Raw genomic sequence first — 115,343 nt, forward strand, 5'->3', positions numbered from 1 at the left:
CGCGCCGACCCCGCCTCTGCTATCCCCCTTTTGCGGGGGGGGGGGGGTAAGACGCCCGTGGCGGGGGGGGGGGGGGGGGGGGCCCCCCCCCCCGGCCGGGGGGGGGGGGGGGGGGGGGGGGGCCCTCGCCACAGGCCACACGCTCGCGGAGCCGCCCCACCCCCGGCCCCTCCCCTGAAGGGGAGGGGTGAGTTTCTGTGACATCCTCTTCCAATCATATCGTTCCGGCCAAACGCCCCGAAGGCGTCACCATCCGCGCGGTCGGTGAACGGGCGGGGGTGTCGGCGATGACCGTGTCCAACGTCATCAACGGCGCTGGCCGGGTCAGCCCGACGACGCGCGCGGCGGTGCTCGCGGCGATCGAGGCGCTGGGCTATGTCCCCAATGTCGCGGCGCGGCGACTGGCCAAGGCGCGGGCGACGACGCTGGGGCTTTTGTACAGCGACAAGGGCACGCCCTTTATCGACTCGGTTCTGCTCGGCGCGCTGCGGGCGAGCAATGCGCGCGGCCTGCAATTCATCGCGCAAGGTGAGGAAGGACTGACCCGCGAAGCGGCCGAGGCGGCGCTGCGCACGCTGGTGCAGAGTGGTGCCGCGGCGGTGCTGCTCCTGCCCCCCTTTGCCGAGTTGCTGAGCGGGTCGGGACTGTTCGAGGAACTGGGCGTCGCGGCGGCGGCGATCGCGACGGGGCAGACCATGCCCGACATGGCGACGGTGCGGATCGACAATCGGGCGGCGATGGCGGCGATGACCGCGCATGTCGTGCAGGCCGGGCATCGCCGCATCGGCTTTCTGGCGGGGCCGCAGCATTTCTCCGTGGCCGATGAGCGGCTGGCGGGGTTTCGCGACGGGCTGGCGGCGAGCGGACTGGATTACGACCCGTCGCTGGTCGTGCGCGCCGGGTTCGATCCGGCGGCGGGCGCGGCGGCGGGCCGGGGGCTGCTCGACCGGCCCGACCGACCGAGCGCGATCCTGTGCAGCAGCGACGACATGGCGGCGGGGCTGATCGGCGAGGCGTCGCGCCGGGGCCTGCGCCTGCCGGACGAACTGGCGGTCACCGGGTTCGACGATACCGCGATCGCGGCGCGGCTCTGGCCGCCGTTGACCGTGATCCGGCAGCCGGTCAGCGACATGGCCTTCCGCGCGGTCGAGCAGGTGCTGGCGGCGCTGCGCTCGCGGGTGGTGGAGGACCAGGTGGTGGATTTCGAACTGGTGGTGCGGGAGTCGGTGGGGCAAGGATAAATCCCTGCATCCGTTCGCACTGAGCGAAGTCGAAGTGCACGCCCGGAGGCTGCCCGTATCCCTTGGCCTTCGACTTCGCTCAGGCTGAACGGCGGTGGGGATGGGCGTTTCACAAACCCCGTTCCCCGGCGAAGGCCGGGGCCCAGGCGCCATCAAGTGCATGGAGCGCACCGCGAGGCGGGGGAGGCCAATCCACCCCGCCCCCGATCATCCACCGGAACTGGGCCCCGGCCTTCGCCGGGGAACGGAGTAGAAGAAGGAGGGGCGACCGGGTTACCCCGTCCGTCCATACTCCGCGACCAGCGCCACTTCCTCGGGATCGCCCAGCACCACGCCGACGCGCTGGTGCAGGCCGACCGCCTCGACATCCATGATCGGGATGGCGCCGTCGATCGACGCGCCGCCCGCCTGTTCGATCAGGAAGCTCATCGGGTTCGCCTCATAGAGCAGGCGCAGCTTGGCCTTGCCGTCCTTGCGGTGGTCGCCCGGATAGAGGAACACCCCGCCGCGCTTCAGGATACGGTGCACGTCCGCCACCATCGAGGCGGTCCAGCGCATATTGTAATCCTCGCCCAGCGGCCCTTCGGTGCCCAGGATACGCTCCTCGATATAGCGGGCGATGCCGGGCGACCATTGGCGGCGGCGCGCCATGTTGATCGCGAATTCCTTGGTGCCGGTGGGGATGCGCATCGGTCCGTCGGTCAGCCGCCACGATCCGATCTCGCGGTCCAGCGTGAACTCATAGACGCCGGTGCCGACCGTCAGGACCAGCAACGTCTGCGGCCCGTAAATGGCATAGCCCGCCGCCACCTGCGCGCGGCCGGGCTGGAGGAAGTCCGCCTCGGTCACTTCGCGACCCGCGCAATCCTCGGGCGCGCGCAGGACCGAGAAGATTGTGCCGACCGACAGGTCGACATCGACATTGCTCGACCCGTCGATGGGATCGAACAGCAGCAGATATTCGCCGCGCGGGAAGCGATTGGGGATTCGGTGGATCGTCTCCATCTCCTCCGACGCCATCGCGGCCAGATGCCCGCCCCATTCATTCGCATCGAGCAGCAGGTCGTTGGCGATCACGTCCAGCTTCTTCTGGACCTCGCCCTGCACGTTTTCGCTGCCCAGGCTGCCGAGCACATCGCCCAGCGCGCCCTTGGAAATCGCCTGATTCACCGCCTTGCATGCGCGGGCGACGGTTTCGATCAGCAGGCGCAGTTCGGCGGGGCAGGTTTCTTCGGAGCGGCGCTGCTCCTCGATCAGGAAACGGGTCAGCGTCGTCTGGCGCGGTGTCGTCATCGTCGCGAATGCTCCCAGAAGGGCCGGGGGATGGGCCGGGAAATGATCGGCCCCGCAGGCTCCCTCCCGCCGGGCCAAGCCATGGTGGCGGGCGGACCATGGACCGGCCTCCGCCCGCGCGCAACCTGACGTTAAGCAAAGCTGGCGCTTTATGGGACCGTAGCAAATCTGTTATATCCCACTTCGCAAATGGGATATCATGGAAGTCGGAGGATCGCATATGACGACCGGACGGCTGATGACGGACACCCCCGTGCAGGGTCATGCCCCGACGGGCATTGACGGCATCGTATCGGGCTTGCGCACCGCCCGTCATGGCTGGCGGGTGCGGCAGGATGCGGGCCGCGATGTCGAGCGTTTTCCGTCGCGCAGCGGGGTCGAGGATGTCGTCGCGCTGGTCGCCGCCGCGCTCTATCCGCGCCGCCTGGGTCATTTCCGGGGGGCGGCGCAGGAGGAGGATCGCTTTGTCGCGGCCAAACTGCTCGCCGCGCTGACCGCGCTGGAACGCGAGATCGGCGCCGAGCTGGCCTATTGGCAGAAGGATGTCGACGCGGCCTTTCCGCCAGAACAGGCGGCGCTGGTGTCGCGGCTGTTCGGTGCGACGCTGCCGCAGGTGCGCGAACTGATCGACAGCGATGTCGAGGCGGCGTTTCTGGCCGATCCCGCCGCGCGCAGCGTCGACGAGATCCTGCTCTGCTATCCCGGCGCCATCGCCAGCCTGCATCACCGTATCGCGCATGAGCTGAACGAGCTGGGCGCGCCGATCGTGGCACGGATGATCTCCGAACTCGCCAATGAGCGGACCGGGATCGATATCCATCCGGGCGCGACTATCGGGCGGCATTTCTTCATCGACCATGGCACCGGTGTCGTCGTCGGCGAGACCGCGATCATCGGCGAGCGGGTGCGGGTCTATCAGCATGTGACGCTGGGCGCGCGTTCGGCGCTGGGCACCGCGCCGCGTTCGCCGCGGGACCGGTTCTCGCGCCATCCCATCGTCGAGGACGATGTCATCATCTATGCGGGTGCGACGATATTGGGGCGGGTGACGATCGGGGCGCGCTCGGTGATCGGGGGCAATGTCTGGCTGTTGACCGATGTCGAGCCGGACAGCGTGCTCGTCCAGCCCGAGGCGCTGGCCCTGCCGCGTGCGGACGCGCGGGCGCTGCGGCAGGAATTGGAGGGGACGGCATGAAGCAGGGGCGCAAACCGGTCATCGGCTTGATGTGCGGCAACGAGGTTGCGAACCGCCCGATCCAGGCCGTCGCGACGCGCTTCATCGAACCGCTGGTCCAGCTGTGCGGCGCGAGCGTCCTGATCGTCCCCGCCGTGCCCGAAGCGGTCGACACCGCATTGATGGCGGACATGCTCGACGGGCTGCTGCTGACGGGCGGCCGCTCGCATGTCGCGCCTGCGCAATATGGCGACTGCGCCGAACTGGCGCCGCAAGCCTGCGATCCGCAGCGGGACTCGGTCGCGCTGGCGCTGGCCGGGCGGATGATTGAGCGCGGCAAGACGGTGTTCGGCATCTGCCGGGGAATGCAGGAGATCAACGTGCTGTTCGGCGGCTCGCTGACCTGCCTGGGCGGCCTGCCGCGTCATCATCGCGGATCGTGGGAAGGCGATTACGACACGCTGTTCGGCCATCATCACCCGGTCGACCTGATGCCCGGCGGCGCACTGGCCGGGCGCAGCGGGCATCGCCGGGTCGAGGTCAACTCGGTGCATCAGCAGGGCGTCGACCGGCTGGGCTATGGCCTGGTGGTCGAGGCGCGCGATGCCGAGGACGGACTGATCGAGGCGTTCCGCGCACCCGGCTGCGGCGCGGACGTGCTGGCGGTGCAGTGGCACCCGGAATGGGACATCGCGACCTGCGGCGTGGCGCGCGGCTTCTTCACCATGCTGGGCGAGTCGGTGCGCGGTCACGCCTAACCGCCATTTTCCCCGGCCCTCCATCGATTGTCGCACGGACGGTTCGCGCCGTCCGATAGCGCTTGCCTTCGGCGCTTCGCTCGCCGTACATTTGCGCTCATAAAATAAGACTTTCATGGAGAAGGAGTCGTGATGGCGGCAGTCGGCACGGGACGGGATAAGCGAGGACATGGCTGATGGCGCTGCCCGTCGATCTACCCCCCATGGCCATGACAGGGCAGGGCGGTGACGCCGCGGGCCATGGCGATACGGTCGCGCGCGGTTATCTCCCCGCGCTCATCATCACGGTCAGCCTGTTCTTCCTGTGGGGGATGGCGAACAACCTGAACGACATCCTGATCGCGCAATTCCGCAAGGCCTTCACGCTCAGCGATTTCGGGACCAGCTTTGTCCAGCAGGTCTTCTATCTCGGCTATTTCCTGCTCGCGGTGCCCGCCTCGATGGTGATGCGCCGTTATGGCTATAAGGCGGCGATCGTGCTGGGGCTGACGCTCTACGGCACCGGCGCGCTGCTCTTCTATCCGGCGGCGGCGGCAAGCCTGTACCAGCTGTTCCTGCTCGGCCTGTTCGTGATCGCGGCGGGCCTCGCCTTCCTGGAAACATCCGCCAATCCGCTGATGGGCGATCTGGGCGATCCGGCGGGGGCGACCCGGCGGCTCAACTGGGCGCAGGCGGCCAATCCGCTGGGCGCGATCACCGGCATCCTGATCGGCCGCTTCTTCATCCTGTCGGGCATCGAACATGACGAGCGGGCGCTGGCCACGATGGACGCCGCCGCACGCACCGCCTTCTACAAGGCCGAGGTGCAGGCCATCGCGCCGCCCTATGTCGCGATCGCGATCGTCGTCCTGCTGTTCGCCGTGGCGGCCGCCTTGGTCCGCTTCCCCAGCGGTACGCCGGTCCGCGCGGAGGAAGGGCGCAGTGGTCGCTTCGTGGACGTGTTCCGCCAGCCGCGCCTGATGGGCGCGGTCGTCGCGCAGTTCTTCTATGTCGGTGCGCAGGTCGGCGTGTGGAGCTATACCATCCGTTATGCGCAGGCCAATGTCGGCCTGAACGAGCGGGGCGGCGCGGATGCGCTGTTCGTCTCGCTGGTGCTGTTCGCCGCCGGGCGTTTCCTGGGCAGTGCGCTCATGGGTCGCGCCGCGCCGGTGAAGCTGCTGGCGCTGTTCGCGGGACTGTCGGTGCTGCTGACCGCCATGGCGGCCGTGCTGGGCGGCTGGCCGGGGCTGATCGCGCTGGTCGCGGCAAGCTTCTTCATGTCGATCCAGTTCCCGACGATCTTCGCGCTCGGGATCGAGGGGCTGGGGCCGCTGCGCCGGGCGGGGGCGTCGCTGATCGTGATGGCGATCATCGGCGGCGCGGGGCTGACCGCGCTGATGGGCTTGGTGTCCGACCATGCCGGTATTACCAGCGCCATGCTGGTCCCGACCGTCAGCTTTGTGGTCGTGACACTCTTCGCCCTGATGCTGGGCCGCCGGAAGGAGATGAAGGAATGAACCGTCTGCAGGGTAAGCGGGCGATCGTGACGGGCGCCGGACAGGGCATCGGCCGCGCCGCCGCCGAGCTGTTCGCCGCCGAGGGCGCGCAGGTCATCGCGGTCGATCGCAATGCCGACGCGCTGGCCAGCCTTGGGGGCTGCACGACCGAGATACTGGACCTGACCGACCCGGCGGCGATCGCAGCGTTCGGCGAGCGGACGGGCGCAGTCGATGTGCTGTTCAACTGCGCGGGCTATGTCGATGCGGGCGATCTGCTGGCCACGCAGGACGGGGGATATCGCCTGTCCTTCGACCTGAACGTCCATGCGATCACCCATATGCTCCAGGCGTTCGTGCCCGCGATGATCGCGCAAGGCGGCGGCTCGATCGTCAACATGGCCTCGGTTGCGGGGGCGCTGATCGGCGTGCCCAATCGCTATGCCTATTGCGCCTCCAAGGGGGCGGTGGCGGGGATCACCCGGTCGGTCGCGCTCGACTATGTCGGCAAGGGCATTCGCTGTAACGCGATCTGTCCCGGCACCGTCCAGTCGCCCAGCCTCGACGAGCGTCTGGCCGCGACCGGCGATGCGGAGGCGGCCCGTGCCGCCTTTGTCGCGCGCCAGCCCATGGGGCGGCTGGGCCGCGCCGAGGAGGTCGCCGCGCTCGCGCTCTATCTCGCCTCGGACGAGAGCGCCTATACCACCGGCCAGATGCACGCCATCGACGGCGGATGGACGATGGCGTGACGCACGCGCGCCCGCCTTTCGTCGACGCGCATTTCCATCTGTGGGATCACGCGGTGCTGCGCTACCCATGGCTGGACGCGCCCAAGACGGCACCGATCGCCGCAAGCTATCGCATCGCCGATTACCGGGCGGAGCTGGCGTCATGGAATCTGGCGGGCGCGGTGCATGTCGATGCGGGCGCGCATCCCGATCAGGGTGCGGACGAAACGGTCTGGCTGAACGAGGTCGCGGATGAAGATGGCCTGCCCAGCGCGATCGTCGCGCGGGTCGAACTCGACCATCCCGCGGTCGAGGCGCAACTGGCATGGCAGGCGGCGCAGCCACGGGTGAAGGGCATTCGCCACCTCATCAACTGGCATCCGACCGACCCCGCGCGCCGCGCCTATGAGCGTGACCTGACCCGCGATCCACGTTGGCGGGCGGGCTATGCGCTGCTCGGTCGTTATGGGCTGAGCTATGATTTCCATGGCTTTCCCGCACAGCTGTCCGGACTGGCCGAAGTGGCGGCGCAACATCCCGAGGTGCCGGTCATCCTCAACCACCTTGCCTTGCCCATCCCGGCGGACGGGCTGGAGGAATGGCGCGCCGGGTTGATCGCCTTTGCCGCCATGCCGCATGCCGCGATCAAGCTGTCGGGGGCGGGTTTTGTCGGGCCGCGCTTCGATCCCGCCGGTTTCGCCGATATCATGGCCGAGGTGATCGATCGCTTCGGCCCGCAGCGCGTGATGGTCGCGACCAACTTTCCGACCGACCGGCTTGCCGCCGATCTCGACCACACGCTCGGCGCTTACGAGGCGTTGCTGACCGGCTTTTCTGATGACGAGCGGCGCGACCTGTGGGGGCGCAATGCCGACCGGATCTACCGACTGGGCCTGAAGCTATGACCGATATTCCCCGTCGAAAGATGAGCCGGACCGACTGCCTATTGCCCGAGCTGGGCTTCGGCGCGGCGGCGATGGGCAATCTCTATACCGCGATCGACGATGCCAGCGCGGCCGCGACGCTGGACGCCGCGCTGTCGGCCGGTTTCCGCTATTTCGACACCGCGCCGCATTATGGCCGGGGGTTGAGCGAGCGGCGGCTGGGCGATGGCTTGCGCGGGCGGGGCGACGTGATCGTCTCGACCAAGGTCGGGCGGTTGATGGACCCGGATGCCAGCATCGCCGACGACCGCGAGCGTGACGGCTTTCACACCGCCATGCCGTTTCGTGCCCGCTACGACTATAGCTATGACGGCATCCTGCGCAGCCATGAGCACAGCCTGCAACGGCTGGGCCTAGCGCGGGTCGATATGCTGTTCGTCCATGACATCGGCCGGGTCACGCACGGCGAGGCGGATGCGCAATATCGCGAGCAGCTGATTACGGGCGGGGGCTTCCGGGCGCTGGAGAGCTTGCGCGCTCAGGGCGCGATCTCCGGCTTCGGGCTGGGCGTAAACGAGGTCGAGGTCTGCCTCGACCTGATGCAGGCGACGCGGTTCGACGTGATCCTGCTTGCCGGGCGTTACACGCTGCTGGAACAGGGCGCGCTCGATGCGTTGTTTCCGACGTGCGAGGCGGCGGGTACGTCGATCGTGGTCGGCGGCCCGTATAATAGCGGCATCCTGGCGACCGGCAGCACGGCGGCCGGGCGTTACAATTACGCGCCTGCGCCCGAAGCCGTCCTCGCCAAGGTCCGCGTGCTGGAGGCGGTGGCCACGTGCCACCAGGTCTCGCTGCCCGCCGCCGCGCTTGCCTTCGTGCTGGCCCATCCGCTGGTCGCCAGCGTCATTCCCGGTATCGCCGATCCGCAACAGGTATCCGACACGATGCGCCTCTACGCCGAACCCATCCCGTCCGCCTTCTGGACGGACCTGCGTGGCCAAGGGCTGGTCCGCCCTGACGCGCCGCTACCCGGAGAGGGCGCATGAGCGTCGCCGCCATCCGGCTGACGCCGACCGACAATGTGGCCGTCTGCTGTCGCACGGTCGAGCCGGGCGAGCAGATCCTGGTCGACGGCCATGCGCTGACCGTGACCGAACGCGTCGCGCTGGGCCACAAGCTGGCGGTCGTGCCGCTGGCGACCGGCGACAAGGTCATCAAATATGGCATGCCGATCGGATCGATGACGCATGACGCGCCCGCCGGAGGCTGGGTCCATATGCACAATATGCAAAGCGACTATATCCCCGCGCATCTGCGCGACGCGCATGGAGATCATGCATGACCTTGGGCATGAACACGGGCCTGACCGAACGGAGCTGGCAGGCCTGGGCGCGCCCCGACGGGCGCAAGGGCATTCGCGATGCCATCGTCGTCGTCTACCTCGTCGAGTGCGCGCACCATGTCGCGCGGCGGATCGTCGACCGGATGGACGATCCCCGCGTGCAGCTGATCGGCTTTCCCGGCTGCTATCCCAATGACTATGCGCTGGCGATGATGAAGGCGCTGACCACGCATCCCAATGTCGGCGGCGTCGTCCTGTTGTCGCTGGGCTGCGAAAGCTTCAACCGCGAGGCGCTGGCCGCCAACGCACGCGAACAGGGCCGTCCGGTCGAGACGATCGTGATCCAGCAGTCGGGCGGCACGCGCGGCGCGATGGAGGCCGGGATCGCCGCCGTCGAGCGCGTCCGCGCGGCGGCGGATGCACAAGCCGTGCGCGTGCCGATGACTATGTCGGAGCTGGTGATCGGCACCATCTGCGGCGGGTCGGACGGGACCAGCGGCATCACCGGCAACCCGGCGGTCGGCCGCGCCTTCGACACGCTCTATGACGCGGGTGCGATCTGCATCTTCGAGGAAACCGGCGAGATGATCGGCTGCGAGGGCCATATGGCCGAGCGCGCCGCGACACCGGAGGTCGCGCAGGACCTGATCGCCTCGGTCGCGCAGGCCGAGCGTTATTACCGCGCCATGGGCTATGGCAGCTTCGCGCCGGGCAATGCCGAGGGCGGCCTGTCGAGCCAGGAGGAAAAGTCGGCGGGCGCCTATGCCAAGTCGGGCAGCCGTCCGATCACCGGCGTCATCCTGCCCGCCGAACAGGCGCCGGGGCCGGGGCTCTATCTGCTCGACGTGGTGCCTGCGGGCGATCCGAAGTTCGGCTTCCCCAACATCGTCGACAATGCCGAGATCGGCGAACTGATCGCGTGCGGCGCGCATATCAACCTGTTCGTGACCGGGCGCGGCTCGGTGGTCGGCTCGGCCATCTCCCCGGTGATCAAGGTCGCGGCCAATCCGGAAATGTATGCCCGGATGGAGGGCGATATGGACGTGAATGCTGGGCGCATCCTCTATGGCGACGCAACGCTCGACGAGGTGGGGGCGGAGATCGTCGACCTGATCGTCGCTGTGTCGGGCGGCGCGCAGACCAAGTCCGAAGCGCTGGGGCATCAGGAGTTCGTGCTGACCTACAAGGCGGCGGGGGCGAAGGGGCCCGGCTGTCTGCCCAACGCGGCGTAAGGAGGACCGAATCTCCCCTCCCCTGAGGGGGAAGGGCTAATTGCCTGTGCTCACGCTAAGAATTCCTGACCTCCGTTCGCACTGAGCGAAGTCGAAGTGCACGCCCCGGGCCTTGCGGAAAGGGGATCCCGTGGCCTTCAACTTCGCTCAGGCTGAACGGAAGCGGGGAAGGTTCAGCGCTGCTGTCCGGCCAGTGCACGCAGCTCCGGCATCTCCACCGTCTGGCCCGAACCATCGACCCAGCGGAGGAACCCACCGACCCGTTTGTCGATCTTGGCCGCGTGCCCCTGGAAGATGTCCGACAGCCGATGGTCGAGGAACGGATTGGCGAAGCGTTCCAGCGTCGTGGCGACATAGGCCCGCGCCTCCTCCGCCATGCCATGCGCGGCAAAGCCCGGCAGCACTTCCTGCGCCATCACCCGCTCCAGCGCCGCGCGGGTGTCCGCCTCCTCCAGCGCCTCGCGGACCGTCAGGTCCGCCGCGCCGCCGCCGTCATGCCATTGCGCCGCCAGCCAGCTATGGCCGAGATTGAGGATGTGCAGCTTCAGCCGCTCATACCGGTCCAGATCGTCGGTCAGCACGATGTCGGGATGGGCGAAGGGCAGGGACAGGCCCGGCTGGCGCTCGATCGCCCAGAGCGCATAAGGCTCGGCCACCGCGCCCGCTGGGTGGAGCGGCTCGCTAACGATGCGGTCGACCAGGGTATTGGCCCAGACGCATTCGCGCTCCAGCCAGTCGAGGAACGCCGCCTCGCGCCCCTGATCGCGCGCCAGCCCCCGGATCGCGGTCCGCAGCACGTCGCCGTTGCGCACCACCAGTTCGCAGGGCAGCAGCGTGACGCCCGTGCGGCCTGCCTGCCAGCGCCGGTGCAGCAATTCGGTCAGCATCCCGCAAAAGCTCACCGGCATCTGACCACGGGCGGGCACCGTCCACTCGTCGTCTGGTATCGCATAGCCGCTGTCGCCGGTGTTGGAGACGATATGCGTCGCCGCCCCGACCGCCAGTTCGACCAGCCGGTCCCAGTCGCCCGCCGCGCTCAGTCCTTCGCGCACGCTGCGCACCCGGATGGTCCGTTCATGGCGTGCGCCGTCGCGCAGGCCGCGAAGGATGACGGGAAAGCCCGCCGGGTCGGCAAAACCGGCCAGCCGTCGCGCCCGTTCGGGATCGCAGGTGGTCTGGACGATGACGATCGGCGGCACCGCCTGTCCGGCCGCGCGGGCTTCCTCGGCGAACAGGTCGACATGGGCTTGCAGGAAGCGGCTGGTGCCGAATTGCAGGATGACCGCCGCTTCGCTCATTGCGCGTTCAGCGAGAAGATGCGGTCCATGCCCACCCATTTCTCGCCCGGCGCGGCATGGGACAGGACCTTCTGGAAACGGTCCATCGCCGCTTCCCACCGGGCGTCGACCGCCGCCAGCTCGGCCGGAATGGCACGCGGAAAGTCGTCGGCCACCTCGGCGATCATGAACAGCCGGTCGCCGGTGCGCCAGATTTCCATCGACAGGAATCCCTTGGCCCGGATCGCCCGGGTCACTTCAGGCCAGGCCGCGCCGGGGGCATGGGCCTTTTCATATTCGGCGATCAGATCGGCGTCGGCGACCAGATCCAGGGCGAAACACAGGCGTCGGGCCAAGTCGGGCCTCCTCTCTCAAAGGCGGCAGGACCCATTCTTCGCGTCCCATCCGCCGGAGGGTGTTTTAGCGTTCCCATCCCAGGCCATCAATGGCATATGTGAGAGTGAAATCGCATATGGGAATCTGGAGAGGGTCGCAATGAAGGCACTGGTCTGTGTCCAGCCGCATGACATCCGCGTCGAGGATCGACCCGTGCCGGTGCGGGGAGAGGGCGAGGTCCTGATCAGGATGCGCCGGGCCGGGATCTGCGGCACCGACTATCATATCTATGGCGGCAAGCATCCGTTCCTCGAATATCCCCGGTTGATCGGGCATGAGCTGGCCGGGGAAATCGCCGAGGTTCCAAAGGGTTCGGCCTTCACGGTCGGACAGGTGGTGACCGTGAACCCCTATATCGCATGCGGCACCTGCCGCGCCTGCCGCCGGGGCAAGCCCAATTGCTGCGCCCGGATCAGCGTTCTCGGCGTGCACGGCGACGGCGGCATGTGCGAGCTGTTGGCGGTGCCCGAAAGCGCGGTGATCGATGCGGTCGGCCTGTCGCTCGATCAGGCGGCGATGGTCGAGTTTCTGGCGATCGGCGCCCATGCGGTACGCCGGGCCGGCGTCGCCAAAGGGGAGAGCGTCGCCGTGATCGGGGCGGGGCCGATCGGCGTGGCGGCAGCCTTGTTCGCGCGGATCGCGGGTGCGGGCCGGATCGTGCTGGTCGACACGCGCGCACCGCGCTTGGCCTATGCGCGCGACCATCTGGGCTTTGCGGAGGGCGTGGTCGCCGACGATGCGCTGGGCGCGACGCTGGCCGAGATGACCTCGGGCGAGATGCTCGACCATGTGTTCGACGCCACCGGCAACATCCACGCGATGCGCGCCGGGCTGAACTGGGTGGCGCATGGCGGCAGCTATACGCTGGTTGGCGTGTGCAAGGACGATCTGGTCTTCCCCGATCCCGAATTCCACAAGCGCGAGACGACGCTGATCGCCAGCCGCAATGCGCTGTCGGTGGATTTCGACCATGTCATCGCCAGCATCCGCAGCGGCGCGGTGCCGACCGACGCGATCCGCACCCATACGCTGACGCTGGACGACGCGCCGACGCGCCTGCCCGAACTGATCGACGAGGCGGATTCGGTGTTGAAGGCGATCATCACCATCGCTTGAGCGGACGGGCGGCTCCGGGCAACATCGCTTGCCCGTGGCGGGCCATCGCCCTAATCGTCGATGGGTGAGGGACGATATGACGGGCGACGGGGCAAGGACCAGCGAAGGACGAACGCGCAAGGGCAGCTATGCCGCACCCGCGCTGGACAAGGCGTTCCTGATCATCGAACTGCTGGCCAACCATCCGGGCGGGATGCTGGTCAGCGAGATGGCGACGGCGCTGGGCCGTTCGCTGGGCGAACTGTTCCGCATCGTCGTGGTGATGGAGGAGGCGCGCTACCTCGAAAAGTCGCCGATCGACGATCGTTACCGCGTCACCTACAAATTCCTCGACATCGCGTACCGCGCCACGCCTGCCCGGCAACTGACCGCCGCCGCACTGCCCGAGATGCAGTCGCTGGCGCTGCGTGTCGGCCAGTCCTGTCATCTGGTGGTGATCGAGGGTGGGGCGGGGCTGGTCATCGCGCGCGAGGAAAATCCCGGCACGCGCGGCTTCGCGCTGCGCATGGGCGCGTCGATCGATATCGTGGCCAGTTGTTCGGGCAAGGTGCTGCTCGCCTTCGCCGCGCCGGCGCAGCTGGGGCGCATCCTGGACCGGGCGGAGGCGGCGCAGGGCCGTGTCATCGACCGCGTGCCGCTGGCCGAGGAACTGGAGCGGGTACGCATTCAGGGGCATGGCCTGCGCGAAAGCCCGATCACGCGCGGCGTGACGGATATCAGCGCCCCGGTCTTCGGTTTCGGCGGCGACTGCATGGCGGCACTGACCATCCCCTTTCTGGAGACGATCGACGGGTCGCAGCAATGCTCCATCCCGGAGGCGACGCAGATCCTGGTCGAAACCACCGCCCGCATCTCGCAGGCGCTCGGCTATCGTGGGGACGATGCGGGCAACGGGCTGCCCGCATCGCACGGATAGGGCCGGTCAGTCGGGGCGGGTTTCCGTACCCCGGTTCGTCCCGTTGCCCATCGTCAGATACAGGTGCTGCAACATCGCCGTCATCGCGTTGATACCCCGGTCGGTCAGGGTGACGGCCAGCCGCCGGTGATCCGCCGGGTCGGTGCGCCGCCGCAGCAACTCGGCCCCCTCCAGCCGATCGATCCGGCGCAGCGCGCTGGTGGCGCTTTCGCCCGAAACCAGGATCAGTTCCTTGACGCAGATCGGCCGGTTCTGCTGATCGGCGATGAACAGCTCCAGCATCATGTCCCAGGCGGAATCGCGGAACACGTCGCGGGGAAAGAATTGCGCGGTCGAGGCGCGCATCAACTGCGTCTGGCGGGCCAGATCGAGCAGGCTGGGGACGGTGACCTCCCGCATTGCGGGCGGCCGGATTCCGCGATGGGCCGGGGGATGATAGAAAGCGGCAAGATCCTTGGGCATGAGCTGATCCTTGGCTGAGGGCAATGGACGGTCATGTCCATGGCATGGCGGCGGATGGGAGGAGCGGGGCTGGCCGGTCATCGTTCGCGCAATCCTTCGCGGGCGCGGTTGAGCGGCTTGAGGAGATATTGCAGCACGGTCTTGTTGCCGGTGTGGATATCGGCGGTGGCGATCATGCCGGGCACGATCGGAAAGCGCTTGCCTGCCTTGTTGACCAGAGAGTCCGCGGTCGTGCGCACGAAGACGCGATAATAATAGACGTCCGGGTTCACCTCGTCGCGGATCGTGTCGGGCGAGATGCTGCTGACCTTGCCCTCCAGCCCCCCATAGATCGCATAGTCATAGGCGGTGATCTTAACGCTGGCGCGCTGGCCGGGGCGGATGAAGGCGATGTCGCGCGGCTGGATGCGCGCCTCGACCAGCAGCCGTTCGTCGAGCGGCACGATCTCCATGATCTTGCCGTTCGGGGGCACGACGCCGCCGATGGTCGATACCTCGATATTCTTGACCACGCCGCGCACCGGCGAGCGCAGGGTCAGGCGCTGCAACGTGTCGGAGCGGCCGCGCACGACCGGGGCGAGCGCCTCCACCTCCTCGCTGACCTTGGCCAGGTCCTGCCGCGCCTCGACGATATATTGCGAGCGCAGGTCGGACTTCTTCAGGTCCAGGTCGGCGCGCTGGCGCTTCAGGCGCAGCACCTCGACATTGCTGGCGGCACCGACCTCGATCAGCGACTCGCCGATGCCGACCTCGCGCCCGATCAGCGCGAGCGACTCGTCGATCAGCCCGATCGAACTGGCAAGGCTGCGGCGGCGCGCGTCATAGAGCCGCTGCTGCTCGGCCTTGAGCGCGGGGAAGGCGTCCAGCTCGCGCGAGAAGGTCAGGGGGGTGCCGTTCACCTCCGCCTGCAACCGCGCCTGGGCGGCCAGCGCGGCGCGATACTTGGCGGCGCTCTCCTCGACGGTCGATCCGGCCTGGGTCGGGTCGAGCTGGGCGAGGATCTGGCCCGGCTTCACGATATCGTCCTGGCGAACGAGCATCTTGGCGAGAATGCCGCCCTCCAGCGATTGCAGCACCTGTTCGCGGCTGGTCGGCACGACGCGGCCGGTGCCGGTCGCCACCTCGTCCAGCTTGGCGAACCAGGCCCAGACGAGCAGGACGACGAACAAGGCGGCGAGCGCCCAGTTCATCCGCTTGGCCGCAAGCAGCGGGGCGGCGCCCTCGTCGGCGAAGGGCAGGTCGGCGGGATGGGTCAGCGCGGTCATGCGGCCTGGCTCCGGCCAGTCTGACTCCGGGCCGCACCCTGCATCGTCGCGAGCGCCGCGGCCTTGGGCTGGTCGAGCAATATCTGGCCCTGATCGATGACGATGATCCGGTCGACCAGTTCGAGCACGCGCATCCGGTGCGTCGCGACGACAACGGTGCGGCCCTGGCCCCAGCTGCGGAAGCGATCGATGAACAGGCGTTCGGCGGCCTCGTCCATCGCGGCGGTGGGTTCGTCGAGCAGCATGACCTGCGGCTGGCGGATCAGCAGCCGCGCGAGCAGCAGCGCCTGTTGCTGTCCGCCCGACAGGCCCAGCCCGCCCTCCAGCACGACATGCTCCAGCCCGTCGCGCAGTCGCCGGATGAAATCGATCGCCCCCACCATGTCGAGCGCGGCGAGGATCGTCTCGTTGCTCGCCGTCACCGCACCCATGGTCAGGTTCTCGCGCAGCGTGCCGTGGAACAAGCGGCTATTCTGGGTCAGCAGCGCGACGTCGCGACGGACATCGGCGGGGTCGATCTGGTGCAGCGCCAGGTCGTCGAGCAATATCTCGCCCGACACCGGCTGCAACATGCCCGACAGCCCCTGCAACAGCGTCGACTTGCCTGCGCCGTTGCGGCCGAGCAGCGCGATCTTCTCGCCGCTCGCGATCTCCAGCTTGGGCACGGTCAGCGCGGGCGGGGCATTGGGGTCGGCATAGGTGAACACCGCGCCGCGTAAGGTAAAGCGTCCGTCGACCGAGGGCAGGGGAATGCGATGCTCGGCATCCGGATTGTCGACCGGCAGGCCCATGATCTGGTTCAGGCTGTTCGCCGCGACCTTGGCATGTTGATAGCGGCCGAGCAGATGCGACACCTGCCCCATCGGCGCCATCATCCGGCTGGCCAGCATCGAGGTGGCGACCAGTGCGCCGGTCGTGATGTCACCCGCAATCACCATCGGCGCGCCGACGAAGATGACGGTGGCGTAGACCGCATTCTGCACGCTCTGCGCCCAGGTCGACAGGCTGGCGGTCAGGCCGCGAAGCCGCAACTGCGCTTCGCCCGCCACCGCATTGCAATGGTTCCACTGGCGCTGGAAACGCTCCTCGGCCTGAAGGGTCTTGATGTCCTCTATCCCCTGCACCGATTCAATCAGCAGGGCGTTGCGCAGCGAAGTCTCGCGCATCGACTCGGTCGCATAGGCGCGCAGGCGGCGCTGGGCGAGCAGGCTGGGCAGGAGCAGCGCAATCAGCGCCACCACCGGCACCAGCGCCAGCGAGCCGCCGATAAAAGCGAGGATGACCAGGAACAGGAAGAAAAAGGGCAGGTCCGCCACCGCCGCGACGGTCGTGGAGGTGAGCATGTCGCGCACCTGATCCAGATCGCGAAGCTGCGCGATGAAGGTGCCCGTCGAGGTCGGCCGCGCCCGGTTGCGCACGCGCAGCGCATGGCCGAACACCACGTCCGACAGACGCAGGTCGGCGCGCTTGCCCAATATGTCGGTGATCCCGACGCGCAGCCGCCGCAACGCGAAGTCGAACCCCGTCGCCAGAATGACGCCGATGAACAGGATGTAGAGCGTCGGCATCGACTGGGCAGGGACGACGCGGTCATAGACCTGCATCGAGAAGAGTACCCCCGCCAGCCCCAGACAGTTGGTCACGACCGAGGCGATGGCGACATGGCCATAGCCCTTCATGTCCTGAAGCAGCAGGCGGCGAAGCCAATGCTCCTCGAAGGGCCGGATATAGCTGTCCACCCGAACATCCTTCGCCGAACGGGCGGGGCGGGGGACGACGAATATCCGCGTCTGTTCGACCAGCGTGGACAGCGGGCGCTGCGCGCTCTGCCCTTCCTCGCCCGCGACCGAGAAGACCGCCTGGCCATCGGCGTCGATGCCGGTGATCAGCGCCAGTTCGCCATCGTTCAGCCATGCGATGACCGGCAGCCGCCAGCTGGTCAGCCGCATCGCGCCGGGCACCACGAAGCGGACCGACAGGCCGCTTGCCCGCGCCAATGCACGGACCCGCGCCTCTTCATCGCCGCCGCCCTGCCACAAGGTCGTCAGCCGCGCGCGCTGTTCGGCAAAGGGCATGCGGTAATGACGTGCGACCTGGCCCATCATGTCGATCCAGGCGAGCGGATCGGTCTGGGGATCGGTCTGGGGCTGGGTCTGGGTCGGGCCGCTCACAGCGTCACGCCCCGGATCGAGGTGCCGGTCAGCCCGAAATCGTCACGCGCCCGGCCCGAATAATAGAGGCATTCGATCGCCAGCCGCCGCAGATCGTGGGTGGTGTTGACCGCATCGAAGCGCGCTTGCTGCAATTCCTGTTCGGCGTTGAGCAGGTCGACCAGCGTGCGGGTGCCCATGTCGAGATATTGCAGGCGATAGAGCTTGCCGGTCTCGACCATATTGTCCTGTCGCTCGGCCAGCGTGCCGAGCAGCTGCGACAGTCCGGCGATCTGCTGCTGCGTGGCGGCCAGCACCTGGCCCACCTCATTGCGTGCGGCCTGTTCGGCGGCCTGTGCGGCGCGGACGCCGTAATCGGCGCTGCGCGCGCGGGCACGCACGGCATTGCCGCCGAACACGTCGCTGCTGACGTTCAGCCCGAAATTGTAAAGGCTGCGGTCGGAAAAGGGGGAGGCGACATCGGTCGCCGCATCGCCCGCCAGCGCGATGGTGGGCAGGCGGGCGGCATGGACGCGGCGGCTCTCCGCGCTGGCCTGTTCATATTGCGCCCGTGCGCGCATGATCGCGGGGATATCGGCCCATTCGACGGTGGCGGCGCGGGTGCAGCTGGCCATCAGCCAGTCGGGCACCGCCGGATCGACCGCAGGCGACGTTTCGCGGCCGAGCAGAAAGGCCAGGCTGGTGGTCCAGCGCCGTTGCTCCGCCTCGATCCGGGTCAGCGTGGCCTCGGCGGCGGCGACGCGCGACTGGGCCTGAAGCGCGTCGGAGCGGGTCGTCGCGCCCTTGCCGAACCGCCTGTCGACCAGCGCGCTGATCTCACGGATGCGGCCGAGCTGTTCCATCGCGATCCCGCGCAGCGCGGCATTGCGCTGCACCTCGACCAGCGCGAACCCTGTGTCGCGGATCAGCCCGTCGACCGCCAGCAACAGGTCCGCCCGGCCGATCCGGGTGCCTGCGCGCGCGGACTCGACCGCGCCTGCGACCTTGCCGAAATCATAGATCATCTGCGAGGCGGAGACTTGCGGACGGGGGCGCCAGGCACTGCCCAGCCGGTTGTCATAGCCGCTGCCGACACCCGCGCTGATCCGGGGCAGATAGCCTGCCCGCGCAACCTCGATATCCTCGGCACGCGCCTCGATGGTCGCCGTCGCCTGGTCGACCGAAGGGTGCCAGGCCAGGACCTCGTGCATCGCACTTTCCATCGTCACGGCGGCGGGATCTGCCGCTGCCGTTGCCGTGATGGCGCTCATGGCGATCATCACCCTCCCGAACCGTACCGATCGCTTCTGGTAGCGTTCTCGCCACTCTCGCTTCATCGACCGCATTTTGGACCTCTCCTGACAAAGAGGCTGACTAAACTATTTAAACAAAAAGAGATTAGACGCCGAAGGGAAACCCCTTCGGCGTCCGAAATCAACTCCGCTTTCGGATGTATGCGCAAGATGGTCAGACCAGATGCAGGGTTGCCAACCTTTCCTGTTCGGGATCGACCGAAACGGTCAGATAGCCCAGCGGGTCATGCGTCACCGGGTCCTGGGCGCTGATGTCCGAAGCGCTTGGCATCACGGCAGAGTCACCCGTGTCGGCAAGAGATTCGCTTGGTAGCGGTTCGGCTGCCGGGCTCTGCGCGTCGAGATAGCGGGACAGCACATCCTCGACGCTGCCCTGGTCCTCCATCAGCGACAGCGCGATCTTGGCATCCGCCTGATCCAGGGACAGCGGCGCCGCGTCATGACCGACTGCCAGCGTCATCGGCACCACGTCGCTGTGCACCTGCACCGGATCCTCCAGCGCGAAGGCGGTCAGCGTCGTCGGGAAGACGGGGGCGACGCCGTTGTTGATATCGATCGCCACGTCCAGCCGCGCGGTCGATACCTGCCCGTCGGGCTGCACGATCTGATAGGTGAAGCGGTCGATCGGATCGGTCGCGGCATAGCCCAGGTTGGCGAAGGGTCGGTAGGTGTACTGCCCGATCTCGCTGATGGTCAGCGTGCCATAGGTGCCGGTCAGGGTGCGGCCCGCATCGCCGATGTCCACGAACGTGCCGCCGACCAGCATCTTGATGCCCAGGAAATCGCTGCCCAGCGTATCGTTGGCGAGCAGATTGCCGCTGGTCGGCGTGGTTCCCGACAAGGTGAACTGATCGAGATGGGTGATCGTCCCGCCGACATAGACGTCGGTGGTATAGCCCAGCCCCACCGTGTTGGTGCTGGTGACGGTGTAGTTGTATGTGCCCGAGGGCAGGTTGTTCATCGTCACGCTGATGCCCGAGCCAATCAGTCCGCCAACCCCTGCCAGCGCGGTGCCGGTCTGGGAGCCGACGACGGTACCGGCCGCATTGGTGACGGTGATGGTGAAGCTGGGCACGACCGACAGGCCCGGCGCAATCACGGCGGACAGGGTGATGTTTCCGCGGCTGTTCGCATCGACCGTGAAGCTGTCGGTGATCTGACCGGTCCGCGAACCGGTCAGCACGGCGGCCGTCGGGGTCGCGAACGACGAGTCGACCGTGGGGGTGCGCGTTTCCACCACATTGACGAAGGTCGCAGCGGCGGTCGCCACGTCGTTGACCGCGACCGGCGCGCCGATGATGTCCGGGCTGCCGATCGAGATGGTCAGCGTCGCGCTCTCCCGCTCGCCGTCGCTGGCGTCGAACAGGGTGTAGGTGAAGCGGTCGGTCTTTCCGAGCACGGCGGCATCGGCATTGGGGGTGTAGCTGTACCGGCCGTCGCTGCCCATGATCAGCGTGCCCCATTGCCCGACCACCTGCGTATTGCCGGTGACGGTGGTCGTCACCCCGTTCAGCGTGACGCTTTCGACGCGGGTCTGCGGGCTGACCGCATCGACCTGACCCAAGGGGCCGGGATCGGTGATGACATTGCCGTTCGTCACCAAGGGCACGATCTGGCCGACATCGGTGAAGTCGGAGTCCACGCCGGTGACGCTGAGCCCGCCGAGCAGACCGACGCCCGCCGTATTGTCGAAGGTGACGAAGGCCCGGTACTGGCCCGGTGCCAGATCATCGGCGGTGGCGACGAGATTGCCGCCGAGCAGGCTGACCTCCAGCAGCGAGGAACTGCCGCCGCCGTTCACCGCGACCCAGCTGGTGCCGTTGAACCGCTGGAGCACCACCGAATAACCGCTGGCGACACCCAGCGACAGGGTGGCGTCATAGGTGAAGGTCGCATCCAGCGTATGGCCCTGTTGCACCGTGAACTGGACATTGGGGATGGCCAGCACCTGGGCATTCAGATTGACCAGCCCGAGCGAGACGAGCGCCGTGTAGTTGGCGTTGCCCAGGGTTTCGTTGGTCTGCACGGGCACCAGGTCGACCTGTGCGGCGGCGACATTGTCGAAGGCGCTGATGTCGAAGGGCGCGATGACCGTGACCGTGCCGGATACATTGCCCGTCCCGTCGCGGAGACCGATGTTCAGCGTCTCGCCCGCGAGCTGCGGCGTGGCGAGCGTGACGGCATAGGTGCCGCCGCCCGCCACGGTGCCCGTACCGATGACGGTGCCGCCCGCGTTGCGCACCTCCACCGTGGTACCGGCTTCGCCCGTGCCGGTGACGATCGTCCCCGTGGCGTTGATCGCGGCGGTGGGGGTCGCCGGGGGCGTGATGTCGGGTGCGGCCAATGGTGCCTGTGGCGAGACATTGCCCGCCGCGTCCGCCTGCGTGACGGTCAGCGCCTGGCCATTGGCCTGCGGGATGATCAGCGTGGCGGTATAGGCGCCGTTCGCATCGACGATCGCACTGCCGACCAGCTGTCCCTGCGCGCCGAGGATGCGCACCGTCGCGCCGGGCTCGCCCGAGCCGGTGACGATCGTGCCGGTGCCGTTGATCGTGGCGACGGGCAAGGCCGGTGGCGTGATGTCCGGCGCGATCAGCGGGCTGGGCAGGGAGGTGTTGCCCGCCGAATCGGCCTGCGTGACGGTCAGCGTCTGGCCATTGGCCTGCGCCGTGGTGAGCGTGGCCGTATAGCTGCCGTTCGCCGCGACGATGGCGGTGCCGATCGGGTTGCCGCCCGCGTCGCGCACGGTGACGGTCGCGCCCGCCTCACCCTGACCCGTGACCAGCGTGCCGACGCCGTTGATCGCGGCGGTCAACCCAACGGGCGCGGTGATGTCGGGCGTGCTGGCCTGGGCGAGGGGCGAGACATTGCCCGCCGCATCGACCTGGGTCAGCGTCACGACCTGCCCATTGGCCTGGGCGGGGTTCAGCGTTGCGGTGAAGTTGCCGTTGGCGTCGACCAGCGCGGTGCCGATGACCACGCCGCCCAGACCCCGGATGGTGACGGTCGCACCCGCCTCGCCGGTGCCGGTCAGGGTGGTGCCGTTGCCCGACACGGTGCCGATGGGCGCGAGCGGGGCGGTCAGGTCCGGCGCGATGACGGTGGCGGGCGTCGATACATTGCCCGCCGCATCCGCCTGGCTCACCTGCAGCAACTGGGCATTGAGCTGCGCCGGGGTCAGGGTCGCCGCATAGCTGCCATTCGACGCCACGATGGCGGTACCCACTACCGTGCCGCCGGGATCGCGGATGGTGACGGTCGCGCCCGCCTCGCCGGTGCCGGTCATGACGCTGCCCGTCCCGTTGATGACGGCGGTCAGGCCGACGGGTGCGGTGATGTCGGGTGCGGCGGCCTGGCCGAGGGGCGAGACATTGCCTGCCGCATCCGCCTGGGTCAGCGTCACGATCTGGCCATTGGCCTGGGCCGGGGTCAGCGGAGCGGTGAAATTGCCGTTCGCATCGACGATGGCGGTGCCGATGACCGTGCCTCCGACACCCCGGATGGTGACGGTCGCGCCGACCTCACCGGTGCCGGTCAGGCTGGTGCCGTCGCCCGACACCGTGCCGATGGGCGCGAGCGGTGCGGTAAGGTCCGGTGCGATGACGGTGGCGGGTGTCGAGGCATTGCCCGTCGCGTCCGCTTGGGTCACCTGCAAGACCTGTGCATTCAACTGCGCTGGGGTCAGGATCGCGGCATAGGTGCCGTTGGCGGCGACGACCGCCGTGCCCAGCACCGTACCGCCCGCGTCACGAATGGTGACGGTAGCACCCGCCTCGCCCGCGCCGGTGACCAGATTGCCCGCCCCGTTGATCGCGGCAGTCAGGCCGATGGGCGAAATGATGTCGGGCGCGATGGCCTGGCCAAGCGGCGAGACATTGCCCGCCGCATCCGCCTGGGTCAGCGTCACGATCTGGCCATTGGCCTGGGCCGGGGTCAGCGGAGCGGCGAAATTGCCGTTCGCATCGACCACGGCGGTGCCCAGTACCGCACCGCCCAAGCTGCGGATGGTGACGGTCGCGCCGACCTCGCCGGTGCCGGTCAGGGTGGTGCCGTCCCCGGATACGGTGCCGATGGGGGGGAGCGGTGCGGTCAGGTCCGGCGCGATGACGGTGGCGGGCGTCGAGACATTGCCCACCGCATCGGCCTCCGTGACCTGCAAGACCTGCGCATTGAGCTGCGCCGGGGTCAGGATCGCGGCATAGGTGCCGTTGGCGGCGACGACCGCCGTGCCCAGCACCGTGCCGCCCGCGTCGCGGATGGTGACGGTGCCGCCAGCCTCGCCGATGCCGGTGACCAGGTTCCCTGCGCCGTTGATCGCGGCGCTCAGGCCGATGGGCGCGGTAATGTCGGGCGCGGTGGCCTGCGCGATGGGCGAGACATTGCCCGCCGCGTCCGCCTGGATCAGCGTCACGAGCTGGCCGTTCGCCTGTGCCGGGGTCAGCGGTGCGGTGAAATTACCGTTCGCATCGACGATGGCGGTGCCGAGTACCGCACCCCCTGCGCCCCGGATGGTGACGGTCGCGCCGACCTCGCCGGTGCCGGTCAGACTGGTGCCGTCACCCGACACGACCCCTATGGGCGCGAGCGGGGCGGTCAGGTCGGGCGCGATGACGGGGAATGCGGGCGAGCCATTGCCCGCCGCGTCGTTCTGCACGACGGTCAGCGGCTGGCCGTCGACTTGCGGCGTGACGAGCGCGGCCACATAGGCGCCGTTCGCGCCCACAATGGCGGTGCCGAGCGTCGCACCGTTGGCGTCGAGGACCCGCACCGTCGCGCCGACCTCGCCGGTTCCCATGACCAGCGAGCCGGTCGGATCGATCATGGCGGTGGGCGCATCGGGGGCGGTCAAATCGGGGGCGATGACGGTGGCGGGGGGCGAGACATCGCCTTCGGCATCGGTCTGGGTCACGCGCACCGTCTCGCCGTCACGCTGCGGCGTGGTCAGCGTCGCGGTGTAGGTGCCGTCCCCGGCGACCTGCGCATTGCCGATCACCGCGCCATTCGCATCACGCACGATGATCGCGGCGCCGACCTGTCCGGTGCCCGAGACGCTCGCACCGTCGAGGGCGATGATCGCGGTCGGGGCGCCGGGCGTGTCGTTGGGGATCAGATCGGGTGCGGTCGCAGTACCGGCGGCGGAGATATTGCCCGCCGCATCCGCCTGGGTCAGGGTCAGCAATTGCCCGTTGGTCAGCGCGGTGGTCAGCGTCACGCTGAAGCTGCCGTCCGGGTTCACCGGCACGGTGGCGAGGACCAGCCCGACCGGGTCGGTGATCGTCACCGTCGCACCGATCTCGCCCGCGCCGCTGATCACCGTTCCGTCGGCCGACACGGTCGCCACTGGTGCGTCCGGGGCCGTGCGGTCGAGCGCGGTCACGGTGGTCGCGAGCGATCCGTTGCCCGTGGCGTCCGCCTGGGTAACGCGCAGTATCTGGCTGTCGAGCTGGGGCGCGGACAGGATGACGGTGTAGGCGCCCTGCGGCCCGACGATCCCGGTGCCGAGCACGGCACCGCCCGCGTCGCGCACCATGACGGTCGCGCCGACCTCTCCCTGGCCGGTGACGATGGAGCCCGTCGCATCCAGCGCCGCCACGGGCGCTGCGGGCGGGGTGACGTCGGGGGCCGCGACAATGGCGGGGATAGAGACATTGCCCGCCGCATCGGTCAGCGTCGCGCTGACCGTGCCGCCATCGGCCTGGGCGGGGTTGAGCGGCACGCTGAAGCTGCCGTCCGCGCCGACCTGGCCGGTGCCGATCACCGTGCCGCTGGCGTCACGCAGGGTAACGGTCGCGCCGACCTCACCGCTGCCGGTCGCATTGGCGCCGGTGCCGTCGAGCGCGAAGACGGGGCCGAGCGGTGCGGTCAGATCGGGCGCGGTGGCGGGGCTGGGCGGCGAGGTGTTGCCCGCCGCATCGGCTTGCGTCACTTGAAGCACTTGGCCGTTCAGCTGTGGGGTGGTCAGGGTCAGGGCATAGTCGCCGGTGGCCGCCGCCGTGCTGGTACCGATGATTGTGCCATCGGGCGCGCGCACGGTGATGGTTGCGCCCGCCTCCGCCTGGCCGCTGACGATGATGCCGGTGGCGTCGACGCTGGCCGTCAGCCCGATCGGTGCGGTGGTGTCGAGCGCGGTCAGCGCCAACGGCGGCGAGACATTGCCCGCCGCGTCGGCCTGGACGACCGACAGGATCTGACCGTTGAGCTGTGCGCTCGCCAGCGGGACCGAGAAGCTGCCATCGGCGGCGACCTGCGCCGTGCCCAGCACCTGACCGGCGGCGTCGCGCACCGTGACGGTCGCGCCGGGCTCGCCCGTGCCGGTCACCAGCGTGCCGTCGGCCGAGACGGTGCCCAGCGGTGCGAGCGGCGCTGTCAGGTCGGGCGCAGTGGCGGGGCTGGGCGGAGAGGTGTTGCCCGCCGCATCCGCCTGCGTCACCTGAAGGACCTGACCGTTCAGCTGCGGGGTGGTCAGGGTTAGGGCATAGGCACCACCGGCACCCGCCGTTCCAGTGCCGATGATCGTGCCATCGGGCGCGCGAACGGTGATGGTCGCGCCCGCCTCCGCCTGGCCGCTGACGATAATGCCGGTGGCGTCGACGCTGGCGGTCAGCCCGATCGGTGCGGTGGTGTCGAGCGCGGTCAGCGCCAGCGGCGGCGAGACATTGCCCGCCGCATCGGCCTGGACGACCGACAGTATCTGACCGTTGAGCTGTGCGCTCGCCAGCGGAACCGAGAAGCTGCCGTCGGCGGCGACCGTGGCCGTGCCGAGCGGCTGACCGGCGGCGTCGCGCACCGTGACGGTCGCGCCTGCTTCACCCGTGCCGGTCACCAGCGTGCCGTCCGCCGAAATGGTGCCGACGGGCGCAAGCGGTGTGGTCAGGTCCGGTGCGACGGGCGCGAGCGGCAGGGAGACATTGCCCGCCGCATCGGCTTGCGTCACCTGCAGCGTTTCGCCGTCGATCTGCGCAGGGGTGAGCGGCACGGCATAGCTGCCGTTCGTGCCGACCACGGCGGTGCCGATGACCGTGCCATCGGGATCGCGGACGGTGACGGTCGCGCCGACCTCGCCCACGCCGGTCACGAAACTGCCGTCGCCGCTGATCGTGGCGGTCAACCCGGTCGGGGCGGTAATGTCGGGGGCGGTCACCGCGACGACGGGCGAGGCGTTGCCCGCCGCATCGGTCTGGATCAGCTGAAGCGCCTGGCCATTGGCCTGGGCGGGGTTCAGCGTCACCGCGAAACTGCCGTCGGGGGCCACCTGACCGCTACCCAGCAGCGTGCCGTCGGTGGCGCGGATGGTGACGGTCGCGCCCGGCTCGCCGGTGCCCGACAGGGTCGCGCCCGCATCGACGACCGATCCGGTCGGCGCAAGCGGCGGGGTGGTGTCCGGTGCGAGGACGCTGGCGGGCGCAGAGATATTGCCCGCCGCGTCGGCCTGCGTCACCTGAAGCGTTTCGCCATTGGTCTGCGGCGTGGTCAGCGTCGCATTGTAGATGCCGTTGGCGGCGACCGTGGCGGTGCCCAGCACCGCGCCGTTCGCATCGCGGATTGTCACAGTTGCGCCCGCTTCGCCCGAACCGGTGACGATTGCGCCGTCACCGCTGATCGTGGCGGTCAGGCCGGTGGGGGCCGTGATGTCGGGCGCGGTCAGCGGCGTGGTGGGGGACAGATTGCCGCCGCGATCCGTCTGGTCGAGCGACAGCGCCTCGCCATTGGCCTGGGGCGGCGACAGCGGCGTGGTGAAGCTGCCGTCCGCGCCGACCGTCACCGTCGCGATCACCGAGCCATCGGCAGCGCGCACGCGGACGGTGGCGAAGGGCTCGCCGGTGCCGGTCACGCTGGTGCCGTCGGCGGCGATGGTCGCGATCGGGGCCGGGGGCGCGGTCAGGTCGGGCGCCGCGACGGTGGCGGGCTGCGACGGGTTGCCCGCCGGATCGGTCTGCACCGCCGACAGGGTCTGGCCGCTGGTCTGCGGCGGGGTCAGGGTCAGGGTATAGCTGCTGTCCGCCGCCACGACCGCATCGCCGAGCAGCGTGCCGTTGCCATCGACGACCCGCACCGTCGCACCCGGCTCGCCATTGCCATAGACCGCCGAGCCGTCCGCCGACAGGATGGCGACCGGCGGAGCGGGGGGCGTGATGTCGGGCGCGGTGACGGTGGCGACGGGCGAGACATTGCCCGCCGCATCGGCCTGCGTCACGGACAGTGTTTCGCCATTGGCCTGCGGCGTGGCGAGCGGCGCGCTGAAGCTGCCATCGGCGGCGACGGTGACGGTGGCGAGCACGCTGTTGTCGGGCGCGCGTACGATCAGGGTCGCGCCCGGCTCACCGGTGCCGGTGATGCTGGTGCCGTCCGCGCTGACCGTCGCCACCGGGGTGGCGGGGGCGACGAGATCGGGCGTGACCGCCGCAGTTGCGGGCGAGGCATTGCCCGCCGCGTCGGTCTGGATCGCCGAAAGCGTCTGGCCGTTGGCGACACCCGTGGGAAGGGGCAGGCTGAAGCTGCCGTCGCTGCCGACCGTCGCGGTGCCGACCGGCTGGCCGCCCGCATCGACGACCTGCACCGTGGCACCCGGCTCACCCGTGCCGGTCAGTTGCGTGCCGTCCGCACTTACGGTGACGACCGGCGCGGCAGGCGCAGTGATGTCGGGCGCACTGACGCTGGTGGCCGGCGAGGTGTTGCCTGCGGGATCGCTCTGCGTGACGGTCAGGGTTTCGCCATTGGCCTGCGGCGTGGTCAGCGGCAGGGTATAGTTGCCCTGCGCGTCGACCGTGACAGTGCCGAGTGGCTGCCCGGCTGCGTCGCTGACGGTGACGGTCGCGCCGGGTTCGCCGGTGCCGGTGATGCTGGTGCCATCGCCCGCGATGGTGGCGGTCGGGGCGGTCGGCGCAGTGATGTCGGGCGCGCTGATGGTCGTGGCGGGCGAGGTGTTACCCGCCGGATCGCTCTGCGTGACGGTCAGGGTTTCGCCATTGGCCTGCGGCGTGGTCAGCGGCAGGGTGTAGTTGCCCTGCGCATCAACCGTGGCGCTGCCAAGCGGCTGTCCGGCGGCATCGCTGACGGTGACGGTCGCGCCGGGTTCGCCGGTGCCGGTGATGACGCTGCCGTCGCCCGCGACAGTCGCGCTGGGGGCGGCGGGAGCAGTGGTATCGGGGGCGCTGACCGAGGCACCGGGAGAGGTGTTGCCCGCCGGATCGCTCTGCGTGACGGTCAGCGTCCCGCCATTGGTCTGGGGCGTGCCCAGCGGCAGGGTGTAGTTGCCTTGCGCATCGACCGTGGCGGTGCCGAGCGGCTGGCCAGCGGGATCGCGCACGGTGACGGTCGCGCCGGACTCACCGGTGCCAGTGATCGCGCTGCCGTCCTCGGCGATGGTCGCGGTGGGCGCGGCCGGGGCGGTGAAGTCGGGAGCGGTGAGGGTGATGGTGGGGGAGACATTGCCCAGCGTGTCGCTCTGCACGACGGTCAGGGTCTCGCCATTCCCCTGCGGCGTGGCCAGCGTCAGGCTGTAATTGCCGTTTGCGTCGACCGTCCCCTGGCCGATCGTCTGACCGGCCACGTCGCGCACGACCACCGTCGCGCCGGGCTCACCGGTGCCGCTGACCGTTGTCCCCTGCGCATCGATCTGGGCGGTGGGCAGCGGCATGGTGCCGGTATCGACGGCGTCGATCTGCGTGGTGGGCGAGACATTGCCCGCCGCGTCCGTCTGGGTAACGACCAGCACGCCGCCGCCCGTCTGCGCGGTGGTCAGCGTCACCGTATAGCTGCCATCGGCGGCGACGATGGCGGTGCCGATCTGCTGGCCGTCCGGGCCGATGACGCGCACGGTCGCGCCGGGCTCGCCCGATCCGGTCACGGTGGTGCCGTCTGCGGACAGGGTCGCGGCGGGAGCGGCGGGCGGCGTGATGTCCGGCGCGGCCAGCGTGACGGCGGGCGAGACATTGCCCGCCGGGTCGCTCTGCGTGACGGTCAGGGTGCCGCCATTGGCCTGCGGCGTGGTCAGCGGCAGCGTATAGCCGCCCTGCGCATCGACGATCGCGGTGCCCAGCACCTGCCCGGCGGCGTTGCGCACGGTGACGGTCGCGCCCGCCTCGCCGGTGCCGGAGATGCTGGTGCCGTCGCCGTTGATGCTTGCGGTGGGCACGGCGGGCGGGGTGGTATCGGGCGCGGTCAGGCTGGCGGCGGGGGAAACATTGCCCGCCGGATCGGCCTGGCTGACGGTCAGCGTGCCGCCATTCGCCTGTGGCGTGGTCAGGGTCAGCGTATAGGCGCCCTGCGCACCGACGACGGCGGTGCCCAGCACCTGTCCGGCGGCGTTGCGCACCGTCACGGTCGCGCCGGGCTCACCGGTGCCGCTGACCGTGCGGCCGTCGCCCGTGATCGTCGCGGTCGGGATGGCGGGCGGCGTGATATCGGGCGCCGCCGTCGTGGCGGGGGGCGAGACATTGCCCGCCGCATCGCTCTGCACGACGGTGACGGGCTGGCCGTTGGTCTGGGGCGGGTTGACCGGGATGGTGAAGGTGCCGTCGGCGCCGACTGTACCGGTGCCGATCACATTGCCCGCGCCGTCGGTCACGCGGACGGTCGCGCCCGCCTCGCCGGTGCCGCGGATGCTCGAGCCGTTGGCCGTAAAGCTGGCGGTGGGAATCGCGGGCGGCTGGGTGTCGGCGGTGGGACCGCCGGGCTGGTTGCCGCCATTGCCGCCGCCGCCCGATACCGCCGCGACCAGACCGCCGACCCCGGCCACGCCCAATATGGCGGGCAGGACGAAGGACGAGCCGCCGCCCTCGCCGGTCGCCGCCGCGCCCATCAGGTCGTCGAGATCGGTGATCGCCCGGAACCGCCCCGCACCGCTGGCGGAAGGATTGGCGAGCCACTGGCTGCCCTGATCGTCGCGCAGCACGAGGTCGCTGATCTTGCCCTGCTGCTGGTCATAGAAATGGTCGATGCGAATGGTCTGGCCATCGGTCAGGCGGATGATCAGGTCGTTGCCCTCACGCTCCATCGCCGCGACCTGCGACCGGTCGATATTGAGGCGAACGACGCTGGGCGCGCTCAATTCGATGACGTTGGCGCTGGTCGTGGTGGTGGTGCCGGTCGCCTTTGCGATGATCTCGGTCTGCATGGCCTGTTCCTCCCATTGCATGTCGTCATGCCCCGGCACGCGGTGCCGGGCAGGGGGGCGCGGTCATGGCTGTCCTTGCGCAGACACGCTGCCTCCCCTTGCGCAAATCCTAACCGCGAAGAGGAGGCAGTGATGCGAGCGGACCGTTTTCGGAATTAATTCAGATGGTTAACGGTTGTTAACTTATTTTGTGCGGAAAGGGCGTGCAGGCAGGACCGGCGCGTCGTCATCGGTCATCCGCACGGGTCGGATACGGCCATCGGAGGCATAGGTGATGCGGTCGATCGCCACGACCCGCTCACCCTGGAACGGGCCGGGGCCGGATGCGCGGTCCCAGCGGTGATAGACGATCAGCGAGCGGCCGTCGGGCAGCGTGACGAAGCTGTGATGCCCCGGCCCCTGATGCCGCGCATCGCCGGTCAGGATCGCACCACGATAGCGCCATGGCCCGGTGGGCGAGGGGGCGGTGGCGTAGTGGACCGAATAATCGGGGCCATTGAACCGGCCATGACTGTAGGACAGGTAATAGGTACCGCCGCGCTCGTGCAGGAAGGCGCCTTCGGTGAAGTTCGGCGGGGTCGCGACCTTCACCTCGCGGGCGATGGTCACCATGTCGGGCTTCAGTTCCCAGACGCGCAAGGTTCCCCCTGCGCTGCCGCCCGCATAGAGATAGGTCTTGCCCGACCTGCGATCGGTGAAGACCATTGGGTCGATCGCCTCGAACCTTTTGTCGCCGGTGATCAGCGGGCGGCCGCTGTCGCGATAGGGACCTTCGGGCCGGTCGGCGACGGCGACGCCGATACGGCTGGGCGTCGGGTTTTGCGGCCCGACCGAGTAATAGAGGTAATAGCGTCCATTCCGGGTCGCGACGCCGGGGGCCCAGAGGAAATGCTCGGGCGCGCCGTCATCCTTGATCCAACCGATCTGGTCGCGCCGGATCAACTCGCCGCGTGGCCGCCATGTCTTCAGGTCCCGGCTGGAAAAGGAGCCGAAACGGTCGGCCGCCCAGCTTCCGCCCGGCCCTCCGGTCGGGAAGATCCAGAGTTCGTCGCCGATCATCATCGCATGGGGATCGGCCCCCTCGAACTGCGGATTGCGGGCGATCCCCGCCGCCGCGACGGTCAACGCCAGCCCGGCGGCGAAGGCGCTCAGTGTCTTCATGGTCGTGGTCCTCCATGTTCGGGGCAGCCCATGCGGTAGCTTAATGGGCTCAGCGCGCCCGAAGGCGGTACAACCCCGCGCCATGCGGCGGCAGCGTCTGCGCGAAGCGGTCTTTCGCCCGGTCGAGCGACGCACCGCTCCACAAATCGGTCACGCCGACTTCCCCCGACAGCCCCAGAGAGTGGAGCGCCAGTCCCACTTCCTTGGGCTTATCGCCGGTGTTGAACAGCGCCAGATAGCGATCCTGCGGTGTATCCTCGGGCTTGGCGGACCAGATGCGCGCGCCGTCCTGAACGAAATGCGGCTGGTTGTCGGTCGAGGCCTGGTTGACGGCGATGACCGCGCGGTTGGTCAGCAGCGCCAGCGTGGGGGCGTCCAGATAGCGCAGGTCACCGCCCATGATCAGCGGCGAGCGCGCGATCGACCACAAGGTCATCAAGGTGCGCTGTTCGTCGGGCGTGAACTTGGTGTCGCGCTTGCCCAGCGCCAGCCGACCGAGCGGCAGCATGTCGGCATCGGGCCAGGAACCCGGCCCGCGATAGGGCGTCCAGTTCTCCAGCCGGGTGAACTGCGCTTCCAGCATCGACCATTCGTCCCAGAAATCGTCCGAGATGCGCCACATCTGCGCAAAGCGGCGGACATGGGGACCCCGGATCACCGGCGTTTCGCCGGGCGACAGGCTGAGAATGATCGGGCGGCCGCTGTTCCGGATCGCCTTGTGCGCGGCCTCGATCTCGGGCGCGTGCGCGTCATAGGGGCGGCTCATATCGTCCATCTTGACGAAATCGACGCCCCAGGAGGCGTAGAGCGCGAACACGCTGTCATAATAGGCCTGCGCGCCGGGCCTGGTCATGTCGACGCCGTACATGTCCGGGTTCCAGGTGCAGATGCTGGACGTGTCGGCGATGTCGGCGGCGCGGTAGCGGGTGCCCAGGATCGGCAGGTTCTTCTTCACTGCCAGCCGGGGGATGCCGCGCATCAGGTGGATGCCGAACTTCATGCCCATCGCATGGACGTCCGCCGCCAATTTGGTGAAGCCCGATCCGTCCGCGCTGGAGGGAAAGCGGTTGGGCGCGGGGATCAGCCGGCCATGGCCGTCCATCGCAGGCACCGGCGCGGCGTTATAGGTGTAGCTGGACGCCTCGGGCTCATACCATTGGATGTCGACGGTGAAGACGTCATAGCCGAAGGGCAGCAGCTTGGCCCGCATGATCGCGGCGGTTTCGCGTGCCTGCGCCTCGGTGATGGTGGTCGCAAAGCTGTTCCAGCTGTTCCAGCCCATGGGCGGGCGCGGCGCCAGCGTGCCGGAGCGTTCCGCCGCCGTCGCGCTCTGCACGCCGGCCAAGGCCAGTCCGCCGGTGATCGCCGCGCCGCCGGCCCCCATGCCGACCAATGCCTGTCGACGGTTGATCCCGCCCCCGGTCTTGCTCATCCATCCACTCCCGTTTTCTTGTCGAACAGGTCTACGGGGTGTCACGCGGATGGCAAGGCGGCGGGGGCTTTATATGTCTGACAATCGAATGCGGCTCAGAAGCGCCCCTCGAAGCTCAGGCCCAGGATGCGCGGCGGCGACATGGTGCCGCGGACCCGCCCGTCGAAATCGGTGAAGAAGGAGGTCGGCTGCTGCCGGTCGAAGATATTACTGGCGAGCAGATAGGCTCCGAAATGCCGCCCCTGCCAGCCCAGCTTGGCATTGACCAGCGTGATCGGGCGGATGTCGCGCACGGTCTGGTCGATGGTGCTCTGGAACACCGCATCGCGATAGGTGGCGTTGAGATTGGCGAACAGTCCGCCCGCGCTGCGCCAGGTGCCGCCCCATGACGCGGTCCAGCGCGGCGCGTTGGCAAACTCGTTGCCGGTGGCCGACCATTTCGCGGTGCCGATCGGCACGGTGAAGTCGAGGAACTCGGTCCGGCTGTGCCCAATGCCTGCGTAAAGATCGAGGTGACGCGTCGGCCGCCCGCGCAGCTCCGCCTCGAAGCCATAAAGGCGCGACTTGCCCGCATTGACGACCTGGCTGTCGAACACCGCGCCGGGGGTCAGCTGCACCGATACCTGCTGGTCGCGCCAGTCGATATAATAGGCATTGGCGTTGAAACTCAGTCGGCGGTCGAACCAGTCTGAGCGCAACGCGACCTCGTAATTCCAGGTATATTCGGGCGCATAGGTGAAGCTCTGGCCGCGCTGCTGGTTGATGCCAGCGCCCCCGGCGCGATATCCGCGCTGCGCCGTCGCGCTCAGCGAGGCATCGGGGGTCACGTCCCAGGTCAGGCCCAGCTTGGGCAGCCAGGCGTCATAGGTGATGGCGCGTGTCGGATCGACGCTGGTCGCCCCGGCCGCCGTCGCCATCAGCAGCGCATTCAGACGGGTGACGATGGGGGCGAGGGCGGGCACGGGCAACCGGGCCGGATCGGGCAGCGTGCCGTTCAGCGCGACCGACTGGCTCGCCCCGCGCATTTGCCGTTCGTTGTCGTAGCGCAGCCCTGCGCGCAGTTTCAGGCGGGTGGTCAGCGGGAAGGTCAGGTCGGTGAAGCCCGCCAGATTGCGCGTCAGGCGCGGCTGGGTCAGCAGGTTCCTGATCGGAACCACGCCGCCATAAAGGCCCAGTACCATGTCCACCATCGGCTGCGACAGGCCCAGTGCCAGCAACTGGCGATCGACGCCCAGCCGCGTCAGGTTCATATTCTGCGTCGCCTCGAACCGATAGTCGCGATTGTCCTCGCGCAGATAATAGGCGCCGATCAGGCCCTGCACCCAGGGCAGGTCGATGCCCAGCCGCACTTCCTGCTGCACCGTCCTGGCGGGGTCGCTGGTGCGGCTCAACTGGCCGGGGGTGGGGTTGCGATCCGGGTCGGCGATGTAGAGCGCGCGGACATCGGAATAGTTGGTGATCGAACTCAGGTCGAAGCCGCCGCCCAGCGTATAATGCGCCTCCAGCGTGGCGATGTCGCTCAGCGCGCGGGTGTTGGTCGCCACATCCTCGGTGACGATGCGATCCCGGCGGGCATAGGGCGGATCGAATTCGGAGGAATAGGCGCCGCGCACATGGCGGTCGTGCATATAGCTCGCGATGATCCGCAGCCCCGGCACCGCGTCGGGGGTGAAGAGCAGCTTGCCGCGCAACGTCTCCGACTGGCGGGGATCGGCGTCGCGGTGCAGCGTGGTGTTGTAGAGCAGGCCGTCCGACCGCGCGATCTCACCGGCCAAGCGAAACGCGATCTGGTCGCCCAGGATCGGCCCGCCCAGCGCGGCGGCGGCGCGGCGCTGTCCGTCGGGGCCGGTGAGCATCACTCGGGCCTTGCCGTTCCATTCGTAGCCGGGGTCGGTCGTGCGGATGACCACCGCCCCGGCCAGCGCGTTGCGGCCCTGTACCGTGGATTGCGGACCGCGAAACACCTCGACCTGCGCAATGTCGTACAGGTCGAGCGGCCCGGTGTTCAGCGCCGCGCGCGGCAGGACCGCGCCGTCGAGATAGACGCTGGCCAGCGCCCCGTCGCCCGCGCCCGACACGTTGAAGGCATCGATGCCGCGAATGGTGAAGCTGGTCCGGTCGGCATTGATCGCGACATTGGGCGTGCGTTGCAGCACGTCGTACATGTCGATCATATTTTGGTCGACGATGGTCTGTCCGGTCGTCACCGCGACGCTGGCGGGCGTGTCGCGCAACGTCCGGTCGGCTTTCTCGCCCATGACCACGATGTCGTTGCCCGCCTCCGTCGACGCCGTGTCATGGCCCTGCGACGCCATGCTTTGCGCCAGACAGGGCGCCGCCACCGAAGACAGCATCATGGCCAGCGCCGCCCGAACCCACATGTCATACCCCCCAATTCGTTGCGGGGGCGGACTAATATATGTGATTATGCGAGTCAATTGCAATATAAGCAGTGTCGGCTCAGGAGCGGTGCTGGCGTCACGTCGCGCAGTGGCAAATTGACGCCATGATCGTTACGTTAGGCGCGGCGGCGGAGCGGCTGCCATCCCGGATCGGGAAGGATGAGCGAGCGATGCACGGACGACATGTCGAGTTCCAGCCCAGCCACGAATTGCTGCAGGCGACGATGGACGCGTCGACCGACATGATCCAGGTGTTCGAGGCGATCCGCGACGAGGCGGGCGGCATCGTCGATTTCCGCTGGGTGCTGAACAACCACACGTCCGAACGCAAATATGGCGAGGTGCGCGGCGAAAGCCTGTTGCAGCGCAATCCCGGCGTCATCGAAGAGGGTATTTTCGACACCTTTTGCCGGGTGACCGAAACCGGTCTGCCCGAACAGGCCGAGCGTCATTATGTCCATGAGCAGTTCGACGGCTGGTTCTTCCAGACGGTCGTGAAGCTGGGCGACGGTGTCGCCACCACCACGCGTGACATCACCGAATGGAAGGAATCGCAGGCCGAGGTCGTTCGACTTCGCGAAGAAGTGGTGAAGGTCAAGCTGGCCGAGACCGAAGGACAGCTGGCGGCGATCTTCGCCACCGCGCCGATTGGTCTGTCGGTCCTGTCGCTCGACGGACGCTTCCTGCGCGTGAATGACGAGCTGTGCCGCATTCTGGGCCGTTCGCGCGAGGCGGTGCTGCACTTGCGCGTGCCCGATGTGACGCATCCCGACGACCTGCCGCCCAGCCTCGTGGCGATCGAGGAAGCGGTGTCCACCGGCCGTCCGGCGACCCTGGACAAGCGCTATTCGCGCCCAGACGGCTCGCTGGTCTGGGCGAGTAGTACGCTGTCGGTCCTGCCCAAGGGGGACGGCCAGCCCGACCGGCTGCTGGTCGTGACGGCCGACCTGTCCGAGCGGCGCAAGGCGGACGAGGCGCTGCGCCGGAGCGAGGCGTTGCAGCGCGTGCTGATCGCCGAACTGCAGCATCGCACCAGCAATTTGCTGGGCGTGGTCCGTTCGATCGCGGAGAATACGGCGCGTGGCTCGACCAGCCTGCCCGATTTCCGGGCGCGGTTTGATGACCGGCTCGACGCGCTGTCGCGGGTGCAGGGGCTGTTGTCCCGGCTGAACGAGCAGGACCGGGTGACGTTCGACGGACTGCTCCATGCCGAACTGATCGCGATGGACGGGAGGGCCGATGCGGTGACGCTGAGAGGCCCGACGGGTGTGCGGCTGCGCTCCTCGACCGTCAATACGCTGGCCATGGCGATCCATGAGCTGGCGACCAATGCCATGAAATATGGCGCGCTGGGGCAGGGCGGGGGACGGCTGGCGATCAGCTGGGCGCTTCAGGCGGAAGGGCCGAATGGCAAGCCCTGGCTGCACATCGACTGGCGCGAAAGCGGCGTGCGGATGCCCGAAGGGGCATGGCCCACGGGCACGGGACAGGGGCGCGAACTGATCGAGCGCGCGCTTCCCTATCAGCTGGGCGCGCGGACGACGTACCGCCTGGGCGAGGACGGCGTGCATTGCACCATTGCCATCCCCGTATCGACCACGGTCGGTGCCGACGAGCGCGGTTCGGCGAACGGCGACGAGGTTGCGACGGCGGCCTAGGTCATGCCGCCAGGGTGCGATCCTCCGCCAGCATCAGGCACAGATCGGCGCGGCCGGGCATTTCAGCCCATATGTGGCGGGTCAGCCGTTCATAATGGCTAACGAAGCGGGCAAGCTGCGCATCGTCCATCACACCCGCACCGGAGCCGTGCGTGCGGCGCAGCGCCTCCTCCTGCTGGGTGCGCCAGCGCAGGACGGTGGACCAATCGGGCGGAATCATCAGCATCAGCGCATTGATGGGGGCGAACAAGCGCGGATAGTCGGTCGCCAGCGCGGTGTTCCCATGTCGCCGCCAGATCCCGTCGGCATCCTCCAATGCTTCCAGTGCGTTGAGCGGTGCGATCAGTGCGGCCTCGTCCTCTGCCCGCGCGCCGACGCACCAGCCCTCGAAGATCAGCAACTCGCATCCCTCCGGCGCGAGGGGCCAGGTCGATTGCGGCGCGCGGTCGTCGATCGCCTTGTCGAAGCGCGGCAGGGAAACGGCCTCGCCCCGCGCGATCGCCGCGATCGTCTCGACCCCCAGCGCCACGTCATGCGTGCCCGGCACGCCGCGTGTCGCGAACAGCGGATGCACTGCGCGCGCCATCCTCTGCCGTTCGGCACGGGTGAGGTAGAGATCGTCGAGCGACAGGATTGCGCTGCGCTCGACCTGCTTCGCCAGCCGCGCGGCGATGGTCGACTTGCCGCTTCCCTGCGCCCCGCACAGCCCCAGGATTAGCGGCGGGTCACCCGCCCGCCGCCGCGCCAGCCGATCCGCGACCAGCGTCGCGATGGCCGTTTCAGGCGACATGATCGGCCGGTTCCTCGCCGCGAGCAAAGGCGGCGAGATTGGCCGCCGCGCGCATGCCCATCGCGGTTCGCGCCTCGATGGTGGCGCTGCCCAGATGCGGCAGCAGGACGGCACGCGGATGCGCCAGCAGGCCCGGATGCACCTTGGGCTCGTGTTCATAGACGTCCAGCCCGACGCCGCCGATCCGCCCCTGATCCAGCGCCTCGACCAGCGCGCCTTCGTCGATCACCGGCCCGCGCGCGGTGTTCACGACGATCGCATGGGGCTTCATCCGGGCTAACAGGGCGGCATCGATCATGTGCCGGGTCGCGTCGCCGCCGGGAACGTGTAGCGACAGGATATCGCATTCCGCTGCCAGGGCTTCGAGCGATTCCGCCCGCGTGGCGTCAAGCATGCGTTCCACCTCGGGCGCGGCGGGGGAGCGGCTGGCATAGCGCACCCGCGTCCCCAGCCCGCGCGCTTTGGCCGCCGTCGCCTGCGCGATGCGGCCGAAACCGACCAGCCCCAGCGTCTTGCCCGACAGCCCCTGTCCGATCAGGTGCGAAGGGCGCCAGCCGGTCCATGCGCCGCTGCGCAACTCGCGTTCGCCTTCGCCCGCCCGGCGTGCGGTCATCAGCATCAGGAGGATCGCGATCTCCGCCGTCGCCTCGGTCAACACATCGGGTGTGTTGGTCACGACCAGCCCGGCGGCGCGCGCAGCGGCCAGATCGATATGATCGACCCCCGCTCCGTAATTGGCGAGGATGCGGACCCGGCGGCCCGGCGTCGCGATCAGATCGGCATCGATCCGGTCGGTGATCGTCGGCATCCAGGCGTCATATTCGGTCATCGCCCTGGCCAGCGCGTCGTGATCCAGCGGTCGGTCGTCGGCGCTGAGCGTCGTGTCCCAGCTTTCGGACAGATGCCGTTCGACATCGTCCGGCAGGCGGCGGGTCACGAGCAATTTGAGCCTGTCCGTCATGATGATCGCTCCTCCTCCGCCTCGTTCGCCCCGCACCTGCCCGATCAGTCGCCGGCAAGCAGCGCCGCCATTTGCGCGGCATGGGGCCGCCAGTCGATGCCGCGCGCGTCCAGCCACGCATCGTCATAATAGGTGCAGCCATATCGCTCGCCCCCGTCGCAGAGCAAAGTGACGATCGAGCCGCGCTCCCCCGCCGCCGCCATTTCGGCGATCAGCGTGGCGCAGGCGATCAGGTTTGTGCCGGTCGACCCGCCGACCCGCCGTCCCAGCCGCGCCGACAGCGCGCGCATCGCACCGATGCTGGCGGCGTCCTCGACCGCGATCATCCGGTCGATCACGGAGGGGATGAAGCTGGGCTCGACACGCGGACGCCCGATCCCCTCGATGCAACTGCCGCAACCCTCGGGCAGTGACAGCGCCCGGCGGTCGGCGAAGTGCCGGTGGAAGACCGAATGGACCGGGTCCGCGACGCAGAGCCGGGTGCCGTGCCGCTGATAGGCGATGTACCGCCCGATCGTCGCCGAGGTGCCGCCCGTTCCCGCGCCGCAGACGATCCATTCGGGGACGGGATATTCCTCCGCCGACATCTGCGCAAAGATGCTCTCGGCGATGTTATTGTTGCCGCGCCAGTCGGTCGCCCGCTCGGCATAGGTGAACTGGTCGAGATAATGACCGCCCGTCTTCGCCGCGAGTGCGTTGGAGACGTCGTACACGGTGCGCGGATCGTCGACCGTGTGGATCTCGCCGCCATGGAAACGGATCGCATCCAGCTTGGGCGCAGCGGTCGAGGCGGGGACCACCGCGATAAAGCGCAGGCCCAGCATCTTGGCGAAATAGGCTTCGCTCACCGCCGTCGAGCCGGAGGACGACTCGATGACGCATGTATCCGGCCCGATCCAGCCATTGCACAGCGCGTACAGGAACAGCGAGCGCGCCAGCCGATGCTTCAGGCTGCCGGTCGGGTGGCTGCTCTCGTCCTTCAGATAGAGCGTGATCCCCGGATAGCGCGGCAGGTCGACCCGGATCAGGTGCGTATCGGCCGAACGGTTATAGTCCGCCTCGATCCGTCTTATCGCTTCCATGCGCCACGCGCACAGATCGGCCTTGCTCCGCTCGACAGTCATGCTTGCCCCATTGGTCCCCATCGCGCGGCTCTTAGTCGCGAATGGCCGGTTTGGGAAAGATAGCGTGTCCGCGCCGCCGCTTGCGGGCGAGGATGGCTTGGCCCATGCTGGCCCCATGATCGCCTCTCGCCGCTCCGTCCTTGCCGCCGGTCTCGCTCTGGTCGCGGCCCCCACCCTTGCCGACGCGGCGGAGACGACGCCGCGCCTTCGTCGCCTGTCGCCGGGGCTCGACCGGATGATCGCGCCGGGCACCGAACCGGAAGTGATCGCCACCGGCATACGCTGGGCGGAGGGGCCGGTCTGGGTGCCGGGCGGAGACTATCTGCTGTTCGCCGATCCGCCCGCCAATATCGTTCGCCGCTGGGAGCGGGGGCGGGGCGTGTCGGTGGTGCTGAACCCCTCCGGCGCGGCGGGAACCGATCCGGCGCTGGTCCGCGAACCCGGCGCCAACGGGCTGGCGCTGGATGCCAAAGGCGCGCTGCTGATCGCCAATAGCGGCGGGCGGACCATCGACCGGGTGGACCTGAAGACCGGTCGCCGCACCGTGCTGGCCGATCGTTATGCGGGCAAGCGGCTCAGCAGCCCCAACGACCTGCACGTCGCGAAGGACGGTGCGATCTGGTTCACCGACCCGCCTTATGGTTTCAAGGATGGGGATACATCGCCGCTGAAAGAGCAGGCGGTCAATGGCGTCTATCGGCGGCGGCCCGATGGCAGTGTCGACCTGATTGACGGCACGCTGACCCGCCCCAACGGCATCGCGCTGTCACCCGACGAACGACGGCTTTATGTGTCGGTGTCGGATGAGGCGGCACCCGCGATCATGGTCTATGACGTCGATGCGCGCGGGCAGGTCGGCAATCGCCGGACGCTGCTCGATGCGCGTGCGATGCTGGCGGCCGGAGGGGCTGGCCTGCCCGACGGGATGAAGGTCGCGCGCGACGGCACGCTGGTCTGCTCCGTCCCCGGCGGCATGATGCTGATGACCCCCGAGGCCGAGCCGCTGGGCCTGATCGAGCAAGGGGCGCCCATCGCCAATTGCGCGTTCGGCGAGGCGGGCCGCGCGCTGTTCATGGCCGCGAACGACCGCATCCTGCGCATCGCGCTCCGTCCCGGCTGGCAAGGCTGATCGGCGGATCGGTTATGGGCCGGGATGTCGGGACGCGACACTGATAGCGCTAAAAGGAACGAGCCGGTAGGGAAGAGGGCATGGCGCGGTCCGCTTTGGCCGTTCGCGCCCGACCGGGTGCTGCGCAAGATTCATGGCCGTCACGCTGCGTGGCGGCGTCACGCATAAGGAGACGGATCGATGAAGTTGTTGCGTTATGGCGAAATGAACCGCGAGCGGGCCGGGCTGCTGGACGATCAGGGCCGCATCCGGGCGCTGCCTGAGGCGCTGGGCGATCTGGCGGGCGACCGGCTGACGCCGCAGGGTCTGGCGGAGATCGCCGCGCTCGATCCCGATACGTTGCCCGTCGTCGATGGCAATCCGCGCCTGGGCTCGTGCGTCGCACGTCCCGGCAAGTTCATCTGCATCGGCCTGAACTATCGCGCGCACGCCGCCGAGAGCAATCTGCCCATCCCGGCCGAGCCCGTCGTGTTCGGCAAGTGGAGCAGCGCCGTGGTCGGCCCGAACGATGACGTCGAAATCCCGCGTGGATCGGAAAAGACCGACTGGGAAGTCGAACTGGGTGTCGTGATCGGCACGCGCGGCCGCTACCTGACGGAAGCCGAGGCGCTGTCGCATGTCGCGGGCTATTGCGTCGTGCATGACGTGTCGGAGCGTGCGTTCCAGATGGAACGCGGCGGCACCTGGGACAAGGGCAAGGGCTGCGACACGTTCGGCCCGACCGGCCCGTGGCTGGTCACGGCGGACGAGGTGGGCGATCCGCAGAATCTGCGCCTGTGGCTGGAGGTCGACGGCAAGCGCTATCAGGACAGCAGCACCGCCGACATGATCTTCACCGTGGCCGAACTGGTATCCTATGTCAGCCAGTTCTGCACGCTGGAGCCGGGCGACATCATCTCGACCGGCACGCCCGAGGGCGTCGGTCTGGGCCAGAAGCCGCCGGTCTATCTGCGCGCGGGCCAGACGGTGAAGCTGGGTGTCGAGAAACTGGGCGAACAGACGCAGCGCATGGTCGCGGCGGGCTGAACCTGGATCACCCCTCCCCTTCAGGGGAGGGGCCGGGGGTGGGGCGCTTCCGTAAGCGCCGTGCCGGTTGAAAGGCCCCACCCCAACCCCTCCCCTGAAGGGGAGGGGCTAATGGCCGATCAATCCTCGGCGTCGATCTCGCTATCGACGCTATCCATGAAGTCGCGTGCGGCTTCACGGTCTTCCTCGTCGTCAAAGGCTTCGTCGATGTCGGGCGCGACGCCGATCATATAGGCCAGGCACCACAGCGCGAAGCGGCGGCCGCTGTCGCGCTCCAGCCCGAACTGCACGCGCAGCCGGTCGATCCCGGCGCCGAGCTGTTCGGGGGTGAGGTCGGCAATCTCTTCGGTGCCGAAGAAGCGGACGAGCAACTGGTCGAAATCCATGGCCGTCCATAGCCGACCAGCCGCCCGTTCCCAAGCCTCAGTTGCCCGACTGAATCCGGTCGCCCGCCGCACGCTGCTCGGCGGCGCGCTTCGTCAGGGTCTTCAGCGTCTCGTCGAACTTGCCCTCGCGTTCGGCCATGCGGAACGGGCGCACCTCGTCGACCAGGATTTCCGAGGGCGTCGGGGTCTGCGCGAACTGCGCCGCGACCGCATCGGCAAAATCCTGGAGCGGCACATAGCCCGGCCGATGCGCCTGGCCCGGCGTCAGGTCGGTCCGCACGCCCGGCGGGGCCAGTTCGATCACCTCGACCTTGCCCTCCAGCTGGGTGCGCAGCGACACGGTGTAGGAATGGATCGCCGCCTTGGTCGCCGAATAGGTCGGTGCGGCGACCAGCGGCACGAAGGCCAGGCCCGAGGTCACGTTGACGATCGCGGCGTCGGGCTGCTGGATCAGATGGTCGATCAGCGCATTGGTCAGCCGGATCGGACCCAGGATATTGGTGGTCAGCGTCGCCTCGGCATCGGCCAGGTCGCGGTGGCCGGTCAGATCCTCGAACTTCATGATGCCTGCGTTGTTGAACAGCACGTTCAGCGTGGGGAAGTCGGCGACGATCTGCCTGGCGAAGGCGTCGACCGCCGCCGCATCCTCGACATCCAGCGTGACGACATGGATGCGCTCGCGCCCTTCCGCCGCCTTTTCCAGCGCCTCGCGACGACGCCCGGCGATGATGACGGTGTCGCCCCGGTCATGGAAACGATGGGCCAGCGCCTCGCCGATACCGCTGCCGCCGCCCGTCATCAGGATCGTGTTGCCGCTGGTCTTCATCGATGCGTCTCCGGGTCGGGTGGAATGATCCTCCGCACAATGATCGCGACCGGCTTTCGTTCACGCCGCGTCGCCGGTGATCCGATGCACGATGTCGCTGATCGCATTTCGGTCCAGGGGGGCGGGATCGATCGAGTTGTGGATGCCGATCCCCTCGACCAGCGCATCGAGCGCCCGGGCGGTCAGCGGATCGAAGAACCGCTCCAGCGCGGCGCGGCTATTGTTCATCCACCCCTGCATGACGGTCGAGACCGAAGGATGGCGCGCGGCAAAGGCATAGAGTTCGTAACTGAGCAGCAGCGTGCGCGGTTCGGCCCAGACCGACCCTGCGATGATGTCGATGATCGCCTCGCGCGCATCGCCGCGGCTCCGGGCCTGGGCCATGCGCGTGGCGAAGGCGTGCGATGATTCCTCCGCCAGTTGCGTGAAGGCATCGGTCAGCAACGCCTCCAGCGAGGTGAAATAATAGGTGACCGAACCCAGCGGCACGCCCGCCGCCGCCGCGATCCGGCGATGGGTGGTGGCGGGCACGCCATGTTCCGCGATCACCTCCAGCGCGGCGGCGATGATCCGTTGCCGACGCTCCGGGTCGTTTCGTCGCGCGGATCGGTCGGCCATGCAAAAACTCCGTTGCATCGAATATGTACAAATGTACACATGCTGTCGAGAAAGTCAGCAAACGGCTCTGCCGTAGCGCGAAACGGGAAAGAAGAACCATGGACGAACCGCAATTGTCCCGCCGCACGATCCTGGGCAGTGCGGTCGTGTTGACCGTGCCCCAGATAACGATGGCGGCGGGGACTCCGGTCGGGGCGGCCGTGCTGGGGCGAAAGGACGGCGTCTGGCTGAATGCGCCCAAGGTCTGGCGGGCGGAGGCAAATGGCGATCTGGTGATGACCACCGATCGCGGAACCGATTTCTGGCGCGAAACCCATTATGGCTTCACCCGCGACAGCGGCCATTTCCTGGGCTTCCCGACCGGTGACGCCTTCACCGCGCAGCTGCGTATCCGGGGGCGCTATGACAAGCTGTACGATCAGGCGGGGATCATGGTCCGCGTCGACGAACGCCGCTGGGTGAAGGCGGGAATCGAGCTGTCCGACGGCCGTGCGATGCTGAGCAGCGTGCTGACCGATGGCCGTTCGGACTGGGCGACCGGCCCCTATGAGGGCGATGCGGTCGATTTCTGGATGCGCGCGACGGTCGCCAAGGGCGTGCTGCGCCTGCAGGTATCGGCGGACGGCAAGCACTGGCCGCTGGTTCGGCTGGCGCCGTTTCCGGTCGCGCCAGGCTATCGGGTCGGGCCGATGGCCTGTACGCCCGAGCGGGAAGGGCTGGAGGTGCGCTTCTCCGACCTGCGCATCACCGCGCCGCTCGGCAAAGACCTGCACGATCTGAGTTGAGCATGACCAGTCAGAAACAGAGGATGCTGACGGGCGAATTGTACATCGCCGACGATCCCGAGCTGGCGGCGGATGCCGCCCGCGCGGCGGCGTGGATGGTCCGCTACAACGGCTCGCTTGGCCAGGATGCCGCCGATCGGCACGCGCTGCTGACCGAAGGGCTGGGGCGGGTGGGGGCGGGGGCGGTGGTCCGGCCGCCCTTTCACTGCGATTATGGCTATAACATCATGCTGGGCGAGCGGGTCTTCCTGAACTTTGCCTGCGTGATCCTGGACGTGGCGCGGGTCGAAATCGGCGCAGGGACCCAGATCGGGCCGAGCGTCCAGATCCTGACCGCCGACCACCCGCGCGATCCGGCGCTTCGGGCGCAGGGGTGGGAGTGCGGACGACCGATCCGCATCGGCGCCAATGTCTGGATCGGCGGCGGCGCGCTGATCCTGCCGGGGGTGACGATCGGCGACGATGCCATCATCGGCGCGGGCAGCGTGGTGACGCGCGACGTGGCGCCGGGGCAGACGGTGGCCGGCAACCCGGCGCGCGGCCTCGCCCGATGACGACGCCCGACACCACCCGGCGGGGCAAACCGCATTTCGAGGTGCTGGACGGCCTGAGGGGTACGGCGGCGCTGTTGGTGGTGGCGTTCCATATCCAGGGCATCACCGTGTTGTTCGAGGCGGACCGGCTGTTGCTGCCCCATGCCTATCTGGCGGTGGATTTCTTTTTCGCACTGTCGGGTTTCGTCGTCGGCTATGCCTATGACGACCGCTGGGGCGAGATGCGTGTCAGGGGCTTTCTGGCGCGGCGTCTCGTCCGGCTGCATCCGCTGGTCGTGCTGGGTGCGATATTGGGATTGGCGAGTTACCTGCTCGATCCCTTTGCCGGGGAGCGGCAGGACGCGTCGCCATGGCTGGTGGGGCTGGCCTTTGTCGCGGCGCTGCTTGCCTTGCCCTCTGCGCCGCTGCCCAATCGGCTGGGGGACAGCCATCCGCTGAATGCGCCCGCCTGGACGCTCTTGCAGGAATATATCGCCAATCTGGCCTATGCCCTGGTCCTGCGCCGCCTGGGCCTGCGGGCGCTGGTCGCGTTGGCAGGACTTGCGGCGATTGCGTCGGCCGCGACCGCACTGACGCTGGGGTCCTATGACACCGGCTGGGGGCTGCACAATTTCTGGGGCGCGCCGGTGCGTCTGGCCTATCCGTTCCTGGCCGGGCTGATCCTCTACCGTCTGGGCGACCATTTGCCGCGCCTGCGGCTGGGGTTCCTGCCGCTCAGCTTGATCCTGTTGCTGTTGTTCGCCGCGCCCGTTCTGCCCGAAGTCGGCGGGGTGAAGTGGAACGGCGTGTATCAGGCATTCTGCGTGCTGATCCTGTTCCCGCTGATCCTGATCGCCGGGCGGCATTCGGCGGGCAGCGCCACCACGCTGCGCTTGTGCAAGGCGGCGGGGCGATTGTCCTATCCGCTGTACATCACCCATTATCCGTTCGTGTATGTCTATATGAACTGGGTGGCGAACGGTCCGGAAACGGACAGCAAGACGGCGCTGGTCGCGGTTTCGCTCTATCTGTTCACGCTGGCCTTCGCGGCGGCGGCGTGGCGCTTTTGGGACGTGCCGGTCCGCGCACGCTGGGCCGCATGGCGTAATCCGCCTTTCGGCACGCAGGGTTGCTGAAGGCGGATCGGCGCAACTCCGCTTGGGGCGGTGGGCCACGTCCTACCGTGTCGCCGCCGTCATTACGTTTCCACACCATTACATTTCTTGTCTGCCTCCCCGTCCGGGTTGACCATGGACACCCCAATATCGCAGTCGGCCCGCGAATGCTAATCACTCGCAAGAGTAACAGGGGGCGTAATGGTGGTACGAATGGGGGCAGCGGTTTCGGCATTGGCCATGGCATGGGCCGTGGCGATCGCTCCGGCGGGCGCGCAGACGCAGGCGGGGACCAGCGACACGGGCGATACGGCGGCAGGCCATGAAGTGGTCGTGACCGCAGCCGGTTACGAGCAGCGCATCATCGAGGCCCCGGCAAGCATCACGGTGCTCGACCGCGCGAACCTGGAGGAAAAGCGGTTCGGCAGTCTGGCGGAGGCGTTGCAGGACGTGCAGGGCATCGATGTTGGCGGCGAGGCGGGCAAGACCGGCGGGTTGAACATCTCCATCCGTGGCATGCCCAGCGACTATACCCTGATCCTGCTCGACGGGCGTCGCCAGAATGCGCCGGGCGGAGTCACGCCCAACGGCTTCGGCGAAACCGCCACCAGCTTCCTGCCGCCCTTCTCGGCGATCGACCGGATAGAGGTCGTGCGCGGGCCGATGTCGACGCTTTACGGGTCGGATGCGATGGGCGGGGTCATCAACATCATCACCCGCAAGGTCGGCAGCCACTGGGTCGGCACCGCCACCGCCGAAAGCACGGTGCAGGGGGATGACCGGTTCGGCAACATCCAGTCGGTGAACGGCTTTGCGCAGGGGCCGGTGATCCGCAACCTGCTCGGCCTGACGTTGCGGGGCAGCGTGTTCCACCGCGAAGGTTCGGACATCCCGATCCCCGGCGATCCGGCGCTGACGCTCGGCCGCAATCCGGTGCGCTCCGACATCTATAACTATGGCGGCCGCCTGTCGCTGACGCCGCATACCGATCACGATCTGTGGATCGAATATGACCGGAACACGCAAAGCTATGACAATAGCGAAGGGCGGCTCGGCACGCTGGGGTCGGGCGGCTATGCGCCGGAGCAGCGGTTCAACCGCTCCAACTATGTCGTCGCGCATAGCTGGCGGACCGGGCTGGGCACGCTCGACACTACCCTGACCCGCAACGAAACCGAGACGATCGGTCGCCTGATCCCCCGAGGCACGCCGGGCAAGGTGCCGGGCAGCCCGCGCGAGTTGCAGGCGCGCAACGACATCGTCGACTCCCGGTTCGCAGGCAAGCAGGGGCCGGTCGCCTTCACCCTGGGTGGCCAATATTGGCGTGCGCGCATGGTCGAGGGTGTCGCGCCCGAGCCCTTCGCCTTCACCCAATGGGCCGGGTTCGCCGAAGCGACCGTGACCCTGACCGAGGGTTTCAACCTGACCGGCGGGGTGCGCTATGACGATCACTCGACCTTCGGCAACAAATGGTCGCCGCGCGCCTATGCGGTGTGGAACATCAACGACGCGCTGACCGTGAAGGGCGGCGTAAGTCGTGGTTTCAAGACGCCGCGCGTCGAACAGATCGCCGAGGGGATTATCGGTTTCGGCAATCAGGGGCGCACGCCGCTGCTCGGCACGCCGAACCTCGTTCCCGAAACAAGCACCAGCTATGAAGCCGGTGTCTATTATGACGACAAGGGCCTGTTCAGCGGCAACGTCACGCTGTTCAACAACGACTTCACCGACAAGATCGCCGCCGGACCGGGCATTCCCAACTGTCGGTTTGCCGGCAATCCGAACCGGCCGAACTGCCTCGACGTCGGACCGTTCCCGGCGGTCGACCTGTTCAGCCAATCGGTGAACATCGACAAGGCGCGGGCACGCGGCATCGAGGCGGCGGGCAAGATCGCGTTCAGCCGCGCCGTCTCGCTGACCGCCAACTACACCTATACCGAAACCGAGCAGCTGAGCGGCGCGGACCAGGGGCGACCGCTGATCGGTATTCCCAAGCACATGCTGAACGGCAATCTGCGGTGGAAGGTGACGGACAAGGCGAACCTGTGGACCCGCGCCGAAATCCGGTCGAGGCGGTATCGCGGCAACAACGACCAGCAACGCGCGCTCGGCGATTTCCGCGGTTACGAGCTGTTCCACATCGGCGGCGCCTACCAGGTGACGGACGCATTCCGCCTGTCGGCGGCGATCTACAACATCTTCGACACCGATTATGCCGTGTATGAATCCTATCGCAGTGGCGCGAACACCATCTTCACGCCCGCCTATGCGATCAACCAAGAAGGCCGCCGGTTGTGGCTATCGGCCAATGTCGATTTCTGACGGGCGGCGATCGACGTTCGTTGCACCCCATTCTCCCCTGGACAGGGGGGAATGGGCGTATCTGAAGGTCGGCACGACCCAAGTCGCAGACCGATCAGCTTTCCACGATTTTATGATTTCCACCGCGTTCATCGAACTTCGCGACATATCGCCGAAGTGGTGACCCCTACGAGAATCGAACTCGTGTTTTCGCCGTGAGAGGGCGACGTCCTAACCGCTAGACGAAGGGGCCGTGCAGTGGAGGGGCGCTATTAGCGGGGGTGGGGTGAGGCGTCAAGCGCTTCGCCGCCGAAACCTTGATAAAAGTGAAAGGGGCGGGGCGACATGGTGTCGTCCCGCCCCTTTCCGGTATCGATCAGGCGGCGTCCTTACGGCGCTCGGCCATTTCCTCGTTCAGCATTTCGGCCAGCAGGAAGGCCAGCTCCAGGCTCTGGCCCGCATTGAGGCGCGGGTCGCAATGGGTGTGGTAGCGGTCGGCCAGCGACTGCTCGGTCACGTCGATCGCACCGCCGGTGCACTCGGTGACGTTCTGGCCGGTCATCTCGGCATGGATGCCGCCCGCATGGGTGCCCTCGGCGCGGTGGACGGCGAAGAAGCCGCGCACTTCGGCCAGGATGCGGTCGAAGGGGCGGGTCTTGTAGCCGGTCGCCGCCTTGATCGTGTTGCCGTGCATCGGGTCGCAGGACCAGACCACCGGATGCCCCTCGCGCGTCACCGCACGGACGAGCTTGGGCAGATGCGCCTCGATCTTGTCATGGCCATAGCGGGTGATAAGCGTCATGCGGCCGGGCACGCGGCCCGGGTTCAGCGTGTCGAGCATGCGGAGCAGCGCCTCGGGCTCCAGGCTGGGGCCGCACTTTACGCCGATCGGGTTGCCGATGCCGCGCAGGAACTCGACATGCGACGAACCCTCGAACCGGGTGCGGTCGCCGATCCACAGGAAATGGGCCGAGGTGTCGTACCAGTCGCCGGTCAGCGAGTCCTGACGGGTCAGTGCCTGCTCATAGGGCAGCAACAGCGCTTCATGGCTGGTGTAGAAGCTGGTCTGCGCCAACTGGGGCACCGACGCCGGGTCGATGCCGCACGCAGCCATGAAGTCCAGCGCCTCGCCGATCCGGTCGGCCATCTCGCTATACTTCTGCGCCCAGGGGCTGCGGCCCATGAAGTCATGGGTCCAGCGGTGCACCTGGTGCAGATTGGCGTAACCGCCCTGCGCAAAGGCGCGCAGCAGGTTCAGCGTCGCCGCCGACTGCGCATAGGAACGCAGCATACGCTGGGGATCGGGAATCCGTGCTTCGGCGGTGAAGGCGATGTCGTTGACATTGTCGCCACGATAGCTGGGCAGTTCCACGCCCCCCACGACCTCGGTATCGGCCGAGCGCGGCTTGGCGAACTGGCCCGCCATGCGACCCAGCTTCACCACCGGCAGCTTCGAGGCGAAGGTCAGGACGACCGCCATCTGCAGGATGACGCGGAACGTGTCGCGAATGTTGTTCGCGCTATGCTCGGCAAAGCTCTCGGCGCAATCGCCACCCTGGAGCAGGAAACCCCGGCCCTCGGCCACCTCGGCCAGTTCGGCGGTCAGGCTGCGCGCCTCGCCCGCAAAGACCAGCGGCGGATAGGTCGCCAGCGTCTTGGTCGCGGCGTCCAGCGCATTCTGGTCGGGATAGCGGGGAAGCTGGCGCGCTTCGGCGTTGGTCCAGCTGTCGGGGGCCCAGTTCGCGGCCATGATCGTCCTGCTCTTTCGTCTTCTTTGGTTTCGAGCATCGCCCATGCGCCGATTTGACCCCATACGCAATGAAGTTGGCGTTTGAGGCCCCCAAGTCGCGTGCTTTGTTGCGCCTGATACGAGTTTGCGCCGAACGGTGGCCGATTGCGGCGACCGGCTTTGCGGATTCGGGGCAGAGGCGGTAGCGGAGGCGCGATGTCGCGTGCCTCCATCCTGTCGTCGGCGGTCGTCGCCCTGTCCGCCTTCCTGCTGTCGGTGCCGGACCAGGCGCCTGCAGCCCCCTTGGTGTCGGTCGAGAAGACCGACGACACCGCCTTGTTCGGGGCGATGCGGGACGCCGATCTGCGGCTGGCGACGATCGCGTGGAAGCTGGCGACGGCCAACGCCGCGATCTGTCCCGACCGGGCACCGACCCCCGGCATCGTGATCCATGCGATCGACCAGTACGACCCGGGGGTGCGCAAGGACCTGCCCGCGATCTTCGGCTTCGAGGGGCCGGTCGCGGTCGAGGCGGTGGTGCCGGGCAGCGCGGCGGCCAAGGCCGGGGTGCAGGCGGACGACACGATCGAGGCGGTCAACGGCAAGCCCTTCACGGTCAATCCGGCGGGTGCGTCGCAGGGGAACACCGCGACCCGCGATGCCGCGCAGCGCCAGATCGCCGCGGAGCCCGCCGACCGGCCGCTGCGCCTGACCCTGCTGCGCCATGGTCAGAAGCGGGACGTGACGGTAGCGGCCCAGCCCGGTTGCCGATCGCGTTTCGAGATGCTGATGGGGCCGGGACTGACCGCATCGGCGGACGGCGATATCGTCCAGATCGGATCGCGCTTCTTCGAGCGGTTCGACGACCGGATGATCGCGGTCGTCGTCGCGCATGAATTCTCGCACAACATCCTGCACCATCGCGACCGGCTGGACGCAGCGGGCGTGAAGCGCGGCATCCTGTCGGAATTCGGGCGCAACGGGCGGCTGTTCCGCCAGACCGAAACGGAGGCGGACCTGCTGGGCGTCAACCTGATGCGCAACGCGGGTTACGATCCGCAGGATGCCGTGCGCTTCTGGCGCGAGCATGGCGGCGAGGTCGATGGCGGCATCTTTCGCAGCCGCACGCACCCGTCCTCCTCAGCGCGGGCCGATGCCGTCGCGGCCGAGATCGCGGCCATCCCGGCGGGTGCGCCGACGCCCTATCGCCCGCCTCTACTCGATCGAACAGGGACGGCATTACAATAGGTTGGAAGTGTAGGCATTTAACCAACCGTTTGCAGTTGGGGCCTATGCCCGATCGAAATCGCCGGCATGACAGCCCGCGACGTGTCGGGAATCGCCATGCTTTCATCCTTGCCCATACCGAAGAAGATCGGCCTGTCCTTCGCGCTCGTCATCATGACGGTGTTCGTCATGATCGGCGTGCTGTGGTGGGCGTTTGCCCGCATTCAGGCGACGACGACGGAAAGCAGCCATGCCCAGGACATCTATGGCTATACGCTGGAGATGGAGGGCGGGGTCCAGCGCGAAAACAGCCAGATGCGCGGCTTCCTGATCACCTCCGACGAAGCCTATCTGAAGCAGTATTTCGAGTCGCGCGCGACCGAGATACAGTCCGCGTCCAAGCTCGACGCGCTGCTGGACAATGATCCGAAGGCCCGCGCGGAGGTCGCCCGGTCGCACGAGCATATGCAGGAATGGCGCCGCACGATCGGTGATCCGCTGATCGAGCGCAGTCGCACCGACCGCGAGGGCGCGCAGCAATGGCTTCGCGACAATAGCGAGCGGGTTCGGGTCACCTCGGTCCTTCAGGCGCTGCGCGATGTCCGGGCGCAGACCGTCGCGGAATTGAAGAGCGTGCGGGCCGCACGGAAGACGGCGCTGCTGACCGGGCAATGGAGCCTGGCCATCGGGGCGGTGGTGATGATCGGTGTCGCGGCGGCGATGGCGATGCTGTTGTCGCGTGCGCTGGGGCGGCCGATCGTCCGGCTGACCGGGATCATGGAAGCCTTGTCGCGCGGCCGCAACGATATCGCCGTCCCCGATGCCGACCGGGGCGACGAATTGGGCAGCATGTCGCGCGCCGTCGTCGTCTTCCGTGACGCGGCCGTCGCCAAGGCGCGGGCGGATGCCGAGCAGAATGAGGTGGTCGACCGGATCGGCGGCGCGCTGGGCCAGTTGGCCGACTCGGACCTGACGGCCCGGCTTTCGGGTTTCCCGCCTTCCTATGCGGCGATCGAGCGGGACTTCAACACGGCCGTCTCGCGTCTGTCGGGCTCGCTGGGCGCGGTACGGGTCAATGCCGCCGGGATCAGCAGCGGCGCGGTGGAGATGAACGAAGCCGCCGACGACCTGGCCCGTCGCGCCGAGCAGCAGGCGGCGAGCATCGAGGAAACCTCGGCCGCGATGAACGAGATCGCCCAGTCGGTGACGGCGGCGGCGACCAAGGCCCAGTCTGCCGAGGGCATCGTCCGCAAGGCGAGCAGCGACGTCGCCAATAGCGAGGCGATCGTCCGCCGCACCGTCTCCGCGATCGGGGATATCGAACGTTCGTCCAACGAAATTGCCGAGATCATCGCGGTGATCGACGGCCTGTCCTTTCAGACGAACCTGCTGGCGCTGAACGCGGGCGTCGAGGCGGCGCGGGCGGGCGATGCGGGCAAGGGCTTTGCCGTCGTCGCCTCGGAAGTGCGTGCGCTCGCGGAACGCTCGGCCGAAGCGGCGCGCGACATCAGCGCCCGCATCACGACCACGGTCGAGCGGGTGCGCAGCGGCGTGGAACTGGCCAACAAGACCGACGAGTCGCTGCGCCTGATTGCTACGGGCATGCATGACATCAGCGGGCTGGTCGAATCGATCGCGGGCGGGGCGTCTGAACAGGCGACGAGCATCCAGCAGGTCAATCTGGCGATCAACGACATGGACGGCGTGACCCAGGCCAATGCCGCGATGGTCGAGGAAGTGACCGCCGCCGTCCGCGCGCTGTCCGCCGAAGCCCGTGCGCTGGAGGAGCAGGTCAACCGCTTCCGCGTCGACGAGACGGTGATGGCACCGGCCGCGTCGGTCGCTCCCATGCGCCGCGCGCCCGCCCCGGTGCGCCGTGTACCGAGCCCGGTCCAGGGCAATCTTGCGGTGAAGCAGGATGACGACGACTGGAGCAGCTTCTGATCGCCCACTGACATCGCCGCATGGCTAGAGAACCGATTGGCATTCGACCGTGCCCTTCTTCCCTCGCCCCTCATAGAGGGGAGAGGGAAGAAAGCGGGGCAACCTGATAGGTCCACGATCCCACCCGACAGGTTGCGGGCCTTCGTGCATTTCAACGCGGGGCAGGGGCCCCATGCGGCGCGGGGATTGTAAGTCGCGTCCTGCCGGGGCAAGCGGCGGCCATGGATATTCCCCAACGCTATGCCGATTTCATTCAGTGGATCGGTGACGGCACCGGCATGGCCGACAGCCTGTTGCACGTTCATGCAGGCATGGCGGTGCTGTTCCTGGCGCGCATCCTGACTCGAAAGTCGCTGGCCACGCCGATCCCGCTCGCCTGCGTCGCGCTGGCCGAGGCGGCGAACGAGATCCTTGACCGGCTGCATTACGGGTCGTGGCGCTGGACCGACACGCTGGGCGACATCGCCAACACGATGTTCTGGCCGACCGTGCTGTTCATCGGCCTGAGGATGCGATCCCCGCGCGGACGGCGTTGAACCGGCGGAGGGCTTAACCCTCCGGCAGCACCGGCTTCCAGTCCCAGCCCAGCGGGTCGCCGTCCATCACCTCGACCCCGGCGGCGAGCAGCGTATCGCGAATCGCGTCGCTCTTAGCGAAATCCTTGTCCGCCCGCGCCGCGCGACGCTCGACCAGTTTCGCCTCGATCTCCGACTCGTCCAGGGTCGCGGTCCTGGGCCGGGTGCGCAGGTCGGCGCGGGTCAGCGTCGTCAGTTGCAGCCCCAATGTCGCATCGAAATCGGCCAGCGCGGCGAGTCGCACGCCCGGCGACAGCTTCTTGTCGCCCAGCATTTCGTCCAGCACCGGCAGCGCGCGGGGCGTCGCCAGATCGTCGGACAGCACGGCGTCCAGCCGCTCGCGATAGGAGGCCGCATCGCCCTTCTCGGGCGCATCGGCGCGGGCGCGAAGCCCCTCGACCGTCTGGACGAGGCGCTTGAGCCGCACCTGTGCGGCCGCCAGGCCATCCCAGCCGAACTCCATTTCCGACCGGTAATGCGCCTGGAGGCACATCAGGCGATAGGCGAGCGGGTGGAAACCGCGATCCATCAGCGCCTGGAGCGTCAGGAACTCGCCCGACGACTTGGACATCTTGCCGGTGCGGTCGACCAGGAAATTATTGTGCATCCAGATATTGGCGCCACTGTCGGGGGTGCAGTTATGCGCCTGATTCTGGGCGATTTCGTTCGGGTGATGAATCTCGCGGTGGTCGATGCCGCCGGTATGGATGTCGAACTGCGCACCCAGATACTGCTTGCTCATCACCGAGCATTCCAGATGCCAGCCCGGCGCGCCCGGACCCCAGGGGCTGTCCCATTCCATCAGGCGATTCTCGCCCGGCGCGGAGGCGCGCCAGATGGCGAAGTCGGCCGGATGGCGCTTGCCCGCGACCGGATCGATGCGGCTCTCGCCCTCGTCATCCTGGTGCCGGGCGAGGCGGCCATAATCCGGTACGGTCGTCACGTCGAAATACAGGCCGTCGGGCAGGCGGTAGCAATGCTTCGCCTCGATCGCCTTGGCGAAGTCGATCATCTGCGGGACATGCTCGGTCGCCAGCGGGAAGCGGGTGGGCTCGGCAATGCCCAGATCCTTCAGGTTGCGCTTGAAGGCGTCGGTGTAATGCGCGGCGATCGCCCAGATGTCTTGGCCACTCTTCTTAGCGGCGGCCTCCATCTTGTCGTCGCCCGCATCGGCGTCCGAGGTCAGATGGCCGACATCGGTGATGTTGATGATGTGGGTGAGGGGCCAGCCCTTCCACCGCAGCACGCGCGACAGCGTGTCGGTGAAGACATAGGCGCGCAGATTGCCGATATGCGCATAGTTGTAGACCGTCGGCCCGCAGGAATAGACGCGCACATTGGCCGGATCGATCGGCCGGAACGTCTCGGCCATGCGGGTCAGGCTGTTGTACAGGGTCAGCGGCGTGGCGGGGGAAGCGGGGACGGTCATGGCGCTTGCCTTAGCCATGTCGGCTCCGGCCTGAAAGAGGCCCCGGTCCGGCGGGTACCGGACCGGGGCTGACGCGGTGACAGGGGAGGCACCGTGCCGTTTCGTTCCTGAGCCTGAAAGGCCCATGAACATGTCAGGGTGCCCGGCATACGGGAGTTAGCCGGACAGCGAGGCTTCTAGGGGGCGGGGGATCACCGCAGCATGGCCGCCACATGACAAGCGCGTTCATATCCGGCACTTCGGCGCCGAGCGGAGGATGCTGTGCGGCAGAGCGATTTGCGATCCAACGGGTTGTAATCGGACGACCGCGCTGCTAGGAGCGCCCGACGATGCGGCCACAGTTGTTCTGCGGCCGCTTTATCCTGTTTTGCCGGAGCAATTCGTTTTTATGCAGATCATCGTTCGCGACAACAATGTGGATCAGGCCCTTCGCGCGCTCAAGAAGAAGCTGCAGCGGGAAGGCGTGTATCGCGAAATGAAGCTCCGTCGCCACTACGAGAAGCCCTCGGAAAAGCGCGCTCGTGAGCGTGCCGCGGCCGTGCGTCGTGCCCGCAAGCTGGAGCGCAAGCGCGCCGAGCGCGACGGCGCACGGTAAGCGTCTCGCCGGGCGGCCGTGACCCTTTCGCATCTGGCGGAGGGGGCGGCGCGGCCCGGCACTGGCCGAATCGCATGAGGCGAATCGGCCTGCGCTTCGAGCGCCGCATTCCCTGAACGCCCACGCACAGAGCGAGAAACAGGCATGTCCGTAACCGCTGTTCCCCTTCGTCCCGTCCGGCGTTCCTATCTGGTCTGGATATGGGTTGCGGTGGTGGCGGCCGTGATCGCCGCTGCCTTGCTGGCGCGTCAGGGCGATGCCGCCCTGGTGCGGGAGGCGCGCGGCGCCGGCGTCACGACGACTGCGTCTGGTCTTCAGTACAAGGTGATCGAGCCCGGTCAGGGCGGGGCGCATCCGACCGCGACCGACGTGGCGCTGGTCAACTATACCGGCCGCCTGATCGACGGCACCGTCTTCGACGCCTCGAAGCAGCCGACCCCGATGCCGCTGTCGAGCGTGCTGCCCGGCTTTGCCGAAGCGCTGAAGCTGATGCCCAAGGGTTCGAAGTATCGTTTCTGGCTGCCTGCCAAGCTCGGCTATGGCGACCATGCGAACGGCCCGATCCCGGCCAATTCGGAGCTGGTGTTCGATGTCGAGATGATCGACTTCATCCCCGAATCGGTCCTGCGCCAGATGCAGGCGCAGCAGTCCATGATGGGCGGCGCCGGTGGTCCTGGCGGGATGCCCGGCGGTGCTCCCGGCGCACCGTCGCCCCGCTAAGGGCACATACTGAACCCCAAGCGTTTCCAATCGGATCGAGATCGCCGGAGCCCCACAGGGTTCCGGCGATTTTGCGTTTCAGGCTTGACCTGGGGCCACGGCATGCCAGGCGAGCGACGATGTCGCCCACAACCGGTGTGCATCTCCAGGGTTTGGCCTTAGAGGGCTTGCTGCAATAGCCGGATATTCGCCCCGTACGCTCGATTCGGCGAAGGTTGTGGCGGTTCCTACCGGGGTTTTTACCGCCGATCCCGCTTATTCTGTGAGGGAGATGACAGTAATCAGGCTCGATCGTCTGCGTCGCGCGGGCAGGGGGGCATATGACCAGCGCTCATGGGGAGGTTCTACCCTGATCTATCCCTGAAAGGGAGAGGCTTACTCCCATCAAGGCCAAGTCATCGCGTCTGTAAGAAGCTAACCGATGGCTTGAGTCTCATGCAAGGCGTCAGTGAGGGAGCATGCTTGACGACAACCCTGATGCTTCATCCGCCCCAGACAACTCCTGCACCCAGCTATGCGCTGATGCCCAACGCGCTTAATTAGCAAATCATCATATCCGTTCAGTGTTGAATGCGTAGGTCAAGGCCGACCATGCGTCGGTAGGAGCGTCGGCGGTCCCGATATGCCAGTCTTGCATATTGGGCCGTATCTCACCGATGAGGCAAACGCACCCCATCCTCACCAGACAAAAAAATAGCGGCCCGAAGGCCGCTATTCCTTTCAGCCGTGAGGCTGAAGCAACTTAGTTGCTGTCGGCCGAGTCGTCCGAGTCGGCAACAACAACGATGCCGGCGACGACGGCAGCAGCCGCCAGAACGGCGACGAGGATGCCACCGCCGGCCAGGCCGTTCTTCTTGGCAGCCGGAGCCGACGCGCGGACCGACTTCGAAACCGAAAGGCTGGCAGCCGGGTTCGCAGCCATTGCCGGAGCAACGGTCATCGAAACGGCGGCAGCGGCGACGAGAAACTTCCCAAGACGCATGTCTAACTCCCTTAAAAATGTCAGCAGGCCCATGGCACGCAAGCCGTCCCAAGGCAACCCCACCAACGGGTATGGGGCAGTTATGCTCCCACACTGATGCGGCAATGCAACATTACTTTACCGCTTTGCGGCTATACGTTGCTTTACCGCTCAACGGAATGCCCCCGCAAACGTTTCGGCTCAGTAAAGAGACGTCAGGTGGAAAAAATCTCTCGTGCCTGATCTTCCAGCATTAGCGCGGTCAGTCGGTCGCTCTGATAGGCACCCGTGTCGATTCCGATGCGATGCGGCAGAATTTCTGCCTCTTCGGCGACCGTATGGCCATGCACGACCATCTTCTCCAAAGGCGCGCGGTGATCCAGAAAAGGATCGCGAATCCAGCGCGTTTCGGTCAGCTTCTGTTCGGCGATCGGAATACCGGGACGGATTCCCGCATGCACGAAGGCATAGTCGCCCAGAACCATGATCTCCTTCAGGTTCGACAGGAACAACTGATGCTCATGCGGCACCACGGCCTTCAACCGTTCGGCGACCTCGTTGTAATCGAGCCGCTCATAATCTTCGCTCGAGACGCCGTAGCTTAGCATCGTCTCGCGCCCGCCGATTCGGCAGAAGAGGCGCAGCGCCTTGTCGTCGCCATCGATCGCGCGGAGGAAAATCTCCTCATGATTGCCCATCAGGCAGTGGACGCGGCGATCGCTGGCGCCAAGCTGGCGGATGCGCTCCACGACTCCGGCCGAATCGGGGCCGCGATCGACCAGGTCGCCGAGGAAGATGATGTGGCGTTCGGCGGGCGGGCGTGCGGCGTGATCCACCTCGATCCGGGTCAGGATGGCGTCGAGCAGGTCCAGTCGTCCATGGATATCGCCGATGGCATAGACCCGAAGACCGGGCACCATGGCGGGTACGAAATCAGGAACGCGCTTTCGTAGATTCAACAGCTTGGCAAGCATGGATGGTCTGATATCCGCTATAGGCGGTTGTGCTTAGTCCCGACCATGCGCTCGCGCAATGCGACGTGGGCCTCAACTCTGGTCAGGCCATAGCCCGCGCGTGTCCAGAACGGTCTTGCCCCGACGCTCGTTGAGCGGGACGGATCGGAAAATGTCGTGGTCAACCAGAACGATCATCGCCTCGCAAGTTTCCAGCGCGGTGTCGATATCGATCAGCCGTGCGCCCGTCCCGTCAAAGGCGCGGGGCAGGGTGGCGGCATAGGGCTCGACGATATGGACGCGCTCGCCGAACCGGGCGGCAAGGGCGGCCGCGACCTTCAGCGCGGGGCTTTCGCGGAAGTCGTCGATATTGGCCTTGAAGGCGAGGCCCAGACAGGCGACCGGCCCGTCCTGCGCCTCGATCATCGCGGCGGCGCGGGCGATGATATGGTCGGTCTTGCCGTCGTTCACTTCACGCGCGGTGCGGATCAGCGGCGTGTTGGCTGGGTCGGCCGCGACCAGGAACCAGGGATCGACCGCGATACAATGTCCGCCGACGCCGGGACCGGGCGACAGGATGTTGACGCGCGGATGGCGATTGGCCAGCCGGATCACCTCCCACACATCGACCCCCAACGTGTCCGCCACCAGGCTGAGTTCATTGGCGAAGGCGATGTTGACGTCACGAAAGGCGTTCTCGGTCAGCTTGGTCATCTCGGCCGCGCGCGCGGTGGTGGTGACGCACGCGCCGCGCACGAAACGCCGGTAAAAGGCCAAAGCCTTGCGCGCGCAGCGCGGCGTGATGCCGCCGATGACGCGGTCGTTGTCGATCAGCTCGACCAGGATACGCCCCGGCAAAACGCGTTCCGGGCAATAGGCGATGGCGAGATCGGCCTGCTCGCCGGGGCGGGTGGCGCCCGGAAGCTTCAGGTCAGGCCGTTCGCGCGCGATCAGGTCGCGGACCTGCTCGGTCGTGCCGACGGGCGACGTCGACTCCAGGATCACCGTGTCGCCGGTCTTCAGCACCGGCGCGATCGCTCGTGCGGCATCGAGGACGAAGGTGATGTCGGGCTGGCGATCCTCGGTGAAGGGAGTCGGCACCGCGATGACGAAGACATCGGCCGGGGCGACGGTCAGCGAGGCTTTCAGGCTGCCGCGCGCGACCACGCCCGACACCAGGCCGTCCAGATCGACCTCCTCGATATGGACGCGGCCCGAATTGATCGTCTCGACGACCGAGGGGGTGACGTCGACCCCGGTCACCATCGCGCCAGTCCGCGCGATGATCGCAGCGGTGGGCAGGCCGATATAGCCCAGCCCCATCACCGTGACCGAGAGTTCAGAGTCCAAGGGCATGGGTCATGATCCTGTTGATCTGCTCGGCGGTATTCCCTGCGCCGAACGGGTTGTGCGCGCGCGCCATGGCGGCATAACGGTCTGTATCGTCGAGCAACGCGAAGACTTCCGCGGCGATCCGGTCCTCGTCGGTGCCGATCAGCCGGGCCGTGCCCGCCGCCACGCCTTCGGGACGTTCGGTCGTCTCGCGCATGACGAGCACCGGCTTGCCGAGCGCGGGGGCTTCCTCCTGCACGCCGCCCGAGTCGGTCAGCACGATATGCGCGGCGTCCAGCGCACGAACGAATTGCGGATAATCGAGCGGCGCGATGCGCGCGATGGCGGGATGATCGCCCAATATCTCGTCCATCACCGCCACGACATTGGGGTTGGGGTGCATCGGGAAGAGGATGCCGACATCCTCCCGCTCGGCGATCCGGCGCAGCGCACGGGCGATCGCGGCCATGCCGTCGCCGAAATTCTCGCGCCGATGGGTCGTGACCAGCAGGATCCGCTTGCCCGCCAGCCGCGCCAGTACGGGATCGAGGCCCGACGCGAGCATCGGATCGGCGGCGATCCGCGCCTTGGTCCAGTGGAGGGCATCGATCACGCTGTTGCCCGTCACATGGACCCGGGCCGGAGCGATCCCCTCGGCGCGCAGGGCGGCGGCGGCGGTTTCGGTCGGCGCGAAGTGCAGTTCGGCGATCGGCGCGATCATCCGCCGGTTCACCTCTTCGGGCCAGGGCTGATAGATATTGCCCGAGCGCAGCCCCGCCTCGACATGGGCGACCGGGATCTTGCGGTAATAGGCGGCCAGCGCACCGGCCATGGCGGTCGCGGTATCGCCCTGCACGACGACCATGGCAGGACGCTCGCTATCCATCACCTCGCCCAGCCCGGTCAGCAGCCGCGCGGTCAGCCGGTCGAGCGACTGGCCCGGTTCCATCAGGTCCAGATCGTGATCGGGGACGAGCCCGGCGATATCCAGCACCTGGTCCAGCATCCCGCGATGCTGCGCGGTCACGCAGACCCGGACCGGCACCGCACCCGAATCACGCAAGACCCTGACAACAGGGAACAGTTTGATCGCTTCCGGCCTTGTGCCGAAGATGATGAGGATCGGGGGGCGCGTCATCGTGCGATTCGTAACCTGTCGCTTTTAAGGACATCCTAACCGCATCCCGCTGGCGCGAGGCTATGTTGCGCTGCACGATGCGGCTAGAGGCAGATTGATTCAGGGAGTGTTTCATGACGATCAAGAAGGTTCGCAAGGCTGTTTTTCCGGTGGCCGGTCTGGGGACGCGCTTTCTGCCCGCGACCAAGTCGATGCCGAAGGAAATGCTGACCGTCGTCGACAAGCCGTTGATTCAGTACGCCGTCGAAGAAGCGCTGGAAGCGGGGATCGAGCAGATCATCTTCGTCACCGGCCGCGGCAAGGGCGCGCTGGAGGATCATTTCGATATCTCCTACGAACTCGAAGCCACGATGAAGGCGCGCGGCAAGAGCCTCGCCGTGATCGAGGGCATCCGACAGAAGCCGGGCAGCCCCGTCTATGTCCGCCAGCAGGAGCCGTTGGGCCTGGGCCATGCGGTGTGGTGCGCGCGTGAGATCGTCGGCGACGAGCCCTTCGCGGTGCTGCTGCCCGACGAACTGATGGTCGGCGGCTTCATGAAGCAGATGGTCGAGGCCTATGACCAGGTCGGCGGCAACGTCATCGGCGCACTGGAAGTGCCGGATAGCGAAACGGACAAGTACGGCATCATCTCGCCGGGCAAGCAGGACGGTCGCCTGACCGAAGTCACTGCGCTGGTCGAAAAGCCCAAGGGCAAGGCGCCGTCGAACCTGATGATCCCCGGCCGCTACATCCTGCAGCCCGAGGTCATGCAGATCCTCGACGCGCAGGAGCCGGGCGCGGGCGGCGAAATCCAGCTGACCGATGCGATGGCCAAGCTGATCGGCAACCAGCCCTTCCATGGCTTTACCTTCGACGGGCAGCGTTACGACTGCGGCGACAAGGCGGGCTGGCTGACGGCGAACCTGGCGCTGGGTCTGGCGCGTGAGGACATTGGTCCGGCGGTGCGCGAGTTCGCGACGAAGCTGCTCGGCTGATTTCAGTTTTCCGAGTTGACGAAGGGGGCGGGGCCGAAAGGCCACCGCCCCTTTTTCATTCCTCCCCTGCAAGGGGAGGGGGACCAGCGAAGCTGGTGGAGGGGTGTCGCCGGTCGTGAGTGAGACCCGCACTTGCCGAGCGCGACACCCCTCCGTCAGGCCTTCGGCCTGCCACCTCCCCTGCGAGGGGAGGAATGAGCATTAACGCTCCCGCCCGTCGGCCCGCCGCGCCAACCAACCGAAGGTCAGCAGGATTACCGTCGGACACAGCATCGTGTTCCAGATGTCGAACCAGCTGGCGGGCAGATTGCCTTCATCCGTGGCATAGAAGGGTTGAAGCAGGTCATAGGCTTCGTTGACCGTCTCGATCACCAACACGGTCAGCCAGCAGCGCCAGTCCCAGGGCTTGCGCCGTAGGACCAAGGCCGAAAGAGTGAGGATCGCCATGCCCGCATAGGCGTGGAGTGTACTGTCGGGCAGGCCGGTGACCTGCCCGATCCAGCCCTTGTCTCCCGTCCAGTCGAGCCAGCCCGACGGCGGCGTCGGCCGCGCGCTCATGCCGCCACCGCGATGGCGTTAGCGCAACGACAGCCTGGGTCCTTGGGCAAGGCAAGCGTCCGGAAACGCATGGTCAGCATGTCGGCGATCAGGATGCTTCCCGCACTGTCGCGCCCGAACGGTGCGGCGGCGCGTAGAGCCTCCAGCGCCGCAAGGCTGCCCATCACCCCCGTCACCGGCCCCAGCACGCCGTCATCGGCGCAGGTCAGCCCGGCCTGATCTACCGCCTCGCCGACGAAGCAGCGATAACAGGGCTTGTCCGCTTCCCAGCCGCGATAGACCGCCAGCTGCCCCTCGAACTGCCCGACCGCCGCCGAGACGAGCGGGATGCGCAGGGCCAGCGCGGCATCGGCCACCGCCAGCCGGGTCGCGAAATTGTCGCAGCCGTCCAGCACCACGTCGGCCCCCTCGATCAGGGCGGCGGCATTGTCCGGCGTCACCCGCGTGCGGTGCACGGCCACGGCGACATGCGGGTTCAGCCGCGCGACATGGGTGGCGGCGGCCTCGACCTTGGGCGTGCCGCGATCCTGGGTGGTGAAGATGGTCTGGCGTTGAAGGTTGGACGGCTCGACCACATCGTCGTCGATCAGTACCAGCGATCCGATGCCCGCTGCGGCCAGATACTGGATGGCGGGAGAGCCGATGCCACCCGCGCCGATCACCGCGACCTTGGCCTGTTTCAGTTTCAGCTGCCCGCCGCCGCCGAACTCGCGGAGGACTATGTGCCGGGCATAACGGGCGAGTTCGTCGTCGCTCAGGATCATCCCGGCCCCGTACCCGGCCATGTATAGGTGATGACCGTCCGATACCAGCGATCGCCCGGGATCATGGTGCGGTGCGCGAGATGGCGCACCATGCGCTGTGCCACGCCCGCGCTGAACTGCTCGACCGTCGGGCAGCCGATGGCCAGCGGCACCACGCTGTCGGCGTTGCCGTCAGCGCTGATCCGGATGGCGAGGGGCACGACCAGCACCATCTGCGCGTCGTCCTGCCGGGCGCGGGTGCAACGCCCCGCCGCCACTTCGTCACGGACGAAACGGACCATATCCGGTCCGGCAGGCGGCAGGGTGAGCACGCCGAGCGTCGACCAGTCATGCGGCGGCTCGGCCGGGCCGGGGGCGGCCAGCCGGGGTATGGGCGTCACCGGCGACGCGGGCGCGATCGCCTGGGTCGTCGCGGCGGCGAGGATCAGCGCCACGATCACCGCCCGGTCGATCCGAAGCCGCCATCTCCCCGCTCGGTCGAGTCGAGTTCGTCGACCCGGGCCAGGGTTGCGCGCTGGACGGGGGCGGGGACGAGCTGGGCGATGCGCTCGCCGCGCACCACCTCGAACGGCTGGTCGCCCAGATTGGCGAGGATCACCTTCACCTCGCCGCGATAATCCTCGTCGATCGTGCCGGGCGTATTGAGGCAGGTGATGCCGTGCTTCAGCGCCAGACCGGAGCGCGGGCGCACCTGCACCTCATAACCCGGCGGGATCGCGATGGCGAAGCCGGTGGCGATAGCGGCGCGTTTGCCGGGCTCCAGCGTCAGCGTCTCGGCGGCGACCACGTCCATGCCCGCCGCGCCGGGGGTGGCATAGACGGGCAGGGGAAGACCCTCGCCATGGGGCAAATATTTGATGGCAATGGAGATTGGTGCGGTCGTCATGACCGTGCTTGTAGCGCATCCGCGATACGTTGCGCGAGCCCCCTGGCCACCGCGTCCTTGCCCATCCGTTCCCAACTCTCGACGCCATCGGCGGTGACGAGGTGGACGCGGTTCGCGTCGCCGCCGAACACGTCGCCCGATACATCGTTGGCGACGATCCAATCGGCGCGCTTGCGCAGGCGCTTGGCGACGGCATGGTCGATGACATGCTCGGTCTCGGCCGCGAAGCCGACCACTAGCGTGGGGCGGTCGGGCGCGGCGGCCACGGTGGCGAGGATATCGGGATTCTCGACCAGCGTCAGTGCAGGGGCGGTACCGCCGTCCTTCTTCACCTTCTGCCCTGCCGCCTCGACCCGCCAGTCGGCGACGGCGGCGACCATGACGGCGGCATCGGCGGGCAGCGCCTGGGCGACGGCCTGTGCCATGTCGCGCGCGGTTTCGACATTGACCCGGTCGACGCCCGGCGGGGTGGGCAACGTCACCGGCCCGGCGACCAGCGTCACCCGCGCGCCCAGGGCCGCCAGCGCACCTGCCACCGCAAAACCCTGTCGCCCCGAGGAGCGATTGGCGATGTAGCGGACGGGATCGATCGGTTCGTGAGTCGGACCTGCCGTCACCAGCACATGCCGCCCCGCCAGCGGGCGACGGGCGGGCGTCAGCTTCGCCTCGATCGCCGCGAGGATCGCGGGCGGCTCGGGCAGGCGGCCGGGGCCGAACTCGCCACATGCCATCGCGCCTTCGTCGGGGGCCATCACCTCGACCCCATCGGCACGCAGCTGCGCCACGTTGCGCTGGGTCGCGGGGTGCAGCCACATGCGGACATTCATGGCGGGGGCGACCAGCACCGGCGTATCGGTGGCGAGCAGCAGGGTCGTCGCCAGATCATCGGCATGGCCGTTCGCCATGCGCGCCATCAGATCGGCGGTGCCCGGCGCGACGACGACCAGATCGGCCTCGCGGCTGAGCTGGATATGGCCCATCTCCGCCTCGTCCTTCAGGTCCCAAAGCGTGGTGAATACCTGGTTCTCCGACAGCGCGGCCAGGGTCATCGGCGTGACGAAATGGCTGCCCCCCTCGGTCAGGACGCAGCGCACGCTGTGCCCGGCCTTGCGCAGCAGGCGAATCAGCTCGCAACTTTTGTAGGCGGCGATCCCGCCCCCGACGATCAACAGGATATGGCTCATCGCACGACTCGCGTCACGGTAATGCGTCGCCGGTCGCGCGCGGCGGCGATCAGCTCGCGGACCGCATCGGGGGCGAAGACGACGCCGAGGAAGATAAGCGGCGCGACCACTAGCGCAAAGGCGGGCGCACCGGTCAGAAGGCCGAACAGCGCATAGGCGGCAAGCGTGATCCCCGCCCGCCGGGCCACCGGCTGCCGCCAATGCGCCCAGCCCAGCGCGGCGAGTACCGTCAGCGCCAGCGCGATCGCCATGGGCAGCACCCCGGCTCCGCTCGCCGAGGCGATCGCCGCCAGCCACGCCCCCGGCGACTGGAACGCGATGGGCGAAGCGATGGCGGGGTCGATCGGGCCGACCATCGCATTCAGCCTATGGGCATGGGCGGCATAGAGAATCATCGCAACGGCGGTCGCTCCGATCCACCCCGTCGCCTCACGCTCGGCCCCTGCACGCCAGGCGAGAAACCCCATCAGCAACGCGTGAAGCAAGGCGACGGGGCTGAGGATCATCGCCGCTAGCCCCAGCGCGACGGCGGTCGGCATGGCGTCGGGCCGCCGCTGCACCAATGACAGTGCGATGAGCAGCGCGGCCCAGACCTCGGGCACCGACACCATCGTCCGGTCGAGCGCGGGATAAAGCCCGGCGACGAGCAGGATGATCGCCAATGCGCGGGGGCCGCGCCCCTCGAACAGCGGCCAGCAGCGCCGCGCCCAGCCTGCGACGACCGCCAGGCCCAGCAGGACGAGCAGCAACTGACCGACCAGCGGCGGCATCAGCGCCAGCGTCACGGGTAGCGCGGGCAGCGGCACCGCCAGCAGCACGGGGCGCAATGGCCGCCCATTTTCGCGAAGGGCGTCGATCGCGGCCGCGTAGAAATCCTGCCCGTGCCGCACATGGTCGAGGATCGCCGCCGAAACCGGCGTCAGGCGGTCGGCCACCGGATCGGCATCGCCGCCGGTCCAAAGCAGCCCCGCGATCAGCACGAACAGCAGCGCGAGCATCCCGATCGCGACTGGTGGCGTCATGCCCGACAACCGCCCCGGCTGGCTCAGCCAGAGCGGCCGCGAGATGCGGCGCGGGGAAACGGGGGGCGCGCTGCCCGGCATGCCTATCCCAGCATCCTATCGAAGCACGGCGATGGTGGCCGCGACCCCGGCGGCGGCCGACAGCATCGAGATCAGCGCATAACGCCAGCCGCCGCCGATCCGCACGACCTCGATCTGCTTGAGGGGCGGCGCGGGCGGCTCGCCACCCGGCGCAGGGTAACGCGCTTCGATCCGGCGGACCAGTTCGGGCAGGCGGGCGAGCGTCTGAACATCCTCGATCAGCCGGTCGGCGATCTTGGCCTCTGGCCCCAGTTCGGTCCTGATCCATTCACGCACGAAGGGCGCGGCAGAGTCCCACAGGTTGATGTCGGGATCGAGGCTGGTCGCCACGCCCTCGACCATCACCATGGTCTTTTGCAGCAGCAGCAAATGCGGCTGCGTCACCATGTCGAAATCGCGGGTGATCGAGAACAGGCCGTCCAGCATCATGCCGATCGACATGTCCTTGACCGGAAGCCCCCGCATCGGCTCGCCGACCGCACGCAGGGCGGTGGCGAACTCGGCGACATTATGGTGGGCGGGGACATAGCCCGCCTCGAAATGGATTTCCGCGACGCGCTTATAATTGCCGGTGATCAGACCATAGAGGATCTCGGCCAGCCACACCCGCGCGCGCCGGTCGATCCGGCCCATGATGCCGAAGTCGATCGCGGCGATCTTGTTGCCGGGCAGGGCGAACAGATTGCCCTGGTGCATGTCGGCGTGGAAGAAACCCTCCGCAATCGCCTGGCGCAGGAACGCGCGCACCAGGGTCTGCGCCAGATGCGGCAGGTCGTAGCCCGCCTCGACCAGCGCCTGCCGGTTGGACAGCTTGATCCCGTCGATCCATTCGACGGTCAGCACTTTGGCCGTCGATCGCGCCCAGTCGATCTGCGGCACCATGAAGTCCGGCTCGGCGGTCATCGCCTCGGCGAGTTCGGAGGCCGAGGCCGCCTCGCGCCGGAAGTTCAGCTCGCGCAGCGTCCAGCGGCGGAAATTCTCGACGGTCAGGCGCGGGCGCAGGCGCGCGGCCTCGCCGCTCATCCCCTCGACCTGCGCGGCGGCCCATTGATAGGTGTCGATGGCGCGGGCGAAATCTTCCTCGACGCCGGGGCGCAGCACCTTGACCGCGACCGTGCGGCCATCGGTCGTCACCGCGCGGTGCACCTGCGCGATCGAGGCGGCACCGACCGGTGTCTCCTCGATCGAGGAGAAGAAGTGCGAGGGCGGGCGACCCATGCTCGCCTCCATCGCGGCGCAGATCGTCGCGAAGGGGACGGGGGGCAGCTGATCCTGAAGCCGCAACAGGTCGTGCGCGGCATCGTCGCCGACCAGATCGGGCCGTGTCGCCAGCGTCTGGCCCAGCTTGATCGCCGCCGGGCCGATCGCCTGGAACGCGTCGGCATAGGCAGGCTTGGCGGGCACGCGCGCGCCGAAGCGGGCGACACGCGCCAGCCGTCGCACGGGCGCGGGCGTGTTGGGATCGCGCTCGATACCCTGCAACGCGCCATGCCGTGCCAGCGTCCGCCCCCATTTGAGCAGACGCCAGAGATGCACCACCGGCTGGGTCACAGGGCGTTTCCGCCCATGCCTGCCAGCATCAAATCTTCCAGCCCGAATGGATCGCGACCAGGCCGCCCATGATCGGTTCGACCTTGGTTTCGACGAAACCGGCCTCACGGATCATGCCTTCGAAGGTCGGCATGTCGGGGAAGCGACGGATCGATTCGATCAGATAGCGATAGCTGTCCGCATCGCCCGCCAGCATCTGGCCCAGCTTGGGCACCAGCTTGTGCGAATAGGCGTCATACACTTCCGAAAAGCCCGGCCAGACGGTGGTCGAGAATTCCAGGCAGAAGAACCGCCCGCCGCGCCGCAGGACGCGGTGCGCTTCCTTCAGGGCCGCCGGGATGTCGGTGACGTTCCGGATGCCGAACGCGATCGTATAGGCGTCGAAGAACTTGTCCGGGAAGGTCAGCTGCTCGGCATTGGCCTCGGTCCAGACCAGCCCGTCCAGCCCGCGCTCGGCCGCGCGCTTCATGCCGACCTCCAGCATCGCCGGATTGATGTCCGCCACCGTGATGCTGGCGCCCGACTCGGCCAGGCGGAAGGCGATGTCGCCGGTGCCGCCCGCCATGTCGAGGATCTGGTCGCTGGCGCGCGGCTTCACCCGGCGCACGAAGCGGTCCTTCCACAGGCGGTGCATGCCGCCCGACATGGCGTCGTTCATCAGGTCATATTTGGCGGCGACATTCGTAAACACGCTGCCGACACGGGCGACCTTTTCGTCGCGGGGCACATCTTCATAGCCGAAGGAGACGGTATCGCTCATGGGGATGCCCTAGCCCGGCCTTGCTGGCGGGGCAAACGCTACCTAGCTGTTTGCCTAAGGAAACCCAGACAGAGAACCGATGCCCGAACTTCCCGAGGTCGAAACCACGGTCCGCGGCCTGACCCCGGTGCTGGCGGACGCGCGGCTGACTTTGGTCGAGCCGCGCCGCCCCGACCTGCGCCATCCCTTTCCGGCCGACCTGCGTCAGCGGATGACGGGGGCGACCGTCACGTCGCTGGGTCGTCGTGCGAAATACGGGCTGATCGATACCGATCGCGGCGATACCATGGTCTTCCACCTCGGCATGTCGGGGCGCTGGCGGATCGATCCCGGCGAGCCGCAGACGCATGACCATCTGCTCTTGGAAACGGCGGCGGGGCGGCGGCTGGCGCTGAACGATCCCCGGCGATTCGGTTTCGTCGATCTGTGGTCGACCGCCGACCTGGCGAGCTACCCGCCGTTCCTCGCCATGGGGCCGGAGCCGCTGGGGCCGGATTTCACCGCCGCCTATCTGGCCGAGGCGCTGGAAGGGCGGGCGGCGCCGATCAAGGCGATGCTGCTCGACCAGCGGATCGTGGCGGGCCTTGGCAATATCTATGTGTGCGAGGCGCTGCACATGGCGAGAATCACGCCGGGCCGGGCGGGCGGGCAGATATCGAAAGCGCGACTCGCGCGGCTGGTCGAGTCGATCCGCGCCGTACTGGAGGCCGCGATCCTGGCGGGCGGTTCGTCGCTTCGCGATTATGTGCGGCCGGACGGCGAACTGGGCTATTTCTCCAAGGAGTGGCGCGTCTATGGTCGCGAGGGCGAGCCGTGCGAATGCGGCACCATGGTCCGGCGGCGAACCGATTCGGGGCGCTCGACTTTCTGGTGTGCGACCTGCCAGCGTGGTTGACGCCAAGGCCGTCAGCCGGTAAGGGCGGCGGCTTCAAAGCTGGTGCGTCGCGCCGCTATCCCTTTTGATCGAGATTTAGAGGTTTTCATGGCGAACACGCCGCAGGCCAAAAAGCGTATCCGTCGCAACGAGCGTCGCGCCGTCATCAACGGCAACCGCGTCAGCCGCATCCGTACCTTCGTGAAGAAGGTCGAAGCCGCCCTGGCCGCCGGTGACAAGGAAACCGCGACGGTCGCTCTGGCCGCGGCGCAGCCGGAAATGGCCCGTGGCGTCGCCAAGGGCGTGCTGCACAAGAACACCGTCTCGCGCAAGTTCTCGCGCCTGACCAAGCGTATCGCCGCACTGGCCTAAGCCTCTCGGTTTCGCGACGAATGAAACCCGCCGGGGGCGGTCCCCCGGCGGGTTTTTTCGTGCGCTCGCCATCCATTCATTAACGCTTCGCGGAACGTGATCCGTGGGAACAATCCCGCGTTTCGCGCAACGCCAGCTTTGCCCGCGATTCGAGAGATTCGACTTTCGGGGCGATGACGTGCGCCTTGGTTAATATTCAACGATTTCAATCGCTTGTGAGATAGTTGGACGGGTTTCTGCGGGCTTTTGGCTGTCAATCCGGTTTATTTCAGATTTATGGCCGGACATGGTCTTGATCAGACCCCGTCATCGCTCATAATCGGTTTCCCAGCGGCGGTGCTTCGTGCCCCGCGTCATGGACATCGCGAAGTGACAGACCGGGTCGAATCCGTTTGATTCGCCGATGGGCTACGTGTCGCCAAGTGGAATAGGGGCTCGACCGCCCATCATGGGGGTCGGCAGAAGTGGAGTGCGCGGGTGACGAATTGGCAGGCAACGCGACCGACGACGGACCAGGCCCGTGCCTGGGCGCGCGTCCGCGCGAACCTGCGCGAATCGGCAGGCGCCCGGCTGTTCGACCAGTGGCTGAAGCCGATGGAGCTGATCGAGGGTGACGAGCCCGATACGGTCCGTCTGGCGCTCCCCTCGGCCTTTGCGACCAACTGGGTGCGCAGCCACTATGCCGACCGCCTGCACCTGGAATTCAAGGCAGTGCTGCCCGAGGTCCGCTCGGTCGTCATCGAAACCCGTGCGCCCAGCAAGGTCGCGCGCCTGACCAGCGTCGAGACCTTCGACGCCACGCCCGCTCCGCGTGCCGTGGCTGCGGCTCCGATGCAGCCGGTCGAGGCGGACGAGCAGCCCTCGCTGTTCGGCGGGCCTGCACCGACTCCGGCCCCTGCGCCGCGTCAGACGCGCGCCAAGGCGGCGGCTCCTGCCCCGGTGGTGGCCGCTCCGGCGCCCGCACTGCGTGTTCCCGCCGACCGGCCGCCGCTCGACCCGCGCCTGACCTTCGATCGGTTCGTGGTCGATTCGTCGAACCGCGTCGCCTTCAACGCCGCGCTGTCGCTGGCCGAGCCGGGCCCGCCGCGTTTCAGCCCGTTGTTCCTCCATGGCGGCACGGGGCAGGGCAAGACCCACCTGATGCACGCCATCGCCCATGCCTTTCTCGAATCGCATCCCGAAGCGGTCGTGCTGTGCATGTCGGCCGAGCGGTTCATGTTCGATTTCGTCGCCGCGATGCGCGCGCGCGACACGCACAGCTTCAAGTCGCGGCTGCGCTCCGCCGATCTGCTGCTGATCGACGATCTTCAGTTCATTGCGGGTAAGGATTCGACCCAGGAAGAATTCTTCCACACCGTCAACGAACTGGTCGGCGCGGGCAAGCGGCTGGTCATCTCGGCCGACCGCTCGCCCCAGTCGCTGGACGGCGTGGAGCCGCGCATCATTGGTCGTCTGGGTGCCGGGCTGGTCGCCGACATCAAGGCACCCGACCTGACGCTGCGCCGCACGATCCTGAATCGCAAGGTCGCCGATCTTCCCGAGATTCAGGTGCCGATTGATGTACTCGATCTGCTCGCGTCACGGATTCGCGGCAATATCCGCGAGCTGGAAGGCGCGCTGAATCGCGTGGTCGCCTATGCGCAGCTGACCGGCGACAAGATCGACATGGAATTCGCCGTCGCCACGCTGGGCGAGGTGCTGCGGGGCGCGCAACGTCGAATCACCATCGACGAAATCCAGAAGCTGGTCAGCCGTCATTTCGAGCTGAAGCCGCTCGACCTCGTTTCGGCCCGCCGGGCGCGCGCCATTGCCCGCCCGCGCCAGATCGCCATGTACCTCGCCAAGCGCCTGACCACCCGCTCGCTGCCTGAAATCGGCCGCAAGTTCGGCGGGCGCGATCACTCGACGGTGATCTATGCGGTGCGCAAGATCGAGGAACTGCGCGATACCGACCGCGATATCGACAATGCGGTCCGCGTGCTGATGAAGGAACTGGAGGGCTGAGGGCCTTCCTCGCGGGGGCGGGGCGTGGGCTTCGACTTCGCTCAGCCTGAACGGGGTTTGGATAGAACCCCATTCTCTCCCGCCGTTCAGCCTGAGCGTAGTCGAAGGCCAAGGGAATCTGCCCGCCCCAAATCCGCCAGCATGCGCAGGAGCGGCGGTGTCCCATGATAGCGGATCACCCGATCCTCCACCTCCGCCAGCACCCGCAATATCCCCGGCCGCACCGCCCGTTGCCAGTGCCAGCAATAAAGCAGGAATTCTCGGTCCAGCCGCTCCGGGCATCCCGGTGCACTGTCGGGGCGCTGCTGCCCATGGTAGCGGGCCACGCGCCGCAGGACGCGTGGGATCGTGATGTGGCGGGGTAGGTCGAGAAGGATGATCCGTTCGGCACGGGCGAGCCGGTCGGTGATTGCGGGGCCGTAATGCGCGCTGGAATAATTGCCGTCGATCACCCAGGCGGGCCGGGCAGCGAGGGCGGCCATGTCGGCGATGAAGTCTTCGCGCGGGCGAGCGACCCAGCCGGGGCCATGGAACAGAGCATCGGCGTGCCAGACGGGCAAATCCAACTGCTCGCCCAGCATCCGGGCCAGCGTCGACTTGCCGCTGCCCGGTGGCCCCATCACCATGATCCGGGTGGGGATCTTGGTGATGGGGCGGGTGGTCATCAGATCTGCAACCCCATGGTCCGCTGCACGTCGAGCAGCAGCGGCGCGGCCAGATCGCGCGCCTTTTCCGCGCCACGCTCCAGGATACGGCCGACTTCGCCGCGATCGTCCAGCAACCGGGTCAGTCGTTCGCGAATCGGACCCAGCGTGGCGACCGCCAGATCGGCCAGCTCGGGCTTGAACACGCCGAAGCCCTGGCCCGCGAACTGCGCCAGCACGTCCGCCGGTTCGCGGTCGGCCATCGCGGCATAGATGGTGATCAGGTTGCGCGCTTCGGCGCGGCCGTCCAGCCCCTCCATCGTGTCGGGCAGGACATCGGCATCGGTCTTGGCCTTGCGGAACTTCTCGGCGATCTGGTCATCGGTGTCGATCAGCTTGACCAGCGACATTTCCGACGGGTTCGACTTGGACATCTTCGACGCACCGTCGCGAAGCGACATGATGCGCGGCGCCGCCTTGCTGATGAGCGGCTCGGGCAGGGTGAAGAGCTCGCGGCCATAGTCGTTGTTGAACTTGGTCGCGATGTCGCGGGCCAGCTCCAGATGCTGCTTCTGGTCCTCGCCCACCGGCACATGCGTGGCGTTGTAGAGCAGAACGTCGGCGGCCATCAGCACGGGATAGTCGTACAGCCCGACGCTGGCGCCCTCGCGGTTCTTGCCCGCCTTGTCCTTGAACTGCGTCATGCGGTTCAGCCAGCCGACGCGCGCGACATTGTTCAGCAGCCAGCCGAGCTCGCTATGCTGGGGAACGCGCGTCTGGTTGAACAGGATCGAGCGTTCGGGATCGATTCCGGCCGCGATCAGCGTCGCGGTCATCTCGATGGTGTTGGCCGCCATCGCCTCGGGCGCGATCCATTCGGTCAGGCCGTGCAGGTCGGCGATGAAGTACATCGTTTCGCCGCCCTGGGCCTGGATGTCGTCCTGCATCGCCACCCACTGCTTCACGGCGCCCAGATAATTGCCGAGATGTAGGTTGCCCGTGGGCTTGATGCCGGAAACGACGCGCATGATGGTCCTCAACTGTTGCGGCGAACGAGCCGCTTGATATCCTTGAGACGGAAGGCGCCCGTCGCGAAGGTGGCGACCGCATAGACCAGCATCCCCGTCGCGACCAGTATGATGAGCGCGCCCCAGCGCTCCAGGTTGGTGCCGGTGACATAGGGCTGGAACCGCGCATTGAGCAGCGCCATCGCCCCGCCCATCAGGAGCGCGGCCAGCAGCATCCGCCAGCTTCGCCGCCGCAACTGCGCGTCCGCCACGAAATGCCCGCGCTTGGCCAGCGTACGATAGAGCAGTACGACATTGACCGTGGAGGCGATGGCGGTGGCCAGCGGCGGCCCCATATGGCCCAGCCACCAGATGAAGATCAGGTTCAGCCCCAGATTGACCAGCATCGACCAGGTCGCATAGCGCACCGGCGTCCGGGTATCGGCGCGCGCATAATAGCCCGGCGTCAGCACCTTCACGAGGATATAGCTGGGCAGGCCGATCGAGAAGGCGGCGAGTGCCTGCGCGGTGTAATAGCTGTTGGTGGCGGTGAACTTGCCATGCTCGAACAGCGCGGCGACGATCGGCTGGCCACAGACGATCAGCGCGACCGTGGCGGGCAGGGTGAGCAGCAGCGCCAGCTCCATGCCCCGGTTCTGTGTCTCCATCGCCTCGACCTCCTTGCCCGCACCCAGCAGACGCGAGACGGTGGGCAACAGGACGGTGCCGAGGCCGATGCCGATCAGTCCCAGCGGCAACTGGTTCAGCCGGTCGGCGGCATAGATATAGGACACCGACCCCTCGGGCAGGAAGCGGGCGGCCAGGGCGGTCGAGATGACGAGGTTGATCTGCACCGCGCCCGCCCCGGCAGCGGCAGGCAGGATCAGCTTCATCAGCCGCTTCACGTCGTCATTGATCACCGGCCGCTTCAGCCGGAGCCGGACGCCTGCGCGGCGGCACGCCCACCAGAGCCACACGAACTGCAATATCCCCGCGACCGTGACCGCGATCGCCTGATTGCGGGCGGTCGCCATCGGGTCATGCGTGTGAAAGAAGAGCAGGGCGACGATCAGCGTCAGGTTGAGCAGGATCGGCGCGGCGGCATTCACCCAGAAGCGGTGCAGCGAATTGAGGATGCCGCCCAGCAGCGACACCAGGCTGATGAACAGCAGATAGGGAAAGGTCAGCCGGTTGAGCAGGACGATATAGTCGAACTGCGCAGGCGTGCCCTTGCCGTAACCGAAGGTCTGGACCCAGGTGACGGGCCAGGCGGCCAGCTCGACCAGCGCGGTCATGACGATCAGCACCGGCAGCAGGACCGAGAGCGCATTTTCGGCAAAAGCCAGGCCGTGCGCCAGGCCCGAGCCCTCCGCCGCCTTATCCCCTTCCGCGACCTTGCGGTTGAACATCGGGATGAAGGCGGCGGAAAAGGCGCCCTCGGCGAAGAGGGCGCGGAACATGTTGGGCAGGCGAAACGCGATCTGGAACGCGTCGGAGGCGAAGTTCGCGCCTACGAAGCGGAAGAACAGCGAGTCGCGAACCAGACCAAGCACGCGGCTGGCCAGAGTCAGCCCGCCGACCGAGCCCAGCGCCTTGGTCAGGTTCATCTGTCAATCCGGATCAGGCGTGGCCGGTTTCCGGGGTGTTCGGCTGTGCACCCGCCTGGGCATCGGCCTGCTGCAGGTAGAGCTGCGCAAAGTCGATCGGCTCCAGCATCAGCGGCGGGAAGCCGCCGTCGCGCACCGCATCGGCCAGCACGCGGCGGGCGAAGGGGAAGAGCAGGCGCGGAGCTTCGCCCAGCATGAAGGGCTGGATCTGGTCGGCGGGCACGTTGCGGAAGCCGAAGAGACCGGCATAGCTGAGGTCGACGATGAAGGCAGTCTTGCCCTCGGACTCGGCGCGAACCTCGATCTTCAGGGTCAGTTCGTGGACTTCCTCGCCGACCTGCGCCGCCGAGATGTTGAACTGCACGTCGATGCCGGGCGCGGTCTGCGCCTGATAGATGGCAGGCGCGTTCGGGTTCTCGAACGACAGATCCTTCACATATTGCGAGATCATACCGGCGGCGGGGCCGGCATCGTCGCCGTTCGGCGCTTCAAAGCCCTGCGGCAAACCCTGTTCGTCCATCGTCGCTACCTTCTTACGTGAGATCAAAGGGGGATAAGGGACCGAAACGGCATGTTCACGCGTTCGGCCATATAGCCGTTGCGCGTAGCAGCGGGTCGGCACGGTTTCAACCTTGCCCACCTCGTCGGGGGGCCGGGTTTTCATTGTCGGCTCGTACGCCTATATCGGTCACGATAGTGAAAGGCGCCTGTGTTGTTATTCTACGTCGTTCTTCTCGCGATGGTCGCGCTCTTCCTCGCACTGCGGCTGTACAGTGTGCTGGGCAAGCGCACCGGCCATGAACAGCAGCCGCTGGCGCGCAGCGCCGATGACCGTCCGCTGCCCGTCACGCTGCCCCGCGCGACGGAGGCGGCACAGGCCTCTGCGCCCGTCGCCAACCGCAACATCGATCCGCGTGCCGAACAGGGCCTGCGCGCGGTGATCGCGGGCGAGGCGGGCTTCGACGTGGCGCAGTTCCTGAACGGCGCGCAGGCGGCCTATCGCATGACGCTGGAAGCCTTTTGGAAGGGTGACGAGGACGCGCTGGCCGATCTGGTCGAGCGCGACGTGCTGGCCGCCTTTGCCGAGGCGATCGAGCAGCGGCGCGAGGCGGGCCAGACCCTCGACAACCGCCTGATCCGGGTCGAGAGCGCGAAGATCGTCGATGCGCAGGTCGAGGCCCGCGAGGCGCGCATCACTGTCCGCTTCGACGCCGATATCGCCGCCGTCACGCGCGATGCCGAGGGCCATGTCATCGCCGGTTCGCTGAGCGATGCGGTCGAGACGCATGACGTCTGGACCTTCGCCCGGACGCTGAAAAGCGGCGATCCGAACTGGAAGCTCGTCGACACCGACGAAGCCTGATCCGGTCTGACGGGGGAATGAGCGCGTTGAGGGGGTATCGCGTCGCGACCATGGTCGCGCTTTCAGTCAGCCTGTCGGCCTGTGCCGGGCGGATCGTCCCGCCGGGCACCTCGGTTCCCTATCCGTCACGTGGGGAAGCACAGCCCCAGCCCAAACCGCAACCCCGCCCCCGGCCGGGCGGCTCGTCCGTGCAGCCCAGCGGCCCCAGCGTCTCGCGCGTGGCTGATGGTCCGGTGCGGATCGTGGCCGCGACGCCACTGCCAGCTACTCCGGTCGCGGCGATCCCCGGCGCGGCCTCGGCGGCACAGGCAGGCATTCTGGCCGGACCGCCCGTCGCCGCCCTGCCGATCACCGAACCGCAGGCGGAGGCGGCGCGTGCGGCCTTCCTGCTTTCCTGTCCCGGCCTGATGCGCCGCACCGACGGCAGCGGCCTGACGCAAGGCGCCGATTGGCAAGCGGCCTGCCAGGCGGCCGCCAGCGTACCGCGCGGGGGTGCCCGCGATTTCTTCGCCCGCTATTTCGAGGCGGTGCAGGTCGGTGACGGCCGCTCGCTGGCGACCGGCTATTACGAGCCCGAGATTGCGGGTTCGCGCGATCGGCGCTCGGGCTATGAGGTGCCGATCTATGCCCGGCCGCGCGACCTGATCGATGTCGATCTGGGTGCCTTCACGACCGACCTGAAGGGCAAGAAGATACGTGGCAAGGTGCAGGGCACCAACCTTGTTCCCTATGACGACCGGACCGCGATCGAGCAGGGGTCGCTGGAGGGGCGTGCGCCGATCCTCGCCTGGGGCGCAGACCCGGTCGAGGTGTTCTTCCTTCAGATCCAAGGCTCGGGGCGGCTGCGGTTGCCCGATGGCGGGATCATGCGGATCGGCTATGATACGCAGAATGGCCGCGACTATACCGGCATCGGAGCGCTGATGAAGTCGCGCGGGTTGCTGGGGCCGGGGCAGACCTCGATGCAGGGGATCGTCGCCTGGCTGCACGATCACCCCGAGGAAGGCCGCGCGATCATGCGCGAGAATAAGAGCTTCGTCTTCTTCCGCGAGTCGAACGGCGCGCCACAGGGGGCGATGGGCTATGCGGTGACGGGGCAGGTCAGCGTGGCGGCGGATCCGAAGTTCGTGCCGCTGGGTGCTCCCGTCTTCCTGTCGATGGACCGGCAGGATGCGACCGGCCTGTGGGTGGCGCAGGATACGGGCGGCGCGATCAAGGGCTCCAACCGCTTCGATACCTTCTGGGGCGCGGGCGATACGGCGCGAGCGGTTGCGGGCGGCATGTCGGCACGGGGCACGGCCTTCCTGCTGCTGCCGGTCGGGACGCTGGCACGCGCCGGGATTACGGCTCCTGTCGGGACGGTCGGTGCGATCCCTCAACCCTGACGAGGCGCATCTCTGGGCGCGGGTGATGGAAACGGTGCGTCCCTTACGTGCCGCCATCGTGCCCGCCCGACCCGCACCGCCGCCGCCGACCATGGAGGCGGTGTTCCAGGAAACGCCCGGCGCGCCCAAGGTGCGGGTGAAGGGCCGCGTGCCGCCGTTGCGCCAGCCCGCAGCGCCTCCGCCTGCGCCGAGGAAGGGGCCGGGCGAGACGCTGGATGGCGGCTGGGACAAGCGCCTATCGCGGGGCAGCGTGATGCCCGACAGCTCGCTCGACCTGCATGGCCATACGCTGGCGTCGGCACATGCGTTGCTCGACCAGGGGCTGGGTCGGGCGATCGCTCGGGGAGACCGGGTGCTGCTGCTGGTGACGGGCAAGCCGCCGCGGCCCGAAAGCGAGCGCCCCCATGCGCGCGGTGCCATCCGCGCGGCGATCAGCGACTGGCTGGGCGCCTCGCGCCATGCCGATTCGATCGCGGCGATCCGGGGTGCCCATCCGCGCCATGGCGGGCAGGGCGCGCTCTATATCGTCTTCAGGCGCCCGCGCGAGCGATGACGCCCGCATAGATGCGGGTCAGCGCGTAGAGGTCGTCGACCGCCACCGCCTCGTCGACCTTGTGCATCGTTGCGTTGAGCAGGCCGAATTCGACCGTCGGGCACAGCTTCGACAGGAAGCGCGCGTCTGAGGTGCCGCCGGTGGTCGACAGCTCCGGCTCGATCCCCGTCTCGGCGCGGATGGCGTCGGCGATCATCGCGGAAAGGGCACCCGGCTGGGTCAGGAACGCCTCGCCCGAAATGCGACCCGTGACCTGGGCGGCGGGGGCGTGGGCTTGCGCGATGGCGGTGATCCGCTCGACCAGCGCCGCGCCGTTCTGTTCGTCGTTGAAGCGGATCGACAGCCGCGCCTGCGCCGCCCCCGGAATGACGTTGGTAGCAGGGTTGCCGACATGCAGGTCGGTGATCTCGATATTGGACGGCTGGAACCAGGCATTGCCGGTGTCGAGCGTCACCCCCTCGATCTCTGCCAGCATCGCGACCAGCGGCGTGATCGGATTGTCGGCCAGATGCGGATAGGCGACATGCCCCTGCCGCCCCGGCACCGTGATCCAGATATTGACCGAGCCGCGCCGCCCGATCTTCATCATGTCGCCCAGCCGCTGCGCCGAGGTCGGCTCACCGACCAGGCAGAGGTCGGGGGCCACCCCAAGTTCCGCCATCCGATCGATCAACGCGCGGGTGCCGTAGATAGCGGGGCCTTCCTCGTCGCCGGTGATGATCAGCGACAGCGGGATGGTCCGGTCGGCCGGGATCGCGGCGACGAAGGCGGCGACCGCGCCCTTCATATCGACCGCGCCGCGCCCGAAGAGCAGACCGTCGCGCACTTCGCCGGAAAAGGGCGAACCCTGCCAGCCGTCACCGGCGGGCACGACATCGACATGCCCCGCAAAGGCCAGATGAGTGCCCGTGCCGCCGCGCGTGGCCAGCAGATTCTCGACCGGACCGTCGGGCTCCTCGCCGATGGTAAAGCGATCCACGGCGAAGCCCAGCGGCACCAGCGCGGCCTCCAGTACGTCGAACACGGAGCCACGCGCGGGCGTGACGCTGTCGGCCCGGATCAGGGCCTGGGCAAGGGAGAGAGCGTCGGTCATGCCGCGCGGCATAGGCAGCGCGGGCGCGGACGGCAATGACGCGATTGACGACGCTCACGGAGCCGATGCGCCCCGACATCGTTCCAACTCCTGCACAACAGGAGTGATGTGATGAACGACCCCGATTCCAACGGCAACAAGGCCGGAAAGCGACTGCTGCTCTGGTTGCTGATTGCACTCGGGATCGCCGGGGTGCTGCTCTACACCTTCACGTCGCGCGTCGCCGAACCGGCGGCCGACCAGCGGGCGCCCCTGAACGACGTTCCGCCGACCGCGCGGTAAGGGGGAAAAGGGGGCGTGGCCTTCGACTTCGCTCAGGCTGAACGGAGGTTGGTACTGAAACCCGTTCAGCCTGAGCAAAGTCGAAGGCCAAGGGAGACCCTCACCCCACCGGCTGTTCGAACCGCTCGATCACCCATTCCTCTTCCTGTGCGTCTGCGATCCAGTCCTGCATGAAGGGGTGGCGCAGCACCGCGTCCATATAGGGCACGGCGAAGCGTGCGACGGGCAGTTGATAGGTGACGATCCGCGTCACCACCGGCGCGAACATGATGTCCGCCGCGCCGAACTCTCCGAACAGGAAATCGCCGCCGCCGCCGAAGCGTGCCCGCGCCTGCGCCCACAGTTCCATCATCCGCTTCAGGTCGACGATCACGTCGTCATCGGGCATCCGAGCGGGGTAGACCTGACGGATGTTCATGCTGTGCTTGCGGCGCAGTGCGACGAAGCTGGAGTGCATCTCGGCCGCCATCGACCGGGCCATGGCGCGCGCCGCATCGTCGGCGGGCCAGAAGCGATCGCGCCCGACCTTGTCGGCCAAGAAGTCGATGATCGCCAGGCTATCCCAGACCACCGCCTCGCCGTCCCACAGGATCGGCACCTTGCCCGAAGACGGGGCAAACTCCGCGCCCTCGCGCCGCTTGTCCCAGTCGGCGTCGTAAAGCGGCACGACCACCTCCTCGAACGAAAGTCCCGACTGCCGACAGGCGAGCCAGCCGCGCAGGGACCAGGAGGAATAGGCCTTGTTGCCGATGATGAGCTTCATGGACCAAGCGGTAACGGCCCCGCCGGGCGGCCGCAACCGAACAAAAAAAGGCCCGCCCGGGGAACCGGACGGGCCTTTCGCTTCCAACGGACGCCGGATCAGAAGCGGGCGGTGGCCGCAACGCGGAAGAAGCGACCGATCAGACCCGAGAAATAGGGCTGGGTGCCACCCGGCACCGCCGTGGCGGGGAAGGGGGCGGTCGCGTTGAAGACATTGTCGACGATGAAGCGCAGGTTGAACTGGTCGGTCACCTTCACGCCCACCGTGGTGTTGAACACCACCCAGTCGGTCAGGCCGCTGATGTTGCGGGCATTGGGGGCTTCGTCCAGGTTGAACTTCACCTTGCCGGTATACTGACCCTGGAACAGGACATTGAAGGTGTCGCCCTCATAGGTCAGGTTCGCGGTGCCCGAATGGCGCGGATAGCCGATCTCGCCCGCGTCATGGTTGATGTCGCCCACACCCACCTGGGTCTGCAGCTTGTCGCGGTAGAAATAATTGACCGACAGGCCGACCGTACCGGCATTCTCCAGTCCGACGCGGCTGAGCGGCAGGCGGTAGGCAATGGTCGATTGCAGACCGGCCATCTCATAGGATGCGGCGTTGTAATAGCCCTGGCGGATCGTGGTCAGCTGACCATCGGCGCCGCGTGTGAACAGCCCGCAGAACTGGTTGGGATAGTTGCTCGAATCATAGCAGGCATTCAGGATGTCGGTGCCGTCCAGCGAGCGGATGGCATCGTTCAGCTTGATGTTGACCCAATCGACAGCGACCGACAGGCCAGGGATGAAGCGTGGCTGCGCGATGGCGCCTACGGTCCAGCTATTGGCCTTTTCGTTGCGCAGATCGGGGTTGCCCGCGATCGTCACCGGAATGGTGAAGTTGCTGAAGTTCGAATCGAACGTTGCAGGGTTGATCCCGGCCGCGACGCAATTGGCACGACGCGTCGCGGGATTGGGGCCATTGCCGACATAGCGTGCGTCGCACGGATCGAGGCCCGAATTGAACGCCCGCGAGGTCGGGTTGAACACCTCGGTGATCGCAGGCGAACGGATTGAGCGGGTGAAGTTGCCGCGGAAGGTCAGCCCCCGGAAGAAGCCGACCCGGCCGCCCGCCGTCCAGGTCACGTCGCCGCCCGACAGCGAGTTGTCGACATAACGCGCCGCGCCGTCGAACTCGAGCGTCTTGAGCCAGCTCAGCTCGTTCTTGCTCGACACGAACGGGACCACGACTTCGCCGAACACCTCGTTGGTGTGGAACTTGCCCCGGATCGGGTCGATGGGGATGGTGCGGCCATATTGCACGCGGCTGCCGTCCGCCTGGGGTTCGCCGAAATAATAGGCGCCGGGATCGAACTGCGTCTTTTCCTCGCGATGCTCGTAACCCAGCGACAGCGACACGTCGTTGCCGAACAGCTGGAAGACGGGGCCGTTGATGTTGGCGTTGAACACCAGCTGCTCATTGGCCGAACGCGGCGTGGCGACCGTGAAGATGTAGTCGCGCGCCGCCTGGCTGGCCTGGCCGACGCCGAAGATGTTGAGCGGGGCGCAAGCGCCGCCACCGATCGACGGGATGGTCGCGTTCACCACGCCCGGGCGGCAGGTGATGTTGCCCGAGGCATCGCGCACCGCGTCGATGGCGTTGGCGAAATTCTGCTGGATCAGCTCGAAGTTGCGGCCATTGGTGATCGACTTGCCATAGACGGCCGAGGCCTCCCACTTGAAGTCGCGACCCAGCAGCGGCACCGTGCCGTCGAACCCGCCGACGAAGCGGTACGTCTCGACCGTGGCTTCGGCGCGGCCCGTGGTCAGGTCGGCCAGCGCGCGGCCGACATAGAACTGGTTCTGACCAGCGGGCAGATTGGCCGCGATGGTCGCGCGGTCGGTGGCCGACAGATAGGGATTGTCGAGACTGAGCAGCAGGTTGCCATCGGCCGTCCCGGCATCGTCGAACAGCGCGGTGTTGTAGTTGGGCTGATCGATCAGGTTCGTGCCCTTGCTGCGGACATACCATGCCTCGCCGAAGAAGCGGATGCGGTCGCTGAACTGATAGCTGGCCTGGGCGCTGGCGATATAGCGTTCGGAGGTCGTCAGCAGGTTCGACTGGAGCGGCAGGTTATAGCCGTTGCCGCCGCTGCTGATGTAACCCTGACGCATCGGCGTGCCGAGGTCGAGCGGCACCAGCGTGCCGTTCGCGCCGAACTGCAGCAGCTGGCCCGCCGCGTTGCGGATGCCCGAGCGGCTGGCAAGGAAGTCGTCCGCACTGAACGGCACGCCGCCGATGGTGAAGGCGCTGTAGCGCTGGTTCGGGTAGAGGACGCGCTGGAACTCGCCGGCGGCGGCGGGCGTGCCGAAGAAGTAACCGGCGGCGGTGATGTCGCGGTCGGCGGCGGTCAGGCCGGTGACGCGGTTATACTCGCCCGAGATGGTGATGTTGCCGCGACCATCGGCGAAGTTCTTGCCCGCCAGCAGGCTGAGGCGTTGATCGGGGGCATCGCCCTTTTGCGACACACCCGCCTGGCCCTGGAGCTGAAGCCCATCGAAATCGCGCTTCAGGATGATGTTGACGGTGCCCGCGATCGCGTCCGAACCATAGATCGGCGCGCCGCCGATGGCGACGGTTTCGACCCGCTCAACCAGGCTGGTCGGGATGTTGTTCAGGTCGACCTGCGTACCGGCCGATACGGGGCCGAAGATGCTGGCGGTGTTCGACGACACGAAGCGGCGGCCGTTGACCAGCACCAGCGTGCGCTGCGTGCCGAGGCCGAAAAAGTCGACAAAGGTCTGGGCCGGGCCGAAGGACGACTGCGCGCCGACGCCGCTATTGCCCGGAGGACCGAAGGCCGGAATTTCGCTCAGCACCTGGCCGACATTGGTATAGCCGCGATTGGCGATCTGCGCCGCGCCCACGACCTGTGTCGGTTGCAGCGTCTCGAACTCGGGGCGGGCAATGCGCGAGCCGGTGACGACGACGTCCTGGCCGCCCGCCGCGCTCTGGTCCGCTGCGGTGTCCTGCGCGGTGCTTTCCGGCGCGGTGGCGTTTTCCGGCGCGGTCGGCGGCAGGGTCTGGGCGGCGACCGGGGCCGCAAGGAGGGTGAGCAGCGCAACGGCGCTGACGTCGCGCAGCGCGCGCGAGCGGATATTCCGGGACATGATACGCTTTCCCCAATTTTATCTATTTGTATTCATGGGGCTATTCCTGAGCATGTCAGGACGTCAACAAAAGCGTCATATGTGCTGACATTTGCGAGTTGATGCGACCTTTATACAACAACATCAGTTAGTTGGCGGTAGATCTGCTGGGTATGACAAAGGGGCGAGCGACACCTGTGTGTCTTCGCCGCAACCGCGTTTGCGAGATGCCAGAACCCGCACGGATTGCGCCGGTTCCTCGACACTTTGTCGAAATTTGGAGACGCGTTTCTACGCGAATCGAGGAAGGCGGGGACTCGGCGCATGACGCCCGAGTCCCCGCCGCAGCGGCTTAGCCGATGGCTTCGAGCACGGCGGCGCGCAGGTCGGCAATCCCCATGCCGCCCTCACTGGATGTGGCGAGAATTTCGGGGTGCGCGGCGGCGCGCTTGCGGGCCTCGACCTCGGTGCGGGCGATGACGTCGGCGAGCTCGGTCGCCTTCACCTTGTCCGCCTTGGTCAGGACGATGCGATAGCTGACCGCCGCACGGTCGAGCATCTCCAGGATTTCACGATCCACTTCCTTGATGCCGTGGCGCGAGTCGATCAGCACCAGCGCGCGCTTCAGGGCTTGGCGTCCGCGCAGAAAGTCGTTCACCAGGAAGCGCCACTGCTTGACCATGTCCTTGGGCGCCTTGGCAAAGCCATAGCCCGGCATGTCGACGAGGCGCAGCAGCGGGGGCGTGCCGACGTCGAAGAAGTTCAACTCCTGCGTCCGCCCCGGCGTGTTCGAGGTGCGCGCCAGCCCGTTGCGATTGGTCAGTGCGTTGAGCAGCGACGACTTGCCGACGTTCGACCGCCCCGCGACCGCGACTTCCGGCACGATGGGATCGGGCAGGAATTTCAGCGCGGGTGCGGACTTCAGGAAGGTGACCGGCCCGGCGAACAGCTTGCGCGCCGACTCGACCAACTCCTCCGAGAAGCCTTCGGGCGTCTCGGAGGGGGCAGGGGTGGGAAGCTCGCTCACTTGGCGACCGGCTGCTTCAGGCCCGGATGGCGGGCGTAGAGCAGGCGCTGCTGCAGGATCGAGATGCAGTTGGTGGTGATCCAGTAGACCTGAAGGCCGACCGCGAACGGCGCCATCACGAACATCAGCACCCAGGGCAGGATCGCGAAGACCTGCTTCTGCGCATCGTCCATCGGCTGCGGGTTCATCTTGAACTGGAAGTACATCGAGATGCCCAGCAGGATCGGCACGACGCCGATCGCGATGAAGTGCGGCGGGACGAAGGGCAGCAGGCCGAACAGGTTGACCGGGGTCAGCGGGTCGGGCGCGGACAGATCCTTGATCCAGGCGACGAACGGCTGATGCCGCATTTCGATCGTCAGCATCAGCACCTTGTACAGCGCATAGAAGATCGGAATCTGGATCAGCGTCGGCAGGCAGCCCGCCAGCGGATTGACCTTCTCCTGCTTGTAGAGGGCCATGACCTCCTGCTGCATCCGGACCTTGTCGTCCTTGAACCGCTCTTGCAGCGCCTTCATCTTGGGCTGCACCGCGCGCATCGCCGCCATCGAGGCGAACTGGCGCTGCGCGATCGGGAACATCAGCGCACGAATGGTGACGGTCAGCAGGATGATCGCGACGCCAAAATTGCCGACCAGGCGGAACAGCCAGTCGAGATAATAGAAGATCGGCTTTTCGAGGACGCGCAGATAGCCCCAGTCCAGCGCGTAATCGAGCTTCGTCGCGCCTTCCTTGTCGGTATAGCGGTCGAGCAGCGCCACCTCCTTGGCACCCGCGAAGAAACGCGTGGTCTGGGTCATCTGCTTGCCCGGCGCCAGCGTCTGCGGCTGGAGCGTATAGTCGGCCTGATAGGTCTGGCCCGCGCCCGCACGGAACTGGCCGTCGAACGCCTTCGCCTGATCGGGGATCAGCGTCGCCAGCCAATATTTGTCGGTGAAGCCCAGCCAGCCGCCGGTCGTGGTGAAGCGGGTCGGCGCCTTGTCCAGGTCCTTCCAGTTCGGGCCGTAATTGGCCGAGCCGTTGTTGACCGACATCGGGCCGACATGGATCGTCCAGGTATCGGGATCGGCCGAAATGCCGCGATTGACATAGCCATAGGCCGCGACCGGCACGGCCGCATTGCCGCCATTGGCCACCGTCTGCTGGACGGTGAACATGTAATCCTTGTCGACCGACAGGGTGATCTGGAAACGCTGGCCGGTGGCGTTGACGGCGCTCAGCGTGACCGGCTGGCCGGGGCGCAGCACGGGCGCGCTGGCGGTCCAGACGGCATCGGCGGCGGGCGGGTTCAGCCCGTCGGTGCGCCAGCCGAAGCCCGCGAAATAGGCACCCTCGGCACCCGCCGGCGACAGCAGGCGGATCGGCGGCGAATTCTTGTCGACCGTCTGCTTATAGTCGAGCAGGACGAGGTCATCGATCCGTGCGCCCTTCAGGTTGATCGAACCCTTCAGGCGCGGCGTGTCGATCGCCACGCGCGGGGTTTCGGCCAGCACGACCTTGCGGTCGCGAATCGCGGCCGGCGTCGTGGCGGTCGGATTGGCCGTGCTGTTGGCCACGGGCACCTGCTTGCCGCCCTCGATCTTGGTCGCGGGCGGATTGCTCGGGAAGAACTTGCTCTGGATGAGCGGCCATCCGAACAGGATCAGCGCCGCGATCACCGCGAACACGACGAAATTCTTGCGGTCTTGGTTCACGTGGAAACCCCGTTAGTGTCAGGGGACCGGGTCGGGTCCGTGCCCGCCCCAGGGATGGCACCGCGCAATGCGCTTGAGCGCCAACCAGCCCCCTTTGACCGCGCCATAGCGGCCAATGGCCTGTATTGCATAGGCCGAACAGGAGGGTTGATAGCGACAAGTGGGCGGCAGGATCAGCGAAGGGCCGAGTTGCCAGCCCCGCGCGATCAGGATCAAGGCCCGCGCGAACAGGGTCACGCGGGCTCTTGGGTCGGCGATGCGGGCTGGCGGTGCGCGCCGCCACGGGGGCTGCGCCCCTTGCCACGACCATGATGCACGCGCGGTTCGCGGGGCTTGTCATGGCCGCCGGTATCGGGCGAGGCGGCGCGGGTCAGCGCCTTGGCCAACTCGGCGGTGAGCGCCTGATAGTCGCGCTCGATCCCGCCTTGCCGTCCGATCAGGACATGATCGGCGCCCGCTATGCCCTTTTCCGGCAACAGATCGCGCGCGAGCGCCCGCAACCGGCGTTTCATCCGATTGCGAACGACCGCGTTTCCGATCTTCTTGGTGACGGTGAAGCCGACGCGAATCGTAGCGTCACCGTCATCCCGCGGGCGAACCTGCAGCACGAAGCCGGGCATCGCCACGCGTCGCCCGCCATTGGCCGCGAGGAAATCGCGGCGGCGGGTCAGCGTCGTGATTACGCCGACAGCTTCTTGCGGCCGCGTGCACGACGCGCGCGGATCACGGCACGGCCGCCCGGCGTGGCCATCCGCGAACGGAAGCCGTGACGGCGAGCGCGCACCAGATTGCTCGGCTGAAAGGTACGCTTCATCGTTCATTCCTTGGATACGTCTGAATAAAAACGGCCGCCACGAGGACGGCCTTGGTGGCAAGCCGCTTACGCAAAGCGGGCTTTCAAGTCAATCCGCTGTGCACGCCCGACACGCACCTATGCCCCTTGCGGTCGGCCAGCATCCTTTGCAGGAAGCATAAGCGGGCAGGGGAGCGCCCGTACAGGGGGATTTGCATGGCGACGATCGTGTCCACGGTGGCCTATCTGGGGCTGGGGGCGCGTGCCGTCGAAGTGCAGGTGCAACTGATCGCCGGGCTGCCCGCCTTTAATCTGGTCGGGCTGGCCGACAAGGCGGTGGGGGAGAGCAGGGAACGGGTGCGCGCCGCCATCGCCGCCATGGGCCTGGCGCTGCCGCCCAAGCGGATCGCGGTGAACCTGTCGCCCGCCGACCTGCCCAAGGAGGGATCGCATTTCGACCTGCCCATCGCGCTCGCGTTGCTGGCGGCGATGGGGGTGGTCGATGCCGAATTGCTCGCCGATCATGTCGTCGTCGGCGAATTGGCGCTGGACGGCCGGATCGGTCCATCGCCGGGCGTGCTGCTGGCAGCAATCCATGCCGCATCGATCGACAAGGGGCTGATCTGTCCTGCCGCGCAAGGGGCCGAAGCGAGCTGGGCGGGCGGTGGCGCGGTGATCGCCGCGCCCGACCTGCTCTCGCTGATCAACCATCTGAAAGGTCATTCCGTCCTGCCGACCGCCGAGGGCGGACTGGTGGAGGAGGGCGTGCCCGGCCCTGACCTGTCGCAGGTGAAGGGGCAGGAAAATGCCCGCCGCGCGTTGGAGATCGCGGCGGCTGGCGGGCATAATCTGCTGATGAGCGGTCCGCCGGGGTCGGGAAAGTCGCTGATGGCCGCTTGCCTGCCGGGCATCCTGCCGCCGCTCGATGCGGCCGAAGCGCTCGAGGTCTCGATGGTCCAGTCGGTTGCCGGAACGCTGGCCGGAGGGCGTCTGACCCGCATGCGGCCCTTCCGCGCGCCGCACCACTCAGCGTCGATGGCCGCGCTGACCGGCGGCGGCTTGAAGGCCAGGCCTGGCGAGGTCAGTCTCGCGCATCTGGGCGTCCTCTTCCTCGACGAATTGCCCGAATTCCAGCGTGCCGTGCTCGATTCGCTGCGCCAGCCGCTGGAAACCGGCACGGTCAGCATCGCGCGCGCCAACGCGCATGTGACCTTCCCCGCACGGGTGCAGCTGGTCGCCGCTATGAACCCGTGCCGCTGCGGCCATCTGGGTGACGCCGCGCTGGCCTGCGCCCGTGCCCCGCGCTGTGCGGCGGATTATCAAGCCAAGATTTCCGGGCCGCTGCTCGACCGAATCGATCTGTCCGTCGAGGTCCAGCCGGTTCGCGCCATCGACCTGTTCGCTCCCGCCGCCGCCGAATCATCGGCGACGGTCGCCGCGCGGGTGGCGGCGGCACGCGCGCTTCAGGCCGAACGCTACCGCGATGCTGCCGTGACGATCCGGACCAATGCCGAAGCGGACGGGCCATGGCTGGAACGCTTTGCGACCCCGGACGATGCAGGCCGCGCCCTGCTGGTCGAGGCGGCCGAGCGAATGCGCCTGACCGCGCGTGGCTATACCCGCGTCCTGCGCGTCGCTCGGACCATCGCCGACCTGGCGGGGGCGGAGCAGGTCGGGCGTATCCATGTCGCCGAGGCGCTGAGTTATCGCCAGCGGCCACCGGTGAATTGATGGCGGGCAAGGCCGCGCGCGGGATCGCCGCTATATTGCTGATGGCGTTCGGGCCGCCGCTGACGTGGCTGGCTATCCTCTGGTCCGATCCCGTAGGGTCTGGACTTGGCGCGCCCGCGCTCCTCTATGCTCTTGCGGCGTTGGCATCCGTACCTGGGCTCATCGGCCTTTGGATGCTGCCTGGGCGTAACCGAACCAAGGCCCTGATCCTACCGCTTTACCTGACAGCGATTGTCCTGGTCCTGCTCTACACGCTCGTGGTCTTCGTATGCGTGGCGCTGCACGATTGCCCCTGATCCCGACAATCGGCGCTTGCACCTCGCATCACCCTCGTCTAGCAGCGCCTCTTCGCTGCCCCTGTGGCGAAATTGGTAGACGCATTCGACTCAAAATCGAACGCCGCAAGGCATGCTGGTTCGAGTCCGGCCAGGGGCACCATCTTACCGAGTGTAAGATGTCGATATTGCGATAAGCTTATCTGTTCGACTGACAAGCGAACCATCTGTCGTTCCCTCACTGACCCAGATCGCATCGGAAAGCGGCGAAAGACGGCGATCGTCAGATCGCTAACGGCCATTCGTGATCCACGGCCGCTTGATATTTCAGGACGGCGTTAAAGAGCATTCGGCAAGTAGACGTTGATTTGCTGCCTGATCCTGTTCGAATCGACGACTTCATGGCTCGTTGCGAAGAGCTGTTGGCATATTAACTCTACGAACGAGATGGGCGGGGCCAAACGGGCCCGTTGCGACCTTTGGTTCGATAGCACATTTGCAGGCGCAGCAGTCTAATCCGAAGCCAGTCGAACGAAGATGGGCTTCTTCGAGTATTAGCATATTATCCTGAAGCAGCAGCGCGGCAAGTGTATAGCCGATTGAAAACACAGCTATAATGTTAAGCTGTCGGACGAACGATGGGCAACATTGACAATTCGCCGTCGGTTCTATATATGTTCCGTGAAAGGGCGGGGGCGATATGGCAGAGGCGTCTAAGAATAGGGAGGCACGTGCTTTTTCATGGTGGCTGCGAACAGGTAGGCTGCCGCAAGCGCTGGGGCCTGACGGTCTTGAGCTCAAATTCAACCCATGGCACGATCCGGCGAACGGCCGGTTTACCTCTGCGGGGGCAGGGCGCCAGGAAGCCGCAGGTGCTGGCGATGCGATTCCGAAGGCAGGTGGCCGCACCTTGGGCCGAACGGGACACGTGGCTCGGGGCCCTGGGAGAGAAAGCGGCAAGTCGCAGCGTATAGCCCTGCCGAAGGTGGGACTGTCGCGGCAAGGATCGGCGACGGGAGAAGCCAAAAAGCCCGAACGGCTTGGTCTATCGAGTGCGGAGACGAAACCCGTCGGAAGCGCGCGATCCGCTAAGCACCCGAATCCCGTTGCCGAGTTTGTCGGTGGCGTCGGTGAAGGGCTCTATGACGTCGGGAGGGGAGCGGTCGCGGATATTCAGGCCGTACTGACGACGAACCCGGTGGTGACGGTTCGCGACGCTGCCAGCGGCATTGCGAATAGGATCGATGCCGCGATCGCTGCGGAGGATATTCCTGCTCGAATCCAGATTTCGCGGGCGGCCGCCGCTGTCTCCCATGCCTCTGCACGGGATATTGGCCGTGCCTCAGCGACGGTTGCGGGAAATGTCGCACTTGCGGCGGCGCCTGGGGCTGGGCTCTCCAAAGTTGCGGCGGTCCGCCGTCTTCGCGTGATGAGGCCGCGTCCGACATTCGACCCTCCGCAGATCGGCTGGGTGAAAGAAACGATCAAATCGGACAAGCCTTGGAAATCATATAATGATTCTGCTGCTGGCGCGCGATCCGGTCATGCGCCGACATTGACGCGAACCATGCCAGACGGGTCGCAGCGACCTGTAAAATTCGATGGCGTCCAAGGCGATTACGTGATTGATCGCAAGTGGAGCGTAAGAAACATGGCGAATGCACGCGCTCAGGTCCTGCGGCAGTCGGAGGTATTGGCGCAGAATCGTCTGATCGGGCTTTGGGAGGTTCCGACGCCGGTTCAGAAGGTCAAGGCGCTCAAATTGCTCCGAAGGATGAACGTCAGCAACATTCATGTAAAGGTCGTCAAGCCATGATCGCTCAACAAGTCGCGCATATCATAGCGGAATATGTCCTCTTCGTCGAACTCACTCCCGAAGACGATCTTGATCCTCATACCGGGGAGAAGATGATGGGAATGCTTGGATGGCAGCTTGAGAATATGGACAAAGGCTTTCTCCGCCAGTTGGTCGATGCATTTCCTGTCATTGCCGAAGGATATGGCGAGGAAGCGCGGCAGTTGGTGCGCGACATACCTTATGGCTTCTACCTCGAAGAGGCGCTGGCGGCGGACGATCCGGTGCGGTTGGCAGAACTCGATGCCCTGCGCGAAGCGAGGGATTGAGGCAAGGTATCAGGGAATGAAATACGGGCGGCGAGGCGAGCTCGCATCTCGTACAGCCTCGGGCCGTGCGAGGCCGGCGAGGGCAACCAATGAAGATGGTCCAGCACTCTGGGGCCCAAAGTCGTTTGGAGGACTCCAGCAATCTTCGGTGTAGCCGGAGAATAGTGTTACGCATCGTTGCGCAACTTGCGTTGATTTATGTCCGACTATAATTCGGTTATATCAGGACGCCGGGCGAATTCATGATCCGGGCGAGGAACGGGGGTTTCGTCATGCGCCAATTGGGCCGATCGCGCAGCCTATATCTGTTGCGGGCCATGGTGCTCGTCGGCGCGGTGGCATTGGGCAGCAAGGCCCTGATCTCGGCGCCGCGCGAAACGGCTCTGTCGGGCGATATCGTGCCGGCGCATGATCCGGTGCTGATCCGCGAGGGCGATCGTTATTACGTCTATTCGACGGGTCAGCGTGACCGGCAGCCGTTGGTGGCGCGGACTTCGCGCGACCTGCGGCACTGGGCGCCGTTGCCGTCGCCTTTGCCCGATCTGCCGGACTGGGCCAGGGCAGCGGTGCCCGGCGCGCGGGAGATGTGGGCTCCCGACATCGCGCAGGTCGGGGCGCGGGTCGGGGCGCGGGTCGGGGATGGGTATCGGCTATATTACTCGGTTTCCCGCTTCGGCACGCAGCATTCGGCGATCGGCCTGGCGACCGCCACGACGTTGGATCCGGACGCACCCGGCTATGGCTGGCGGGACGAGGGGCTGGTCATCGCCTCGCGGGAGGGCGATCCGTATAATGCGATCGACCCGGCATTTGTGCGTGATCGCCAGGGCGGCGAATGGCTGAGCTTTGGAAGTTTCTGGGGCGGAATCCAACTGATCCGGCTCGATCCGTGGAGCGGCAAGCCTGCCGCCGGCGCCAAGCCACGAATGATCGCCCGGCGCGATTTGGGCGACAAGACCAATGCGATCGAGGCCCCCTTCATCATCGATCATGACGGCTGGTACTGGCTGATCGTGTCGTTCGACTTTTGCTGTCGCGGGACCAGAAGCAGCTACCATCTGCGCATCGGGCGCGCGCGGTCGATTGAGGGCCCCTATGTGGACCGCTCGGGCCGGGCGATGCGCGAGGGTGGCGGAACGATGCTTCTTCAGGCCGATGCGGCAGGGCGCGATCGCTTTCGCGGGCCGGGTCATGCCGGCGTGATGCGTGACCGCGATGGGCGCCATTATCTGGTCCACCATGCCTATGACGCGGCCGCCGGGGGTGTGGCGACGTTACGGATCGAACGGCTTTACTGGGACGAGGCGGGATGGCCGGTCGTGGAGAAGGCGGCGTCCTGACCATGCCGTCGATTCGGCGGCGGGTGCTCCAATGCCCAATTTTGATACATCGGGTTGCGCTCGTCATCGGTGGTCGAGGGTCGGCACGCAGACAAGCCTCGCGTTTCAGCCTAAAAGACGGACAAGTAAAGGCTAACGGAACGGGCGTGGGGGCTCGATCCTACTGCACTGAATTGTAATCAGAATAGCATTTTGGCAGCGCTAACATCTTTTCGCGCTCGCTCCAGGGCATGTGACCAAAAATCCACTATCTGAAGAGCGTATAAAATTTTTGTAACGTTCGGCTTGACGCGGTTGGCGTTAGTCAGACAAATCGTCCCGTCACCGGCACCGAAAATTCGGGCCAACATGAGGGGAAATCTGATGAAGCGTCACGTCCTTTTGCTGTCCGTCACGCCATGGGCGTTGCTGGCGGCGCCCGCCATGGCCCAGACGTCGACCGACGCGCAGACGACCCAAGCCGCCGATCCGAACGCGCCGATCGAGACGCAGACCGCCGTCGGCATTCGTCAGGATGTCGCCGAAGTGCCGGACCGCAGCCCCGTCCAGGCCTCGACCACCGGCCTGTCCGAAACACCGGCCGATCCGCGCGACATCGTCGTCACCGGCTTCCGCGCCAGCCTGGGTTCGGCGCAGGCGATCAAGCGGAATTCCGACGCGATCCTCGACGCGATCGTCGCGCAGGACATCGGCAAGCTGCCCGACAATACGGCGGCCGAGTCGCTGGCGCGCGTGACCGGCATCCAGGTCAGCCGCTACAGCGACGAAGTGACGCAGGTGCTGGTCCGCGGTCTGCCCGACGTGGCGACGACCTTCAACGGCCGCGACATCTTCACCGCCGAAGGCCGGGGCGTCGCGCTTCAGGATTTCCCGGCGGGTGCGCTGGCGGGTCTCGAAGTCTACAAGTCGGGCACCGCCGATCTGCTCGAGCCCGGCCTCGCGGGCCTCATCAACGTGCGTTCGCGTCGGCCGTTCGATTTCGAAAAGGGCTTCACGATCGCGGGCGGCGTTCGCGGTACCTATAACGACCAGTCGAAAAAGTTCGATCCGCTGGGCAACCTGCTCCTCAGCCAGCGTGCCGAAACCCCCATCGGTGAGATCGGCTGGCTGATCAACGCCGTCTATACCCAGGCGCAGTACCGCAACGCGGTCCGTTGGGGCGAGGGTAATACGAACAAGCCGACGGCCGGGACGACCATCCTTCCGAGCTCGGTCGGCCGCGACTTCCAGATTCCGACCGCGGTCGGCGTCTATAATGACAGCGGCAAGCGCTGGCGCCCGGCGATGAATGCCAGTGTCCAGTGGCGTCCGGCGCACAATCTCGAACTCTATTACGACTTCCTCTATCAGAGCTATCGCGGCGAAGTCGCGAACGACTGGTTCCGTGTCCCGCTGCTCGACAGCAATCCGACGCTGAGCGATGTCGTGCTGCGTCCCGGCGAGCCGCTGCAGGTGCAAAGCCTGACCAAGACCGGCGGCTATCGTCCCGAAGCGTTCCGCAGCACGGTCAAGGGTTACACGGACACGTATCAGGCGGCGGGCGGCGCCAAATGGGATATCGGTCGTGCGCATCTGTCGACCGACTTGGCCTATACCTTCTCGCAATATGGCTCTGACGAGTGGAGCTTCGACACGGCCTTCTCCAGGGCGCCGGTCGCGAACGTCAATTTCTTCGTCAACGATGGCGTGTCGTTCGACCTGCCGGGCTTCGACAACACCAATCCGGCCAACTATATCTGGCGCGGTTATTTCGAGGCGACCTACCGCGTGCAGGGCAAGGGGTGGCAATGGCGCACCGACGTGGACCTGGAAACCGATCTGTCGCTGTTCCCCAAGCTGCAATTCGGTATCCGCTGGACCGATCGCGACGCGTCGCTGAAGCGCGGCAATCGCTATGCCTATACCGAGCAGCTGGCGATCCCGCTGGCGCAGGTGCCGGTGGGCAATCTAGCGCTGACCCAGAATGCGTTCCGCGGCAACCAGGGCTTCACCAGCTGGCTGATGCCGTCGCGTGACGGCATTGCGGGCAATGCGCCGCAGCTTCGCCAATATGCCTTTGACGCGCTGCAGCGGCTGGTGGCGGGCAATCCCGCCGATCAGGGCTATCGCGACGCGCTGAACCGTTTCTCCACGCCCGAGGTTCAGCTGGACCCGTTGGCCGCCTTTTATGCCACCGAACAGACCTATGCCTTTTATGGGCAGGCGAAATACGAGTTCAACATCGGCTCGATCCGGTTCGACGGTATGATCGGTACCCGCGTCGTCAACACGGTGGGCGAATATAGCGGTATCTCGACGGTGTTGTTCGACGGCGTTCGCCGCAGCGAGGTGCGCCGCACCCGCGCCAATTATGTCGATATCCTGCCCAACATCTCGCTGCGCATTCGGCCGAGCGACAAGCTGCAGATTCGCTTCGGCGTAACAAAGACGCGGACCAAACCGCAGTTCAACCAGCTGAACCCAGCCCTGAACATCACCCAGAATACGCAGCAGGTCGTTCCCGACCAGCCGCTCGACCCGCGCTTCCCGGCGGGGCTGAACACCCGGCCCAACGCCTATGGCGGCGGCGGCAATCCGGATCTGCGCCCGCTGATCTCCAACAACTATGACGCGACGGTCGAATATTATTTCTCGCCGACCGCCTCGCTGACGGCGGCCGTGTTCTACCGCGATCTCGACGGGTTCATCGACAATTACATCAACCGCACCATCGACCCCGTTTACGGCCTGATCGAAATCAGCCGTCCGGAAAATGCGGGCAAGGGCCGCATCAAGGGCATCGAAGTGGGTGGCCAGACCTTCTTCGACTTCCTGCCGGGGCTGTGGAGCGGTATCGGCGTCCAGGCGAACGTCACCTATCTGGAAGGGACGCAGCAATACCCGGCCAATCTATTCGCCTCGACCGGCGGCACCACCGCGCCGCCGTTCGTGCCGATCCCCGGCCTGTCGAAGTGGACCTATAATATCGCTCTGTTCTATGAGAAGGGCGATGTCTCGACCCGCCTGTCATTCAACAACCGCGATGCGTATCTGAACGGCAATTTCATCAACGGCGATGGTTTCTATAACGGTGAGGGCACGACCCGCATCCAGCGGCTCGATTTCGGTTTCAACTACAACATCACCAAGGAAATCACGGTGGCCTTCGATGTGGCCAATATTCTGGCCAAGCCGTTCAACAATTATCGCAGCTATGGCAACGGCCTGTCCTATCCGCGCGACGTGCGTGACGAGGGCCGTTATTACGGCGCGGGTTTGCGCTTCCGCTTCTGACCGGATCGGGGTGGGTTGCGGCCCACCCCGCGATTATCCCCCAACGGAGCCTTACAGGGCAGGGATGGCATCACGCCGTCTCTGCCCTTTTTTGTGGGCGCCGGATGACGCGCACGGAAAACCCCGCCGGTCCTGCGACCGGCGGGGTTTCCTGTTCGTCCGGCGTTCGGATCAGACCAGCGCGTTGCGCCGGATCAGTTCCTTATACCACTGCGCGCTCAGCTTGGGGGTGCGCTTCTGGGTCGCATAGTCGACATGGTGCAGGCCGAAGCGCAGGCCATAGCCGTCGGCCCATTCGAAATTGTCCATCAGGCTCCACAGGAAATAGCCCTTGAGCGGATAGCCTTCGGCCGCCGCACGGCGGAACTGGCCCAGATAGTTGCGCAGATACATGATCCGGTCGCCGTCATCGACCAGGCCCTTGTCGTTCAGCTTGTCGTCGGCCGAGGTGCCGTTCTCCGAGATGTAGATCGCCTTGGGGTTCCACATCTCGCTGACCGCGCGCACGCCCCAATAGGCGGCCTCGGGGCCGACATAGAGCCAGGGAGAGGCCATGCGCGGCGAGTTGGGCAGATGCGGCAGCGGGGTATAGCCGCGCGGATCCTCCGGGTTCGCCTTCACGAAGGTCGGCGTGTAGATGTTCAGCGCCACGAAATCGAGCGGGCTTGCGATCGCGGCCATGTCGCCCGCCTGCACCTTGGGCGCATCGGCCCCGGCGCTCTTCAGATAGGCGTCGGTATATTTGCCCTCCATCACGGCGGTCAGGAACATCGCGTTCTCTTCGCGCATCGCCTTCTTGGTCGCCTCGATATGCTCGGGCGTCTCGATGACGGGGACGAAGATGCTGGCATTGTCGGCAATGCCGACCTCCGTGCCCGCCTTGGCATTGGCGCGGATCGCCTGGACGCCCAGGCCGTGCGCCAGACAGCCATGGTGGCGGACCTGGTTCACCTGGCCCTGGGGCAGCTTCAGGCCCGGCGCATGAATGCCCACCATGTGACCGAGATCGGTGAAGCAGCGCAGCTCGTTGACCGTCATGAAGCGGTGGACGCGATCGGACAGCTTGCCCGCCATGAAGCCCGCATAGTCGGCGAACGCCTTGGCCGTGTCGCGATTCTGCCAGCCGCCGGGCAGCGCTTGCGGCAGGTCCCAGTGGAACATGGTGACGTTGGGCTGGATGCCCGCCGCCAGCAGCGCGTCGATCACGCGGTTATAATAGTCGAGGCCCTTCTGGTTGAACTTGCCGCGCCCCTCGGGGAAGATGCGCGACCAGGCGATCGACATGCGATACGCCTTCACGCCCAGGTTCTTCAGGAGCGCGATGTCCTCGTTATAGCGGTGATAGCTGTCGCAGGCGACATCCCCCGTATCGTTGTTCGCGACCTTGCCGGGGGTGTGCGAGAACACGTCCCAGTTGGTCAGGCCGCGCCCGTCTTCCTTGACCGCACCTTCGATCTGGTAGGAGGCGGTGGCGCAACCCCAGAGAAAATCCTTGGGAAAGCTGAGGTCCGACGCCGTGGCAGCCGCCGCGCGCGTGGCGGCCAGCGTGCCGCCGCCGGTGGCGAGGGCGGCACCGCCCATCGCCATGCCGCTCTTCATGAAATTACGACGGTCCATATTTTGTCCTCTTCTGTAGCTCTTTGTGACGATGTTCGGGTGAATGAAGCCTGTCGCCGCCGTCAGGGGCGGGCGGGCAGGGGTCGGGTCAGATCGGTGGCCAGCCAGACGAGCGGCGCGTTCCAGTTGATCGCGACCTCGTTGTGCGCATAGGCGCGGGCGTCGTCGATCCAGCATCGCTGGCCGATGCACTTGCCCTTCAGCGGTGCGGAGGCCGGTTCGGGAAAGACGGTGCTGTTCGCCCCGCCGCTCAGCACGCCCGGTGGCGGGCCGGGAAGCTTGGCGTCGAACTGATGCGCCCAGAAACGGTGATGCGGGTTCTGCATCGGCTTCCACCCGAACCCGCTGACATAGCTCTGGTCGAGCGGATTGCGCCCCAGCACATAGTCCATCGCATCGACCGCGCCGTCGCGGTAGCGGGCTTCGCCGGTGAAACGCGCCGCCAGCGCCAACACCTGCCCACGCCCGAGCAGCACGCTGTTCGATCCCCAGCGATAGGCGGTCGACGCATAAGGGATGCGATAGCCCGACCGCGCTTCCTCGGCGAGGAAGCGATCGGCCAGCGCGACCAGCTTGGCGCGGGCCGCCGCGCGCTCGACGGGCTGGACACCCGTCGCGGTCGCCAGCGTGATCGTACCCAGCGCGGCGACGCTGCCCCAGCTCGCCTCGCCGGTCAGCGGGGCGGCATGGAGCGGCATCTTGTGCAGCGATTCCGCCAGTTCGGGCATGCCGGTGGCGGCATAAAGCTCGGCGGTCGCCCAATAGAGCTCGTCGGACAGCTCGCCATCGCCATAACCGCCGCTGCCGTCGAACGCTTGCGCGGCATAGACGTCCGGGTTGCGCAGCGCCGCCCGGTACGCCTTGCCCGCCGCCACCAGGCAGCGCCGGGCGAAGTCGTCGTCGATCCCCCGCCAGATGCGCGAACATTGCGCGGCGGTGGCGGCGAGGTTCAGCGTGGCCGCCGTGCTGGGCGGGAACAGCAGCCGTTCCTCATGATCGTCGGCGGGCGGGGTGGGAATCGTCGTCCAGTGGCGGTCGGCGATCTTGTGATGCGCCATGCCGCCCGCATCCACCGGCGTCAGCCGCAACGGCCCGCGCCCCTGTCGCCCGAGCGGCAGCGTCATGGTCTGGCCGTCGGGTACCTGCATTGCCAACAGGAAGCGCATTTCGAAACGCGTCTCATCGAGCAGGTCGTTAATGCCGTTCCCCGCCTCGGGCAGTGCGGCGCTGCCATCGGGGAAGGGGGGAGAGGCGGCATCCACCTCATAGAGATTTTGCAGCATCCACAACGCGATGCCGCCATTGACGACATATTTGCCCTGGTCGCCCGCATCATACCAGCCGCCGGTCACGTCAAGCGTATAGGGACAGCCCGGCCAGTCGGTGCCCGCCTGATCGAGCCCCTTGAAGCAGGTGACGACCTCATGGGTATGCCCCGCCGCGCGCGCCCATTGGCTGCCACCAGCGAACCGCGCATCGATCGCCACCCCTGCGCGCTGTTGGTAGAAGAAATTGAGCGAGGCGCGTGACAGCGGGCGATAGACATCGGCCGCGATCGTGAAGGCATGGCCGGTGCGGCCATCGACCTTCAGCCGATAGGTGCCGGGCGTGCGGAACGTGCCGAAGTCGATCTGCTGCACCGTATCGCCCGAGGCGGCGTCGGGGCCGAAGACCGTGGCATTGCCTTGCGCAACCGTACGACCCTTTTCGTCGAGCAATTCCCAGGGCAGGGGTGCGCCGTCCTGTGCGACGATCGCGCGTTTGGCGGTGTCGGGGCGGAAGCCGATCTGGTTGAGATGCGGCCCCGGCGTTTCCCCCGCGCCGGTCGCCGCCAAAGCCAGCAGCGGAAGGATCACGCGCGTCACAGCAGCGGGCCCTTGGCCTGCACCGTGCCGCTCGTCCGCGCGAAGTCGAACCCGTCCTGCCCGCCACGCGTCGCCGTCATGGCGGGGGCCAGCGGAGAGGGGGCGGTCATGCGCAGGAAATCGCCATGGCTCGGCATCCGTGCGGCGGTATCGGCATAACCCGCGCGCATCTGCTCCAGCGCCTGGGCGACCAGATCCTCGTCCAGCGCATCGGCGGCGGGTTCCCAGCTTTGAGGCACCAACCCCTGGCCCAGGCAGACCGCAACCCAGCTGGGGTTGCTGAACAGGTCATAGCCCTCGCGGAACAGCCGCCCCTTGCCCGACCACAGCGCCATCTTGCGCGCGAGACTCTCGGGCACCTCCATGGTGCGCACCCGGTTCCAGAAGGGCGTGTCGTCGCGCCGCGTCGCCTTGTAATGCAGGATGATGAAGTCGCGCACATCCTCATACAGGTCGTGCATCTGGCGGTTGAACTCGTCGCGCTCGGCGGGGTCGAAACGCGTGTCGGGGAACAGCGCCACCAAACGCTGGATCGCGGCCTGGACCAGATGGATGCTGGTCGATTCCAGCGGCTCCAGGAAACCGCTCGACAGGCCGAGCGCCACGACGTTGCGGTTCCAGCTCTGCCGCCGCCGCCCGGCGGTGAAGCGTAGGTGGCGGGGATCGCCCAGCAACTCGCCCTCCAGGCTGCCTAGCAATTGTGCCTCGACCGCCTCGGAATCGAGATAGTCGCTGCAATAGACCAAGCCATTGCCCATCCGGTGCTGGAGCGGGATGCGCCATTGCCACCCGGCATCGCGCGCGGTGGCGCGGGTGAAGGGATCGGGCTCGGCCGGATTGGGCAGCGCGCATGGCGCCGCGACCGCGCGGTCGCAGGGCAGCCACTGGGCATAGCTCTCATAGCCGGTGCCCAGCGCCTCCTCGATCAACAGGCCGCGAAAGCCCGAACAGTCGATGAACAGGTCGCCTTCGATCCGCCGCCCATCGGCCAGCGTCACCGCCTCGACATAACCATCCTCGGCCCGCAGGTTGACCGCGTCGATCCGCCCCTCGATCCGCGTCACCCCGCCCCGTTCGGCATAGCCGCGCAGATAGCGCGCATAGAGCGAGGCGTCGAAATGGAAGGCGTAGAACAGTTCGCGGATCGGCGAGCGGGCATCGGGCTTGGCGCGGCCGAACTTGCCCGCCTTCGCCGCGACCGCGCTCATCGACCATTCGGCAATGTCGGGCAGGGCGCGACGGCTGCGTTCGCGCAAATAGAGCTGGTGGAAATGCACGCCCTGCAGATCCTGCGCATGGCGGCCGAACGGGTGGATATAGCGTTCGCCCTTGTCGCCCCAGTCGACGAACTCGATGCCCAGCTTGAACGTGCCCGCCGTCTTGGCGAGGAAGTCATTCTCGTCCAGGCCGAGCATCTGGTTGAAGGTGATGATCGGCGGGATCGTCGCCTCGCCGACGCCGACCGTGCCGATCTCCTCGGACTCGACCAGCGTGACATGGGTATAACAGTTGTTCAGCAGCCGGGCGAAAGCGGCGGCGGCCATCCATCCGGCGGTGCCGCCGCCGACGATGACGACCCGGCGGATCAAATGGTCGGAATGGGGAGTCATCGGGCAAGGCGCCTCATCTGGGCCGCGCGCCACTGCGCATGGGCCGGAACATGGGGAAGGGCGGCGGCAATCGCGTCGGTCATCCGCGCCATGGCGGCATCGACTTGCGGCGCAGGGACGCCGTGGACCAGGAGGTCGATACGACGGGGAAGATAGCCTTGCCCGAGCAGGATCGCGGCCCAGCTGTCGCGGGTGAAGGTCTCTTCCTCGTAAAAGGGCAGGCGGCCGCGTTCGCCGAACTGGCCGAGCGTATGCGCCAGCGACGCAGGGAGTTCGGCCTGCGCCACCGCCTGCCACATCGGCTCGGGGCGGCGGGCGGTGCGGTAATGCGCGGCCAGGAAATCGCGCACCCGCTCCGCCTCGGCCAGGGTCTGGCGATTGAAGTCGGCGGCCTCGACCTCGGCCATGGCGGTGTCGGGCAGCATGGTGACGAGCCGGTCGATCGCACTCAGCGCCAGATGCAGATTGCACCATTCCAGCGGTTCGACCTGCGTCGCCGCGTCGCCGATCGCGATGCAGTTGCCGCGCCAGGCCCGGGCCCGCGTGCCGGGGCGGATGACGATGGGGGCGTCGGACACGGCCCCGTCACGTGCCAGCATCGCGGCGGCATCGGCATCGGACAGATGTGCGCTGCCATAGGCCATGCCGACCTGCTCGCCGCTCGACCAGCGCCAGCCTGCGGCATGGGCAGTCGCGGGCGTCAGCACCGGTGCCCCTTCGCCCGACACCTGCGTGCCCAGCAGCACGCGGTCGCAGGGCAGCCAGTCGCGCCAATCCTGCCACGCATCGTCGATGCTGCCACGCAGCAGCGCGGCGGGGCCGGTCGCGTCGATATAGAGATGCGCAGTTAGAGGCGCGCCATGCTGCACTGCGATAGCGGTCACATGGCCGGTCGCATCGACCTGCACCTGAGTGATCGAATCCGTGACCTCGCGGACCCCGACATGCAGGGCAAAGGCACGCATCATCGCCACCTGGCGGGGGAGGTCGAGCGTCAGGCCATAGTCGTGCCCGGCAAAGGGCGTGCCCGGTGACGGCGGCATGAAGCCACCCGCTCGCGCCAGCTGCGCCGCCGGGCAATAGGCGTCGAACGGAGCTGCGCGGCCGTCGCGCATCGCGCGGACCCAATGGAGGTGAAACGCCGCCGGACCGATGGCGTGGCCATAGCTGCCATAGGCATGGACATAGTCGGGCAGTCCCTCCGCCCAGCCGAAAAAGCGCGTGCCCAGCCGATAGCCCGCGCCGGTGCGCGTCACCCCGTCATCCTCGCTGATGCCCAGATCGGCATGGAAACCGGGCAGCGAAGGCAGGGTGCAGGCGATCCGGTCGGCGAGTGCGTCATGGGCGGCCGGGGTGGCGAGCAGCGTGACGTCCAGGAACGGTGCGCGGCGCTTCAGCGCGGCGGCGGCGCTCCAGGCGGTCAGGCCACTGCCCGCGACCAGCACATGGCGGATCGGCGCGCTCATGCCGCCACCATCGGGCAATAGCGTTCCAGAAAGGCGCGGTGATCGGGCCGCCTGGCGACTTCAGCAGCGATCTCGCTGCGAAGCGATCGAACGGCCTGGACCAGATCGCCGGTCCCCGCCACATCGGCACGCGGGTCCCAGCCTTCGGGGAGGATGCCCTGGCCCAGATACACCGCGATCCAGCTGGCATCCAGAAACACACCCTCGCGATACTTCACCACCCGGCCGCGACGGCGCCACAGCTCCAGCTTTTCGTCCAGGCTGTCGGGGATCGCCATGGTGCGGACATAGTTCCAGAAGGGCGAATCGTCGCGCGACGTGGCGTGGTAATGCAGGATCAGAAAGTCCCGGATCCGGTCATATTCCAGATCGATGACCCGGTTGAATTCGTCGCGGTCGGACGCGTCCATCTGGCGGCCGGGGAACAGCTCGATCAGTGCGGTGATCGCCTGTTGCACCAGATAGATGCTGGTCGATTCGAGCGGTTCCAGGAAACCGCTGGCCAGCCCGATGGCGACGCAATTGCCGACCCAGCTTCGCCGCCGTCGCCCGGCCTTGAAGCGCAACAGGCGCGGCTCGGCCAGCTTCTCGCCCTCCACCGCTTCCTCCAGCGCGCGGGCGGCATCGCCGTTGCTGATGAAGTCGCTGGCATAGACATAGCCATTGCCGGTCCGGTGCTGGAGCGGGATGCGCCAGCGCCAGCCCGCAGGCATAGCGATCGCGCTGGTATAGGGGGTGACGGCCGTTTCGGTCCGGCACGGCATGGCGACGGCGCGGTCGGTCGGCAGCCATTTCGACCAGTCCTCGAACGGCTCGTCCAGCGTCTGGCCCAGCAGCAGCGAGCGGAAACCCGAGCAATCGATGAACAGGTCGCCCTCGACCCGCTCGCCATCGGCCAGCGTGACCGAACGGATCAGCCCGCTCTCGCCGTCGCGCTCGACATCGACGACCATGCCTTCGGTGCGCACCGCACCCGCTTCCTCCGCCAGGCTGCGCAGATAGGGGGCGAACAACAGCGCATCGAATTGATAGGCATAGCCGAAAGTGGAAGTCAGGCCGCCCCGGCCCTGATCGGGATGCTCGAACCGCGCCTCACGCGCCAGGGTACAGGCATAGGATAGCTGGTCGAGCGGTGGCAGATCCTGTCCCTCGCGTGCCAGCCGCGACCAGTAATGGTGGAAATCGATCGCCCCCGCGCCGCGTCCGAACGTGCCGAAGGGGTGGATATAGCTGTCGCCGATCCGGCCCCAATCGCGAAACTCGATGCCCAGTTTGAAGGTGGCCCGGGTGCGCGCCATGAACTCCGCCTCGGGGATTCCCAGGCGTTCGTTGAAGGAGCGGATATGGGGCAGAGTCGCCTCGCCGACGCCAACGACACCGATCGCCTCGGACTCGATCAGGCGGACCGTGCATTGTCCCGAAAGAAGACGAGTCAGGGCCGCGCCGGCCATCCAGCCCGCCGTACCGCCGCCCACAATGACGACCCGCACCACGTCGTTTGTCACTTTCGTCATCCACCCCCGACCCGGTGATTCCCGGGCCAATTTCTCATTTCATGCCGTGCGTTGGGTCCTGCCGCAATCCACCGACAGGGGGAGCGTGGCAGGAATGTCGCACCTTGTCCCGGATCGGACATTCTTTAAGTTAAACATCTTGTCGAAATGTTGCTGGTAGCGCAATCATGAGTCTGTGAAACGTGTCGAAAGGCACGATCGCGACCGAACCAAGCGACGCCATGGGGCGCGCGACAAGGGGGGGATGACCATCATGCGCAGCGCTGCGCCGCTCACTGCCAATGCCAATCGTTTTAATCGGCTCCTGCTCGGCGCTTCGGCCGGTGCTTTGTGCATCGCCGCGCTGACCACGCCCGCCTTCGCGCAGACGACCACCGATCCCGACCAGAGCGCCAGTTCGCCGACCGGCGCGGTCGCAGGCCAGGGTACGGCCGGCTCGGCCACGCCGCGCACCAGCGCCAGTGTCGAGGCCCCCGGCGCGCAGCCGCCCGCGGGCGATGACATCGACAGCGGCAAGGAAGTCGTCGTCACCGGCATCCGCCAGAGCCTGGCGAATGCGCAGTCGATCAAGCGCAATTCCGACACCGTCGTCGACGCGATCACCGCGTCCGACATCGGCGCGCTGCCCGACCGTTCGGTCACCGAAGCGCTCCAGCGCGTGCCCGGCGTGTCGATCAGCCGCTTCGCCGCCGCCAACGATCCCGACCACTTCTCGGTCGAAGGCTCGGGCGTCGCGGTGCGCGGCCTGACCTTCGTCCGCTCCGAGTTCAACGGGCGCGACACCTTCTCGGCCGGTATCGGCGGCCAGGCGATCAACTTCTCGGACGTCCCCGCCGAACTGCTCGGCTCGGTCGAGGTGTACAAGAACGCCACCGCCGAACTGATCGAGGGCGGCCTGGCCGGTACGGTCAACCTGAACACCCGCAAGCCGTTCGATAACAAGGGCTTCCACCTGGGCTTCACCGCCGAGGGCAATTATGGCGACTTCAAGAAGAAGTGGTCGCCGACCGGCTCGCTGTTCGTCAGCGATACCTGGGATACGGGTATCGGCCGCTTCGGCCTGCTCGGCAACGTGTCGTACTCGCGCGTGCAGAGCCGCGCGGACAGCATCCGCATCACCAACATCCAGACCCGCGACAACACGCTGGCGCTGGCGGCCAACTCGACCACGGCGCAGAACTGCCGCAACCCGCTGCCCGGCACGGTCGACCAGACCACGCTGCCCGCCAATGCGGCGGCTTGCGGCACAGCTGGCACGCCGGGTGCGGACGGCTTCCTCGATCCGGCATCACTGCGCTATGCACCCATCGGCGGCCAGTTCGCGACGCAGGAGTTCGACCGCAAGCGTGACGGTATCGCGCTGGCCGGTCAGTGGCAGAGCACCGACGAGCGGACCGTCCTGACCGCGCAGTTCCTGCGTACGCACACGGTCAACAATACCTCGGAGCGGACCTTCGAGACCGCGCCGGATCTGTCGGAATATAATACCTATCCGATTGGTTGCGTCCAGAACAACGCTGGCCCCAGCGGCTCGACGATCGCGCAGTGCCCGACCGGTTCGACGAAGAATTACGTCTATGACGCGGGCGGCCTGTTCCAGTCGGGCTACATTACCGCGCCGGGCAATGGCTATCGCTCGGCATGCAGCGGTCAGGCGACCTGCTGGGTCCCGACCGGCGGTACGCAGCAGTCGCTGGCGCGCGGTATGACCCGCGACGAGAATACCGTCACCGATTTCGGTCTGAACCTGAAGACTCAGCTGGACGATCACTGGTCGGTCAACCTGGATGGCGACTATACCCGCGCCAAGAAGACCAGCACCGATTTCCGGGTGTTCGGTTCGACCTTCGCCGACTCCGAGCTGGATTTGAGCGGCAATCTACCGGTCGTGATCCCGCACAAGCCCTCGACGCTCCAGGCGAGCTGGGCGACGCCGAACCCGACGCTGAACCAGCAGAACGACGCGCAGTATTTTGCCAACCGCAACGTCCAGTTCTGGCGCGCGGCGATGGACCATCTCGAAGACAGCAAGGGTCGTGAATACGCCTTCAAGGCGGATGTCGACTACAAGTTCGACGACGGCAGCTTCTATCACGCACGCCAAGTTCGGCGCGCGTTATGCCGACCGTGCGTCCGAAGTACGCTACACCACTTATAATTGGGGTGCGCTCAGCGAAGTCTGGGGCGGCGGCGCCAATCCGGTGTCGTTCGCGGATCAGTCGGCGAACAGCAGCTTCTATTCCTTCCCCAATTTCTTCCGGGGCGCAGCGAACGGTCCGTCGGGCGCATATTATTATGATGGCAATCTGACCGGCCAGTATGGCCAGTCAGCGGCGTTCTTCAATTCGATCGGTCAGACGTGGCAGCAGCGTGTCCGCGATGCGGCGCGTGCCAGTGCGGTTTCGGCTGCTTTGACGGCGGGCCAGACGCAGGCGCAGGCCAATGCGGCAGGCGATCTGGCGGCGGCGAACGCCAATCCGCCGACCGTCTTTGCACCGCTGGCGCAGCGTGCGGGCGTCGTCGCGGGTACGCCGTACCTGCCGTCTGAAATCCAGCTGGTGGATCAGCAGGACAAGAATGCCTATGCGCAGCTGAACTTCGCGACGCCGGGCAATCTGTTCGGCAATGTGCGGATGAGCGGCAATGTCGGCGTTCGCTATGTGTTGACCAACGTAACATCGTCGGGCTCGATCGGTGCACCGACGCGCCAGGAAACCGGTACGACCGACGCCTTCGCCAGCCGCTGCGCCATCACGACGACGACGCGTCCGGATGGCTCGGTCGTCACGGGTCGTCCCACCGGCATCTGTCAGCTGGGTGAGGCCGCCTACAACAATATCGCCGCCTTCTCGACCGGCGTGACCTTGCCCGATACGGCGCGCAGCCAGTATCATTACTTCCTGCCCAGCGCGAACCTGAAGTTCGGCATCGGGCGCGACGTGGTGCTGCGTCTGGCGGCGTCGAAGGTCATGACCCGTCCGGACTTTGCGAACATCCGCAACTTCCTGCAGCTGGGCTTCGACGCCAATAGCGGGCAGATCACGGCGACGGCGGGCAACCCGTATCTCAAGCCCGCGACCGCGTGGCAGTTCGACGCCACCGTCGAGTGGTATTTCGCCCGCGTCGGTCAGCTGTCGGTCGACGTCTTCTACAAGTCGGTGAAGAACTTCTTCTACCAGTCGGTCACCAACCGGAACATCACCAGCAACGGCATCACCCAGTCGGTGCTGGTCCGCGGGCCGTCCAACTTTGACGGCACCGGCAAGATCAAGGGCGTCGAGGTTGCCTATCAGCAGACCTTCGACTTCCTGCCGGGTCTGCTCAGCGGGTTCGGTGCCAGCGGCAGCTACACCTATATCGACAGCTCGGGCCTGCCCAACTCGTTCCTGAACGGTGGCGCGCCTGCCAGCACGTCGAACATCAAGCCGGGCAACATCCCGCTTGAAGGTCTGTCGAAGCACACGGTCAACGCCGCGCTGTTCTACGAAAAGGGCCCGATCTCGCTGCGTGCGGCCTATAACTGGCGTTCCAAGTATCTGCTGACCCCGGCAGACGTGATCTTCCCGTACACCTCCATCTATCAGGATGCGGGCGGGCAGCTGGACGCGTCGGCGTTCATCAACCTGAACAAGTATCTGAAGATCGGCGTGCAGGGCGTGAACCTGGCCAATCAGGTCGTCCGGACCGAGCAGGCCTATATCAGTGGCTCGACCGCCACTGCGCCGCGCTCGTACATCGTCAACGACCGCCGCTTCTCGTTCGCGCTTCGCGGCACCTTCTGATCGGGTTTACCGGCCGGACTCTTCGGGGTTCGGCCGGGATGGCCGACCAAAAAACCGCCCGCTTCCATTTTGGAGGCGGGCGGTTTTTTTGATCGGGAAACCCCATCATCCGTTCAGCCTGAGCGAAGTCGAAGGCCAAAGGAGCACATCCGCCAAGAGGCGCGTCCGGGACGTGCACTTCGACTTCGCTCAGTGCGAACGGGGTGAGGAGCGGGAGTGGGTCGGGGCGTACGCGCGCCGCCCGACCACCTGATCAGTTGCGCGGCAGCTTCGACCGGTCGAACCCCGGCCCCAGGTCGATCAGGAACGCCGGTCCTACCTCGATCACCTGCTTGGCCCCGGCCAACTGCACCGAGATGTTCGCCTTGCCCGCCGCATAGGCCTGGGTCGCTACGCCCGAGACATAATAACGCTTCCAGCTCGGCCCGACCTGCACCGGCTCGGTCGCGATCGGAGTATAGGGCGCCTCGGAGCCGCCCGCGCCGACGGGGATCGTCACCGGCGCGGCGTCGGTGGCGCCCGGCGCGCGTAGGAAGACCATGACCAGCATCGTGTCGCCCGCCGCGATCGGCTTGATCGTGGGATAGGCCGCACCGCTGTCCCAGGGATTAGCGCCCGCCTTGCTGACCTTGATCTGCACGGCATTGCCGCCGGGAACCTCGGGGGCGGGGACCTGCCTGGCGGTCTGGTTGGGGCCATAGGGGGCCCAGCCGATGCCGGGCGCGTTGACCGCCTTGTCGAAGATACTGGGCTGAGCCGCCGCGCTGGGGGCCGCCTGGACGCCCGCTCCCGCTGGCAGGGCCGCGATCAGCAGCGCCACACATCCGATCATGATCCTTCTCCTCCTCTTTCGGCCGGTTTGTCCGGTCCGTCCACAAAAACGATTGTATCCGATGGGTTAGGAAAAGCCCGGCCCCCTAGGGGGAGCCGGGCTCGATCTTACTGTCCGACGATCTTGACCAGGGGCTCGACCGACTGGCCCGTGGGCAGGCGACCGCTGGCGGTCAGGCGGCGGGCGCTATCGTCCCAGCGCAATGTCGCGCTGCGTCCGCCCGTCTTGCGCCAGGCGTTGGTGGTTCCGTCATCGTCATAGAGGGTGAAGCTGGCATCGCGGCCCGGATAGACGCGGATGCTCTCCAGGTTTTGCGCGGTCGCGGTGCTGGGCACGGACACGCCCATCGGCACGATCGAGCCTGCTCGCACGAACAGCGGAATATGGTCGATCGGGGCCGCCGCCTCGATCCACTGGCCGCCGGTGTAACGCTTGTCGGTCCACCAGTCATACCAGTCCGTGCCCGAGGGCAGATAGACCCGACGCGACGTCTGGCCCTGTTCGGTGACGGGCGCGACCAGGAAGGCGGGGCCGAACATATATTCGTCGCCCAGATCCTTCACCGCCGGATCGTTGGGGAAGTCCATGAACAGCGCGCGCATGAAGGGCGCGCCGGTCTGGCTGGTCTGCCGCCCCAGTGCGTAGAGATAGGGCATCAGCGCGTAACGCAGGCGTAGGGTGTTCGCGAGAATGGGCTCGGCGGCGGTGCCATAGTCCCACAGCGCGGTGCCCGGCCGCTGGCCATGGATGCGCAGCGTGGGCGTGAAGGCGTTATACTGGAACCAGCGGACGAACAGCTCCGGATAGTCGCGATAGGACGGCGCCATCGCGGTCGCGCCTGCCGGGTCGACCAGCACCTGCGCTCGCGCCTCCGGCCCGTTGGGCCATTGCCAGCCGCCCGTATCGCTCGACCAGTATGCGATGCCGCTGGCCGTCATACCCAGGCCTGCGGGCACCTGCCGACGCAGCGCTTCCCAGTTGGACTGCACGTCCGACGACCAGAACAGGCAGCCATTGGCCTGCGTGCCCAGATAGGCGGCGCGGCACAGGATCAGGTTGCGCTTGTCCGGCCGATCACGCGCCGATCCTTCGGCGACGCTGGACGTATGGAGCAGTGGATAGACGTTGCGATAGCGATCGCCCGACCCGATGGCATAGAAATGCCCCTCGGGCACCAGGTCCGGCTCGGTCTCGTCCAGCCAGGCATAGTCGAAGCCCTGGGAAAAGATATTGTCGCGGATCTTGCCCCAGAACCAGGCGCGTGCCTCCGGATTGGTGCTGTCGATCAGCGCGCCCGCGCGGTCGGAGCGGATCGGCAGGCCGTCGACGGGATTGCCGTCCTTGTCCTTCATCAGCCAGCCCTTGGCGGCCAGCGCGTCGAACCAGCGGCTCTCGCGCTCGAAACGTGGCCAGATGCTGATGATGCTCTGCATCCCCATCGACTTGAGATGCGCGTTCATGCCCGCCGGATCGGGGAAGGCGGTGCGGTCGATGTCCAACTGCCCCATCCGCGTCCAGTAAAACCAGTCGAGCACCATGATGTCGAGCGGCAGGCCGCGCTTGCGATAGCCGTCGGCGATCTCGGTCAGCTGGCCTTGTGTCTCGTAGCGCGCCTTGCTCTGAATCAGGCCGAAAGCGGCCTTGGGCGGCAGCGGCGTCGCACCGGTCAGGCGGGCGTAACCGGCATACAGCTCGTCGGTGGTGCGCCCTGCGATCACGAAGAAGGACACCCGCTCGCCGACATTGGAGGCGAACTTCGTGGCGTTCAGCAGGCCCGGCGAGACGGTGGTCGCGGACGGATTGTCCCACAGGATCGCATAGCCCTTGTCCGTCACCATGAACGGCACGCAGACCGACTCGCCGCCGGGGCGGTCATAGTCATGGCGGCAGTCGATCGTCCGGCCGCGAAGGTCGAGAACGCCGTCCTGATATTGGCCCAGGCCGTAATAATGGGTGTCGGGCGTGTCGGAAAAGCTGGCGCCGACGCGGAAGGTCTTTTCGTCCGAGACGGTGTGCGGCGCCTTCTCCCAGCCGTTCATCCGGGTCAGCATCTTGCCGTCTGCACCGGCAAAGCTGATCGACACGGGGGGCAGCGACGGCGCGAAATAGCGCTCCATCTGGCTGGGCGGCTTCGGCCAGGGCTGGGCGGCGACGGTGACGGTCATGCTGGACGAGATGAAGACGTCCCCACCGGCATCGGCACGGTGCGACCAGCCGTTCGCGTCGCTTTTGGCGACCAGGCCATAGCCGGGCTTGGCTTCTGCCTCGGCGCGGTCGGTGGCGATGGTGACGCGGACGATGCCGGGGGCATAGGGCTCGACCGAGACGAGCGCGCCGTTACGCTCGACGGTGGCAATCGGATCGGCCGCCAAGGCGACAGGGGCGACGCCCGCGAGCAGCGCAGATGCGGCGCAGGCCCACCGCCAACGACCGCCGGACACCGTGGCGCGCGCTTTGCCCCGCATGTAACATCCCCCCAATAACGCAAATCATTTGTGTGATCGCTACCCTATCGCTGCTCCATCGGGCGGGGAAGAGGAAATGGAGGTCAGGCGCGGAACGGATCGCTGACCGTTGCACGGCCGGGCCGGTCATGGCGTCCGGCCAGCCGCAGGCGATAATGCGGGTCGCCGGCGCGGGTGAGCGTCACATCGTACCAGCCGAGATCGGCGTCGAGCGACCAGCGGTGGCGACCGGGCCCCAGCGGGCGGGGTGAGGGCGGCGCCTTGCCGGGTTCGAGGCGGAGGATCGACAGATCGTCCAGGCCGGGCGGGACGGTCAGGATCAGGCCATCGTCGCCGACGACGTGCTGTACATTGGCCATTCCATCACGTCCGGCAAAATGACGGTGGAAGCCGTTCGGGCCGAGCACCCACAGGTCATGGGCGGTCGGCCAGACATCCTCGATCTGCGTGCCTGCGGCCAGCACATAGCGGCGCGGCACCCGGTCGAGCGCGTGCCGGTCATAGACATGGAAGACCGCCCCCGCGCCCTCCGCCCGGAAGCGCAGGCGAACGTTCGCCGGATCGGCGATCCGTTGCACGTCGAGGCGATAGGGCAGGGGACGGGCGCGGCGGATACCGGGTTCCTGGGCAGGCGCACCGGGCGAGGCGGGAGCTTGCGGGCTGACCTGCCCCTTAATCGCGGCGGCGCGCACCGCCTGCTCGCGCGGATCGGGCAGGCTGGGCGTCGCGGTATCGCTCCCGGCAAAGTCGAACGCGCTGGTCAGGTCGCCGCACACCGCGCGCCGCCAGGGCGCGATATTGGGTTCGTGAAAGCCGAAACGTGTCTCTAGAAAGCGGATGACGCTGCTGTGGTCGAACGCTTCCGAATTGACCCAGCCGCCCCGGCTCCAGGGCGAGACGACATACATGGGCACACGCGGGCCCATGCCATAGGGGCGGCCGCGATAGGCGGGCTTGTCGACATCCGCGTCTCCGGTCGAGGCCATGTCATGATAGGCCCCCGCCAGATCGACCGTCGACCCGCCCAGCGCTTTGCCATCGGGCCCGCGCGACGGCGGGGCGGGCGGCGGGACATGGTCGAAAAAGCCGTCATTCTCGTCGAACATCACGAACAGCGCGGTGCGTGCCCACACCTTCGGATCGGCGGTCAGCGCGTCGAGCAGTTCGGCGGTATAGGCCGCGCCCTGCGCCGGACTGGAGGGGTTGGGATGCTCCGACCCGCCGGCGGTGGCGATGACATAGGACACCTGTGGCAAGCGCCCGGCCAGCACATCGGCCTTCAACGCGTCCAGCCCGCGCGTGGTCAGCGCCCGGTCCTTCAGCGCCGGATCGCCGCGCCCATGATACGCCTCGCGATAGGTGTGGAAGCCGACCAGCGGGTTGTCGGTGAAATTGTCGGCCATGTCCTGATAGATGCGCCAGTCGATCCCCGCCGCCTGCATCCGTTCCGGCACGGTGGTCCAGCGATAAGGATCGGCCGCACCGCCATTCTCGACGAAGCTGTCATGCGAATTGCCGATCGCCGGGCCGCCCGCCTGGCCGCCAGGGTCGTTGGTGCCGGTCCACAGGAACAGCCGGTTGGTATTGGTCCCCGTCTGCACCGCGCAGTGATAGGCGTCGCAGAGGGTGAAGGCCTCGGCCAGCGCGAACTGGAAGGGCAGGTCGGCACGGGCATAATGACCCATGGCGCGCTGGTGCTTGGCTTCGGGCCAGTGCGCCATGCGGCCCTCGTCCCAGGCGGCCTGCGCATCGGGCCAGCTATGCGGCGTGCCCTCCATGCGCATCAGGGCGAACTCTTTGTCGGTGTCGAGGTGGAAGGGCGAGACGAGGCGGGGGCCGCCTTCGGCCTTGCGGTCCAGTTGCTGCCAGACGCTGCGGGGTTCGCCGTCCGATGACGCCACCGGGATGGGAAAGCGGTCCCCGAACCCACGCACGCCGCGCATCGTGCCGAAATAATGATCGAAGCCGCGATTTTCCTGCATCAGGATGACGACATGCTCGACGTCGCGGATCGTGCCGGTCCGCCGGTCGGGTGCGATGGCGGCGGCGCGGGCGATCGCGGGGGGCAGGGCGGCGGCACCGGTCAGGGCGGCACCGGCGGAGAGCAGGGAACGACGGGAGAAGGTGACCATGTCCCGCCATGGCCGAGATCGTTGACGTTTTGGTGACGCCGTTCTCTTCCTCCCCTGCAAGGGGAGGTGGCGCGCGCAGCGCGTCGGAGGGGTGTCCCGCTTGGTGAAGTTTCGCCACCCTCGCGACCGGTGACACCCCTCCACCAGCTTCGCTGGTCCCCCTCCCCTTGCAGGGGAGGAATGTGAGAAGTCACTATATGCCGTCTATATGCGAAACCGGGGGATCGCCCTCGAATTGCTACGCCCCTCGGGCCTAATTGCTTGGCCCTGGAGGTCGCCCACTCATCCCGGCGGCCTGTCCATAGGGGCATATATGAAGACCATCACCTTTTGCGCCGCCACGGCGCTGTTCGTGCTTCCGGCCGCCGCATCGGCGCAGACCGCCGAGACCGCGTCGCCGCCCGTCACCGTCAGCGGATCGGCCGCGATCGTCTCCGACTATCGCCTGCGCGGCATTTCGCAGTCGGACGAGCATATGGCGGTGCAGGCGGGCATCACGGCGACCCATGAGAGCGGCGTCTATGTCGGCACCTGGGCGTCGAACCTGGCGGGGTGGGGAACCTTCGGCGGCGCGAACATGGAGCTGGACCTGATCGGCGGCTACAAGACGAAGATCAGCCCGACCGGCACGCTGGACGTCGGGCTGACCTGGTACATGTATCCAGGCGGCGCGAACAAGACCGACTATGCCGAGCCCTTCGCCAAGCTGTCGGGCACGACCGGCCCGGTTTCGCTGACCGCCGGTATCGCCTATGCGCCGAAGCAGCAGGCGATCGGCAAGTGGTATAACAACGGTGCCAGTGCGGCGGCGGGTGTCTATGACCGTCCCGGCGCCAAGAGCGACAATCTCTATGTCTGGGGCGACGGCGCGGCGGCGATCTCCGGCACGCCGTTCACCGCCAAGGCGCATATCGGCCATAGCTGGGGCATGGACGGCCTTGGCCCCAACGCCACCGCGCCGACGCCGACCGGCGACTATTGGGACTGGTCGCTGGGCGCGGACACGAGCTGGCACAACCTGACGCTGGGTCTGGCCTGGGTCGACACCGACATTTCCAACCGCAAGGCTGCCTATCTCCGGCCGAGCTTCAGCAAGGGTCAGGACGGCACCGGCAATATCGCGGGCAGCACCTTCCTCGCCACCCTCACCGCCGGTTTCTGAGGAGCATCGCACATGGACGATCTGATCTGGTTGCTGGTCATGGCGGGGCTGGTGGCGGCGACGCTCGCCTATGCCCGCCTGTGCGACCATGCGTGAGGAGGGCTGAGCCATGACCCTCGACCTCTGGCTGGCGGCGCTGACCGCGCTCGGCCTTCTCGTCTATCTGGTGGCGGTGCTGATCCGCCCCGAACGCTTCTGAAGGGGGCGGCATTATGACGCTTCAAGGATGGGCCCTGATCCTGGGCTTCGTCGCGATCCTGCTCGCACTGACCAAACCGGTCGGCGCGTGGCTGTTCGCGCTCTATGAAGGGCGGCGCACGCCCCTGCATGTCGTGCTCGGTCCGGTCGAGCGCGGTTTCTACAAGATGGCGGGCATCGACCCGAACGCGCAGCAGGGCTGGCGCCGCTATGCGCTGCACATGCTGATCTTCAACGTCGCGTTGATGGTCTTCACCTATGCGGTGCTGCGCCTGCAATTCTACCTGCCCGGCAATCCGCAGGGGCTGGCCGGGCTGACCCCGCATCTGGCGTTCAACACCGCGATCAGCTTCACCACCAACACCAACTGGCAGAGCTATGGCGGCGAGTCGACCATGTCGAACCTGTCCCAGATGCTCGGCCTGACCATCCACAACTTCCTGTCGGCGGCGACCGGCATCGCGCTGGCCTTTGCGCTGTTCCGGGGTTTCGCGGGGCGCGAGACGAAGCATCTCGGCAATTTCTGGGCCGATGTCACGCGGATCACCCTGTACCTGCTGCTGCCGATCTGCGTCGTCTATACCCTGTTCCTGATCG

Annotated in this window: 93 protein-coding genes and 2 tRNA genes (1 of these 95 running past the window's edge); 43 read left to right on the forward strand and 52 right to left on the reverse strand. The window is 67.0% G+C overall.

All coding sequences use genetic code 11. From position 1 onward, the window contains the following. Positions 1 to 197 precede the first annotated feature (197 nt). Complete coding sequence (locus GGQ89_RS06795) at positions 198 to 1,241, forward strand: LacI family DNA-binding transcriptional regulator (RefSeq protein WP_338112400.1); 1,044 nt, start codon at positions 198 to 200, stop codon at positions 1,239 to 1,241. Between the two features lie 273 nt (positions 1,242 to 1,514). On the opposite strand, the gene GGQ89_RS06800 is transcribed toward GGQ89_RS06795, so the two are convergent. Then, positions 1,515 to 2,534 (reverse strand): class 1 fructose-bisphosphatase, encoded by a 1,020-nt coding sequence (locus GGQ89_RS06800; protein ID WP_184105136.1) that lies wholly within the window; start codon positions 2,532 to 2,534, stop codon positions 1,515 to 1,517. Between the two features lie 238 nt (positions 2,535 to 2,772). Between GGQ89_RS06800 and epsC the strand changes: the two genes are divergently transcribed. The 8 genes from epsC (at position 2,773) to GGQ89_RS06840 (ending at position 10,127) form a co-directional block, all read left to right on the forward strand. Continuing rightward, positions 2,773 to 3,729 (forward strand): serine O-acetyltransferase EpsC, encoded by a 957-nt coding sequence (gene epsC, locus GGQ89_RS06805; protein ID WP_156360958.1) that lies wholly within the window; start codon positions 2,773 to 2,775, stop codon positions 3,727 to 3,729. Continuing rightward, a complete protein-coding gene (locus GGQ89_RS06810) occupies positions 3,726 to 4,466 on the forward strand; it encodes a gamma-glutamyl-gamma-aminobutyrate hydrolase family protein (RefSeq protein WP_172839626.1) in 741 nt (246 codons plus the stop codon). Before epsC ends, GGQ89_RS06810 begins: the two co-directional genes overlap by 4 nt. A gap of 176 nt (positions 4,467 to 4,642) precedes the next feature. Then, entirely contained in the window at positions 4,643 to 5,962 is a 1,320-nt protein-coding gene (fucP, locus tag GGQ89_RS06815; RefSeq protein ID WP_276208926.1) for an L-fucose:H+ symporter permease, read from the forward strand. Continuing rightward, the gene (locus GGQ89_RS06820; RefSeq protein ID WP_184105138.1) at positions 5,959 to 6,690 is read left to right on the forward strand and encodes an SDR family oxidoreductase; all 732 of its coding nucleotides are present in this window, start codon (positions 5,959 to 5,961) and stop codon (positions 6,688 to 6,690) included. The genes fucP and GGQ89_RS06820 overlap by 4 nt, the downstream gene beginning before the upstream one ends. Further along, positions 6,687 to 7,574: an amidohydrolase family protein gene (locus GGQ89_RS06825; protein ID WP_338112401.1), complete on the forward strand. Its 888-nt coding sequence runs from the start codon at positions 6,687 to 6,689 to the stop codon at positions 7,572 to 7,574. The genes GGQ89_RS06820 and GGQ89_RS06825 overlap by 4 nt, the downstream gene beginning before the upstream one ends. Beyond that, positions 7,571 to 8,599 carry an aldo/keto reductase gene (locus GGQ89_RS06830; RefSeq protein WP_184105142.1) on the forward strand — a complete coding sequence of 343 codons (1,029 nt, stop codon included), beginning with the start codon at positions 7,571 to 7,573 and terminating at the stop codon, positions 8,597 to 8,599. Before GGQ89_RS06825 ends, GGQ89_RS06830 begins: the two co-directional genes overlap by 4 nt. Then, positions 8,596 to 8,895 (forward strand): UxaA family hydrolase, encoded by a 300-nt coding sequence (locus GGQ89_RS06835; RefSeq protein WP_056430029.1) that lies wholly within the window; start codon positions 8,596 to 8,598, stop codon positions 8,893 to 8,895. The genes GGQ89_RS06830 and GGQ89_RS06835 overlap by 4 nt, the downstream gene beginning before the upstream one ends. Beyond that, positions 8,892 to 10,127 carry a UxaA family hydrolase gene (locus GGQ89_RS06840; protein ID WP_240456581.1) on the forward strand — a complete coding sequence of 412 codons (1,236 nt, stop codon included), beginning with the start codon at positions 8,892 to 8,894 and terminating at the stop codon, positions 10,125 to 10,127. The genes GGQ89_RS06835 and GGQ89_RS06840 overlap by 4 nt, the downstream gene beginning before the upstream one ends. A 173-nt stretch (positions 10,128 to 10,300) precedes the next feature. Here GGQ89_RS06840 and GGQ89_RS06845 read toward each other — a convergent pair whose 3' ends face one another. Beyond that, the gene (locus tag GGQ89_RS06845) at positions 10,301 to 11,425 is read right to left on the reverse strand and encodes a mannitol dehydrogenase family protein (RefSeq protein ID WP_184105144.1); all 1,125 of its coding nucleotides are present in this window, start codon (positions 11,423 to 11,425) and stop codon (positions 10,301 to 10,303) included. Continuing rightward, positions 11,422 to 11,760, reverse strand: a complete 339-nt coding sequence (locus GGQ89_RS06850) for an L-rhamnose mutarotase (protein ID WP_184105146.1) — start codon at positions 11,758 to 11,760, stop codon at positions 11,422 to 11,424. The genes GGQ89_RS06845 and GGQ89_RS06850 overlap by 4 nt, the downstream gene beginning before the upstream one ends. A gap of 139 nt (positions 11,761 to 11,899) precedes the next feature. On the opposite strand from GGQ89_RS06850, the gene GGQ89_RS06855 reads away from it, so the two are divergent. Continuing rightward, on the forward strand, positions 11,900 to 12,916 hold the full coding sequence (locus GGQ89_RS06855) for a zinc-binding alcohol dehydrogenase family protein (RefSeq protein ID WP_184105148.1): 1,017 nt from the start codon (positions 11,900 to 11,902) through the stop codon (positions 12,914 to 12,916). 64 nt (positions 12,917 to 12,980) lie between these two features. Then, positions 12,981 to 13,832 carry an IclR family transcriptional regulator gene (locus GGQ89_RS06860; protein ID WP_338112402.1) on the forward strand — a complete coding sequence of 284 codons (852 nt, stop codon included), beginning with the start codon at positions 12,981 to 12,983 and terminating at the stop codon, positions 13,830 to 13,832. Positions 13,833 to 13,838: 6 nt separating this feature from the next. On the opposite strand, the gene GGQ89_RS06865 is transcribed toward GGQ89_RS06860, so the two are convergent. The 8 genes from GGQ89_RS06865 to GGQ89_RS06900 all read right to left on the reverse strand — a co-directional run bounded on the left by GGQ89_RS06865 (position 13,839) and on the right by GGQ89_RS06900 (position 35,112). Continuing rightward, positions 13,839 to 14,294, reverse strand: coding sequence for a helix-turn-helix domain-containing protein (locus GGQ89_RS06865; RefSeq protein WP_184105150.1), 456 nt, complete (start codon positions 14,292 to 14,294; stop codon positions 13,839 to 13,841). Positions 14,295 to 14,371: 77 nt separating this feature from the next. After that, positions 14,372 to 15,559, reverse strand: a complete 1,188-nt coding sequence (locus GGQ89_RS06870) for a beta-barrel domain-containing protein (protein WP_184105152.1) — start codon at positions 15,557 to 15,559, stop codon at positions 14,372 to 14,374. Then, positions 15,556 to 17,730: a type I secretion system permease/ATPase gene (locus GGQ89_RS06875; RefSeq protein WP_338112403.1), complete on the reverse strand. Its 2,175-nt coding sequence runs from the start codon at positions 17,728 to 17,730 to the stop codon at positions 15,556 to 15,558. Before GGQ89_RS06875 ends, GGQ89_RS06870 begins: the two co-directional genes overlap by 4 nt. Then, positions 17,727 to 18,980, reverse strand: coding sequence for a TolC family protein (locus GGQ89_RS06880; protein WP_240456582.1), 1,254 nt, complete (start codon positions 18,978 to 18,980; stop codon positions 17,727 to 17,729). The genes GGQ89_RS06875 and GGQ89_RS06880 overlap by 4 nt, the downstream gene beginning before the upstream one ends. 196 nt (positions 18,981 to 19,176) lie before the next feature. Continuing rightward, positions 19,177 to 30,138, reverse strand: coding sequence for a BapA/Bap/LapF family large adhesin (locus tag GGQ89_RS06885; RefSeq protein WP_184105156.1), 10,962 nt, complete (start codon positions 30,136 to 30,138; stop codon positions 19,177 to 19,179). Between the two features lie 183 nt (positions 30,139 to 30,321). Then, positions 30,322 to 31,299 (reverse strand): family 43 glycosylhydrolase, encoded by a 978-nt coding sequence (locus tag GGQ89_RS06890; protein ID WP_184105158.1) that lies wholly within the window; start codon positions 31,297 to 31,299, stop codon positions 30,322 to 30,324. 49 nt (positions 31,300 to 31,348) lie between these two features. Next, entirely contained in the window at positions 31,349 to 32,731 is a 1,383-nt protein-coding gene (locus GGQ89_RS06895; RefSeq protein ID WP_240456583.1) for a glycoside hydrolase family 27 protein, read from the reverse strand. A 95-nt stretch (positions 32,732 to 32,826) separates the two neighbouring features. Continuing rightward, the gene (locus GGQ89_RS06900; RefSeq protein ID WP_240456584.1) at positions 32,827 to 35,112 is read right to left on the reverse strand and encodes a TonB-dependent receptor; all 2,286 of its coding nucleotides are present in this window, start codon (positions 35,110 to 35,112) and stop codon (positions 32,827 to 32,829) included. Positions 35,113 to 35,303: 191 nt separating this feature from the next. Between GGQ89_RS06900 and GGQ89_RS06905 the strand changes: the two genes are divergently transcribed. Then, positions 35,304 to 36,791 carry a sensor histidine kinase gene (locus GGQ89_RS06905; protein WP_184105160.1) on the forward strand — a complete coding sequence of 496 codons (1,488 nt, stop codon included), beginning with the start codon at positions 35,304 to 35,306 and terminating at the stop codon, positions 36,789 to 36,791. Position 36,792: 1 nt separating this feature from the next. Here the strand turns inward: GGQ89_RS06905 and GGQ89_RS06910 are convergent, their stop codons facing one another. The 3 genes from GGQ89_RS06910 to GGQ89_RS06920 are packed head-to-tail and all read right to left on the reverse strand — an operon-like array spanning position 36,793 to position 39,666. After that, the gene (locus GGQ89_RS06910) at positions 36,793 to 37,581 is read right to left on the reverse strand and encodes a kinase (RefSeq protein ID WP_184105162.1); all 789 of its coding nucleotides are present in this window, start codon (positions 37,579 to 37,581) and stop codon (positions 36,793 to 36,795) included. Beyond that, complete coding sequence (locus GGQ89_RS06915) at positions 37,571 to 38,542, reverse strand: 2-hydroxyacid dehydrogenase (protein ID WP_184105164.1); 972 nt, start codon at positions 38,540 to 38,542, stop codon at positions 37,571 to 37,573. Before GGQ89_RS06915 ends, GGQ89_RS06910 begins: the two co-directional genes overlap by 11 nt. Positions 38,543 to 38,586: 44 nt before the next feature. Then, positions 38,587 to 39,666, reverse strand: coding sequence for a PLP-dependent cysteine synthase family protein (locus GGQ89_RS06920; protein ID WP_244955765.1), 1,080 nt, complete (start codon positions 39,664 to 39,666; stop codon positions 38,587 to 38,589). Positions 39,667 to 39,781: 115 nt separating this feature from the next. On the opposite strand from GGQ89_RS06920, the gene GGQ89_RS06925 reads away from it, so the two are divergent. Both GGQ89_RS06925 and GGQ89_RS06930 read left to right on the forward strand, forming a co-directional pair. Then, on the forward strand, positions 39,782 to 40,795 hold the full coding sequence (locus GGQ89_RS06925) for an SMP-30/gluconolactonase/LRE family protein (protein WP_184105168.1): 1,014 nt from the start codon (positions 39,782 to 39,784) through the stop codon (positions 40,793 to 40,795). A 180-nt stretch (positions 40,796 to 40,975) separates the two neighbouring features. Beyond that, positions 40,976 to 41,821, forward strand: a complete 846-nt coding sequence (locus GGQ89_RS06930) for a fumarylacetoacetate hydrolase family protein (protein ID WP_184105170.1) — start codon at positions 40,976 to 40,978, stop codon at positions 41,819 to 41,821. A gap of 119 nt (positions 41,822 to 41,940) precedes the next feature. Here GGQ89_RS06930 and GGQ89_RS06935 read toward each other — a convergent pair whose 3' ends face one another. From GGQ89_RS06935 to GGQ89_RS06945, 3 genes are read right to left on the reverse strand one after another with little or no spacing between them, the layout of a single operon-like run. Then, positions 41,941 to 42,207, reverse strand: a complete 267-nt coding sequence (locus GGQ89_RS06935) for a hypothetical protein (RefSeq protein WP_058745025.1) — start codon at positions 42,205 to 42,207, stop codon at positions 41,941 to 41,943. 37 nt (positions 42,208 to 42,244) lie between these two features. Further along, entirely contained in the window at positions 42,245 to 43,033 is a 789-nt protein-coding gene (locus GGQ89_RS06940) for an SDR family oxidoreductase (RefSeq protein ID WP_184105172.1), read from the reverse strand. 60 nt (positions 43,034 to 43,093) lie between these two features. After that, positions 43,094 to 43,651 (reverse strand): TetR/AcrR family transcriptional regulator, encoded by a 558-nt coding sequence (locus GGQ89_RS06945; protein WP_184105174.1) that lies wholly within the window; start codon positions 43,649 to 43,651, stop codon positions 43,094 to 43,096. 98 nt (positions 43,652 to 43,749) lie between these two features. Between GGQ89_RS06945 and GGQ89_RS06950 the strand changes: the two genes are divergently transcribed. The 4 genes from GGQ89_RS06950 to GGQ89_RS06965 all read left to right on the forward strand — a co-directional run bounded on the left by GGQ89_RS06950 (position 43,750) and on the right by GGQ89_RS06965 (position 48,406). Continuing rightward, positions 43,750 to 44,436, forward strand: a complete 687-nt coding sequence (locus tag GGQ89_RS06950; RefSeq protein WP_184105176.1) for a DUF1349 domain-containing protein — start codon at positions 43,750 to 43,752, stop codon at positions 44,434 to 44,436. Positions 44,437 to 44,438: 2 nt separating this feature from the next. Beyond that, complete coding sequence (locus GGQ89_RS06955; protein ID WP_184105178.1) at positions 44,439 to 44,990, forward strand: sugar O-acetyltransferase; 552 nt, start codon at positions 44,439 to 44,441, stop codon at positions 44,988 to 44,990. After that, positions 44,987 to 46,105: an acyltransferase family protein gene (locus GGQ89_RS06960; protein ID WP_184105180.1), complete on the forward strand. Its 1,119-nt coding sequence runs from the start codon at positions 44,987 to 44,989 to the stop codon at positions 46,103 to 46,105. The genes GGQ89_RS06955 and GGQ89_RS06960 overlap by 4 nt, the downstream gene beginning before the upstream one ends. 219 nt (positions 46,106 to 46,324) lie before the next feature. Continuing rightward, positions 46,325 to 48,406, forward strand: a complete 2,082-nt coding sequence (locus GGQ89_RS06965; RefSeq protein ID WP_240456457.1) for a TonB-dependent receptor domain-containing protein — start codon at positions 46,325 to 46,327, stop codon at positions 48,404 to 48,406. A 157-nt stretch (positions 48,407 to 48,563) separates the two neighbouring features. Here the strand turns inward: GGQ89_RS06965 and GGQ89_RS06970 are convergent. Together GGQ89_RS06970 and GGQ89_RS06975 are read right to left on the reverse strand one after the other, a co-directional pair. Then, positions 48,564 to 48,638 (reverse strand) — tRNA-Glu (locus tag GGQ89_RS06970). Between the two features lie 123 nt (positions 48,639 to 48,761). After that, positions 48,762 to 50,135: a class II 3-deoxy-7-phosphoheptulonate synthase gene (locus tag GGQ89_RS06975; protein WP_184105184.1), complete on the reverse strand. Its 1,374-nt coding sequence runs from the start codon at positions 50,133 to 50,135 to the stop codon at positions 48,762 to 48,764. A gap of 195 nt (positions 50,136 to 50,330) precedes the next feature. Here GGQ89_RS06975 and GGQ89_RS06980 point away from each other — a divergent pair, with 195 nt between their 5' ends. The 3 genes from GGQ89_RS06980 (at position 50,331) to GGQ89_RS06990 (ending at position 53,821) form a co-directional block, all read left to right on the forward strand. Beyond that, entirely contained in the window at positions 50,331 to 51,362 is a 1,032-nt protein-coding gene (locus GGQ89_RS06980; RefSeq protein WP_184105186.1) for a M48 family metallopeptidase, read from the forward strand. Between the two features lie 66 nt (positions 51,363 to 51,428). After that, positions 51,429 to 53,285: a methyl-accepting chemotaxis protein gene (locus tag GGQ89_RS06985; RefSeq protein ID WP_184105188.1), complete on the forward strand. Its 1,857-nt coding sequence runs from the start codon at positions 51,429 to 51,431 to the stop codon at positions 53,283 to 53,285. A 221-nt stretch (positions 53,286 to 53,506) separates the two neighbouring features. After that, on the forward strand, positions 53,507 to 53,821 hold the full coding sequence (locus GGQ89_RS06990) for a hypothetical protein (protein ID WP_056429960.1): 315 nt from the start codon (positions 53,507 to 53,509) through the stop codon (positions 53,819 to 53,821). A gap of 13 nt (positions 53,822 to 53,834) precedes the next feature. Here the strand turns inward: GGQ89_RS06990 and cysS are convergent, their stop codons facing one another. Next, complete coding sequence (cysS, locus tag GGQ89_RS06995; RefSeq protein WP_240456456.1) at positions 53,835 to 55,307, reverse strand: cysteine--tRNA ligase; 1,473 nt, start codon at positions 55,305 to 55,307, stop codon at positions 53,835 to 53,837. A gap of 370 nt (positions 55,308 to 55,677) precedes the next feature. Here cysS and rpsU point away from each other — a divergent pair, with 370 nt between their 5' ends. Together rpsU and GGQ89_RS07005 are read left to right on the forward strand one after the other, a co-directional pair. Continuing rightward, complete coding sequence (gene rpsU, locus GGQ89_RS07000; protein WP_007404630.1) at positions 55,678 to 55,884, forward strand: 30S ribosomal protein S21; 207 nt, start codon at positions 55,678 to 55,680, stop codon at positions 55,882 to 55,884. A 144-nt stretch (positions 55,885 to 56,028) separates the two neighbouring features. After that, complete coding sequence (locus GGQ89_RS07005) at positions 56,029 to 56,604, forward strand: FKBP-type peptidyl-prolyl cis-trans isomerase (RefSeq protein WP_056429956.1); 576 nt, start codon at positions 56,029 to 56,031, stop codon at positions 56,602 to 56,604. A gap of 742 nt (positions 56,605 to 57,346) precedes the next feature. Here the strand turns inward: GGQ89_RS07005 and GGQ89_RS07010 are convergent. The 4 genes from GGQ89_RS07010 to wecB all read right to left on the reverse strand — a co-directional run bounded on the left by GGQ89_RS07010 (position 57,347) and on the right by wecB (position 60,988). Then, positions 57,347 to 57,619 (reverse strand): hypothetical protein, encoded by a 273-nt coding sequence (locus tag GGQ89_RS07010; protein WP_237243540.1) that lies wholly within the window; start codon positions 57,617 to 57,619, stop codon positions 57,347 to 57,349. Positions 57,620 to 57,780: 161 nt separating this feature from the next. After that, on the reverse strand, positions 57,781 to 58,485 hold the full coding sequence (locus GGQ89_RS07015) for a metallophosphoesterase family protein (protein ID WP_240456455.1): 705 nt from the start codon (positions 58,483 to 58,485) through the stop codon (positions 57,781 to 57,783). A 126-nt stretch (positions 58,486 to 58,611) separates the two neighbouring features. After that, the gene (wecC, locus tag GGQ89_RS07020; protein WP_184105192.1) at positions 58,612 to 59,874 is read right to left on the reverse strand and encodes a UDP-N-acetyl-D-mannosamine dehydrogenase; all 1,263 of its coding nucleotides are present in this window, start codon (positions 59,872 to 59,874) and stop codon (positions 58,612 to 58,614) included. Next, a complete protein-coding gene (gene wecB, locus GGQ89_RS07025; RefSeq protein ID WP_184105194.1) occupies positions 59,858 to 60,988 on the reverse strand; it encodes a non-hydrolyzing UDP-N-acetylglucosamine 2-epimerase in 1,131 nt (376 codons plus the stop codon). The genes wecC and wecB overlap by 17 nt, the downstream gene beginning before the upstream one ends. Before the next feature lie 113 nt (positions 60,989 to 61,101). On the opposite strand from wecB, the gene galU reads away from it, so the two are divergent. Then, positions 61,102 to 61,962, forward strand: a complete 861-nt coding sequence (gene galU, locus GGQ89_RS07030) for a UTP--glucose-1-phosphate uridylyltransferase GalU (protein ID WP_058745066.1) — start codon at positions 61,102 to 61,104, stop codon at positions 61,960 to 61,962. 201 nt (positions 61,963 to 62,163) lie between these two features. On the opposite strand, the gene GGQ89_RS07035 is transcribed toward galU, so the two are convergent. From GGQ89_RS07035 to GGQ89_RS07070, 8 genes are read right to left on the reverse strand one after another with little or no spacing between them, the layout of a single operon-like run. Further along, complete coding sequence (locus tag GGQ89_RS07035) at positions 62,164 to 62,520, reverse strand: hypothetical protein (protein WP_184105196.1); 357 nt, start codon at positions 62,518 to 62,520, stop codon at positions 62,164 to 62,166. Beyond that, positions 62,517 to 63,284, reverse strand: a complete 768-nt coding sequence (locus GGQ89_RS07040) for a HesA/MoeB/ThiF family protein (RefSeq protein ID WP_184105198.1) — start codon at positions 63,282 to 63,284, stop codon at positions 62,517 to 62,519. The genes GGQ89_RS07035 and GGQ89_RS07040 overlap by 4 nt, the downstream gene beginning before the upstream one ends. Then, positions 63,281 to 63,718: a hypothetical protein gene (locus tag GGQ89_RS07045; protein WP_184105200.1), complete on the reverse strand. Its 438-nt coding sequence runs from the start codon at positions 63,716 to 63,718 to the stop codon at positions 63,281 to 63,283. Before GGQ89_RS07045 ends, GGQ89_RS07040 begins: the two co-directional genes overlap by 4 nt. Before the next feature lie 2 nt (positions 63,719 to 63,720). Continuing rightward, positions 63,721 to 64,170: a dUTP diphosphatase gene (dut, locus tag GGQ89_RS07050; RefSeq protein ID WP_184105202.1), complete on the reverse strand. Its 450-nt coding sequence runs from the start codon at positions 64,168 to 64,170 to the stop codon at positions 63,721 to 63,723. Then, a complete protein-coding gene (coaBC, locus tag GGQ89_RS07055; protein ID WP_184105204.1) occupies positions 64,167 to 65,354 on the reverse strand; it encodes a bifunctional phosphopantothenoylcysteine decarboxylase/phosphopantothenate--cysteine ligase CoaBC in 1,188 nt (395 codons plus the stop codon). The genes dut and coaBC overlap by 4 nt, the downstream gene beginning before the upstream one ends. Continuing rightward, a complete protein-coding gene (locus GGQ89_RS07060; protein WP_184105206.1) occupies positions 65,351 to 66,457 on the reverse strand; it encodes a hypothetical protein in 1,107 nt (368 codons plus the stop codon). The genes coaBC and GGQ89_RS07060 overlap by 4 nt, the downstream gene beginning before the upstream one ends. 15 nt (positions 66,458 to 66,472) lie before the next feature. Beyond that, positions 66,473 to 68,008, reverse strand: coding sequence for a 2-polyprenylphenol 6-hydroxylase (gene ubiB / locus GGQ89_RS07065; RefSeq protein WP_184105208.1), 1,536 nt, complete (start codon positions 68,006 to 68,008; stop codon positions 66,473 to 66,475). A 28-nt stretch (positions 68,009 to 68,036) separates the two neighbouring features. Further along, positions 68,037 to 68,768 (reverse strand): class I SAM-dependent methyltransferase, encoded by a 732-nt coding sequence (locus tag GGQ89_RS07070; protein WP_184105210.1) that lies wholly within the window; start codon positions 68,766 to 68,768, stop codon positions 68,037 to 68,039. 79 nt (positions 68,769 to 68,847) lie between these two features. Between GGQ89_RS07070 and mutM the strand changes: the two genes are divergently transcribed. The 3 genes from mutM (at position 68,848) to dnaA (ending at position 72,018) form a co-directional block, all read left to right on the forward strand. Then, positions 68,848 to 69,663: a bifunctional DNA-formamidopyrimidine glycosylase/DNA-(apurinic or apyrimidinic site) lyase gene (mutM, locus tag GGQ89_RS07075; protein ID WP_184105212.1), complete on the forward strand. Its 816-nt coding sequence runs from the start codon at positions 68,848 to 68,850 to the stop codon at positions 69,661 to 69,663. An 87-nt stretch (positions 69,664 to 69,750) separates the two neighbouring features. Beyond that, positions 69,751 to 70,014, forward strand: coding sequence for a 30S ribosomal protein S20 (gene rpsT / locus GGQ89_RS07080; protein ID WP_042490304.1), 264 nt, complete (start codon positions 69,751 to 69,753; stop codon positions 70,012 to 70,014). Positions 70,015 to 70,491: 477 nt separating this feature from the next. Beyond that, a complete protein-coding gene (gene dnaA, locus GGQ89_RS07085; RefSeq protein WP_184105214.1) occupies positions 70,492 to 72,018 on the forward strand; it encodes a chromosomal replication initiator protein DnaA in 1,527 nt (508 codons plus the stop codon). An 86-nt stretch (positions 72,019 to 72,104) separates the two neighbouring features. Here the strand turns inward: dnaA and GGQ89_RS07090 are convergent, their stop codons facing one another. The 4 genes from GGQ89_RS07090 to secB are packed head-to-tail and all read right to left on the reverse strand — an operon-like array spanning position 72,105 to position 75,796. After that, on the reverse strand, positions 72,105 to 72,683 hold the full coding sequence (locus tag GGQ89_RS07090) for a P-loop NTPase family protein (RefSeq protein WP_184105216.1): 579 nt from the start codon (positions 72,681 to 72,683) through the stop codon (positions 72,105 to 72,107). Beyond that, positions 72,683 to 73,690, reverse strand: coding sequence for a tryptophan--tRNA ligase (gene trpS / locus GGQ89_RS07095; protein WP_184105218.1), 1,008 nt, complete (start codon positions 73,688 to 73,690; stop codon positions 72,683 to 72,685). Before trpS ends, GGQ89_RS07090 begins: the two co-directional genes overlap by 1 nt. Before the next feature lie 8 nt (positions 73,691 to 73,698). After that, positions 73,699 to 75,276 carry a murein biosynthesis integral membrane protein MurJ gene (murJ, locus tag GGQ89_RS07100; RefSeq protein WP_184105220.1) on the reverse strand — a complete coding sequence of 526 codons (1,578 nt, stop codon included), beginning with the start codon at positions 75,274 to 75,276 and terminating at the stop codon, positions 73,699 to 73,701. Positions 75,277 to 75,289: 13 nt separating this feature from the next. Beyond that, positions 75,290 to 75,796, reverse strand: coding sequence for a protein-export chaperone SecB (secB, locus tag GGQ89_RS07105; RefSeq protein ID WP_042490310.1), 507 nt, complete (start codon positions 75,794 to 75,796; stop codon positions 75,290 to 75,292). A 192-nt stretch (positions 75,797 to 75,988) separates the two neighbouring features. On the opposite strand from secB, the gene GGQ89_RS07110 reads away from it, so the two are divergent. From GGQ89_RS07110 to GGQ89_RS07120, 3 genes are read left to right on the forward strand one after another with little or no spacing between them, the layout of a single operon-like run. Beyond that, complete coding sequence (locus GGQ89_RS07110) at positions 75,989 to 76,639, forward strand: Tim44/TimA family putative adaptor protein (protein WP_184105348.1); 651 nt, start codon at positions 75,989 to 75,991, stop codon at positions 76,637 to 76,639. Positions 76,640 to 76,656: 17 nt separating this feature from the next. Continuing rightward, positions 76,657 to 78,024 carry a murein transglycosylase A gene (gene mltA, locus GGQ89_RS07115; RefSeq protein WP_240456454.1) on the forward strand — a complete coding sequence of 456 codons (1,368 nt, stop codon included), beginning with the start codon at positions 76,657 to 76,659 and terminating at the stop codon, positions 78,022 to 78,024. A 25-nt stretch (positions 78,025 to 78,049) separates the two neighbouring features. After that, on the forward strand, positions 78,050 to 78,577 hold the full coding sequence (locus tag GGQ89_RS07120) for a Smr/MutS family protein (protein WP_184105350.1): 528 nt from the start codon (positions 78,050 to 78,052) through the stop codon (positions 78,575 to 78,577). On the opposite strand, the gene dapE is transcribed toward GGQ89_RS07120, so the two are convergent. Beyond that, on the reverse strand, positions 78,555 to 79,670 hold the full coding sequence (gene dapE / locus GGQ89_RS07125; RefSeq protein ID WP_184105222.1) for a succinyl-diaminopimelate desuccinylase: 1,116 nt from the start codon (positions 79,668 to 79,670) through the stop codon (positions 78,555 to 78,557). The two genes, GGQ89_RS07120 and dapE, sit on opposite strands and share 23 nt — an antisense overlap. Before the next feature lie 111 nt (positions 79,671 to 79,781). Here dapE and GGQ89_RS07130 point away from each other — a divergent pair, with 111 nt between their 5' ends. Further along, on the forward strand, positions 79,782 to 79,952 hold the full coding sequence (locus GGQ89_RS07130; protein WP_156884184.1) for a hypothetical protein: 171 nt from the start codon (positions 79,782 to 79,784) through the stop codon (positions 79,950 to 79,952). Positions 79,953 to 80,052: 100 nt separating this feature from the next. Here the strand turns inward: GGQ89_RS07130 and GGQ89_RS07135 are convergent, their stop codons facing one another. The 7 genes from GGQ89_RS07135 to rpmH form a co-directional block, all read right to left on the reverse strand. Then, a complete protein-coding gene (locus tag GGQ89_RS07135; protein ID WP_184105224.1) occupies positions 80,053 to 80,715 on the reverse strand; it encodes a glutathione S-transferase in 663 nt (220 codons plus the stop codon). Positions 80,716 to 80,813: 98 nt separating this feature from the next. Next, positions 80,814 to 83,867: a TonB-dependent receptor domain-containing protein gene (locus GGQ89_RS07140; protein ID WP_184105226.1), complete on the reverse strand. Its 3,054-nt coding sequence runs from the start codon at positions 83,865 to 83,867 to the stop codon at positions 80,814 to 80,816. 331 nt (positions 83,868 to 84,198) lie between these two features. Continuing rightward, the gene (yihA, locus tag GGQ89_RS07145) at positions 84,199 to 84,873 is read right to left on the reverse strand and encodes a ribosome biogenesis GTP-binding protein YihA/YsxC (RefSeq protein ID WP_056429892.1); all 675 of its coding nucleotides are present in this window, start codon (positions 84,871 to 84,873) and stop codon (positions 84,199 to 84,201) included. After that, entirely contained in the window at positions 84,870 to 86,567 is a 1,698-nt protein-coding gene (yidC, locus tag GGQ89_RS07150; RefSeq protein ID WP_184105228.1) for a membrane protein insertase YidC, read from the reverse strand. The genes yihA and yidC overlap by 4 nt, the downstream gene beginning before the upstream one ends. 18 nt (positions 86,568 to 86,585) lie before the next feature. Beyond that, complete coding sequence (yidD, locus tag GGQ89_RS07155; RefSeq protein WP_042490341.1) at positions 86,586 to 86,798, reverse strand: membrane protein insertion efficiency factor YidD; 213 nt, start codon at positions 86,796 to 86,798, stop codon at positions 86,586 to 86,588. A 2-nt stretch (positions 86,799 to 86,800) separates the two neighbouring features. Continuing rightward, complete coding sequence (gene rnpA / locus GGQ89_RS07160; RefSeq protein WP_380772524.1) at positions 86,801 to 87,187, reverse strand: ribonuclease P protein component; 387 nt, start codon at positions 87,185 to 87,187, stop codon at positions 86,801 to 86,803. A gap of 59 nt (positions 87,188 to 87,246) precedes the next feature. Continuing rightward, complete coding sequence (rpmH, locus tag GGQ89_RS07165) at positions 87,247 to 87,381, reverse strand: 50S ribosomal protein L34 (RefSeq protein ID WP_042490346.1); 135 nt, start codon at positions 87,379 to 87,381, stop codon at positions 87,247 to 87,249. A gap of 195 nt (positions 87,382 to 87,576) precedes the next feature. Here rpmH and GGQ89_RS07170 point away from each other — a divergent pair, with 195 nt between their 5' ends. From GGQ89_RS07170 to GGQ89_RS07200, 7 genes are all read left to right on the forward strand, one after another. Beyond that, positions 87,577 to 89,091, forward strand: a complete 1,515-nt coding sequence (locus GGQ89_RS07170) for a YifB family Mg chelatase-like AAA ATPase (protein ID WP_184105230.1) — start codon at positions 87,577 to 87,579, stop codon at positions 89,089 to 89,091. Next, positions 89,091 to 89,387, forward strand: a complete 297-nt coding sequence (locus GGQ89_RS07175) for a hypothetical protein (RefSeq protein WP_184105232.1) — start codon at positions 89,091 to 89,093, stop codon at positions 89,385 to 89,387. The genes GGQ89_RS07170 and GGQ89_RS07175 overlap by 1 nt, the downstream gene beginning before the upstream one ends. Before the next feature lie 57 nt (positions 89,388 to 89,444). Beyond that, positions 89,445 to 89,529 (forward strand) — tRNA-Leu (locus tag GGQ89_RS07180). A gap of 822 nt (positions 89,530 to 90,351) precedes the next feature. Then, on the forward strand, positions 90,352 to 91,182 hold the full coding sequence (locus GGQ89_RS07185) for a hypothetical protein (RefSeq protein ID WP_184105233.1): 831 nt from the start codon (positions 90,352 to 90,354) through the stop codon (positions 91,180 to 91,182). Beyond that, positions 91,179 to 91,490, forward strand: coding sequence for a hypothetical protein (locus GGQ89_RS07190; RefSeq protein ID WP_184105235.1), 312 nt, complete (start codon positions 91,179 to 91,181; stop codon positions 91,488 to 91,490). The genes GGQ89_RS07185 and GGQ89_RS07190 overlap by 4 nt, the downstream gene beginning before the upstream one ends. A gap of 272 nt (positions 91,491 to 91,762) precedes the next feature. Continuing rightward, on the forward strand, positions 91,763 to 92,830 hold the full coding sequence (locus GGQ89_RS07195) for an arabinan endo-1,5-alpha-L-arabinosidase (RefSeq protein ID WP_240456453.1): 1,068 nt from the start codon (positions 91,763 to 91,765) through the stop codon (positions 92,828 to 92,830). Positions 92,831 to 93,193: 363 nt separating this feature from the next. Continuing rightward, on the forward strand, positions 93,194 to 96,103 hold the full coding sequence (locus GGQ89_RS07200; RefSeq protein ID WP_184105239.1) for a TonB-dependent receptor: 2,910 nt from the start codon (positions 93,194 to 93,196) through the stop codon (positions 96,101 to 96,103). A gap of 171 nt (positions 96,104 to 96,274) precedes the next feature. On the opposite strand, the gene GGQ89_RS07205 is transcribed toward GGQ89_RS07200, so the two are convergent. The 5 genes from GGQ89_RS07205 to GGQ89_RS07225 all read right to left on the reverse strand — a co-directional run bounded on the left by GGQ89_RS07205 (position 96,275) and on the right by GGQ89_RS07225 (position 104,175). Further along, entirely contained in the window at positions 96,275 to 97,720 is a 1,446-nt protein-coding gene (locus tag GGQ89_RS07205) for a GH1 family beta-glucosidase (protein ID WP_184105241.1), read from the reverse strand. A gap of 62 nt (positions 97,721 to 97,782) precedes the next feature. Continuing rightward, entirely contained in the window at positions 97,783 to 99,585 is a 1,803-nt protein-coding gene (locus tag GGQ89_RS07210) for a glycoside hydrolase family 9 protein (protein WP_184105243.1), read from the reverse strand. After that, positions 99,582 to 101,195 (reverse strand): tryptophan halogenase family protein, encoded by a 1,614-nt coding sequence (locus GGQ89_RS07215; RefSeq protein ID WP_184105244.1) that lies wholly within the window; start codon positions 101,193 to 101,195, stop codon positions 99,582 to 99,584. Before GGQ89_RS07215 ends, GGQ89_RS07210 begins: the two co-directional genes overlap by 4 nt. Next, positions 101,192 to 102,661: a tryptophan halogenase family protein gene (locus tag GGQ89_RS07220; protein WP_184105245.1), complete on the reverse strand. Its 1,470-nt coding sequence runs from the start codon at positions 102,659 to 102,661 to the stop codon at positions 101,192 to 101,194. Before GGQ89_RS07220 ends, GGQ89_RS07215 begins: the two co-directional genes overlap by 4 nt. Beyond that, positions 102,658 to 104,175, reverse strand: a complete 1,518-nt coding sequence (locus GGQ89_RS07225) for a tryptophan halogenase family protein (RefSeq protein WP_184105246.1) — start codon at positions 104,173 to 104,175, stop codon at positions 102,658 to 102,660. Before GGQ89_RS07225 ends, GGQ89_RS07220 begins: the two co-directional genes overlap by 4 nt. A gap of 253 nt (positions 104,176 to 104,428) precedes the next feature. Here GGQ89_RS07225 and GGQ89_RS19975 point away from each other — a divergent pair, with 253 nt between their 5' ends. Both GGQ89_RS19975 and GGQ89_RS19980 read left to right on the forward strand, forming a co-directional pair. Next, positions 104,429 to 106,333 carry a TonB-dependent receptor plug domain-containing protein gene (locus GGQ89_RS19975; RefSeq protein ID WP_240456452.1) on the forward strand — a complete coding sequence of 635 codons (1,905 nt, stop codon included), beginning with the start codon at positions 104,429 to 104,431 and terminating at the stop codon, positions 106,331 to 106,333. Then, on the forward strand, positions 106,233 to 107,957 hold the full coding sequence (locus GGQ89_RS19980) for a TonB-dependent receptor (protein WP_240456451.1): 1,725 nt from the start codon (positions 106,233 to 106,235) through the stop codon (positions 107,955 to 107,957). Before GGQ89_RS19975 ends, GGQ89_RS19980 begins: the two co-directional genes overlap by 101 nt. A 253-nt stretch (positions 107,958 to 108,210) precedes the next feature. Here GGQ89_RS19980 and GGQ89_RS07235 read toward each other — a convergent pair whose 3' ends face one another. From GGQ89_RS07235 to GGQ89_RS07245, 3 genes are all read right to left on the reverse strand, one after another. Beyond that, entirely contained in the window at positions 108,211 to 108,789 is a 579-nt protein-coding gene (locus GGQ89_RS07235) for a carbohydrate binding domain-containing protein (RefSeq protein WP_184105247.1), read from the reverse strand. Positions 108,790 to 108,896: 107 nt separating this feature from the next. Beyond that, on the reverse strand, positions 108,897 to 111,254 hold the full coding sequence (locus GGQ89_RS07240; RefSeq protein WP_221238886.1) for a glycoside hydrolase family 31 protein: 2,358 nt from the start codon (positions 111,252 to 111,254) through the stop codon (positions 108,897 to 108,899). 83 nt (positions 111,255 to 111,337) lie between these two features. Continuing rightward, positions 111,338 to 113,386 carry a phosphocholine-specific phospholipase C gene (locus GGQ89_RS07245; RefSeq protein WP_184105248.1) on the reverse strand — a complete coding sequence of 683 codons (2,049 nt, stop codon included), beginning with the start codon at positions 113,384 to 113,386 and terminating at the stop codon, positions 111,338 to 111,340. A gap of 313 nt (positions 113,387 to 113,699) precedes the next feature. On the opposite strand from GGQ89_RS07245, the gene GGQ89_RS07250 reads away from it, so the two are divergent. The 3 genes from GGQ89_RS07250 to kdpA all read left to right on the forward strand — a co-directional run. Beyond that, entirely contained in the window at positions 113,700 to 114,548 is an 849-nt protein-coding gene (locus tag GGQ89_RS07250) for a TorF family putative porin (RefSeq protein ID WP_184105249.1), read from the forward strand. 109 nt (positions 114,549 to 114,657) lie between these two features. Next, positions 114,658 to 114,747: a K(+)-transporting ATPase subunit F gene (gene kdpF, locus GGQ89_RS07255; protein ID WP_037531783.1), complete on the forward strand. Its 90-nt coding sequence runs from the start codon at positions 114,658 to 114,660 to the stop codon at positions 114,745 to 114,747. 13 nt (positions 114,748 to 114,760) lie between these two features. Continuing rightward, positions 114,761 to 115,343 carry the start of a potassium-transporting ATPase subunit KdpA gene (gene kdpA / locus GGQ89_RS07260; protein WP_184105250.1) on the forward strand. 1,121 nt of this gene lie beyond the right edge of the window, so only the first 583 of its 1,704 coding nucleotides appear in the window; the start codon lies at positions 114,761 to 114,763; its stop codon lies off the right edge, out of view.

Origin of the sequence: Sphingomonas yabuuchiae, assembly GCF_014199595.1 — a bacterium.
GTDB classification, from domain to species: domain Bacteria; phylum Pseudomonadota; class Alphaproteobacteria; order Sphingomonadales; family Sphingomonadaceae; genus Sphingomonas; species Sphingomonas yabuuchiae.

Bases quoted from the DNA above. Each gene is read 5' to 3' on its own strand.
- GGQ89_RS06800 (WP_184105136.1), bottom strand. From the start codon at position 2,534: ATGACGACACCGCGCCAGACGACGCTGACCCGTTTCCTGATCGAGGAG.
- epsC (WP_156360958.1), top strand. From the start codon at position 2,773: ATGACGGACACCCCCGTGCAGGGTCATGCCCCGACGGGCATTGACGGC.
- GGQ89_RS06810 (WP_172839626.1), top strand. From the start codon at position 3,726: ATGAAGCAGGGGCGCAAACCGGTCATCGGCTTGATGTGCGGCAACGAG.
- fucP (WP_276208926.1), top strand. From the start codon at position 4,643: ATGGCGCTGCCCGTCGATCTACCCCCCATGGCCATGACAGGGCAGGGC.
- GGQ89_RS06820 (WP_184105138.1), top strand. From the start codon at position 5,959: ATGAACCGTCTGCAGGGTAAGCGGGCGATCGTGACGGGCGCCGGACAG.
- GGQ89_RS06830 (WP_184105142.1), top strand. From the start codon at position 7,571: ATGACCGATATTCCCCGTCGAAAGATGAGCCGGACCGACTGCCTATTG.
- GGQ89_RS06835 (WP_056430029.1), top strand. From the start codon at position 8,596: ATGAGCGTCGCCGCCATCCGGCTGACGCCGACCGACAATGTGGCCGTC.
- GGQ89_RS06840 (WP_240456581.1), top strand. From the start codon at position 8,892: ATGACCTTGGGCATGAACACGGGCCTGACCGAACGGAGCTGGCAGGCC.
- GGQ89_RS06845 (WP_184105144.1), bottom strand. From the start codon at position 11,425: ATGAGCGAAGCGGCGGTCATCCTGCAATTCGGCACCAGCCGCTTCCTG.
- GGQ89_RS06855 (WP_184105148.1), top strand. From the start codon at position 11,900: ATGAAGGCACTGGTCTGTGTCCAGCCGCATGACATCCGCGTCGAGGAT.
- GGQ89_RS06865 (WP_184105150.1), bottom strand. From the start codon at position 14,294: ATGCCCAAGGATCTTGCCGCTTTCTATCATCCCCCGGCCCATCGCGGA.
- GGQ89_RS06870 (WP_184105152.1), bottom strand. From the start codon at position 15,559: ATGACCGCGCTGACCCATCCCGCCGACCTGCCCTTCGCCGACGAGGGC.
- GGQ89_RS06880 (WP_240456582.1), bottom strand. From the start codon at position 18,980: ATGAGCGCCATCACGGCAACGGCAGCGGCAGATCCCGCCGCCGTGACG.
- GGQ89_RS06885 (WP_184105156.1), bottom strand. From the start codon at position 30,138: ATGCAGACCGAGATCATCGCAAAGGCGACCGGCACCACCACCACGACC.
- GGQ89_RS06890 (WP_184105158.1), bottom strand. From the start codon at position 31,299: ATGAAGACACTGAGCGCCTTCGCCGCCGGGCTGGCGTTGACCGTCGCG.
- GGQ89_RS06895 (WP_240456583.1), bottom strand. From the start codon at position 32,731: ATGAGCAAGACCGGGGGCGGGATCAACCGTCGACAGGCATTGGTCGGC.
- GGQ89_RS06900 (WP_240456584.1), bottom strand. From the start codon at position 35,112: ATGTGGGTTCGGGCGGCGCTGGCCATGATGCTGTCTTCGGTGGCGGCG.
- GGQ89_RS06905 (WP_184105160.1), top strand. From the start codon at position 35,304: ATGCACGGACGACATGTCGAGTTCCAGCCCAGCCACGAATTGCTGCAG.
- GGQ89_RS06910 (WP_184105162.1), bottom strand. From the start codon at position 37,581: ATGTCGCCTGAAACGGCCATCGCGACGCTGGTCGCGGATCGGCTGGCG.
- GGQ89_RS06915 (WP_184105164.1), bottom strand. From the start codon at position 38,542: ATGACGGACAGGCTCAAATTGCTCGTGACCCGCCGCCTGCCGGACGAT.
- GGQ89_RS06920 (WP_244955765.1), bottom strand. From the start codon at position 39,666: ATGACTGTCGAGCGGAGCAAGGCCGATCTGTGCGCGTGGCGCATGGAA.
- GGQ89_RS06925 (WP_184105168.1), top strand. From the start codon at position 39,782: ATGATCGCCTCTCGCCGCTCCGTCCTTGCCGCCGGTCTCGCTCTGGTC.
- GGQ89_RS06930 (WP_184105170.1), top strand. From the start codon at position 40,976: ATGAAGTTGTTGCGTTATGGCGAAATGAACCGCGAGCGGGCCGGGCTG.
- GGQ89_RS06935 (WP_058745025.1), bottom strand. From the start codon at position 42,207: ATGGATTTCGACCAGTTGCTCGTCCGCTTCTTCGGCACCGAAGAGATT.
- GGQ89_RS06940 (WP_184105172.1), bottom strand. From the start codon at position 43,033: ATGAAGACCAGCGGCAACACGATCCTGATGACGGGCGGCGGCAGCGGT.
- GGQ89_RS06945 (WP_184105174.1), bottom strand. From the start codon at position 43,651: ATGGCCGACCGATCCGCGCGACGAAACGACCCGGAGCGTCGGCAACGG.
- GGQ89_RS06950 (WP_184105176.1), top strand. From the start codon at position 43,750: ATGGACGAACCGCAATTGTCCCGCCGCACGATCCTGGGCAGTGCGGTC.
- GGQ89_RS06955 (WP_184105178.1), top strand. From the start codon at position 44,439: ATGACCAGTCAGAAACAGAGGATGCTGACGGGCGAATTGTACATCGCC.
- GGQ89_RS06960 (WP_184105180.1), top strand. From the start codon at position 44,987: ATGACGACGCCCGACACCACCCGGCGGGGCAAACCGCATTTCGAGGTG.
- GGQ89_RS06965 (WP_240456457.1), top strand. From the start codon at position 46,325: ATGGCATGGGCCGTGGCGATCGCTCCGGCGGGCGCGCAGACGCAGGCG.
- GGQ89_RS06975 (WP_184105184.1), bottom strand. From the start codon at position 50,135: ATGGCCGCGAACTGGGCCCCCGACAGCTGGACCAACGCCGAAGCGCGC.
- GGQ89_RS06980 (WP_184105186.1), top strand. From the start codon at position 50,331: ATGTCGCGTGCCTCCATCCTGTCGTCGGCGGTCGTCGCCCTGTCCGCC.
- GGQ89_RS06985 (WP_184105188.1), top strand. From the start codon at position 51,429: ATGACAGCCCGCGACGTGTCGGGAATCGCCATGCTTTCATCCTTGCCC.
- GGQ89_RS06990 (WP_056429960.1), top strand. From the start codon at position 53,507: ATGGATATTCCCCAACGCTATGCCGATTTCATTCAGTGGATCGGTGAC.
- cysS (WP_240456456.1), bottom strand. From the start codon at position 55,307: ATGGCTAAGGCAAGCGCCATGACCGTCCCCGCTTCCCCCGCCACGCCG.
- rpsU (WP_007404630.1), top strand. From the start codon at position 55,678: ATGCAGATCATCGTTCGCGACAACAATGTGGATCAGGCCCTTCGCGCG.
- GGQ89_RS07005 (WP_056429956.1), top strand. From the start codon at position 56,029: ATGTCCGTAACCGCTGTTCCCCTTCGTCCCGTCCGGCGTTCCTATCTG.
- GGQ89_RS07010 (WP_237243540.1), bottom strand. From the start codon at position 57,619: ATGGGCCTGCTGACATTTTTAAGGGAGTTAGACATGCGTCTTGGGAAG.
- GGQ89_RS07015 (WP_240456455.1), bottom strand. From the start codon at position 58,485: ATGGTGCCCGGTCTTCGGGTCTATGCCATCGGCGATATCCATGGACGA.
- wecC (WP_184105192.1), bottom strand. From the start codon at position 59,874: ATGCCCTTGGACTCTGAACTCTCGGTCACGGTGATGGGGCTGGGCTAT.
- wecB (WP_184105194.1), bottom strand. From the start codon at position 60,988: ATGACGCGCCCCCCGATCCTCATCATCTTCGGCACAAGGCCGGAAGCG.
- galU (WP_058745066.1), top strand. From the start codon at position 61,102: ATGACGATCAAGAAGGTTCGCAAGGCTGTTTTTCCGGTGGCCGGTCTG.
- GGQ89_RS07035 (WP_184105196.1), bottom strand. From the start codon at position 62,520: ATGAGCGCGCGGCCGACGCCGCCGTCGGGCTGGCTCGACTGGACGGGA.
- GGQ89_RS07040 (WP_184105198.1), bottom strand. From the start codon at position 63,284: ATGATCCTGAGCGACGACGAACTCGCCCGTTATGCCCGGCACATAGTC.
- dut (WP_184105202.1), bottom strand. From the start codon at position 64,170: ATGACGACCGCACCAATCTCCATTGCCATCAAATATTTGCCCCATGGC.
- coaBC (WP_184105204.1), bottom strand. From the start codon at position 65,354: ATGAGCCATATCCTGTTGATCGTCGGGGGCGGGATCGCCGCCTACAAA.
- GGQ89_RS07060 (WP_184105206.1), bottom strand. From the start codon at position 66,457: ATGCCGGGCAGCGCGCCCCCCGTTTCCCCGCGCCGCATCTCGCGGCCG.
- GGQ89_RS07070 (WP_184105210.1), bottom strand. From the start codon at position 68,768: ATGAGCGATACCGTCTCCTTCGGCTATGAAGATGTGCCCCGCGACGAA.
- mutM (WP_184105212.1), top strand. From the start codon at position 68,848: ATGCCCGAACTTCCCGAGGTCGAAACCACGGTCCGCGGCCTGACCCCG.
- rpsT (WP_042490304.1), top strand. From the start codon at position 69,751: ATGGCGAACACGCCGCAGGCCAAAAAGCGTATCCGTCGCAACGAGCGT.
- GGQ89_RS07090 (WP_184105216.1), bottom strand. From the start codon at position 72,683: ATGACCACCCGCCCCATCACCAAGATCCCCACCCGGATCATGGTGATG.
- trpS (WP_184105218.1), bottom strand. From the start codon at position 73,690: ATGCGCGTCGTTTCCGGCATCAAGCCCACGGGCAACCTACATCTCGGC.
- murJ (WP_184105220.1), bottom strand. From the start codon at position 75,276: ATGAACCTGACCAAGGCGCTGGGCTCGGTCGGCGGGCTGACTCTGGCC.
- secB (WP_042490310.1), bottom strand. From the start codon at position 75,796: ATGGACGAACAGGGTTTGCCGCAGGGCTTTGAAGCGCCGAACGGCGAC.
- mltA (WP_240456454.1), top strand. From the start codon at position 76,657: ATGAGCGCGTTGAGGGGGTATCGCGTCGCGACCATGGTCGCGCTTTCA.
- GGQ89_RS07120 (WP_184105350.1), top strand. From the start codon at position 78,050: ATGGAAACGGTGCGTCCCTTACGTGCCGCCATCGTGCCCGCCCGACCC.
- dapE (WP_184105222.1), bottom strand. From the start codon at position 79,670: ATGACCGACGCTCTCTCCCTTGCCCAGGCCCTGATCCGGGCCGACAGC.
- GGQ89_RS07130 (WP_156884184.1), top strand. From the start codon at position 79,782: ATGAACGACCCCGATTCCAACGGCAACAAGGCCGGAAAGCGACTGCTG.
- GGQ89_RS07135 (WP_184105224.1), bottom strand. From the start codon at position 80,715: ATGAAGCTCATCATCGGCAACAAGGCCTATTCCTCCTGGTCCCTGCGC.
- GGQ89_RS07140 (WP_184105226.1), bottom strand. From the start codon at position 83,867: ATGTCCCGGAATATCCGCTCGCGCGCGCTGCGCGACGTCAGCGCCGTT.
- rnpA (WP_380772524.1), bottom strand. From the start codon at position 87,187: ATGCCCGGCTTCGTGCTGCAGGTTCGCCCGCGGGATGACGGTGACGCT.
- rpmH (WP_042490346.1), bottom strand. From the start codon at position 87,381: ATGAAGCGTACCTTTCAGCCGAGCAATCTGGTGCGCGCTCGCCGTCAC.
- GGQ89_RS07170 (WP_184105230.1), top strand. From the start codon at position 87,577: ATGGCGACGATCGTGTCCACGGTGGCCTATCTGGGGCTGGGGGCGCGT.
- GGQ89_RS07175 (WP_184105232.1), top strand. From the start codon at position 89,091: ATGGCGGGCAAGGCCGCGCGCGGGATCGCCGCTATATTGCTGATGGCG.
- GGQ89_RS07190 (WP_184105235.1), top strand. From the start codon at position 91,179: ATGATCGCTCAACAAGTCGCGCATATCATAGCGGAATATGTCCTCTTC.
- GGQ89_RS07195 (WP_240456453.1), top strand. From the start codon at position 91,763: ATGCGCCAATTGGGCCGATCGCGCAGCCTATATCTGTTGCGGGCCATG.
- GGQ89_RS07200 (WP_184105239.1), top strand. From the start codon at position 93,194: ATGAAGCGTCACGTCCTTTTGCTGTCCGTCACGCCATGGGCGTTGCTG.
- GGQ89_RS07205 (WP_184105241.1), bottom strand. From the start codon at position 97,720: ATGGACCGTCGTAATTTCATGAAGAGCGGCATGGCGATGGGCGGTGCC.
- GGQ89_RS07215 (WP_184105244.1), bottom strand. From the start codon at position 101,195: ATGACTCCCCATTCCGACCATTTGATCCGCCGGGTCGTCATCGTCGGC.
- GGQ89_RS07220 (WP_184105245.1), bottom strand. From the start codon at position 102,661: ATGAGCGCGCCGATCCGCCATGTGCTGGTCGCGGGCAGTGGCCTGACC.
- GGQ89_RS07225 (WP_184105246.1), bottom strand. From the start codon at position 104,175: ATGACGAAAGTGACAAACGACGTGGTGCGGGTCGTCATTGTGGGCGGC.
- GGQ89_RS19975 (WP_240456452.1), top strand. From the start codon at position 104,429: ATGCGCAGCGCTGCGCCGCTCACTGCCAATGCCAATCGTTTTAATCGG.
- GGQ89_RS19980 (WP_240456451.1), top strand. From the start codon at position 106,233: ATGTCGACTACAAGTTCGACGACGGCAGCTTCTATCACGCACGCCAAG.
- GGQ89_RS07235 (WP_184105247.1), bottom strand. From the start codon at position 108,789: ATGATCGGATGTGTGGCGCTGCTGATCGCGGCCCTGCCAGCGGGAGCG.
- GGQ89_RS07240 (WP_221238886.1), bottom strand. From the start codon at position 111,254: ATGCGGGGCAAAGCGCGCGCCACGGTGTCCGGCGGTCGTTGGCGGTGG.
- GGQ89_RS07245 (WP_184105248.1), bottom strand. From the start codon at position 113,386: ATGGTCACCTTCTCCCGTCGTTCCCTGCTCTCCGCCGGTGCCGCCCTG.
- GGQ89_RS07250 (WP_184105249.1), top strand. From the start codon at position 113,700: ATGAAGACCATCACCTTTTGCGCCGCCACGGCGCTGTTCGTGCTTCCG.
- kdpF (WP_037531783.1), top strand. From the start codon at position 114,658: ATGACCCTCGACCTCTGGCTGGCGGCGCTGACCGCGCTCGGCCTTCTC.